This window comes from Trueperella sp. LYQ141, from assembly GCF_046599555.1.
Classification (GTDB): Bacteria; Actinomycetota; Actinomycetes; order Actinomycetales; family Actinomycetaceae; genus Trueperella.
The window spans coordinates 57,672-173,014 of sequence record NZ_JBKIWQ010000003.1; the positions used below are offsets into that span (position 1 = coordinate 57,672).

General features: G+C 54.2%; 92 protein-coding genes and 1 pseudogene (2 of these 93 cut by a window edge). 14 read left to right on the top strand and 79 right to left on the bottom strand.

From position 1 onward, the window contains the following. From miaA to pgsA, 8 genes are all read right to left on the bottom strand, one after another. On the bottom strand, window positions 1-606 hold the 5' portion of the coding sequence (gene miaA, locus ACLHIJ_RS03265; RefSeq protein WP_411298461.1) for a tRNA (adenosine(37)-N6)-dimethylallyltransferase MiaA. 327 nt of this gene lie to the left of the window's left edge; only the first 606 of its 933 coding nucleotides appear in the window; the start codon lies at window positions 604-606; the stop codon falls past the left edge of the window. Further along, entirely contained in the window at window positions 603-2,135 is a 1,533-nt protein-coding gene (gene miaB, locus ACLHIJ_RS03270) for a tRNA (N6-isopentenyl adenosine(37)-C2)-methylthiotransferase MiaB (RefSeq protein WP_411296122.1), read from the bottom strand. The genes miaA and miaB overlap by 4 nt, the downstream gene beginning before the upstream one ends. Window positions 2,136-2,218: 83 nt before the next feature. After that, window positions 2,219-2,800 carry a regulatory protein RecX gene (locus ACLHIJ_RS03275; protein ID WP_411296120.1) on the bottom strand — a complete coding sequence of 194 codons (582 nt, stop codon included), beginning with the start codon at window positions 2,798-2,800 and terminating at the stop codon, window positions 2,219-2,221. Beyond that, the gene (gene recA / locus ACLHIJ_RS03280; RefSeq protein ID WP_411296118.1) at window positions 2,800-3,846 is read right to left on the bottom strand and encodes a recombinase RecA; all 1,047 of its coding nucleotides are present in this window, start codon (window positions 3,844-3,846) and stop codon (window positions 2,800-2,802) included. The genes ACLHIJ_RS03275 and recA overlap by 1 nt, the downstream gene beginning before the upstream one ends. 462 nt (window positions 3,847-4,308) lie before the next feature. Beyond that, window positions 4,309-4,530: a DUF3046 domain-containing protein gene (locus ACLHIJ_RS03285; protein WP_411296116.1), complete on the bottom strand. Its 222-nt coding sequence runs from the start codon at window positions 4,528-4,530 to the stop codon at window positions 4,309-4,311. A gap of 32 nt (window positions 4,531-4,562) precedes the next feature. Then, entirely contained in the window at window positions 4,563-4,946 is a 384-nt protein-coding gene (locus ACLHIJ_RS03290; protein WP_411296114.1) for a helix-turn-helix domain-containing protein, read from the bottom strand. A 124-nt stretch (window positions 4,947-5,070) separates the two neighbouring features. Then, complete coding sequence (locus ACLHIJ_RS03295) at window positions 5,071-5,604, bottom strand: CinA family protein (protein WP_411298462.1); 534 nt, start codon at window positions 5,602-5,604, stop codon at window positions 5,071-5,073. A gap of 2 nt (window positions 5,605-5,606) precedes the next feature. Then, on the bottom strand, window positions 5,607-6,197 hold the full coding sequence (gene pgsA, locus ACLHIJ_RS03300; protein WP_411296110.1) for a CDP-diacylglycerol--glycerol-3-phosphate 3-phosphatidyltransferase: 591 nt from the start codon (window positions 6,195-6,197) through the stop codon (window positions 5,607-5,609). A 77-nt stretch (window positions 6,198-6,274) separates the two neighbouring features. Between pgsA and ACLHIJ_RS03305 the strand changes: the two are divergent. Continuing rightward, a pseudogene (locus ACLHIJ_RS03305) lies at window positions 6,275-7,539 on the top strand (CapA family protein). A 150-nt stretch (window positions 7,540-7,689) separates the two neighbouring features. On the opposite strand, the gene ACLHIJ_RS03310 reads toward ACLHIJ_RS03305, so the two are convergent. The 3 genes from ACLHIJ_RS03310 to dapA all read right to left on the bottom strand — a co-directional run bounded on the left by ACLHIJ_RS03310 (window position 7,690) and on the right by dapA (window position 13,257). Beyond that, the gene (locus ACLHIJ_RS03310; protein ID WP_411298463.1) at window positions 7,690-10,383 is read right to left on the bottom strand and encodes a DNA translocase FtsK 4TM domain-containing protein; all 2,694 of its coding nucleotides are present in this window, start codon (window positions 10,381-10,383) and stop codon (window positions 7,690-7,692) included. 186 nt (window positions 10,384-10,569) lie between these two features. Further along, complete coding sequence (locus tag ACLHIJ_RS03315) at window positions 10,570-12,243, bottom strand: ribonuclease J (RefSeq protein WP_411296104.1); 1,674 nt, start codon at window positions 12,241-12,243, stop codon at window positions 10,570-10,572. A gap of 108 nt (window positions 12,244-12,351) precedes the next feature. Continuing rightward, on the bottom strand, window positions 12,352-13,257 hold the full coding sequence (dapA, locus tag ACLHIJ_RS03320; RefSeq protein ID WP_411296102.1) for a 4-hydroxy-tetrahydrodipicolinate synthase: 906 nt from the start codon (window positions 13,255-13,257) through the stop codon (window positions 12,352-12,354). A 76-nt stretch (window positions 13,258-13,333) separates the two neighbouring features. Between dapA and ACLHIJ_RS03325 the strand changes: the two genes are divergently transcribed. Then, on the top strand, window positions 13,334-14,110 hold the full coding sequence (locus tag ACLHIJ_RS03325; protein ID WP_411296100.1) for a hypothetical protein: 777 nt from the start codon (window positions 13,334-13,336) through the stop codon (window positions 14,108-14,110). 429 nt (window positions 14,111-14,539) lie between these two features. Here the strand turns inward: ACLHIJ_RS03325 and dapB are convergent, their stop codons facing one another. From dapB to rimP, 12 genes are all read right to left on the bottom strand, one after another. After that, complete coding sequence (gene dapB, locus ACLHIJ_RS03330) at window positions 14,540-15,280, bottom strand: 4-hydroxy-tetrahydrodipicolinate reductase (protein WP_411296098.1); 741 nt, start codon at window positions 15,278-15,280, stop codon at window positions 14,540-14,542. Window positions 15,281-15,289: 9 nt separating this feature from the next. After that, on the bottom strand, window positions 15,290-16,603 hold the full coding sequence (locus ACLHIJ_RS03335; protein ID WP_411296096.1) for a M16 family metallopeptidase: 1,314 nt from the start codon (window positions 16,601-16,603) through the stop codon (window positions 15,290-15,292). Window positions 16,604-16,669: 66 nt separating this feature from the next. Then, window positions 16,670-18,988, bottom strand: coding sequence for a polyribonucleotide nucleotidyltransferase (locus tag ACLHIJ_RS03340; protein ID WP_411296094.1), 2,319 nt, complete (start codon window positions 18,986-18,988; stop codon window positions 16,670-16,672). A 228-nt stretch (window positions 18,989-19,216) separates the two neighbouring features. After that, a complete protein-coding gene (gene rpsO / locus ACLHIJ_RS03345) occupies window positions 19,217-19,486 on the bottom strand; it encodes a 30S ribosomal protein S15 (protein WP_411296092.1) in 270 nt (89 codons plus the stop codon). Between the two features lie 285 nt (window positions 19,487-19,771). After that, window positions 19,772-20,758 (bottom strand): bifunctional riboflavin kinase/FAD synthetase, encoded by a 987-nt coding sequence (locus tag ACLHIJ_RS03350; protein WP_411298464.1) that lies wholly within the window; start codon window positions 20,756-20,758, stop codon window positions 19,772-19,774. A 3-nt stretch (window positions 20,759-20,761) separates the two neighbouring features. Then, entirely contained in the window at window positions 20,762-21,091 is a 330-nt protein-coding gene (locus ACLHIJ_RS03355; protein ID WP_411298465.1) for a hypothetical protein, read from the bottom strand. A 64-nt stretch (window positions 21,092-21,155) separates the two neighbouring features. Continuing rightward, complete coding sequence (gene truB / locus ACLHIJ_RS03360) at window positions 21,156-22,220, bottom strand: tRNA pseudouridine(55) synthase TruB (RefSeq protein WP_411298466.1); 1,065 nt, start codon at window positions 22,218-22,220, stop codon at window positions 21,156-21,158. 22 nt (window positions 22,221-22,242) lie between these two features. Continuing rightward, complete coding sequence (rbfA, locus tag ACLHIJ_RS03365) at window positions 22,243-22,668, bottom strand: 30S ribosome-binding factor RbfA (RefSeq protein WP_411298467.1); 426 nt, start codon at window positions 22,666-22,668, stop codon at window positions 22,243-22,245. 125 nt (window positions 22,669-22,793) lie between these two features. After that, complete coding sequence (gene infB / locus ACLHIJ_RS03370; protein WP_411298468.1) at window positions 22,794-25,637, bottom strand: translation initiation factor IF-2; 2,844 nt, start codon at window positions 25,635-25,637, stop codon at window positions 22,794-22,796. Window positions 25,638-25,728: 91 nt separating this feature from the next. After that, window positions 25,729-26,031 carry a YlxR family protein gene (locus ACLHIJ_RS03375; RefSeq protein ID WP_411296084.1) on the bottom strand — a complete coding sequence of 101 codons (303 nt, stop codon included), beginning with the start codon at window positions 26,029-26,031 and terminating at the stop codon, window positions 25,729-25,731. Window positions 26,032-26,087: 56 nt separating this feature from the next. Continuing rightward, window positions 26,088-27,092: a transcription termination factor NusA gene (gene nusA, locus ACLHIJ_RS03380; protein WP_411296083.1), complete on the bottom strand. Its 1,005-nt coding sequence runs from the start codon at window positions 27,090-27,092 to the stop codon at window positions 26,088-26,090. A 17-nt stretch (window positions 27,093-27,109) separates the two neighbouring features. Beyond that, window positions 27,110-27,559 carry a ribosome maturation factor RimP gene (gene rimP / locus ACLHIJ_RS03385; protein WP_411296081.1) on the bottom strand — a complete coding sequence of 150 codons (450 nt, stop codon included), beginning with the start codon at window positions 27,557-27,559 and terminating at the stop codon, window positions 27,110-27,112. A gap of 38 nt (window positions 27,560-27,597) precedes the next feature. Here rimP and ACLHIJ_RS03390 point away from each other — a divergent pair, with 38 nt between their 5' ends. Beyond that, window positions 27,598-28,431: a hypothetical protein gene (locus ACLHIJ_RS03390; RefSeq protein ID WP_411298469.1), complete on the top strand. Its 834-nt coding sequence runs from the start codon at window positions 27,598-27,600 to the stop codon at window positions 28,429-28,431. Between the two features lie 675 nt (window positions 28,432-29,106). On the opposite strand, the gene ACLHIJ_RS03395 is transcribed toward ACLHIJ_RS03390, so the two are convergent. The 11 genes from ACLHIJ_RS03395 to ACLHIJ_RS03445 form a co-directional block, all read right to left on the bottom strand. Continuing rightward, the gene (locus ACLHIJ_RS03395; protein WP_411298497.1) at window positions 29,107-30,894 is read right to left on the bottom strand and encodes a proline--tRNA ligase; all 1,788 of its coding nucleotides are present in this window, start codon (window positions 30,892-30,894) and stop codon (window positions 29,107-29,109) included. Window positions 30,895-30,977: 83 nt separating this feature from the next. Continuing rightward, entirely contained in the window at window positions 30,978-31,832 is an 855-nt protein-coding gene (locus ACLHIJ_RS03400) for a GNAT family N-acetyltransferase (RefSeq protein ID WP_411296077.1), read from the bottom strand. Next, window positions 31,832-32,968 (bottom strand): flavodoxin-dependent (E)-4-hydroxy-3-methylbut-2-enyl-diphosphate synthase, encoded by a 1,137-nt coding sequence (gene ispG / locus ACLHIJ_RS03405; RefSeq protein ID WP_411298498.1) that lies wholly within the window; start codon window positions 32,966-32,968, stop codon window positions 31,832-31,834. Before ispG ends, ACLHIJ_RS03400 begins: the two co-directional genes overlap by 1 nt. A gap of 263 nt (window positions 32,969-33,231) precedes the next feature. Further along, a complete protein-coding gene (locus ACLHIJ_RS03410; protein WP_411298470.1) occupies window positions 33,232-34,518 on the bottom strand; it encodes a M50 family metallopeptidase in 1,287 nt (428 codons plus the stop codon). A gap of 8 nt (window positions 34,519-34,526) precedes the next feature. Then, a complete protein-coding gene (gene dxr, locus ACLHIJ_RS03415; protein ID WP_411298471.1) occupies window positions 34,527-35,747 on the bottom strand; it encodes a 1-deoxy-D-xylulose-5-phosphate reductoisomerase in 1,221 nt (406 codons plus the stop codon). Window positions 35,748-35,762: 15 nt separating this feature from the next. Continuing rightward, a complete protein-coding gene (locus ACLHIJ_RS03420; RefSeq protein WP_411296073.1) occupies window positions 35,763-36,308 on the bottom strand; it encodes a DivIVA domain-containing protein in 546 nt (181 codons plus the stop codon). A gap of 9 nt (window positions 36,309-36,317) precedes the next feature. Continuing rightward, window positions 36,318-37,586 carry a 23S rRNA (adenine(2503)-C(2))-methyltransferase RlmN gene (gene rlmN / locus ACLHIJ_RS03425; protein ID WP_411298472.1) on the bottom strand — a complete coding sequence of 423 codons (1,269 nt, stop codon included), beginning with the start codon at window positions 37,584-37,586 and terminating at the stop codon, window positions 36,318-36,320. Window positions 37,587-37,614: 28 nt separating this feature from the next. Continuing rightward, on the bottom strand, window positions 37,615-38,508 hold the full coding sequence (locus ACLHIJ_RS03430; protein ID WP_411296070.1) for a phosphatidate cytidylyltransferase: 894 nt from the start codon (window positions 38,506-38,508) through the stop codon (window positions 37,615-37,617). Continuing rightward, window positions 38,509-39,066: a ribosome recycling factor gene (gene frr / locus ACLHIJ_RS03435; RefSeq protein ID WP_411296069.1), complete on the bottom strand. Its 558-nt coding sequence runs from the start codon at window positions 39,064-39,066 to the stop codon at window positions 38,509-38,511. It abuts the gene before it with no gap. A gap of 7 nt (window positions 39,067-39,073) precedes the next feature. Beyond that, a complete protein-coding gene (pyrH, locus tag ACLHIJ_RS03440; protein ID WP_411296068.1) occupies window positions 39,074-39,799 on the bottom strand; it encodes a UMP kinase in 726 nt (241 codons plus the stop codon). 32 nt (window positions 39,800-39,831) lie between these two features. Continuing rightward, entirely contained in the window at window positions 39,832-40,215 is a 384-nt protein-coding gene (locus ACLHIJ_RS03445) for an RNA-binding S4 domain-containing protein (protein ID WP_411296067.1), read from the bottom strand. Between the two features lie 256 nt (window positions 40,216-40,471). Here ACLHIJ_RS03445 and ACLHIJ_RS03450 point away from each other — a divergent pair, with 256 nt between their 5' ends. Continuing rightward, window positions 40,472-42,112: an MFS transporter gene (locus ACLHIJ_RS03450; RefSeq protein WP_411296066.1), complete on the top strand. Its 1,641-nt coding sequence runs from the start codon at window positions 40,472-40,474 to the stop codon at window positions 42,110-42,112. Between the two features lie 371 nt (window positions 42,113-42,483). Here ACLHIJ_RS03450 and ACLHIJ_RS03455 read toward each other — a convergent pair whose 3' ends face one another. From ACLHIJ_RS03455 to rpsB, 6 genes are all read right to left on the bottom strand, one after another. Next, entirely contained in the window at window positions 42,484-42,774 is a 291-nt protein-coding gene (locus ACLHIJ_RS03455) for a ferredoxin family protein (RefSeq protein ID WP_411296064.1), read from the bottom strand. An 11-nt stretch (window positions 42,775-42,785) separates the two neighbouring features. Then, window positions 42,786-44,081: an FAD-dependent oxidoreductase gene (locus ACLHIJ_RS03460; protein WP_411296062.1), complete on the bottom strand. Its 1,296-nt coding sequence runs from the start codon at window positions 44,079-44,081 to the stop codon at window positions 42,786-42,788. A gap of 42 nt (window positions 44,082-44,123) precedes the next feature. Then, complete coding sequence (locus ACLHIJ_RS03465; RefSeq protein ID WP_411298473.1) at window positions 44,124-45,005, bottom strand: electron transfer flavoprotein subunit alpha/FixB family protein; 882 nt, start codon at window positions 45,003-45,005, stop codon at window positions 44,124-44,126. 8 nt (window positions 45,006-45,013) lie between these two features. Then, a complete protein-coding gene (locus ACLHIJ_RS03470; protein WP_411298474.1) occupies window positions 45,014-45,766 on the bottom strand; it encodes an electron transfer flavoprotein subunit beta/FixA family protein in 753 nt (250 codons plus the stop codon). 150 nt (window positions 45,767-45,916) lie between these two features. Then, window positions 45,917-46,762, bottom strand: coding sequence for a translation elongation factor Ts (tsf, locus tag ACLHIJ_RS03475; RefSeq protein ID WP_411296057.1), 846 nt, complete (start codon window positions 46,760-46,762; stop codon window positions 45,917-45,919). A gap of 17 nt (window positions 46,763-46,779) precedes the next feature. Further along, window positions 46,780-47,640, bottom strand: a complete 861-nt coding sequence (rpsB, locus tag ACLHIJ_RS03480) for a 30S ribosomal protein S2 (protein WP_411296056.1) — start codon at window positions 47,638-47,640, stop codon at window positions 46,780-46,782. Window positions 47,641-48,376: 736 nt separating this feature from the next. On the opposite strand from rpsB, the gene ACLHIJ_RS03485 reads away from it, so the two are divergent. Then, window positions 48,377-49,213 carry a trimeric intracellular cation channel family protein gene (locus tag ACLHIJ_RS03485; RefSeq protein ID WP_411298475.1) on the top strand — a complete coding sequence of 279 codons (837 nt, stop codon included), beginning with the start codon at window positions 48,377-48,379 and terminating at the stop codon, window positions 49,211-49,213. Between the two features lie 302 nt (window positions 49,214-49,515). Further along, window positions 49,516-50,196, top strand: coding sequence for a M23 family metallopeptidase (locus ACLHIJ_RS03490; RefSeq protein ID WP_411296053.1), 681 nt, complete (start codon window positions 49,516-49,518; stop codon window positions 50,194-50,196). Between the two features lie 303 nt (window positions 50,197-50,499). On the opposite strand, the gene ACLHIJ_RS03495 is transcribed toward ACLHIJ_RS03490, so the two are convergent. From ACLHIJ_RS03495 to rpsP, 12 genes are all read right to left on the bottom strand, one after another. Next, window positions 50,500-51,414, bottom strand: a complete 915-nt coding sequence (locus ACLHIJ_RS03495; protein ID WP_411296052.1) for a tyrosine recombinase XerC — start codon at window positions 51,412-51,414, stop codon at window positions 50,500-50,502. Further along, the gene (gene dprA, locus ACLHIJ_RS03500) at window positions 51,411-52,544 is read right to left on the bottom strand and encodes a DNA-processing protein DprA (RefSeq protein ID WP_411296051.1); all 1,134 of its coding nucleotides are present in this window, start codon (window positions 52,542-52,544) and stop codon (window positions 51,411-51,413) included. Before dprA ends, ACLHIJ_RS03495 begins: the two co-directional genes overlap by 4 nt. 4 nt (window positions 52,545-52,548) lie before the next feature. Next, the gene (locus ACLHIJ_RS03505; protein WP_411298476.1) at window positions 52,549-54,123 is read right to left on the bottom strand and encodes a YifB family Mg chelatase-like AAA ATPase; all 1,575 of its coding nucleotides are present in this window, start codon (window positions 54,121-54,123) and stop codon (window positions 52,549-52,551) included. Further along, window positions 54,120-54,527: a YraN family protein gene (locus ACLHIJ_RS03510; protein WP_411298477.1), complete on the bottom strand. Its 408-nt coding sequence runs from the start codon at window positions 54,525-54,527 to the stop codon at window positions 54,120-54,122. Before ACLHIJ_RS03510 ends, ACLHIJ_RS03505 begins: the two co-directional genes overlap by 4 nt. 428 nt (window positions 54,528-54,955) lie before the next feature. Beyond that, window positions 54,956-55,270 (bottom strand): DUF2469 domain-containing protein, encoded by a 315-nt coding sequence (locus ACLHIJ_RS03515; protein WP_411296048.1) that lies wholly within the window; start codon window positions 55,268-55,270, stop codon window positions 54,956-54,958. 10 nt (window positions 55,271-55,280) lie between these two features. Then, window positions 55,281-55,958, bottom strand: a complete 678-nt coding sequence (locus ACLHIJ_RS03520; protein WP_411298478.1) for a ribonuclease HII — start codon at window positions 55,956-55,958, stop codon at window positions 55,281-55,283. A gap of 5 nt (window positions 55,959-55,963) precedes the next feature. After that, entirely contained in the window at window positions 55,964-56,758 is a 795-nt protein-coding gene (gene lepB / locus ACLHIJ_RS03525) for a signal peptidase I (RefSeq protein WP_411298479.1), read from the bottom strand. A 183-nt stretch (window positions 56,759-56,941) separates the two neighbouring features. After that, window positions 56,942-57,295: a 50S ribosomal protein L19 gene (gene rplS / locus ACLHIJ_RS03530; RefSeq protein ID WP_411296044.1), complete on the bottom strand. Its 354-nt coding sequence runs from the start codon at window positions 57,293-57,295 to the stop codon at window positions 56,942-56,944. Between the two features lie 125 nt (window positions 57,296-57,420). Continuing rightward, a complete protein-coding gene (trmD, locus tag ACLHIJ_RS03535) occupies window positions 57,421-58,800 on the bottom strand; it encodes a tRNA (guanosine(37)-N1)-methyltransferase TrmD (RefSeq protein WP_411298480.1) in 1,380 nt (459 codons plus the stop codon). A gap of 14 nt (window positions 58,801-58,814) precedes the next feature. Continuing rightward, window positions 58,815-59,354 carry a ribosome maturation factor RimM gene (gene rimM, locus ACLHIJ_RS03540; RefSeq protein WP_411296042.1) on the bottom strand — a complete coding sequence of 180 codons (540 nt, stop codon included), beginning with the start codon at window positions 59,352-59,354 and terminating at the stop codon, window positions 58,815-58,817. Between the two features lie 171 nt (window positions 59,355-59,525). Further along, window positions 59,526-59,762 carry an RNA-binding protein gene (locus tag ACLHIJ_RS03545; protein ID WP_411296041.1) on the bottom strand — a complete coding sequence of 79 codons (237 nt, stop codon included), beginning with the start codon at window positions 59,760-59,762 and terminating at the stop codon, window positions 59,526-59,528. After that, window positions 59,762-60,238, bottom strand: coding sequence for a 30S ribosomal protein S16 (gene rpsP, locus ACLHIJ_RS03550; protein ID WP_411296040.1), 477 nt, complete (start codon window positions 60,236-60,238; stop codon window positions 59,762-59,764). Before rpsP ends, ACLHIJ_RS03545 begins: the two co-directional genes overlap by 1 nt. A gap of 304 nt (window positions 60,239-60,542) precedes the next feature. On the opposite strand from rpsP, the gene ACLHIJ_RS03555 reads away from it, so the two are divergent. Beyond that, window positions 60,543-61,493 carry a cation diffusion facilitator family transporter gene (locus ACLHIJ_RS03555; RefSeq protein WP_411296039.1) on the top strand — a complete coding sequence of 317 codons (951 nt, stop codon included), beginning with the start codon at window positions 60,543-60,545 and terminating at the stop codon, window positions 61,491-61,493. Between the two features lie 309 nt (window positions 61,494-61,802). Here the strand turns inward: ACLHIJ_RS03555 and ACLHIJ_RS03560 are convergent, their stop codons facing one another. The 9 genes from ACLHIJ_RS03560 to ACLHIJ_RS03600 form a co-directional block, all read right to left on the bottom strand. Next, the gene (locus ACLHIJ_RS03560) at window positions 61,803-62,876 is read right to left on the bottom strand and encodes an amidohydrolase family protein (RefSeq protein WP_411298481.1); all 1,074 of its coding nucleotides are present in this window, start codon (window positions 62,874-62,876) and stop codon (window positions 61,803-61,805) included. Between the two features lie 36 nt (window positions 62,877-62,912). Next, on the bottom strand, window positions 62,913-64,454 hold the full coding sequence (gene ffh / locus ACLHIJ_RS03565) for a signal recognition particle protein (RefSeq protein WP_411296037.1): 1,542 nt from the start codon (window positions 64,452-64,454) through the stop codon (window positions 62,913-62,915). 85 nt (window positions 64,455-64,539) lie between these two features. Then, window positions 64,540-65,697 carry a signal recognition particle-docking protein FtsY gene (gene ftsY, locus ACLHIJ_RS03570; RefSeq protein WP_411296036.1) on the bottom strand — a complete coding sequence of 386 codons (1,158 nt, stop codon included), beginning with the start codon at window positions 65,695-65,697 and terminating at the stop codon, window positions 64,540-64,542. A gap of 139 nt (window positions 65,698-65,836) precedes the next feature. Further along, entirely contained in the window at window positions 65,837-66,382 is a 546-nt protein-coding gene (locus tag ACLHIJ_RS03575) for a hypothetical protein (RefSeq protein ID WP_411296035.1), read from the bottom strand. A 285-nt stretch (window positions 66,383-66,667) separates the two neighbouring features. Next, window positions 66,668-70,243 carry a chromosome segregation protein SMC gene (gene smc, locus ACLHIJ_RS03580; RefSeq protein WP_411298482.1) on the bottom strand — a complete coding sequence of 1,192 codons (3,576 nt, stop codon included), beginning with the start codon at window positions 70,241-70,243 and terminating at the stop codon, window positions 66,668-66,670. 77 nt (window positions 70,244-70,320) lie between these two features. Beyond that, window positions 70,321-70,743, bottom strand: a complete 423-nt coding sequence (gene ndk, locus ACLHIJ_RS03585) for a nucleoside-diphosphate kinase (RefSeq protein ID WP_411298483.1) — start codon at window positions 70,741-70,743, stop codon at window positions 70,321-70,323. 184 nt (window positions 70,744-70,927) lie between these two features. Next, window positions 70,928-72,340 (bottom strand): bifunctional folylpolyglutamate synthase/dihydrofolate synthase, encoded by a 1,413-nt coding sequence (locus tag ACLHIJ_RS03590; protein WP_411296032.1) that lies wholly within the window; start codon window positions 72,338-72,340, stop codon window positions 70,928-70,930. Further along, a complete protein-coding gene (gene ileS, locus ACLHIJ_RS03595; protein ID WP_411296263.1) occupies window positions 72,337-75,546 on the bottom strand; it encodes an isoleucine--tRNA ligase in 3,210 nt (1,069 codons plus the stop codon). Before ileS ends, ACLHIJ_RS03590 begins: the two co-directional genes overlap by 4 nt. Window positions 75,547-75,970: 424 nt before the next feature. Next, window positions 75,971-76,720 (bottom strand): SDR family NAD(P)-dependent oxidoreductase, encoded by a 750-nt coding sequence (locus ACLHIJ_RS03600; RefSeq protein ID WP_411296031.1) that lies wholly within the window; start codon window positions 76,718-76,720, stop codon window positions 75,971-75,973. Between the two features lie 294 nt (window positions 76,721-77,014). Between ACLHIJ_RS03600 and proC the strand changes: the two genes are divergently transcribed. Further along, complete coding sequence (proC, locus tag ACLHIJ_RS03605) at window positions 77,015-77,833, top strand: pyrroline-5-carboxylate reductase (RefSeq protein WP_411298484.1); 819 nt, start codon at window positions 77,015-77,017, stop codon at window positions 77,831-77,833. Between the two features lie 492 nt (window positions 77,834-78,325). Here proC and ACLHIJ_RS03610 read toward each other — a convergent pair whose 3' ends face one another. Next, window positions 78,326-78,859: a hypothetical protein gene (locus ACLHIJ_RS03610; protein WP_411296029.1), complete on the bottom strand. Its 534-nt coding sequence runs from the start codon at window positions 78,857-78,859 to the stop codon at window positions 78,326-78,328. Between the two features lie 222 nt (window positions 78,860-79,081). On the opposite strand from ACLHIJ_RS03610, the gene valS reads away from it, so the two are divergent. Together valS and ACLHIJ_RS03620 are read left to right on the top strand one after the other, a co-directional pair. Beyond that, window positions 79,082-81,724, top strand: a complete 2,643-nt coding sequence (gene valS / locus ACLHIJ_RS03615) for a valine--tRNA ligase (RefSeq protein ID WP_411296028.1) — start codon at window positions 79,082-79,084, stop codon at window positions 81,722-81,724. A 234-nt stretch (window positions 81,725-81,958) separates the two neighbouring features. Then, on the top strand, window positions 81,959-83,788 hold the full coding sequence (locus ACLHIJ_RS03620) for an AMP-dependent synthetase/ligase (RefSeq protein WP_411296027.1): 1,830 nt from the start codon (window positions 81,959-81,961) through the stop codon (window positions 83,786-83,788). An 84-nt stretch (window positions 83,789-83,872) separates the two neighbouring features. Here the strand turns inward: ACLHIJ_RS03620 and ACLHIJ_RS03625 are convergent, their stop codons facing one another. The 10 genes from ACLHIJ_RS03625 to ACLHIJ_RS03670 all read right to left on the bottom strand — a co-directional run bounded on the left by ACLHIJ_RS03625 (window position 83,873) and on the right by ACLHIJ_RS03670 (window position 99,236). Continuing rightward, window positions 83,873-84,190: a chorismate mutase gene (locus tag ACLHIJ_RS03625; RefSeq protein ID WP_411296026.1), complete on the bottom strand. Its 318-nt coding sequence runs from the start codon at window positions 84,188-84,190 to the stop codon at window positions 83,873-83,875. A gap of 42 nt (window positions 84,191-84,232) precedes the next feature. Next, window positions 84,233-85,516, bottom strand: a complete 1,284-nt coding sequence (gene clpX, locus ACLHIJ_RS03630; RefSeq protein WP_411298485.1) for an ATP-dependent Clp protease ATP-binding subunit ClpX — start codon at window positions 85,514-85,516, stop codon at window positions 84,233-84,235. Window positions 85,517-85,518: 2 nt separating this feature from the next. After that, entirely contained in the window at window positions 85,519-85,665 is a 147-nt protein-coding gene (locus ACLHIJ_RS03635) for a hypothetical protein (protein WP_411296024.1), read from the bottom strand. Between the two features lie 113 nt (window positions 85,666-85,778). After that, window positions 85,779-86,444 (bottom strand): ATP-dependent Clp protease proteolytic subunit, encoded by a 666-nt coding sequence (locus tag ACLHIJ_RS03640; protein ID WP_411296261.1) that lies wholly within the window; start codon window positions 86,442-86,444, stop codon window positions 85,779-85,781. Between the two features lie 35 nt (window positions 86,445-86,479). Next, on the bottom strand, window positions 86,480-87,124 hold the full coding sequence (locus ACLHIJ_RS03645; protein ID WP_411296023.1) for an ATP-dependent Clp protease proteolytic subunit: 645 nt from the start codon (window positions 87,122-87,124) through the stop codon (window positions 86,480-86,482). Between the two features lie 247 nt (window positions 87,125-87,371). Further along, entirely contained in the window at window positions 87,372-88,943 is a 1,572-nt protein-coding gene (gene tig / locus ACLHIJ_RS03650) for a trigger factor (protein ID WP_411298486.1), read from the bottom strand. A 138-nt stretch (window positions 88,944-89,081) separates the two neighbouring features. After that, the gene (locus tag ACLHIJ_RS03655) at window positions 89,082-90,035 is read right to left on the bottom strand and encodes an aldo/keto reductase (RefSeq protein WP_411296021.1); all 954 of its coding nucleotides are present in this window, start codon (window positions 90,033-90,035) and stop codon (window positions 89,082-89,084) included. A 643-nt stretch (window positions 90,036-90,678) separates the two neighbouring features. Next, window positions 90,679-96,300 carry an Ig-like domain-containing protein gene (locus tag ACLHIJ_RS03660; RefSeq protein ID WP_411298487.1) on the bottom strand — a complete coding sequence of 1,874 codons (5,622 nt, stop codon included), beginning with the start codon at window positions 96,298-96,300 and terminating at the stop codon, window positions 90,679-90,681. Between the two features lie 762 nt (window positions 96,301-97,062). Then, on the bottom strand, window positions 97,063-98,190 hold the full coding sequence (locus ACLHIJ_RS03665; RefSeq protein WP_411298488.1) for a hypothetical protein: 1,128 nt from the start codon (window positions 98,188-98,190) through the stop codon (window positions 97,063-97,065). Window positions 98,191-98,207: 17 nt separating this feature from the next. Then, complete coding sequence (locus ACLHIJ_RS03670; RefSeq protein WP_411298489.1) at window positions 98,208-99,236, bottom strand: LacI family DNA-binding transcriptional regulator; 1,029 nt, start codon at window positions 99,234-99,236, stop codon at window positions 98,208-98,210. Window positions 99,237-99,402: 166 nt separating this feature from the next. Between ACLHIJ_RS03670 and dcuC (ACLHIJ_RS03675) the strand changes: the two genes are divergently transcribed. From dcuC (ACLHIJ_RS03675) to ACLHIJ_RS03690, 4 genes are all read left to right on the top strand, one after another. Continuing rightward, window positions 99,403-100,797, top strand: a complete 1,395-nt coding sequence (gene dcuC, locus ACLHIJ_RS03675) for a C4-dicarboxylate transporter DcuC (RefSeq protein ID WP_411296016.1) — start codon at window positions 99,403-99,405, stop codon at window positions 100,795-100,797. A 629-nt stretch (window positions 100,798-101,426) separates the two neighbouring features. Beyond that, entirely contained in the window at window positions 101,427-102,821 is a 1,395-nt protein-coding gene (dcuC, locus tag ACLHIJ_RS03680) for a C4-dicarboxylate transporter DcuC (RefSeq protein ID WP_411298490.1), read from the top strand. 35 nt (window positions 102,822-102,856) lie between these two features. Continuing rightward, window positions 102,857-103,807, top strand: a complete 951-nt coding sequence (locus ACLHIJ_RS03685) for a nucleoside hydrolase (protein ID WP_411296014.1) — start codon at window positions 102,857-102,859, stop codon at window positions 103,805-103,807. Between the two features lie 47 nt (window positions 103,808-103,854). Then, complete coding sequence (locus ACLHIJ_RS03690) at window positions 103,855-105,351, top strand: ribokinase (protein WP_411298491.1); 1,497 nt, start codon at window positions 103,855-103,857, stop codon at window positions 105,349-105,351. A 344-nt stretch (window positions 105,352-105,695) separates the two neighbouring features. Here the strand turns inward: ACLHIJ_RS03690 and ACLHIJ_RS03695 are convergent, their stop codons facing one another. From ACLHIJ_RS03695 to ACLHIJ_RS03725, 7 genes are all read right to left on the bottom strand, one after another. Continuing rightward, entirely contained in the window at window positions 105,696-107,297 is a 1,602-nt protein-coding gene (locus ACLHIJ_RS03695; RefSeq protein ID WP_411298492.1) for an acyltransferase family protein, read from the bottom strand. Next, the gene (locus ACLHIJ_RS03700) at window positions 107,298-108,347 is read right to left on the bottom strand and encodes an NAD-dependent epimerase/dehydratase family protein (RefSeq protein ID WP_411296011.1); all 1,050 of its coding nucleotides are present in this window, start codon (window positions 108,345-108,347) and stop codon (window positions 107,298-107,300) included. It abuts the gene before it with no gap. Between the two features lie 130 nt (window positions 108,348-108,477). Next, window positions 108,478-110,367, bottom strand: coding sequence for a rhamnan synthesis F family protein (locus tag ACLHIJ_RS03705; RefSeq protein ID WP_411298493.1), 1,890 nt, complete (start codon window positions 110,365-110,367; stop codon window positions 108,478-108,480). 2 nt (window positions 110,368-110,369) lie between these two features. After that, the gene (locus tag ACLHIJ_RS03710; RefSeq protein WP_411296009.1) at window positions 110,370-111,482 is read right to left on the bottom strand and encodes a hypothetical protein; all 1,113 of its coding nucleotides are present in this window, start codon (window positions 111,480-111,482) and stop codon (window positions 110,370-110,372) included. After that, window positions 111,483-112,763: an ABC transporter ATP-binding protein gene (locus ACLHIJ_RS03715; protein WP_411298494.1), complete on the bottom strand. Its 1,281-nt coding sequence runs from the start codon at window positions 112,761-112,763 to the stop codon at window positions 111,483-111,485. Next, complete coding sequence (locus ACLHIJ_RS03720; RefSeq protein WP_411296007.1) at window positions 112,760-113,581, bottom strand: ABC transporter permease; 822 nt, start codon at window positions 113,579-113,581, stop codon at window positions 112,760-112,762. The genes ACLHIJ_RS03715 and ACLHIJ_RS03720 overlap by 4 nt, the downstream gene beginning before the upstream one ends. 290 nt (window positions 113,582-113,871) lie before the next feature. Further along, on the bottom strand, window positions 113,872-115,343 hold the final stretch of the coding sequence (locus tag ACLHIJ_RS03725) for a hypothetical protein (RefSeq protein ID WP_411298496.1). It continues 4,174 nt past the right edge of the window; 1,472 of the gene's 5,646 nt are visible here — the last part of the coding sequence; the start codon falls outside the window, past its right edge; the stop codon is at window positions 113,872-113,874.

Consider the following 115,343-nt stretch of genomic DNA (forward strand, 5'->3'; position numbering starts at 1 on the left):
CGGATCACGGCGTATGCCCAACTGAAGAACAGCAGGATAATGGCTTGTGTGTCGGGGAAATTCCGGAGTATAGGAGCGTCCCGTCAGCCGGACCACTTCCAGGGCACGAATGACTCGACGTGGATTGTGTAAGTCAATAGTGGCGTAGGTATGCGGATCGCGCTGTGCTAACTCTGCCACAAGCACCTCAAGACCTTCGCGACGCACAATTTCCTCAAGTTCTTCGCGCACATGTGGCGATGTGCCGGGAAATTGTAGTTCGTCAAGCAAACCCGAGACGTATAGCCCCGATCCGCCAACAATCATAGGAATTTTGCCACGCTGACGAATTTTCTCCAGATCTGTGCGCGCGTGTTGTTGATATGCCGCAACCGATGCTGATTGGGTGACATCGAGAACATCTAGCTGATGATGAGCGATCCCTTGCCGCTCCTCGTGTGTTATTTTTGCAGTTCCGATATCCATTCCACGATAGAGCTGCATCGCATCTGCCGAGATAATCTCAACACGTTGCGCCCCTCCTAAGCGTTGCGCCAGATCAATTGACAGATCCGTCTTTCCACATGCCGTCGGACCAACAACAGCAATGATCGGCACAGCGTTCACGAGGTACGCGGCCTCATTCCAATCGTCGGTATACCTAGATTCACCGGAGCACGACCGGCAGCTTCTTCTTCCAGTTCATGACGACGACGTTCAGATTCTTGCCACGCATCCCCAGCACGGGTACGGCGAATACGGAATTCTCCGCTCGTTCGAGCCGAATCGGCTACCAAATGATGCGGCGCACCGTGGGTGACGCACGCCGTAACAATATCCCCGGGCCGCGGCGGATCAGTAATTCCTTCGGGCAAAGCAACATGGACAAGGCGATTATCGGCCGCTCGACCACTAATTCGTTCCGTTGCCTCATCTTTTCGCCCCTCACCAGTGGAAACAAGGACCTCTACTTCGTGCCCCTCCAGTTTGACGTTTTCTTCTGTGCCAATTCGTTCTTGGAGTTCCACCAGACGGTTGAGCCGCTCCTTTGCCACTTCATCAGGGATCTGTTCCGCCATATCGGCTGCTGGAGTCCCTGGACGCGGTGAATAGATAAATGTGTAGGCTGAGGCGAATCGCGATTCTTCCACCACATCAAGGGTGCGCTGGAAATCGTCCTCAGTTTCCCCCGGGAAGCCGACGATAATATCAGTGGTAATTGCCGCATGGGGAATCTGTTCGCGAACTCGCTGCAAAATTCCAAGGAATTTTTCGGAGCGATATGATCGGCGCATAAGGCGCAAAATGCGATCAGATCCTGACTGCAAAGGCATATGCAGCGAGGGCATTACCGTCGGAGTCTCTGCCATCGCGGCGATAACGTCATCCGTGAATGCGGCCGGATGTGGAGAAGTGAAACGCAGACGCTCTAAGCCGTCAATTGCGCCGCCTGCCCGCAATAGCTTGGCAAAGGCGCCACGATCTCCGAACCCTACCCCATAGGAGTTAACATTTTGCCCCAGTAGGGTTACTTCAATAGCTCCTTGCGCGATAACTGCCGACATTTCCGCAAGAATATCGCCCGGACGCCGGTCACGTTCCTTACCTCGTAGCTGCGGAACAATGCAGAATGTGCAGGTGTTATTGCACCCAACTGAGATTGACACCCACGCCGCATACGCTGATTCTCGGTGTGTAGGTAACGTTGACGGGAAAACCTTTAGTGATTCCTCAATTTCTACTGCGGCTTCCTTATTATGGCGTGCTCGCTCCAACAACACCGGAAGCACATCGAGATTATGCGTCCCCAAAACGACATCCACCCAGGGCGCACGCTCAATGATACCGCCGCGCAGTTGTTGCGCCAGGCACCCGCCCACCGCGATCTGCATATCAGGACGTTCCCGCTTTACGGCGGCCAACTGCCCTAAATTGCCATAAAGCTTATTCGCCGCGTTTTCGCGAACCGAACAGGTATTGATAACGAGGACGTCTGCCCCCATATCACCAGCTTCAGTAGCTCGCTGCGCCTTTTGCGGCACAAGCTCTACTGGCACATATCCGGCCTGGTCAAGCAGACCAGCGAGACGTTCAGAATCGTGTACATTCATCTGGCACCCGAGGGTGCGCACTGCATAAGTCTTGGGAAGAGTCATCGCCGTCAGTCTAGTAGTTTCTCGATAGTGATTGCGCCCTGCCACAGTGCGAATTTGACCGCATTAGCCTCACCAGTGTTCGATTAACACGCATCGCCATCTTCTCCTGCGAATGCGTCATAAATCGCCTGACGAATATGCTCCGCACAAAAACCTCGCCGCCCCAAGGCTCCATAAAGCCGACGTCGAATGGTCTCTTCGTCGATTCCCCGCATTGAGCGAACTTTGCGTTGTGCAAAGTCACGCGCGGCTTCCAGTTCCGAATCATCGCTTATCTCGGCTAATGCCTGCTCGACAAGTTCCGCACTGACCCCTTTTTCAGCGAGTTCTCGTCTTAATACGCGTCGCGAGGTCGTTTTTGTGGCGAATTTAGAACGGACAAACATGCGGGCAAAGCGTTCGTCATTAACCAGATCCGCCTGGCAAAACATATCAATAACAGAGTTCGCAATCTCATCAGGAACAAGCTGACGGTGCAAGGCAGTTCGCAATTGTGCAACCGACCGCTCCATCATAGCTAGCTGCCGATAGCATACGTCTTTAGCGAAGGAATACCATTCTTCTTCTGAGCGCTGCGCTGCCCGCTCTCGACGACGGGCAGCAATCTCTGCAGCACTAGCACGCCGACGCACTTTCGCATCTGCATGAAGGCGATAATCCACCATTAGGAGATCGGAGTATCCTCAGGATCCACGGTCGGCTTTACACCTAACCCACATTCTGCCTTAACTCGTGCCTCTATCTCATCTGCAATCTCGGGATTATCACGCAAGAATTGGCATGCCTTTTCTTTGCCTTGCCCGAGTTGATCGCCCTCGTAGGTGTACCAAGCTCCAGATTTCTTAATGACGTGCATCGTTGCCGCGATATCAATAATCGAGGATTCGCGCGAGATTCCTTTACCGTAGTAGATTGCGAATTCAGCCTGCTTAAAAGGCGGGGCCATCTTATTCTTAACGACTTTGACCCGAGTGTTATTTCCGATGGGGTTAGCACCATCCTTGAGCTGGTCTGCACGGCGCACATCAAGCCGGACGGAAGCGTAAAACTTTAGTGCACGACCTCCGGTTGTCGTTTCTGGATTACCGTAGAACACCCCAATTTTTTCGCGCAACTGGTTGATAAAAATGGCGGTCGTTCCGGAGGCAGATAACGCACCTGTTAATTTACGCAAGGCTTGCGACATCAAACGGGCTTGCAAACCAACATGAGAATCGCCCATCTCGCCTTCAATTTCCGCTTTAGGGACTAAAGCGGCTACCGAATCAATGACGATAATATCCAAGGCTCCGGAGCGAATAAGCATATCGGCAATTTCCAATGCCTGTTCTCCCGTATCCGGCTGAGAAACAATCAGAGCATCCGTATCCACGCCTAATACTCGGGCATATTCCGGGTCAAGGGCGTGTTCCGCGTCAATGAAGGCCGCAATTCCACCCATTTTCTGAGCCTGCGCGACGGCATGTAACGCGACTGTCGTCTTACCGGAAGATTCCGGACCATAAATCTCAACAACACGACCCCGCGGCAGACCACCAATACCAAGAGCAATATCCAAGGAAAGCGCCCCAGTAGGAATAACCTGAACATTTTGAACTGGTCGATCGCCTAAACGCATCGCCGAGCCCTTGCCAAACTGGCGATCAATCTGACCCAATGCCGCTTCAAGCGCTTTTTCCCGATCAGTGGGAACGGCAGAATTCTTTACCATTATCTACTCTCTTTATCTCGTGGTCGTAGCCGGTGGACAGATCAGGTCATTAATCTTGCGAGAGACCCTCTCCGAGCCTCTCGTTGACAACGCTATGCCCGACCTGAGGCATAGCCAAACTGCGCGATACCCTATGTGCATATCGCCTGCAGATTGCGTCGCCGTGGATAACTTTAGCCGAACATTCGTTCGAATATCGTCTCGTTGTCCTCGCGTGTCGCTGTGATCGCACTCATTGTGCTATTAACGCGACGAATACGAGCGCTACTATCTTTCGCGCTTTCTCGCGATTTTGCCGGAAATACTTGGACGCACAGATACGCCGACAAATACCGACATACTCATCCATGCCTAGCGAGGCAAAAATTAGGTGTGCAGCATATCTTATTGCCGCACACCTAACCTGATATATCCATCCCTGATTATTAGCCACCGACTGTACATTCTCGGGGAAACATCACTTCACCGTTTGGGATAACTGCGATGAAGAAACTCGTAGGAATCTGGTAATTCCATTGCCGTCCTCAAGTAGTGCCACACGAGCTGCGGCTCTACCCCTGCTGTTAGCGCTTCTTCTGCGGTACGCGAATCAAGCTCTGCCAAGATTAAATCATGAGCTAAAGAGCGCCCCAATCCATGCTCGAAAGCACGATCAACGACATCCCAAAATTCGCTATGTTTCATCGCATATCGCAGTGAGCAAGACGAATCACGTGTTAAACACCAACAGAGCTAAACTCGCCGTTCAGCAACGCCTCCGCCGTATCCGGAATCTGAACTCCGGCAGCACGTGCCGCACGAACCTTGCGCATCATCGGAGGGGTACGCCCCTCTGCCATATCAATACGATCAGCAATAAGCCGCAAAACGTGGCTCATCGGTACATTCAATGCGCCACAAATAGAGTGCAACAACTCTGAGGATGCTTCCTTCTGGCCGCGCTCCACTTCGGAAAGATAGCCGAGCGAAACACGAGCATCGGAAGACACCTCACGGAGCGTCCGCCCTTGACGCTGGCGGTATTCCCGCAAAACATCTCCCAGTTCACGACGGAAAAGAACCGTCTCATTGCGAACTAGCGCGTCATTCATCATCGTCATGTGTTCTCTCTCTTCTACTGGTTCAACCCCAATTGCGCCATTCGCTATCAGTGGTTGAACCCGATGTCATCTATCCTGACAGACAATCCTGCGAATTCCCTGAAAGCGAACTCCGAGTTCTCGATTATTTCACAAGTTCTTTGTGAAATTCCTGCAAAGCACATTCAACCGTGCTCCGCCTCACGTCTTGGCGTGTTCCAGATAACTGCAATCGCCGAGCTCGCACCCCATCTGGAGTCAAAATACCTATCCACACCGTACCAGCCGGATGCCCGTCTGCCGAACCTGGCCCAGCAACTCCCGTCGTCGCTAACGCATAATCCGCACCAAATAACCGCGCCACTCCGCGTGCCATTTGGCAGGCAATCTGGCGGTCCACCGGACCTGTACGAGCTAAATCTCCTTGATCTACCCCGAGTATCTGCGCCTTAGCCTCAACTGTGTATGCCACAACTCCCCCACGAAAACACAGCGAAGCCCCACTGACATCCACAAATGCAGAGGCGAGCGCACCTCCCGTTAGGGATTCTGCAACCGCAAGCGTCTGATGACGCGACGACAAGTGCGCAATACACTCCTGAGCTAGGCGATATTGCGAAGATATTTCCTCAGCCACATACCCACCCGAGCTCTGTGCTAAATACTCGGCTGCCGGCATAGTTATCTCCCGCTGGAAACGTCATTAACCACAATACGACGCGCCTGCACAATGTACTGCGCTGCTGAGGTGAAAGCGAAAACCAGAGCTATTGCCACAAGCACATAGCACCCCCACACCAAAACGACTGCGATCGTATGCGGCAAGAAAGCGCACCACGGAATAACAAGACCGCCAATCCCCAGCGATTGAGCCATCATTTTAATTTTTCCGCCCCGACCTGCTGCCATCACCGATTTACGCACTACCGCCATACGCATCACAGTGATCCCTAGTTCGCGAACAATAAAGACGATGGTCACCCACCACCAAAGCCACCCATGCCAAGAGCACATAACCATTGCCGAAATGATTAATGCTTTATCGGCGATAGAATCCGCTAGTTTGCCGAAATTCGTTATCAACCCCCGCGAGCGAGCAAGATGGCCGTCGAGTTTATCCGTCAGGGCCGCTAACGCAAAAATTGCCCACGCCAACCAACGATGGGGACTATCTGGGATAAGCAACGCCCAGATAAAAAACGGCACCAGCACCAACCGGAGGATAGTCAGCGTATTAGCGATGTTCACAACCGAAACCTTATTTGTATCCACCCTATATACTTTAAGGTATCCGCAGAGCTTTTCTGGCAAACTGTACACGCCTACCAGGATCATCTAAGAAGCACCCGATGAAGAAAATTTTTATTATTGCCCTCGTCAGTCTTGGCGCTACCCTCGCTGCCTGCACGGATTCCACCCAGCCAAACTCCTCGCAAAACCCAGGGCAGGATTCGCTTGATTCTTCATCACCACAATCCTCCAGCGTTTCACCGACGCCAACACCAACTAACCCACCAGAAGAATTCACCGTAGTAGCCGGTGGAGATATTTTGCCGCATCTATCCGTCAATGAGCATGCCCGCGCAGCAAATGGCGGATACGACTATGCTCCGCTATATGCTGATATTCAGCCGTATATAGCGAACGCGGATCTAGCGATCTGTGCGCTAGAAGTACCCATCGTCCGTCCCGACGAAAAACCATCCAACTACCCTCTTTTTGGCGCGCCGTGGGATCTTGCAGACTCCATTTCCCGCATCGGCTACGACGGATGCGCAACAGCAACAAATCACACGATGGACCGTGGTCTATCGGGCGTTATCTCCACCATCGACGCCCTCGCTAATTCTCATCTCGGATGGACTGGAACTGCGCGTAGCGCCGAGGAATCCCAACAAATCCAGTTCTATACCATCACCGGAAAGCATCAATCCGTCAAGATTGCCCATATTGGCGCAACTATGCTCACAAACGGTTTACCTATTCCCGCAGACGCGCCCTATTCATGGGATGTCGTCGGCCCTCTCGGATCGCCAGTTAACACGGTTATTGATAAAGCAGCTCGTGCCCGTCAGTTAGGAGCAGATATCGTCATCGCTTCTATGCATTGGGGACGGAATACGCCAGTGAACCAAATCCGCAGCAGATCGTGACCGCCCAACAACTCGCCAACTCCGGTCAAATTGACCTGGTATTCGGCAATCACACGCACGTACCCGAACCACTCGCCAAACTCCCTGGTGGTCCGCATGGACGCGGCATGTGGCTGGTATATGCCATGGGAAATCAAATCTCTGGGCAATCCATCGAACTTGACGGCTATCGCGTCACCACAGGTCTTATTACTACAGCAACAATCGAGGCTCGCGGCCCAGCAGATGCCAGCGTAACGAACCTCGATTGGACGGTCATCACCCAGAACTCCCCCTATGGCCGTCATCTGTATCCGCTTCACGCATTAACTGCCAACCAAATAACGAACAGCGGTATGAGCCCCGCAGAAATCGCAGCCCGAGCCGAGGTCACCTATCCTGTTATCAATGGTTTTGGAACTGAGCGAACGACTCCACCGACCCCAACTGGATCTCACCTGCAATTAAGCCGCGAAGGATAATCTCTGCTCTATACTCGGGTCTTTCCAGCACCCTGTAGCATATTTCCTTAGGAGGCTTTTCTCCTCCCCTAAATACGGTTCGGCTCCTAATTTGTAGCTATCTGCTGACGATACCCAGATAATTGCTGTTTGAAGAGAGAGACAGTTTCGCTAATCCCGCCCAGTAAGCTGCCAGGCGTCTTCATCAATATCGTCAGGACGATCTTCCCAGCCATCCAGAGGATCAGCATAGCGGTCATCGTCCACGATCACGCCGCCGTTAGCATACGCCTCAGTTACCTCTGGCTCCCGCGCCACATCGACATCTCCGAAATCCGCATCGGCATAGCGATCTTCGCCATCCGTATCAGCCGCATGAAGCGTTACATCTTCGCCACGGATCATAGCCAGTACTTCCGGTAACTGTTCTGGGGTCACCAGCACAGCACGCGCCTTTGATCCTTCTGATGGCCCCACAATCTCACGAGATTCCAGCAGATCCATCATGCGTCCAGCTTTCGCAAAACCGATACGCAATTTACGTTGCAGCATCGACGTCGAACCGAATTGAGTGGTTACCACTAACTCTGCAGCCTGTAACAACACCTCAAGATCATCGCCGATATCCTCGTCAATAACCTTCTTTTCGGCTTTAACCGTGACATCTTCCCGATATACCGGAGACATTTGATCTTTGACATGAGCCACCACCCGAGCAATTTCTTCCTCAGTAACCCATGCCCCCTGGACTCGCGCTGGCTTAGACTGACCTGCCGGCATAAACAAGGCATCGCCCATACCGATGAGCTTTTCTGCACCGGAGGCATCCAAAATAACCCGAGAATCCGCTAATGATGAGGTCATGAATGCTAATCGTGAAGGGATGTTCGCTTTGATTAGACCCGTCACAACGTCAACGGATGGACGCTGTGTTGCCAGCACTAAGTGGATACCGGCAGCGCGTGCTAGCTGGGTAATCCGCTGAATCGAGCTCTCAACATCCCGCGGGGCAACCATCATTAGGTCAGCCAGCTCATCCACAATCACCAATAAATACGGATATGGCATGAGCTTGCGCTGGGAGCCTTCACGAGGAGTCACTTCCCCAGCACGGATGGCCGCATTGAAATCGTCAATGTGTTTGTATCCGTATGACGCTAAATCGTCATAGCGCTGATCCATCTCACGGACAACCCACTCCAAGGCATCAGCTGCTTTCTTGGGATTGGTGATAATGGGCGTCACCAAATGCGGAATACCCGCATAGATCGTCAGCTCCACCCGTTTAGGATCAACCAAAATCATCCGCACTTGCTCGGGGGTAGCACGCATCATAATCGAGGTAATCATCGAATTAACGAACGAGGATTTACCTGCGCCCGTTGCGCCTGCCACCAGCAGATGTGGCATCTTCGCAAGATTTGCAACGACGTACTTTCCGTCCACATTCTTGCCTACCCCAACGCATAACGGATGGCTCTGCTTCTGCATAGCCGACGAGCGCAGGACATCACCGATGAGGACAGTTTCGCGATCCGTATTGGGAATTTCAATACCAATCGCCGATTTTCCTGGGATCGGGGAAAGAATACGGACATCGGCGCTAGCTACCGCATACGCGATATTTTTCGATAGCGCACTGATCCGATCTACTTTCACACCCGGACCAACTTCTACCTCATATTGCGTAACCGTCGGCCCACGGGAGAATCCCACCACCTGAGCGTCTATCCCGAACTCATCAAATAACCGAGTTAACGCCTCAACTACGGTGTCATTAGCTGCTGAACGATCCACATGTGGCGGCCCGTATGAGAGCATGTCACTTGGTGGGAGAGCATAAGAGATATTCCCCATTTCGAGCTGCTCGACCCGATCGAGTAAGGATTCCGTATCTTTCGGGGGCGCATCGGATGTTTTCTTTCCCGACGCAGACGCCTGCCCTGCGAGAGCCGCAGCACGCGGCGCAGTGTCAGTAACAACTGTTGGGGCCGTTGGAGCGAGACGTTCCGGTGGCGTATTTCCACGTGTCTGGCGGCTCGCAGGCGGAGATACCACAGCGGTTTCATCCCCTGCCTCAGCAGGCTGCGCATCATTTTGTTCTGCGGCGGCCCGCCCACGTTTTACCCGAGACGTGCGGGCTGGAGGCGCACCTGAGCCTATTTCTCTTGACTCTATATCTTCGTCGTCCAGCTCCTCGTCTGCGTCGTCACCCATCGCTTCTCGACGGGCCAGGCGACGGTCATTAATCCAGGAAAAAATATCGCGAACCGAGGTCTGAGTCGAATACAGCATCGCGTAAATAATCAACAAGATAAGGAGTGGGATAGCTCCCCAGACGGAGAATAATGCCGTGAGTGCTTCCCCAATTGCCCAGCCAATCAAACCGCCAGCTGACTCCACCGATGCCATCGAATCAGCCGGACTGGGATGCCCACCAAAAATGTGGAGGATTCCCGTCAGCGCCAAACAGACTAACGCAAGACCGATAACGAAACGACGATGCGTTCCCCGATATACTCGCCGGAACATGTGGACCGCGCAGCCCAGCAGAATGATCGGGACGAAGATCGAAAGGTTGCCTACAATTCCTGCTGTCGCATGATGAATCACCGAACCGAGAATGCCCGACAGGGAAAACCATTCCCGCAAAGCCACAATAATGGCCGCAGCAATGAGAATAAACGCAAATCCCTCGCGAGAATGCCCCACTGCATCAGGGGCAGCGTTCTCATCAGGGGTGACTTCGCTGCGAGTACTGCGAGCCCGCGGCGAAGCGGCTCCGCTGCCCCTGGTTGACCGCGAAGTCGAAGCGGGATTTCCCGCTTGTGAACGTGATCGTGCCGGTTTATTCGGCCGAGCCATCCGCGCTCCCTTTCGTCGTTTTATTCCTGCGATTTTCTGCGTCATTCTCAGCAGACTCGCCAATATATACGAATCCGAGCCTAGTCGGCGCAGGACGATACTCCGACGGTTACGCGCCGGACTGCGCAAAATGTGATGCGGGTGGCGTAATGCGTTTTCCTTAGCTCGCCTTCCTCACTAGCCTCGCTAGGCTTCAATAACCGTGGGAATAATCATTGGTGCTCGGCGCAGTTGGCGTGCCGCCCATCGCCCGACAACCCGGCGCATTGCCTGTTGCATTTGATACGTATTTGCCGACTCATTCGCTAAGGTTTCATCCAGTGCCGACCGGACATCCGGCAAGATCGCGTCAAACACTGAATCATCCTCCGCCATAGCGCGCGCCTGAATATGTGGCCCAGCGAGGACCGTGCGATTTTGCGCATCGACAACAGCAAAAATTGCAATGAATCCCTCTTGGCCGAGGGTACGCCGGTCTGTAAGTTCCGTTTCCGTGATCTCTCCGATTGACGAGCCATCAACATACACATATCCGCACGGGACTTTGCCCACTATGCGGCATACCCCGTTAGTCATATCGACGACGGAACCATCTTCACACAGTAGAACGTTTTCCGCGGGAACGCCCGTCTTTACGGCAATCGCTCCATTCGCCACCAGATGCCGGATCTCCCCATGAACCGGCATCGCATACTCTGGCTCTACGATGTTGTAGCAGTACAGCAGCTCTCCTTCTGCCGCGTGGCCAGAAACGTGGACTTTTGCGTTGCCCTGATGTACCACCTTGGCGCCGCGCTTCATCAACCCATTGATGAGTCGGTAAACCGAATTCTCATTACCGGGAATCAAGGAAGAAGCAAAAATGACGGTATCGCCCGGGCCGACGCTGATACGTTTATGCGAACCCGAGGCGATACGTGACAGCACCGCCATCGGCTCACCTTGGGATCCGGTAGACATGTAGACGATTTCGTCATCGGCTATCGCGTCAGAATTCTTCAAATCAACCAAAATCCCCTCGGGGATAGTCAGATAGCCCAGCTCGGCGGCAATCGTCATATTGCGCACCATGGAGCGACCAACAAAGCATACCTTTCGGTTAAATTCTGCCGCTGCGTCCAGTACCTGCTGGACGCGATGGACATGCGAAGCAAACGACGCAACCACGATTTTTCCCCGCGACTGAGCGAAAACATCGCGGATAACCGGACCAATCTGAACCTCAGAGGCAACAAAACCGGGAACTTCCGCATTCGTTGAATCGCACATAAACAGATCAAGGCCCTCATCGCCCACCCGCGCAAAAGCACGCAAATCTGTAATCCGACCGTCAAGAGGCAGTTGATCCATCTTAAAATCGCCGGTATGCAAGACCGTTCCAGCACTACAGCGGATCACGACCGCGAGCGCATCAGGAATCGAATGATTCACCGCAATAAATTCACAGTCAAAGTTCCCGATCCGCTCGGTATCTCCCTCCTCAACGACGAGGGAATACGGCGTTATCCCATGCTCAGCTAATTTCGCCTCAACCAGCGCAACCGTTAGTTGGGAGCCAATAATGGGAATATCCTGACGCAACCGCAGTAAATATGGGACGCCCCCGATATGGTCCTCATGGCCGTGGGTCAAGATGATTCCGTCAATCTTCTCTAGGCGATCCTTGAGGTAGTCAAAATCCGGCAGGATCAGATCCACGCCCGGCTGTGATTCCTCTGGAAATAACACGCCGCAATCGACAATAAGAATCCGACCGTCAATCTCAAAAACGGTCATATTGCGGCCGATCTCGCCGATTCCGCCAAGCGGGATGATACGAAGCGTGCCGGCAGCGGCAGGAGCAGGAATATTCGTCGTCACGTCCCTATTGTGACATTTTCCTTTCGTCTCTGGCGAGCTTTTCCCCAGTAGCGTATGCCGAATCTGCCTCTGGCCCTCTCCTGACCGCAGCCGATTAGACCTCGCCCGTCAGCTAGTGAGTAAACCTTCTTCACGCAAGACCTGGCGCAAGCGAATGATTTCTTCCTCACTTGCACCAACAAGCGGTAACCGAACTGCTGACGAGGGAATCACTCCCAACAATCGCATAGCTTCTTTAGCCATCACCGCGCCTTGCCCGCCGCCCATAATGGCGGAAATGATTCGCGCCTGTTGCGCAAATTCCGCGCGGGCAGCAGGTAGATCTCCCGCGTCTACTTCATCAACAAGGCGACGTAATCCCGCTCCGATAACATGACCGGCTACTGATACCACTCCGGAAGCGCCATGAGCCAACCAGGCAAAGTTAAGGGAGTCATCCCCGGAATAAAATTCCAAACCCGTGCGTTGGATTCGCTCGAACCCTTGGGGCACATTTCCCGTCGCGTCTTTAACAGCTTTAATTTGCGGATGCTGGGCTAGGCGGTCAAGCGTCTCATCAGAAATCGCCACTCCGGTGCGCCCCGGAATGTCATATAACATCACCGGCAGATCCGTGGCCTCAGTTACCGCAACGATATGTTGATACACCCCTTCTTGGGAGGGCCGGTTGTAATACGGCGAGACGACTAATAAGCCCTGCGCCCCAGATTCTTGTGCCCCGCGCGCAATACGCACGGCATGCGCTGTGTCATTCGAGCCCGCACCCGCAATAATCATGGCCTTCCCGGCAACTGCATTGCTCACTTCCTGCACTAACAGATTCTTTTCCGGTTGATGCGTAGTCGGAGACTCCCCAGTAGTTCCCGATAAGACGAGAGCATCGCAACCATCTGCAACAAGCTTGACTGCAATTGCGCAGGCACTATCAATATCAAGGCGACCATCGTGGTGAAAAGGAGTCACCATTGCCACTGCGACAGATCCAAAAGAACGAGAAGGAAGTGAGTTATCCATAGTCTCTACCCTAATAGCTTGCCGTCTCATTCACCGCGACTTTCGACATCTAGCCATTTCTTGAGACAATATCCAGATGAAGATGTCAGTACGCCCAGCTACCGTCCGTGATGCTCTCGCCATTGCTCAAATACAAGCTGAAACGTTATATGAAAGCATCAGCTCTGGGCTAGGCCGGAGGGCAGATCCTAGCATTCGTGCCATGTTTGATGTTGGCTCATTAGCGAACGTCTGGCGCGAATCCCTTGAGCGTCTCCCCTCGAAACGGCATCATATTCTGGTTGCCCTCAATGGCGATATGATCGAAGGATTCGCTGCTCTTGCTCCGTGCGATCCGCTTCCGGATCTCGAATATCTTTCTTCTGCAGCCCCCGCAGAAGCGCCCTCACCGGCTGACTTTGCAATATCGCCGTCTGAGCATACGGCTCATAATCTATCCAGCGATGCGGATGCACCGACGGAATATGCACCGGCAGAAAACCCTTTAGAAGATCAGGCACCCGCAGAGTATCCCTCTGCAGCCTGCAACACTGTTACACCTGAGGAAGAATCTCAGCCTTCTCATGTTTTCCCGCGTCCTGAAAACACGGCTGAAGAGGAGATCTGCGCCTACGAACTGACGAATCTGTGCGTCCCGCAACGATATGCTGGGCGTGGTCACGACGCTCGACTACTTGCCGCAGCTACCGATTATGCCCATGACGCCACCGAGTTATATACCTGGATTATCGCCGGATATGACGCTGCCACATCGTTTTTCCATGCTGCTGGCTTCGCCCCGCGCAGAATGTGGCGTACCGCCCACGTTGATGGCGGTGATATTTCAGAGCACCTGTGGTGGACGACTTTTTGATCGCCATGAGCCGCACGCGCATAGCTCCGTCTGAGGTTAGCGGCTGGCTTATATCACCGAACACCGACCACAAACACTGGCTTTTCTTTTTCCCCGTCCCCTCGGGGGGGGGCAGATCCGTCGCATTCTCGGAGGCGCTCCCTCCTAGTTATTGCATATAGCCCGATACACAATCGGACCAGCTATGCATAAACAGCGCTCTGCAACGAGATAGCCAGCAATGCACAACTTAACCAGATGGCAGCAATATAGCTGAGCGCACTACCCCGTCACTAAATAACGTATTAACTGGTAGCTAAGGCGCTGGTAGCCCCGTTATTCCTCGCAGACATGCCGCCAGCTATCACCCAGTTTTCCTGCTCTGAGCGCCTCTGAGTTCTCAGATAGCGTTTCCCAGCCACACCCGCGTATTATCCGAGCACGTCAAGATCAGTGAATATCGAGGACGTCTTCCAACCCGTAAGTTAGCCCGCTACGTTGCGATACTGCACGTACCGCCGCAATAATTCCCGGCATGAAGGAGGCACGATCAAAGGAATCTTGCCGGATCACAAGCTGTTCGCCTGCATTACCTAGGAGCACCTCTTGATGCGCATATAGACCGCGCAATCGCACTGCGTGAACTCGCACCCCATCAATATCTGCCCCGCGCGCACCATACGGATCTGACTGGGTTCGATCTGGGCTGACAGCACATCCGGCATCTCGGCGAGCGTGCGCAATCATCTGCGCACTCGTCATCGCAGTACCCGAAGGCGCATCCGCTTTATCAGGATGATGTAGCTCAATGACCTCAACCGATTCAAAGAAAGGTGCCGCTTTACGGGCAAAAATCATAGAAAGCACTGCAGAGATCGAATAATTCGGTGCAATAATCGCATTCTTTCCAACGCGCTGGCAATGCTCGCGAACCTCTGCCAGGCTTTGCTCCGTCCACCCTGTTGTTCCCACAACTACATGGCAACCTGCTGCTAAAACTGCATGGACATTTGCCTGCGTCGCCTGCGGCACAGTAAACTCCACCGCAACCTGCGCGCCCGCCAAGGTATCTACGGTAATGGGATCTGCGGCATCCAAGCGTGCCACAAGGTGCATATCTTCCGTATTCTCAATTGCACTGCAGATCGCTGTGCCCATGCGCCCTGCGGCGCCAATTACTGCAACCTTCATGACAGTAGTCTACGACCTTGCTTCTTCCGGACCAGCTACAGCAACAGATTGTGGACGCTGTGCAAGATCCTCGGCTAACTGACGAATATCTGCCGCCGTCACCGCTCGCGCCTCATCTAAAAGCTCGGAAATTGTGCGCAATTGCCCGCGGATCAACTCCGCCTGCCCCAGCCGATTACGCCGGAAAGAATGTGCCTCTGCCGAGAACACGACCTGGGCACGATACTGACGAAACGCGGTTTCTACCTCATGCTCGCTTACCCCGTGTTCCGCAATATCGTGTAAACACTGCGTCATGATCCGGCGAACCTCACCCGTATTCTCCGGAGCGCACTGCGATTCCATCGCAAAAACACCGCCCTCCGGATAGGCCGAAGACCATGCAAAAGTGGCGTAAGCAAGGCCTTTCTTCTCGCGCACTTCCTGGAACAGACGCGAGGACTGCCCGCCGCCAAGGATCGTCTCCAACATATTCAATGTTGTTATCCGCGAGTCAGTAACTTGCAAGCCGGGAACACCAACCACCACCGCACTTTGCCGCCCAGGCTTGGCAATAAAACGCCTGCACCCCGATGTGTACTGCACATCAGCAACGCGACGACGCGGTTGTGGGAGTTGACCATCTGACAGATTCCATCCAGCACTATCAAGCAACGCACACAATATCTGGCACAGCTCGTTGTGGTTAACATCGCCTGCCGCAGTCACCACCAGTTCCTCTGAACGGTAATTCTTTCGATAATGCTGCATCATGTGGTCATGCTGTAGCGCGCGAACCGTCTCAATCGTTCCGCCAACTGGTCGAGCAAGCGGATGATCCCCCATAACTAGACCCATAATCGCATTTTCTGCACACTCGCTGACGTCATCATCACTGGCTGCCAGTTCCTCAATGATGACTCCCCGCTCCAGCTCCATCGCCTCGCGATCCAAGGTCGAATGGACGAACATATCGACAAGTAACTCAAGAAGTTGAGGCAGATCGCCAGAGAATACATGCCCGTAGTATTCGGTGAACTGACGAGAGGTTGCCGCGTTGAGCGATCCCCCAAGAAAATCCCCTAATGTGGAGATATCCACTGCTGAACGAGTTTGGGTGCCCTTGAACAACAAATGCTCAAGAAAATGCGTCGATCCTTCCGCTCCCGACGCCTCATCGCGTGACCCAGCTCCAACCCAGAAAGCAGCGGCCACTGACTTTTGCCCCGGAACATAGTCGGTTAGTACACGGATACCACCAGGCAATACGCTGCGTCGTGTCGCAATCCCGTCCTCATCAAAAAGTAGTTCCTCACCAGCTCCGCCAGTCAAATCTACAGCCATGCATGTCACCTACAAATATGCCGGTGAGGGACGCATCCGCGCCCCTCACCGGATTATTACCTACGATTATTCGTTGTCGCTAGTATCGTTCTCGCGGGTGCGGGTACGCCGACGACGACGCTCGCCACCATCGCGCCGCTGACGCTTGCGGGGGCGCTCATCCTCTGAGGATTCCTCAGCCTGCTCAGCTTCCGCAGCAAGCTGTTCCTCGGTGAGAACGGCATGTAGCGTCAATTTACCGCGCTGATCAATCTCTGCCAGCTCGACTTCAACCTTATCGCCAACATTGAGGACGTCCTCAACCGCGTCGATTCGCTTACCGCCAACTAATCGACGAATCTGCGAGATATGCAGCAAGCCGTCCTTACCCGGAGATAATGAGACGAATGCTCCGAAGGTGGTCGTCTTAACGACGGTACCCACGAAACGTTCACCGACCTCTGGCATCTGCGGATTAGCAATTGCGTTGATCGTCTGACGTGCCGCTTCAGCAGCCGGACCGTTATCCGCACCGATGTAAACCGTGCCGTCATCCTCAATAGTGATCTCAGCCCCAGTATCTTCCTGGATCTGGTTAATCATCTTCCCCTTAGGGCCAATGACTTCACCGATCTTATCAACTGGGATCTTGACTGAGATGATGCGTGGAGCCGTCGGTGCCATCTCGCCAACTTCCGGAGCGGCCTGTTCGATGAGGTCAAGGATGGCAATCCGAGCTTCATGGGCCTGCTGCAGGGCGCGAGCCAGAACTGCAGCGGGGATGCCATCAAGCTTCGTATCGAGCTGCAAAGCCGTCACCATATCCCGCGTACCAGCTACTTTGAAGTCCATATCCCCCAAAGCATCTTCAGCGCCGAGAATATCCGTCAATGCCACGTAACGCTGCTCGCCATCAATCTCGCCCGAAACAAGACCCATCGCGATACCCGCAACTGGAGCTTTCAACGGAACACCCGCATTGAGGAGGGATAAGGTCGAGGCACACACCGAGCCCATTGAGGTCGAACCATTCGATCCCAAGGCCTCGGAAACCTGACGGATTGCATACGGGAATTCTTCCCGCGAGGGCAGCACCGGAACCAGCGCGCGCTCAGCGAGCATGCCGTGCCCGATCTCGCGGCGCTTAGGCGAACCAACTCGACCCGTCTCGCCCGTGGAGTACGGCGGGAAGTTGTAATGATGAATGTAGCGCTTTGCTGTAATGGGAGACAGATTATCGAGCTGCTGCTCCATCTTGAGCATGTTCAGGGTCGTTACACCGAGGATCTGCGTCTCACCGCGCTGGAACAATGCCGAGCCATGCACCCGCGGAAGGATCTGAGTTTCCGCCGTGATCGTCCGGATTTCTTCGGGACGACGACCATCCATGCGGATTCCCTCCGTCAGGACCCGCCGACGCATAGCCTTCTTCCAGTGATCGTTGATCGCCAAAGCTAGCGGCTGCTCCCGCTCTGGGAACTGTTCGATCAGCTCTGCCACGATCGAATTCGTCAGCTCATTGAGCGCATCGTCGCGTTCATGCTTATCGACGATACCCCACAATGCGTCAAAGCGACCCTCCAGCTTCGCTCCTACAGCCTCATATTCTGCCTCGTCATAGGGCGGGAAAAGCGGGAACTCTTGAGTATCCTTGCCAGCTTCCTTAGCCAATTCCTGCTGTGCCTCGCACAGCACGCGGATGTGGCGCTTAGCAGCCTCTAGACCCTCAGCGACCGTCGCTTCCGTCGGCGTAGCGCCACCGGCAGCAATATTGGCCAACGCATGATCGCTTGCTTCTGCTTCCACCATCATCACCGCGACGTCGTCACCGACAATCCGACCGGCTACCACCATCGAGAACGTGGCGCGCGGCAGCTCCGAATAGCGTGGGAAAGCAACCCACGTCCCTTCAATAAGGGCCAGACGCACACCGCCAATTGGGCCAGAGAACGGCAGACCCGAAAGCTGCGTGGACATGGATGCGGCGTTGATTGCCACCACATCATAGGCATCATCCGGATGCACCGCAAAAACGGTTGCTACAACCTGAACTTCATTGCGCAAGCCCTTAACGAATGCCGGACGCAACGGACGGTCGATCAGACGAGCCGACAAGATTGCTTCCGTACCTGGACGCCCTTCCCGACGGAAGAACGAACCAGGAATCCGACCTGCTGCATATTGACGTTCCTCAACGTCCACCGTCAACGGGAAGAAATCAAAATGCTCTTTCGGCTGGCTAGATACCGCAGTTGCCGACATGACAACAGTCTCGCCGTCAAGATAAGCCAATGCACAGCCAGCAGCCTGCCGAGCCAGCAGACCTGTTTCAAAACGAATCGTGCGAGTACCGAATTCACCGTTATCAATGACGGCTTCGGCAAACTTCACGTCTGGACCCTCCATAGGATCTCCTTCTGTATGTTTTGCCCTCGGCCATCGATTGTCATAAACGCCATCTGTGTGCGGTTACCACAACCGAGGACCGACGGACACCTTCTCTTGTACTTCTATTTTATGAACGCTGCTTCGCGCGGATCCCCGCCTCAGTAATTCGGCAGCACGCGCCGCAAACCCAATACGCGCCAGTTAACGTGCAGCGACCCGCTCCCTAATGGAGCGGGTCGGCAACAATTATCGGCGCAAACCGAGGCGCTTAATGAGCGACCGATAACGCTCAATATCTTCACTGGCCAAGTAGCCCAGCAGACGACGGCGCTTACCGATCAACAGCATCAGACCACGACGTGAGTGGTGATCGTGCTTGTGCGAACGGAAATGTTCGGTAAGTTCAGCAATACGAGCGGAAAGCAGGGCAACCTGCACTTCCGGAGAGCCGGTATCGCCCTCATGCATCGCATATTCCTTGATGATCTCGTCCTTACGTTCCTGAGACAGAGCCATACGCTTTCTCCTTCTTCTACTCGTTGCACGGAGCCCAGGGCTGGTTCTCCTGAGCGATGACACTCCGTGGCCGATCGAACGGCGTCATCTAGCCTAACATGCACATTCCGTCGGCCTGCTACCCGCAAAGGTGATCTTGACCTCGAAGCCTAATTATTATGTGCGCCACTGATCTCTGTTTACGTCATCCAGCCAATACATTCACATAGGCTCACTGCCGCGCACCGACCGTAGAGACGTTCGCCGTCAGCATCTCATTAGGAGCATTAGCAGCTTATTAAGAGATTAACCGGCAGTGACGTCACTGGGATTGACTCGATAGGACACCGGCACTCCGAGAATCTGCGCAGTTTTACGCAAATCATCATCCATCTGGGTCAGCAACTGCTCCACGCTGTCCATCTTCATCATTGGCCGCACGTAATCAACAAAATCTATCGCAATATCCTCCCCATATAAGTTCAGATCACTGCGCCCTAGCACATGGGCTTCAACTGTTCGCTGCGTCGCATTAAACTGCGGATTCGACCCAATGGAAATGACCGCTGGTAGCAACACCGTCGCGGTAGAGTCTGGCACCATGCGCACCAGCCATCCCGCATAGACCCCATCACAGGGCACCTCACCGATTCCGTCGCTCGGCAGATTCGCCGTCGGAAATCCTAGTTCTCGCCCCCGCTTAAAACCATGCTGGACAACCCCACGCAGGCGATGTGGACGACCCAGAATCTTCGCCGCCTTACGCACATTACCGGCATCCAGGAGCTCTCGAATCCAGGTGGATGAGTAGCGGCGACCGCTGCCAGAAACCAGATCAGCCAACAGATACACATCTACCCCGTAGTTCTGGCAATAGTTCCGTAAGAACTCACCATCGCCGGCATTATCTCGCCCGAATCGCACGTCAGTCCCGACAACAATCGCCTGAGCTCCAAGCTGGCCAATAAGCTGATCGCGGATGAAGGCTTCCGGAGTCGTCTGAGCATAAGCCAAATCGTATTTTTGGATGACAACAATATCTATTCCGGCCGCCTCTAGCCGCGATAGTCGATCTGCCAAGGTGGTAATCATCGGCAATTGATGTTCGGGGCAATGCACTGCCCTCGGATGCGGTTCAAAGGTCAAAGCAACCGCTGGAATTGACCGCTCACGAGCTATGCGCACGGTTTCTTGCACGATGGCGTGATGACCTTTATGGAATCCATCAAAGATTCCAATGGTCACGACGGATGGGCCTACCTGCGGATCAGGTGGGCAATAACGAACATCCACGAGTTACTTGCCACGCAATCCGAGCTGCGGACGCCCCTGGGAGAAATCATCAGGAATAACACGGGTATCACCTGCATGACGCCCCATACGACGCCGACGCCCACAGCCGCACATCTGCCCCTCCAGCGCCGCCGGATCTTGCCCAGAAGCTGCCGCCTGAGAGTGTTCCGAATTTTCCTGCGCCCGCGCGGTCTCCCGCTGCACGTTCCTATGATGATGGCGGTGACCGCAACCGCATCCGGAAGTTGCCGGCACCTGAGTACCTGACAATGCATGTGACGTATCTGGCTGCGATACCTGCTGAGCATTCTCCTGCGCCGAGACTGACTCCACTGGAGAACTAGCTGTTTCTTCCCTGCGGTGGCCTGAACATCCACATCCCGATGGCACCATAGCCCTATATTCCTTTCCTCGTCTGCATTAATTGTAAGTCTGGTTTTAATTGCCCAGCGCGAGGCGAGACAAGCGCCACCGGATCACAATCACACCAGGCAACCGCGGGCCATTGCCCAGTGCGCAGCGCATGACCAGTTGGTTCACGCCGATCAATGAACATCCCTGCGCTAAGACGACGCGCCTCATCCTCATTTACCGCAATAGCTGGAAAAACGTCACGGCAGATCTGCTCCAGTGGAATAACCGGCAAATTCTCCGTCATGAGCGCTAACTGGGAAATCGAAAACGCTTCTTCTACATCCCACGGACCAATTCGCCACCGATGTAAGGAACGCAAATGCGCCCCCACTCCCAGCCGCTGACCAAGATCGCGTGCGAGGGCACGAATGTACGTTCCCGCAGAGCAGGTGACGTCAACCTCAAACTCAACAACTGGCACGCGACGCCCCTGCACCACCAAGGTGCTACGTTCAATAGGGCTACAGCGGGTGAAACTCTGGATACAAACTGGCCGAGGAGCTAAAACTACCTCATGCCCTGAACGAACTAGTTCATGGGCCCGACGACCAGCAACCTTAATCGCAGAAACCGCCGAAGGTACCTGCATGATATTGCCAGTTAATTCCCCTATTACGGCATCAATAGCCAGGCTAAGGCGCTCATCGTCATATACGTCAGGCTCGGTTAACACAGGATTCTCATCGGGATACAGCACGCCATCTGCATCCTCGGTTGACGAGGAGACGCCACAGCATATCCGCGCACGATAGCTCTTATCCACCTGACCAAGGTATTGGATCAGCTTGGTAGCACGACCGATTGCCACTACCAGTAAACCAGTTGCCATCGGATCAAGAGTGCCGCTATGCCCAACCTGCCGAGTCGCTGCCAGTCTCCGCACCGCACCAACAACGTCATGGGAGGTAACACCACTATCTTTGGCAACTAATAACAGTCCCGGATCTGTCGGGTAACCACGGGGTAAATCACCCCACGGCATAACGCGACGCGGTTTTGCCGACGAGGAACTGCGCTCGCCGTGTTCTGCGTCTTGTTTGCGCCCCACTTACGTTATCCCTTTTCCTCAGTTATTCGTCATGCTCATGACTCCGGTACGGATCAGGATCCCCAGCCGGAACCGCGCCCTGGGCGTTGCGGCGAATCTCCTCATCACGTAATCGGGCTGCAGCAAGTAGCTCTTCCATTGACTGCACAGAATCTGGCAAGGCATCGACAATAAACTCAATACTTGGCGTCAACCGCAGACCCAACTGTTTGCCAACATGAGAACGGATCAAACCACGGGCAGATTCCAAAGCGGCTGCGGATTGGCGTACCGCATGCTCATCTCCCATGACGGTGTAGAAGATACTGGCATGCTGCAGATCTCCAGTAACCCGTACATCGGTAATCGTCACCATGCCCAAGCGCGGGTCCTTGAGTTTGGAGGTCAGCATACGCGCGACAATCTGCTGGATTTGATCGGCGACGCGCTGCGCACGTTGGTTCGTCATATTACGTATTCTTCCCGTCTGTATCTTCTCGTAAAAGTGAGCTTTTACCCCAGCTCATGTGAGGTGCGGGACGCACATTCATGCGTCCCGCATTCTCTGAGTGTGCCTAGCACGATACTTTCGTTTTAATCGCGCGGCTTTTCCCGCATCTCGAAAGTCTCGATAATATCGCCCTCGCGAATATCGTTATATCCGATGGTGATACCACATTCGTAACCTTCACGAACCTGCGTCACGTCATCTTTCTCCCTACGCAAGGAGACGATAGTTAGACCAGGGGCAACAACGACGCCGTCGCGGATGAGGCGAGCCGAATGACCACGAGTAATCGTTCCGCTGCGAACAATCGAACCAGCGATATTGCCGAACTTACCCGAACGGAATACCTGGCGGATCTCAGCATTTGCCACCACAGCTTCTTCGTAGATCGGCTTGAGCTTGCCCTTCAGGGCGGCTTCCACCTCGTCAATGACGTCGTAGATGACGTTGTAGAACTTCATCTCAACGCCCTCGTGATCTGCCATCTCTTGAACGCGCTCAGCCGGTCGAACATTGAAGCCGATAATGACTGCGCTATCAACGGTAGCCAAATCCACATCCGATTGCGTTACCGCGCCAACACCACGATGAATGACGTTAAGCTCGACCTCGCCCGAACCGACCTCAATATCGAGCAAGTTCGATTCCAGCGCCTCAACGGAACCAGAAGAATCACCCTTGATGATGAGGTTGAGCGTCTCGACCTTGCCTTCTTCAATAGCGGCTGTCAGATCCTCTAGCGAGATACGCTTACGACGCTTAGCCAAAGTGGCTGCACGCTTTGCCGTTTCACGGCGTTCCGCAATCTGCCGAGCCGTGCGGTCATCATCAGCAACGATCAGTTGATCGCCAGCGCCTGGCACAGAAGTCAAACCGAGGACCTGTACCGGACGCGACGGACCAGCTTCCGTCACGCTGTTGCCGTGCTCGTCCGTCATCGCTCGAACTCGACCGTGTGCCGTTCCTACAACGATGGAGTCGCCCACGCGCAAGGTTCCATCTTGGATCAATGCAGTAATAACCGAGCCGCGGCCTTGATCGAGCTTTGCTTCAATCGCAACGCCACGAGCTGCTTTATGCGGGTTGGCCTTCGGCTCCACAAGAATATCGGAGGTGGCCAATACCGTCTCCAGCAGCTCATTGATATTGATGCGCTGCTTTGCAGAAATATCCACAAACGGAATATCGCCGCCATATTCTTCAGCAACTAGACCGTACTCCGTGAGCTGAGAACGAACCTTCTGCGGGTTTGCGCCGTCCACGTCGATCTTGTTAACCGCAACCACGATAGGCACATTTGCCGCCTGAACGTGATTGATCGCTTCAACAGTCTGCGGCATGACACCGTCATTAGCCGCCACGACAAGAATCGCCACATCAGTCACATCCGCACCCCGAGCACGCATTTGAGTAAATGCCTCGTGACCCGGAGTATCAATGAAGGTAATTGCCCGGCGTTCGCCTTCGATCGTCACATGCGTCTGGTATGCACCGATGTTTTGCGTAATGCCACCGGCTTCTCCCAACACCACATCCGCATCGCGAATGGCGTCAAGGAGCTTCGTCTTACCATGATCGACGTGGCCCATCACCGTCACTACTGGCGGGCGCTTCTCGCGATCTGAGTCATCTTCTTCAGCTCGTTCAGCGTCCAAATCAATATCGAAAGATTCAAGGATCTCACGGTCCTCGTCCTCCGGACTCATGATCTTGATGTCATAGCCCAATTCTGCGCCTAGTAGCTGGAAAGTATCCTCATCGAGCGACTGATTTGCCGTTGCCATCTCTCCCATGCGGAACAGCACAGTAACTAAAGCTGCCGGATTCGCATCAATACGCTCTGCAAAATCCGCTAACGACGAGCCAGCGCGCACCCGAACCTCTTGACCGTTGCCGCGTGGAACTTGAACGCCTGCTAAGGTCGGTGACTGCTGCTCTTCAAACTCTTGCCGCTTGGTTCGCTTCGACTTACGCCGACCACGACCAGCCTGCTTACCGAAAGCTCCAGCAGTTGATCCACCGCGAGCCTTGCCGCCCGAACGAACGAAGCTTCCTCCACCCGTCTGCGGTGCGCCGCCAGAACGATTATTTCCACCTGGACGCCCGCGCCCTCCACGACTTGGACCGCGCGACGAATCATTAGGAGCTTGGATCTGATCCGGCATCATATTCGGCGAAGGCCGCGATGCGGCATTATTCGGCCGATTTGACCGCTTCGGACGTTCCGTATTCGACTCTTCGTTACGCATTGTTTGCCGCGGATGCGACGAGGAATTTCCAGGCCGACGCACGCCCATCCCCTGCCGAGAGGCGAAAGGAGAATTTCCAGGACGCTGCCCGCCGCGGCGCTGCTGTGGGCGTGGCATTGCTTCTCGCGCAGCTCGGGCTGACTTCGCTGCCTCACCAGGGGTCACAAAAGCGCGAGATGGTTTCGCCTTGGGAGCTTTAGGTGCCGAGACATCTTCACGCGGGGCTGCAGGGGCGGCTGGAGTAGCCGGCGCAGCAGGCGCTGCCGGTTTCGGACCTGGTTTCGCAACCCGCGAGCGAGCCGGCCCTGGTTTAGCCGCCGTAGGTTTAGCAGCCGACGCAGGATTCGGCTCTCGTAGCGAACCAGGGGTGGGAACTGATGTTGCTTTCGGGGTAGCCTCTGCTGCCGTTTCCACAGTAGCCGGTGCGGGTGGCGCACTCGGCTCAGCTTTCTGCTCTGGGGCAGCTTCTGGCTCTTTAGCTGCCGACTTCTTTCGAGCCGGAGCTTTCTTGAGTTCTTCGGGATGTGATTCAAAATATTCGTGCGCACGACGCACGACCGGGGCCTCGATGCTCGAGGACGCCGACTTGACGAATTCGCCGTTTTCTTTCAGCACCTCCAACAAACGCTTGCTGGTGACGCCAATCTCTTTGGCGAGCTCATGTACGCGGACCTTAGCCACATTTCTCCTTCATCATGGTCCGCGCGCAGTGGCGTCAGACCTCTTGCAGACAGCTCATCGCTGGGTACTCATCGGGTGCCCATCGGCTTTCCTACCCGCTTTCATCTCTGGGACGCTCAGCGTCCTCCTGCTGGTTGGCGAGCCACGCATAAACATGGCTCGTATCGACGTGGGAGCGAAAAGCCCAATCAAAAGCTTTACGGTGCAGCGCCCGCGATACGCACTCTGGCACTGGGTGAACCCACGCTCCGCGCCCTGGGCGGCAGGCATCATGGTCGGGGTACACGACCTGTTCTATGACAACCCACCGCAGCAAGTCACGGCGTTCGCCTACCTGCCGACATCCAATGCACGTGCGACGGCACGGCGAACGATAGTCAGTGTGTGTAGGCATACGTGGATGAGTCTACCTGAATGAGTGCGACAAACCACGTATGCGTTCTCGTGAGGTTAATCGCTTGACCGCAGCGAAATAGGATCTTCCGATTCTTTGCGAATATCGATTGACCATCCCGTTAGCCGAGCAGCTAGGCGCACATTCTGAGCCTCCCGCCCAATCGCTAGCGAGGCTTGATCGTCTGGCACAATTGCTCGTGCTTGGCGAGTATCAGCGTTGAGAATATCAACCCGAACAACCTTTGCCGGAGATAGCGAGGCCGCGATAAAAGTCGCATGGTCATCGTCGTAATCAATAATGTCGATCTTCTCGCCATGCAATTCTTTTGTTACTGCCCGCACTCGTTGCCCATTCGGACCAATACACGATCCCTTCGCCGCAACAGCGCGATTCGATGACCACACCGCAATTTTCGTGCGATGCCCGGCTTCACGGGCGAGCGATACGATCTCAACCGTACCGTCAGCAATTTCTGGAACTTCCGAGGCAAATAACTGACGCACAAAATCGTCATGCGTGCGAGACAGCCGAATCGAAGCCCCATTTGATGAAACAGAAATATCTAAGACGAGTGCCCGAACTAAATCCCCGCGAGAGAGCCGTTCCGTTGGAATCTGTTCCTCAGCGCGCAACAGCCCATGATTTTCACCTAATTCAACGAAAAGATCGCGCGAATCCGGATGGCTACCTGCAGGCCCTTCGACGATGCCAGCAACAATTTTGCCCTGCTTATCCTGGAAATCGCCCAGGATACGAGCAGTCTCCGCGTCTCGCAGTCGCTGATTAATCACCATACGGGCGGTTGACGTCGCAATATGACCAAAATCGTTGGGAGTATCATCAAATTCGCCGACGACGTTTCCGTCCTCGTCAAACTCTGGCGCCCAAATCACAAAAGAGCCCGTCGCTTTATCTAGCTCAACACGCGCGCCCTTGACCGCGCCCGGCACCCGCAAGTAGGCATGAAGCAAGGCATCCTGGATAGCGCCAAGCAAGACATCAAGGTTCACCCCGAGTTCGGATTCAACAATCCGCAACTCATTCATCGAGATATCCATGTCAGCTCCTAAAGCTCCTAAAACTCCACAACGACACTGGCAGCCGAAATATCTTCATAAGCAACCATCTGAGTACCGTGTTCATCGGCAATACTCACACTATCACTCGCTGCTTCCAGCACCTCACCAATAAGCGATTGCCCACTTCTCAGCGTTATTGCAACTTTACGCCCCTGCGCCCGCGAGAAATGCCGTGGTTCACGCAGCGCCCGATCCACTCCTGGCGTACTGACCTCCAGGGTATATGCGCCGGCAATCGGATCTTCTTGATCCATTACTGCTGAAATAGCTCGCGAAACCTCAGTGAGCCTATCAGGAGTAATGCCGCCAGGCCCCTCCGGAAGATCAACAATTACCCGCACCATAGTACGCTTTCCAGCGCGCACTACCCGCACATATTCCAGGTATAACCCTGCCTCCTGGATAACCGGACGAAGTAAATCGGCGATTTCGCGTTCTTTTGCCATAGTCACAGCTTACCCGTGCCGTATGGCAGGATAAAGTTATGCCACTTTCTACACACGCGTCAACGCTGCGATTTATTGGCAGCCTCGTGATCGGTATTGGAATCTTTGCGCTCGTAATGGTCATTACTGGCACCCATATAAGCCACGATCCTGAGGTGCCGACCCTCGATAGTAGCGAGGAAGCACGGCAAGAACTCGCCGTCCATGCCCAACAGATCGCCGATATGTCTGACGGAAATATGCACTCAACCGCGACAGAATGGGTATCGGCGCTAGGCGGAGTATGGGTCCCGTGGCCGCAGGGTGCTCCCGAAGGGCAAGCTAACCCACAATTACCTACTGCTTCCTACTCGACGTTGCCGGCCGCACTGAGTTCCTTTGCAAACGAAGCACTCACCTCCTCAGCTGGACCAACCGCCGTTGCCATCGGAATATCGGCCTATACTCAGTCCGTCTCCAGCGCTGAGAAGTGCGGGACATACGATTTGCTCACCGTAGGGCGCGCCCTGAGCAACGATGCTGCTGTAGAAAATATTGAAATCGCCCGCCAGTGGCTTGAGATTCCGGCATCCCACATGCAAATTGGCCAGCGCGACCTCCCGCTAGCGCGAATCGCTTTACTTAGTGCTCTTTTGGATGCCCAGATTGCTTCTGGCGGATCGGATACTCGCCCAGCTCTTGCCCCACCGCCTTCGCATGATCCCCTCACTGATAGTTACGACGTTCTCACACAGCAGTTAAGCCTGGCTGCTCAGCAGGCACCTGCAACAGATCGCCAACATATCGCGTCTTTTGTGTGCCATCTCTACCACGATTATCCAGATGCTCCCCCGATAGCCGCGCTACCTGGATTAGTACGCTCCAGTAACTAAGGGCTGAGCTACCGAAGAAGAAGAAGAAGAAAGCGGGCGCCTAACGCAAAGCACATACCCGCGAGAGGTGCTACCAGTTCCGGGCGTTCTTTCAATAATTAGCTTTAAGGAAAACGCCGTGCAGCAATATGGTTTTACTGCCATGCCCCTACCAGGCGTTATCGTGCAGCACAGCGCAAACGAACTCCACCAAAGCCCTAGAAAACACTAAGCTAGGACGCACTACCAAAACGCAGGCAATCAACGACGAACCAACTAACGCGCGTTGCACCAACCACCAGAATTTGCCTTTCTGTTTGCTCCCCGTTCTCCTCTCTTTTCCCTCCTCTCTTTTTTTCTCTCTCTCCCCCCCCCCCCCCCCGAGATACGTCTCGCTCTTATTCACGACCCGTGCCACAGGGCAATTTTCCGGTACAGAGGGCTCTACACAGGTTCTATAGGCGTGACGGTTCCGCAGCCGCCACCGAGACGCACAGACCATACACTGTTCTGACGAGACAGCCCGCAACAAGCTATCCGATATATCTGACGAACCATGCTGAGGCAGAATACAGCGGTGCCTCCCGTATCATATCGGCTACGGGAGGCACCGCTCAGCCCAACTTAGCTCGCTACCTGCTGGTTTACGGCATGTTTAGTAACGCAACACATAAACAGCGCGGCTAGCGCAATTAGTTAGCGCACCGATCGCACATCTTCGATCACACGGCTAACGATCTCATCAACCGGCACTGAGATGTTCTCCCCAGCGCGTCGATCTCGCAGCTCCACCTGACCGTCAGCAAGCCCGCGCCCCACCACGATGGCTCGCGGCACACCGATCAGCTCATAATCTGTGAACTTCACACCCGCCGACATCCGTGGGCGATCATCATAGATAACGCTGATACCCTGACTATCCAATTCCTCAGCAATACTCTGTGCCGTATGGAAAATCTGCTCATCTTTACCCGTGGCAATAATATGAACATCTGCTGGAGCAATCAGCGCCGGCCACGCTAGACCACGCTCATCATGATTTAGCTCAGCAAGCGCAGCAACCAAACGAGATACCCCGATACCATAAGATCCCATCGTCACCACACGGGTCTTACCATTTTCATCAAGTACCGTCAGACCCAGCGCGTCAGCATACTTCGTCCCAAGCTGGAAAATATGCCCAATCTCAATACCGCGTTCCATACGCAGCGGGCCTGAACCATCCGGTGCTGGATCACCATCGCGCACTTCAACCGCTTCAATCGTCCCGTCAACCTCAAAATCACGCCCAAAGACGATATTCGCGGTATGCCACTCAGGCCGATCTGCACCCGTAATCCACGCCGACCCACGACGAATATGCGGATCAACAAAATACCGAACCGAACCGTGCGCCACACCATTATCGTCATAGGTGCGCTTAGGAGAATTCGGACCAATATGCCGCGGCCCAATATAACCAGCAACCAGCTCTGGATGTGCAGCCAAATCCTCAGCCGTAGCCATCTCGACTTCTGCCGGTGCCAACTGCGCCTCAATTCGCTTCAGATCTGCTTCCCGATCACCAGGAATACCAATCACAATCAGTTCGCGCTCACCATCAGGATAGGTGGCCACCACGACAACGTTCTTCAACATATCGGCCGCTTCCCAGAGCCGATCTGCCCGCGGATAGGCGGCATTGACAACCTCAACCAGGCGCTCAATCGACTTCGCATCTGGGCTATCAATATCAACCGGATCACCAATTGAACTAAAATCCACGTCCCCGAGATCAGGCGTCGTAACAGCCTCTACGTTGGCGGCATACCCACCGTCAGAGACCACATAACTATCTTCACCAATCGCGCACGGCATGAGGAATTCTTCCGAATGAGAGCCACCCATCGCCCCAGCCACTGCCCGGCAAATAACATACGGTAAGCCCAGACGGGTAAAAGCCCGTTCATAGGTATCGCGCATAAGCTGATAGGAAGCAGCCAAGGATTCCGTATTCACATCGAAAGAGTACGCATCTTTCATGACAAACTCACGGGTTCGCAACAAGCCAGCACGAGGGCGTGCCTCATCGCGGAACTTCGTTTGGAACTGGTAAATCACCAGCGGCAAATCCTTGTACGACGAACACATATCTTTCGTCGCCAACGTAAACATTTCCTCATGCGTCGGAGCTAAAAGGTAATCATTCTCGCGGCGATCCTGCAGACGGAACAAGTTCGGGCCATACTCATCCCAACGCCCCGTCTTTTCGTAGGGTTCACGCGGCTGCAATGCTGAAAAAAGCAGCTCCTGTGCGCCTGCTTTATCCATTTCCTCGCGGATAACCGCCTCAATCTTACGTAAGACGCGCAAACCTAAGGGCAGCCAGGTGTACACGCCCGGAGCAGTGCGGCGAATATATCCGGCACGCACCAACAGCTTATGGGACTCGACCTCCGCGTCAGCAGGATCCTCACGCAGGGTCTTAATAAAGGACTTTGACATCTTAAACACGTCTTTAGTGTAGCGAACCCATCGCCACAACAAGAAAGACGTCCAGGAAAACCTGCTCGGAACTAATAGGTAATTCAGAACAAAATCGTGGCGTACTGCCCTACTTGAATAAAGCCAGCTTTCTCATAGGCCCGCACCGCAGCAAAATTGTAATCATTGACATAGAGCGAAACCGTTGGGGCAATCCGACGTTGGATCTCCTGGGCGACGCTCACCATCGCAGCCGCACCAATGCCGCGCCCCCGCACATCTGGAGCCGTCCACACCCCTTGGATCTGCGCCACGCCACCACCCAAAGCTCCAATATCCGCTTTGAATTCCACACGCTCCTCGCCGCGCACATCGCGCCCCATGCGAACAAACGTGCGCCCCGTTCGCACCAGCTCATGGACTCGCCGCGCATACATATCACCATAACTGCGCGGATCATAACCGACTTCTTCGATAAACATACTCACCGATGCCGGAACGATAAGCGCGCCCTCGCCCACTTCAGCTAATCGCACCGCCGGATCTGGCGCAACGCACGGTTGACCGCCGTACACCATTGATAGCTGATTATCCCGAATCTCTCTCGGACGGGCAAAACGATGCTCAATACGCTGCCACAATCCCATGACCTGATCTGCCGAACCCACAATTGAACTGAAAATCCGACGTGATTGACGAATCTCTCTGGCTAAAATATCCAATCCGGATTCGTCAAAACCACAGGGCACAAGATTGGCACCATGCCAACACAGTGCGCACAGATTCCCTTGAGCATCAAATAATCCTAAAGCGTGTGCCGGACGCAAAGACCTCGCCTCTGCCAATGGCACCCGCGCCAAGATCGTGGATACCGGATCGCGATCTAAGAAGGCGAGCGCCGCGCTGCGATCGTATGCGCCCAAACGGCGCATCGTCAGTGCTCGGCGTCGCCATAACACTAGAAAATCACCTCAGGGCGCGCATCTGGATCTGATACGAGGCCCATCTCTTGTGCCACGATTCTCGCTCGGGCAATTAACGTCGGAACAATCTCATCTTCCGGCACAGTATCAACCACCGTCCCACGCACAAAGATCTGCCCTTTGCCATTGCCTGAGGCCACTCCCAGATCTGCTTCACGTGCCTCACCTGGACCATTGACGACACAGCCCATCACGGCCACCCGCAAGGGGAAAGTAATATCCTTCAATCCTTCAGAGACCTCATTTGCCAAAGTGTAGACGTCCACCTGCGCCCGCCCACACGAAGGGCATGAGACGATCTCCAGCTTCTTCTCGCGCAAACCTAAGGAGCGCAAAATCTCCTCGCCAACTTTAACTTCCTCAACAGGCGGCGCCGACAAAGAAACTCGAATCGTATCGCCAATCCCCTGTGCAAGTAACGCACCAAAAGCGACCGCGGATTTGACCGTCCCCTGGAACTGCGGCCCCGCCTCTGTTACCCCTAAATGCAAAGGCCAATCCCCCGCTTCGGATAACAGTTGATAGGCCCGCACCATCACCACCGGATCGTGATGCTTAACGGAAATGGCAAAATCATAGAATCCAGCGTCCTCAAATAGGCGAGCCTCATTAACCGCCGATTCCACCAAAGCCTCCGGAGTGGCTTTGCCGTATTTTTGTAACAGACGCGGATCAAGCGACCCGGCATTAATACCGATACGCATAGCTGTGCCATTGGCATTTGCCGCTGCCGCAATCTCCGGAATACGATCGTCGAATTTCTTAATATTTCCAGGATTAACCCGCACACCACAGCCAGCCTCAATAGCAGCAAAAACGTACCGCGGCTGAAAATGAATATCTGCCACCACCGGAATATTGGATTGTTGCGCGATGACAGCAAGTGCTTCAGCGTCTTTATCGGTTGGGCACGCAACCCGCACAATATCGCAGCCAGCGGCAGTGAGCTCCGCAATCTGCTGCAAGGTCGCACCGATGTCATGCGTCTTTGTTGTGGTCATGGATTGAACGGAAACAGGTGCGTCACCACCAACACGCACATCACCTACGGTAATCTGGCGAGTCTTTTTCCGGGGCGCAATCACAGCCGGAGCGTCTTTTATTGAGGGCATACCTAGCGAAACTGTATTCACGAATGTGATTATCTCACCTAATCTCTCACTCTTCACGCAGGTTCACCGTCCGAAAAGCCACAATCCGAATATGTGTTGTACCGACGTTTCTTACCAGGGTCTACTAGCCGCAGTATCGCCTCACATACGCCAATAGCAGTTCATATCCACTTACATATCTGCCCATACTGGAGCAGATCGTCATTCCATCTCACAGCGGAAAACAGTAGCTCAGCTCTATCCCCATACCCAGTGCCGGCAGATCAAAAAGCTGGCTTGAAAATATCAGCAGCCACAAGCAATATCGTCATTCCAATCAACAAGATAAACACGATATTCGATAAGGAGGTAAGCCGCGCCGTATCAAATGCACCCGGATCAGGGCGCCCCCGCCACCGCGCAATATGACGCCTACTTCCTTCGATCACAGCCCCCAAGATATGCCCGCCATCTAACGGAAGCAGTGGAATGAGGTTAAATAAAAACAAGGAAATATTGAGCGAAGCCAGTAACATCAGCAAATCTGCCAGCCGATCCATCCCCGAATACTGCGCATTACCGCTTGCGGTGATATTCCCAGCAAGATCTGCAACTCCGACGATTCCAATAGCGGAATTTGGATCACGTTCCTGATCGGAAAACAAAGCCACCGAGGTATTCCACAGATTCACTGGGAGCTTGACGAGGATTCCCGCAGTTGCCAGCGTCATATCCGCAGCTTGCGCCGGTACTCGTGTAAGGGAAACCCGCTGACGTTCCACCGTCGGGGAAATTCCGACATACGGACGATGCTGCGTCGCTGAATCATCAGATTGGGAAGCAGAATCCGTACCTAACAGTGCCCGATCAATCGGCGTAATCTGCACTGTCATCGGCTTTCCGTCACGAATGATAGAAACAGGTAGCTCCTGCATCCCACCAGCAGCAATCGCAGCCGACAACTCATCCCAGTTCTCCACCGGCACACCACCCCACGCCTGGATCGTATCACCCACCTGCAACTGCGATAGGGCCGCCGGAGTAGCCGGATTATGTGGATCATGGGCAGAACACTCAGAGCCATGAACGCACGGTTGGATTGAGCCAATGGTCGTCGTCAACGTCGACATTCCCATCGTGGACATAACGATCGTCAGCAATACCAAGGCAATTACCGCATTCGTTAGCGGCCCACCGAACATAACCACAAGCTTCTTGCGTGCAGGTAAACGCCAAAATGCCTGATCTTCTTCTCCGGGTCCAATCTCTTCAGCGGAAGCCTGACGAGCTTCCTCAGCAAGTGTGAGTTGACCTTTGTGAGTGTAAATCCGAGTCCCGGGCTTTGCTGGGGGCAACATGCCTGCAATCGACACATATCCGCCCAACAAAATAGCTTTAATCCCGTATTCTGTGCCATTGATCGTGCGAGAAAATAGCGTCGGCCCAAAGCCAATGAAATATCGTGAGACTTTCACGCCAAAACGCTTCGCCGGATACAGATGCCCGACTTCGTGAATTCCAACCGAAATCACGATGCCGCAGATGAGAACCAAAACTCCGAGAATGTACATCCTACGCCTTAAATTGCTGTCATAAACCGCTGATGAGCTGCCTGCCGCGCCCAATCCTCAGCCGCTTCCACTGCTGCCACGCTCAATTCTCCAGCATCTTCAAAGGTCTCCACGATCTCACTGACGGTGGAGACAATATCCAAATACCCAATACGCCCCGCCACAAAAGCCGCCACACATTCCTCATTGGCAGCATTGAATACCGCCGGATGTAAGGCAGAAGTTGCGAGCGCCTGCCGCGCCACATCAATGGCAGGGAACACCTCATGGTCGTAGGGTTCAAAAGTCCATGCACAGGGTTCCTCCCAGGCGCACGGGCGAGCCACCGTATCTAAGCGATCCGGCCACGAGAGCCCCAAAGCGATAGGCAGGCGCATATCTGGCGGTGATGCTTGCGCCACGGTTGAGCCGTCACAAAATTCCACCATGGAATGTACCACCGACTGCGGATGAACTACCACCGTAATATCTTGTGGTTGCATATCAAACAGGTATGCCGCCTCAATCAGTTCTAAGCCTTTGTTTACCAAGGTTGAGGAGTTGATCGTTACTACTGGGCCCATATCCCACGTCGGATGCTGTAAAGCTCGCTGTGCCGTCACCTCGCGCAACTCATCTCGCGTCTTACCGCGGAATGGTCCACCGGATGCCGTGAGGATGAGCCGGCGCACTTCACTATGACCCGATAGGACGGGTGAGGTCAGCCCTTTTTCATGACGTCCACCGCGCAAAGCCTGCGCGAGCGCACTGTGTTCAGAATCCACCGGAACGATCTGCCCTGGCCAGGACATTGCCTGACGCACCAAAGATCCGCCTGCCACTAAGGATTCTTTATTGGCCAAGGCAAGCGTAGCCCCGCTACGCAAGGCCGCCAAGGTCGGGCGCAAGCCTACGGATCCAGTGATGCCGTTGAGCACGACACCGGAGCTTTCACTATCTCCCGTCAACATCTGCGCAATGTGCGTCATTGCCTGAGTTCCGGCAACGATCTGCGGTTGGGGTAAAGACGGGAAAAGCTCTGACCATAGCTGCGCAAACTCTGTGGCTTTCTCTTGGGCAATCCCCACCACATCAACATGAAAATCTGCAGCTTGCCGAGCCAAAAGTGCTAAGTGACCGCCCCCAGCCCCTAGCGCTCGAACACGAAACTCCTGACGATGATCGGCGATCACCTCCAGCGCTTGAGTGCCAATTGATCCGGTTGAGCCAAGAATAACGACGTCACGCATAAGCGATACCACAGATTATTCGACGGATAGCAGCACAGAAACAGCGCGGTCAAGAAAGACATCAACAACGGCTTCGTCATACGCTTTTGCCCCACGCGCCGCAGAAAATGTGGCATGACGAATATCCTCAGACGTCAACTCGGCTTCAGCATCAAAGTACGCAGCGATCTTGCTCAACAATGCATCTACTTCGTTCTTGGAGTAGCCAGTATCTGAGGCGTCGGCGAAACGTTCTCCGGCAGGGCGCAACAATCGCGGATACAAGGTCTGCGCCTGGGCGTACGTCTCCTCCAACCAGCGCTTCTCGCCGTGCTCATCCATGATCTTCGCTCGACGTCGCTGCACAAAAGCCGCTTCTAAGCGATCCAAGGCGGCATCTACCAGGTAAGGATCATATCCATTACGCACCCAGCCAAAGGCACACGAGCGCACCGTCTTTTCTGTAATATCTTCCGAGCTGTCCCCAGAATAGGCGCGTTTCGCCCGAGCCAGAAATGCGTCCACTTGCTCCGGGTTGTACCCTGCGCGCAATGTCCCCGTCCGCTTAAACGTATGTGCCATGCCTCTCCCCTATGCTTCACTCGTTCGACCAGCCAGTTGATCGGCCAGATCATGCGGTTTCTCGCGATGTTCTGCGAGCCGAGCATCGACTTTCTCCTGCGCCTGCTTCGCTCGTCGAGCAACGTTATCCCGATCAACCACCTCGGCTGCCAACTGCCCACATGCGCCATCAATATCCGACCCACGGGTATCGCGAATGGTTGTCGAAATACCCGCTGCTAACAGTGTATCGACGAAACGGCGTGTAGCGGTCTTCGTCGACGCCGTCCAAATACTGCCCGGAGTGGGATTCAACGGGATCGGATTCACATGCGCCCAGCCGCGGCCCCGTCGGTTCAATTCTGCCGCCAAAAGTTCTGCCCGCCAGGCGTGGTCGTTCATATCCTTAATCAAGGCATATTCGATCGAAACTCGGCGCCCCGTGCTGCGATAGTAACGATAGGCGGCATCCAGGAGTTCTCCGACTTTGAATCGGGAATTGACCGGAATGAGATCGTCGCGAAGCCCGTCGTCTGGTGCATGGAGCGAAACCGCTAAAGTCACAGGGATCCCTTCGGCAGCAAGCTGGTCAATAGCAGGAACCAAACCAACGGTAGATACCGTGATATGCCGCGCTGATAATCCAAATCCCTCCGGCGACGGGTCAACCATCCGATGAACCGCATCGCGCACAGCACGGTAATTCGCCATCGGTTCGCCCATCCCCATAAACACCACATTGCTCACCCGAACCGGCTCGCCCAATGCGCCTTCCCGAGCCAGTTGCATATTGCTTCTGAGCTGCTCAACGATCTCTGCCGTCGATAGATTGCGCGTCAATCCTGCCTGCCCAGTTGCACAGAACGGGCATGCCATCCCACATCCGGCCTGCGAAGATAGGCACAGAGTAGCCCGATCGGGATACGCCATGAGAACGGATTCGACCACTGCACCGTCAAACAGACGCCACAAAACCTTTAACGTTTTCCCCTCGTCTGCCCGTTGTTCGCTGACTTTCTCCAGCAGTGGCGGCAGCAATAGCGCGCCAAGTTCTTCGCGTTGAGCTGTTGGAATATCACTCATTGCCGGCGGATCAACGCACAGATGGTCAAAATAATGCACAGATAGTTGATCGGCACGATACGGGGCAATCCCTAACTCACGGAGTTTTTCTCGCCGCTGTTGCCTATCGAGATCGGCAAGATGGCTCGGTGGTTTAGCCCGACGCCGCTGTTCAAAAGACAGGGTCGGACGCGGGCCGTGCTCTACCCGAGGACGTACTTGTTTTTCAGCATTCATAGCGGGCACCATTCTGCCATCTCATTTGTCATAGCAGACCAAAGCCCAAAGCGAATACGAGATAACACACAGGCGCACAAAAGAGCATAGAGTCAATGCGATCTAATACTCCGCCATGACCAGGGAAAATAGCCCCCATATCCTTGACGCCAAGATCTCGTTTAACCAGCGATTCCGCAAAATCACCGGCGGTTGCCGCTATGGGGGTCGCCACTGCTAAGACGATGACCCAAATCCACGATATTTTCAGCACTATGCCAGCCATGACGATAGCGACGAGCAGGCTCAACACAACCGATCCGACAAAACCCTCCCAGGATTTTTTCGGAGAAATCGAAGCCGCAATAGGGTGTTTTCCTAAAAGAACTCCGGCGCACCAGCCGCCTGTATCATTAGCTACCGGCAGTAAGATGAACGTCACGATAACCAAAGCTGGATGATCCATCTTCGCCATCGCAACCGCAAAACAGCCTAAAAGCCCCAGCCAGCTCACCGTAAAACATCCAGCTAAGGCATCAGTGAGCGCCCCTTGACGTTTTATCACAAGCGTTGCGGCAGTGGTCACCGCGAAAACGCCCAATAAAACAAGGAACGCCACCCCGAGACTATATTTCCACGTCGCCACCAGCATAAGGGCTTGCCCTAACGCTAAAACTGGAAACGGAATACGGAAATCACGCGCAAGCAGTGCTCCTGCTGCCTCCCACAAGGCCATCGTCAAACACAGCACTGCCAGGGCGACAAAAATCTCGATTCGAAATACGAGAGATGCTCCCACAATGGTGAGCAAAACCGCCGCAGTGGCAACTGCTAACGGCAGATTACGCCCCGCGCGCGAGGTCGTCTCGCGCGGCGGCCGTGGCGGATGCGGGGCAAGCCGCGAATAGATATTCGCGGCTTGCTGCATGGATGCCTGCGGCATTTAGATCTCCATAAGATCGGTCTCTTTATTGGCCAAAAGCGCATCTACCTGATCGGTGAAGCGTTTGGTGAGCGCCTCAAGATCCTTTTCTGCGCGCTCCACCTCATCCTCGCCAGCTTCTCCGTCTTTCTTAATACGCTCCAGCTCGTCCTTTGCCTTACGGCGCACTGCGCGAATCGCCACTCGTGACTCTTCTGCCTTGCCACGTGCTAACTTGACGTATTCCTTGCGGCGTTCCTCCGTCAAAGCTGGCAGATTTACTCGCATGACCTGACCGTCATCTGTTGGATTAACCCCCAGATCAGCCTCTTGGATTGCGCGTTCAATATCTCGCATAGCAGAGCGATCATACGGAGAAATGATAATCGTTCGCGCTTCGGGAACAGTCACCGAGGCTAACTGCTGTAGTGGGGTGGGAGCGCCATAATAATCCACCATCAACGAGGTAAACATCTCCGGGTTCGCACGGCCAGAGCGAATCTTGGAAAACTCATTGCGCACAACGTCAATGGCCTTCTCCATTTTCTCTTCAGCGCCAAGCAAAGCTTCGTCAATCATCAGGTCCTCAGTTCGTTGTTACTAGTGTTCCAATACCTTCACCGCGCAAGGCACGGGTGACATTTCCGGGTTCAACCATACCGAAAACCCGCATTGTCATGTCATTATCTTGGCACAGGGAGAACGCTGCAGCATCAACTACACGCAACCCCTGACGCAAAGCATCGTCATACGTGAGCGTATCTAGCTTGACGGCCTGCGGGTTCTTCCGCGGATCGTCCGTGTACACCCCATCTACGCCGTTCTTTCCCACCAACAGCTCATCACATTTGAGCTCTAACGCTCGCTGGGCCGCAACGGTATCCGTCGAAAAATAGGGCATACCTGCACCGGCGCCGAAAATCACCACGCGCCCTTTTTCAAAATGACGGATCGCCCGCAACGGAATATACGCTTCAGCTACCTGAGCCATCGTAATGGCCGTCTGTACTCGCGAGGGAACGCCGGCACCTTCCAGAAAATCCTGCAAAGCGACCGCATTAATGACGGTACCGAGCATTCCCATGTAGTCAGCTCGTGCGCGTTCCATGCCGGCTTCCTGTAGTTCGACGCCGCGAAAGAAATTTCCGCCACCAACGACAACGCCAATCTGAACTCCGTCATCAACCGCCGCTTTAATTTCGTTTGCAATACGGATAAGAACTTCTGTATCAAGCCCAATCGCCCCGCCGCCAAACACCTCTCCTGAGAGTTTCAACAAAACGCGACGCGGATGGTTATCGTCCTGGGTCATGGATGAACCTTTCTTCCGGTACTGACCTGAGTTTACCGCATTCGTCCCCAGTTCGAATCTCGACCTAAGAGTCGATCTAATTCGCGTCGTTCTTTCTTCGTCGGGCGCCCAACCCCTGATGGTCGGAACATGATAGGCATCGCCACCCGCGGGCGCTCTGGCGTGAGATCCTCATAGCATTCTCGTGCCACCGGCGCACCGACGCGTTTAGTTATTAGCTGACGAACCAGGAGTATTCGATCCCAACCGGCAACTCGATAGCGAACCGTATCCCCCACAGCAACTTTCGTCGCTGCTTTTACCGGCTCATCATTAATCCGCACATGGCCAGCTCGACACGCTGCCGTTGCTGCCGACCGAGTTTTCGTCTGGCGTACCGCCCACAGCCATTGGTCGATGCGCACTGATTGGGTCATAACAACAGTCTAACCTGCCGCCCTTTCCCAGCGGTATTTTCAAGATCGGCTCATACCTGTGCGTCGTTTCCTTAGCCACTGCGAAAATGGAGTTGCGCATTAAGCGGTGCCGTAAAACCGTTACACTTTCTGCCTCATTGCTCACACTTTCCAGGACGCTATTAGCTATCAAGAAAATGATGGTGTTACCCTGAGCCCTAGTGACGGCGCTTTAAAGCGCCTTTTTTCATTCCAGCAATACGAATAGGACTGTTGCATGTCATCACGCTTGCCCGAGGAACATCAGCCGAACCAGCCGGACGCGAATCCTCGTCATATCCGCGTTCCCGGATCGGATCGGATCTATGACCGCAACAAAATTCTTCTGGTCTTGCTCGTTCCACTGACGATGTCACTCTTACAAGTCTCCTCCGTCAACAACGTGCTGTTCACCGTCGGGAAAGCCCTCGATGCCTCGTCAACTCAGTTGCAATGGGTGTTATCCGGATATGCGCTGTGCTTCGGCATTTTACTGGTTCCGGCCGGACGGATCGGCGATCTTTTCGGGCGCTCATCGGCATTCGTCGTGGGATTGAGCGTATTCACCCTCGCCTCTCTCCTCGTTGGCCTATCTACCTCAGCCATCATGCTCAATATGATGCGGTGTTTGCAGGGTATCGGCGCTGGAATGTACTCCCCCCAAATCACCGGCCTCATCTTGCACTATTTCACCGGCCATGCCCGAGCTAAAGCCTTCTCTCTTTTCGGACTCATTATCTCGGCCTCTGTTGCGGCTGGACCATTGATGTCCGGCAGCCTTATCTCCCTGCTTGGGCCACAAAATGGCTGGCGTTGGTCCTTCATTATCAACTTCCCCTTCGGTCTTATCGGCATCTTTTTCGCTCTTCGCTGGCTGCCCTTCGGAAAAGAACGGCGCCACGTCGGCAAACGCGCTAAGGAAGCCCGCCGCGAATACATCGCTATGCGCCGCAAAGAAGGCGTCGTCCATAAGCCACGCACGCGAATTGATCTGGATCCTCTCGGGAGCTTCCTACTCGTCCTATCCGTCTTGTGCATCATGCTTCCATTTATGACCCACGGTCACATGTGGTTCTGGTTCTTACTTCCTGTTGGGTTCCTTCTTATTGTGGTGTGGGTGCTATGGGAGAAGTTCTACGCCGCACACGAGCATGAACCAATGGTTGACCTGCGGTTATTCCGAATTAAAACCTTCTCCTATGGTTCGGCGATTTCAGCAGCTCAATTCATGGGAACGACGTCAATCTTCGTAGTCCTGGCCATGTTCCTACAAAACGCACTTGACGCCAGCGCACTAGAAGTTGGATTAGTTTCCCTACCAGACGCGCTCATCGCAGCCTACGCAGCTATTTGGTCTGGCAAGCGCGCCGTTGAACACGGTCGTGGCGTGCAAGTTATGGCCTTGACGCTCATGCTCGTCGGAATCCTCGGCGTTACAACCGTGGTATGGGCGATTGAGCACGGGTTATCGTTCTGGTGGCTCACTATTCCGCTGACGATCCTCGGATTTGGTCAAGGATGTATGGGCGCGGCAAATCAAACTCAATCCATGATTGATGTACCACCAGAGCACGGTGGCACTGCCGGTGGCGTCCAACAAACCGGTCAACGTATCACAACCGCAATAGGAAATGCTGTCATCACCGCCATCTTCTGGCTTGGTCCTAGCCTGCATACCGGAAATACCGGCTGGTACGTCGGATTCTTCTTGGCCTATATGATGGTCACCTTGTTCATCTTGCTGGCGTTAACTCTGGCTATTTTGTTCTGGCGCGACGGCTACCATGACCGCCATCCACGGCAAGATTCCGCACGTAACAGCCAACTGCGGCGGCGCTCAGCACAGCGCTTACAGCGTCGCTCTATTCGTGCCCAGTAAGGCCTAACACCTCGCCTAGATAGCGCGTCATAATAGTTCGCGTTATCTAGGCGAAAATTCGGCGATCCGCTCGTAGTCTCCCCTCGGATAACACACAATTGATTTTTAGCAGGGCAGGGAAAAGAGAAAAAGCGATCCCGCCCGGCAGAAAAGCGAGCGTGCTTTTGCGCGCAGAAGATCCTACTTTTGCCGTGGCTAGGTTTACGGGTATGTACGCAAACCTAGCGCCTGTCACCTCACGCCATTAAACTCTTCGCGCAACTTTCTGCCACACAGTTCCTGCCTGATATGACTGACGTTACCTAACTTATACATCATCCCTACAGCAGCTATACGCCACGCAGCAAGCAGCTATACGCCACGCAGCAAACTTATCCTTCTCGATAGTGGACGCCGCTAGCACCAGTTGGATAAATCCATCGCAGCACCCCAGGCGGGGCTACCCGCAGGCAGGTACCGCATTCCAAACATGCCGCATATTCCACGCCGATAGTTCCATCTGGATGCGCCTGATAGACATGCGCTGGGCATATCCGCTCTAACAATTCTCCAGCCCGAGTTCGGCGAGCTGCCTCCTGATCGACCTCGATATGGGATTCGTCGTCCGTGTGAAAAACATTTCGTGCTAACCTCTCGTTAACACTATCCAGATTAAAAGACATCTGTTTTCCTCCTACAAGGACCGAATAGCACCAATACCTGCACGGATAAGGTCGGACATCTTCACCGACGATGCTTTCAACGCCGTTCGGGCATGACGGAGGAGGCGATCTTTCGGCTGGCCATCATGACGATACGTTCGATAGAGAATGTCTGTCAGCAGATCGCTCGTACCATCAAAAATTACTGGATGGGATTCAAAGAACTTCGGGGCTTTCCGATAGGTATGCATATCCGCACCGACGAAACTATTTTTCAGATGATCAAGATAGGAACGCAACTGCAAACGCGAGAAATCCTCAGCCGCCAGGGCCTGAGTAATTGCCTGTGCAGCCGCTTGCGCACTGCCTGCCGCAAGATCCATACCCCGTAACGTCAAGCCAGTATTGAGGGTAAATCCGGCCGCGTCACCAACCATGAGCAGTCCATCATGCACGATCTCTTGCTGCATCTGCTGGCCTCCCTCAGCGACCAAATGGCAGCCATACTCAATGACCTCACCGGAACGAATGAGCGGCTCGATTGCCGGATGCGACAAGAAATGATCGTGAATATCTGAGCTTGACTTTCCACTACGCGCTAGCGCATCCAACAAAAGAACCACACCGATCGAGATCGTATCCCGATTGGTGTAGAGGAATCCCCCGCCCGGAATCCCGCATGTTGCGTCCCCAATAAAGGAGTATGCAACACCTTCGCCGTCACGTAAGGCAAAACGTTCCTGGATAGTCTTTTCCTCCATCTGGATGACGGATTTGACTCCCAGACCCAGATGATGTGCAGATACTGCCGGTCGTAAACCTGCGTCAGAGGCTAAAAAGGAATTCACCCCGTCGGCACATACCGTCACCTTTGCCCGCATTTCCTCGCCGGTGGCGACAACCCCACTGACGTAGGGCCCGTCACGTAATAGACCCTCAACCTTGACACCACTAATGAGCGAAACGCCTGCTTCCTCAGCTTGTTGTGCCAACCACGGATCCAGTTTGGAACGCAAAACCGATACGGCATTAACGGGGTTAGCCAGACGCTGATCCCAGTAATCCATACTGACGCTACTGTGCGGGGTCAATGCCGCGACAACATTGCGAGTTATTACCCGCTCAACGGGAGCGCTCTCGACGAAATCCGGAAAGATATGCGTCATGACATGCGGATAGAACACACCGCCAGATAGATTTTTAGATCCGGGCTCTGCCCCACGCTCGATAAGAAGAACCTCAGCCCCACTGCGAGCCAGTAAAGTCGCACAGACGCTTCCCGCAATGCCTGCGCCCACAACAATCACGTCAAAATCGTAGTCCGTCATGATTCTCCTCGTGAGCAGTAAAGAACTGGTACGCTGAGCAGTCTATCCGTTCTTATGCTGACGCACAGCTTTCGTCATCTTCGGCAAAACTTCGTATAGATTACCCACTAAGCCATAGTCAGCAATATCAAAGATTGCTGCCGTCTCGTCATTATTAATAGCCACAATCGTTTCGGACTGGTCAATCCCAGCCGTATGGTGAATCTGCCCCGAAATTCCGACCGCAATATATAACTGTGGGGAAACCGTATGCCCAGATACCCCTAAATATGCGTCACGTTCCATCCAGCCTTTGCCTTCAACTAAAGGCCGCGTACACCCGACTTCCGCCTCAATGACCGCAGCGAGTTGCCGAGCTAAATCAATATCTTCTTTTGCCACGAAACCACGCCCCACACCGATAATCCGGCGAGCCGCATTGAGGTTAATATCCGCATGAGCGTTTGTTTCTTCGCTCTCACATGTTGCCGGATACGGCGCTATCGCATGAGCGTCGTGTGCTTGGATCGAGATGTGTGATTGTGCCGACGCGGGAATATCCCCTGGTTCTACTAAACCAACAGCGACTCCATCAAACTGTACATCCTGGAACGTCATTCCCCCGTAGCGCCCCAAAACGGCAGCTCCGGAAGCAATATTCCGAACGCCGGTAAGCATGGGAGCATGAAAAGCAGCCGCTAACGCCCCAGCGTAAACCCGCCCGACCGAATTATTTACGACGAGGATAATATCTCCTGGTTGCGCTGCCACCGCGGCCACCACCTGTGGTGCGTATGCTTCGGCTGGCCCAGATATAGCGAGACGGGTTACTTTATCAACTCCAGTAATCTCACAATCGCCCACCACAACAGCGTGACGTTCCCCCACGGCTAGTTGGCATAGCGGAGCAATCGTTGGCTCTGTAGTAACAATCCACGTCGTCATATCGTCCCTCATAACACTTCGTCCTCGTATAGTGCCGCAACGAGCTCATCTGCATGAGAAAACATGCGCTTCTTGCGCTGGTGAACGGGCGGTTTGCGGTATCCCACCGTCGTTATCCCTATGTCATCGCAGTCAATATCGCTGGCCGTGAGCACATCAACCGGCTTTTTACCCGCAGCAAGAATATCTTTCATAGAGGGCACTGCAGGGGTGACGGCATCTGAGGTCGTTGCGATGACGCATGGACCACTGACGCGGACCGTGCGCGTCCCGCCATGCACACGCTGAGTAATGCGGTAGCCATCATCGGTGGGTTCGCAGTCAATAACATCTAAAAATGCTGACCACTGGAGGTATCCTGCAATAATTGCCGGCACCACGCCTTGCGCGTCATCAATCGATGAATCTCCGGCCACTACCAAAGTGACGTCTTCGGCCCGCTGGATCAGGCTCGCAAGCGCCGAAGCAATCTGGGTGCTATTCCACTGTGCGCTCTGATCGTCAGCCAGAATAATGCCACGATCGAATCCCCGAGACATAGCGTTCTTACGTGCCATCGCAGCTCCAACAATCTGCGGACCAACGCATACACCAATCAGCTGTGCTCCACAGGCGGCAGCCACCCGTCGCCCCATCTCAATAGCAACTGGATCGTTTTCTGACACGGCAGGTTTTGCTCGTGACCAGTCCACCTGGCCGTCTGGTTGAACGCGAGCATCTTGTGGATTAGGGGCGTACTTGTACGCGACCGCGATATTCACTGTTTTCCTCCGATCAGGCTTGGGCCAGATCATATCTCGGGGTATTTACTCATTGGGTACCACCTAAGGTGAACCCGCATATTGCTATTCAGCGGTAATAAAAACACGTGGGGTGCGTCAGCGGCGCACCCCACGTGCTATGCGTAATGGTTAGTCCTGCTGACCGACGCGAACGCGCGCGTAGCCGGTAACAGTGGCGCCAGCTTCCTGGAGAACCTTGCCAACCGAAACCTTTGGATCGCGAGCATAGGGCTGATCAAGCAGCACAACCTGCTTAAAGAAGCCCTGCAAACGACCCTGGACGATCGCCGGAACAGCCTTTTCTGGCTTACCTTCAGCGATGGTCAGCTCCGTAGCAATACGACGCTCGTTATCCACAACATCTGCCGGAACGGCATCCTGGGTCAGATACTTAGGAGACATTGCCGCAATGTGTACTGCGACATCATGAGCGACGCCAGCGCCAGCAGCGTCCGTAGCAACCAACACGGCAACCTGCGGGGGCAGATCGGTGGCGGTACGGTGCATGTAGGCCTCAACGTGCTCACCGCTCAGCGTCTCAATACGACCAACACCCAGCTTCTCGCCGATAATGCCGATCATATTCTTCACCGAATCCTCGACTGTGCCATCCTCCGAGGGTGCAGCGAGAACTTCCGCTACCGTGGTGGCCTTCGCGGCGACTGCAGCAGCGAGGATCTTCTCTGCGAACGCAATGAATTTCTCGTTCTTTGCCACGAAATCCGTCTCGGCGTTGACTTCGAGGATAACGCCAGTCTGACCTTCATCCGAATCGCTAATGTGCGAAAGGACTAAACCGTTGCTAGCAGTGCGATCTTCGCGCTTTGCAGCAACTTTCAGCCCCTTCAGACGAAGGATCTCTTCTGCCTTGGCGGTATCGCCATCAGATTCCGTCAGCGCATTCTTCACATCAAGCATTCCTGCGCCGGTCTTTTCGCGCAGCGCTTTGATGTCAGCGGCAGTAAAGTTTGCCATTCTTGATCTCCTCGGCGTTACTTCTCGTCGGTTTCAGATGCTTGGTCAGCCGGAGCGTCAACACTTTCCTCGGCTGCCGGAGCAGATTCAGTGGTCGTTTCCTCGGCAGGAGCCGCAGCCGTTTCCTCAGCAGCAAGAACTTCGCGTTCCCACTCGGGCATGGGATCTTCGGCATCCTTAGCTCCACCGCCACGGGCCATCAGACCATCCGCAACGGCATCTGCCACGATACGGGTCAGAATATCAATCGAACGGATAGCGTCATCGTTGCCCGGAATACGGTATTCCACATCATCCGGATCACAATTGGTATCCAGGATTGCGACAACTGGAATGTTCAGCTTATGTGCTTCGGCAACTGCCAGATGTTCTTTATTGGTATCCACAATCCAGATTGCCGACGGAGTCTTCACCATATCGCGAATACCGCCCAGGGTGCGCTCCAGCTTTTCCTTCTCACGACGCATCATGAGCAGTTCCTTCTTGGTGCGGCCAGATCCAGCCACATCTTCGAAGTCCACCAGCTCGAGTTCCTTCAGACGCTTAATGCGAGCATGCACCGTTTGGAAGTTGGTCAGCATACCGCCAAGCCAGCGCTCGTTGACGTAGGGCATCCCCACGCGCTCAGCTTGTTCGCGGATCGGACGCTGAGCTTGACGCTTCGTGCCAACGAAGAGCACGTTTCCGCCATGAGCAACCGTCTCTTTAACGAACTCGTAGGTGCGGTTAATATCGTCGATCGTCTTGCGCAGATCGATGATGTAAATCCCATTGCGATCATTGAGGATGAAACGCTTCATCTTGGGGTTCCAGCGACGGGTTTGGTGCCCGAAGTGGACGCCAGCTTCCAGCAGCTGGCTCAGGGTAACGACTGCCATCGTCGTCCTTTCTCAGGCGCAGATCACCTGCGCGTAGGTTTACGGTTACTGCTAGCCGCATCTGACGACTAGCCCTGGTGCCCCATCGCATGTACTTATCTGGACCAGGATGACCCACACACCGAAACATGCGAGACTGCGCACGCGCAGCGAACGAACACGCGTATTGCTGCCCGTAGACAGCCTCCTCATCCTACCTCAGCTCGACCTGCCCCATCCAGTGCGCTCCCTAGAAGATAAAGGTGGTTTTGCCTACATCCGTATCGCGCATCTCTCCTCCGGTCGCACCTGCCAGCCTTGAACACTGCAACTGAGATTGAGAGAGCAGGTAACACCTGAGCGTTCCGGTATCTAGTTTGCGGCGCTCCCGCAACTGTTGTGCATGCCCGTAACTGTTTGTGGCACATCCGTAGTAACTGAGGGAACCTTGCTCTCTTACTTTTTACTTTCCTTGCCTACGTTTTGCCTCTTCTTTCTTCCTGCCCTGTTTCCCGTCCTTCCTTCCCGTTTCTTTCTTCGCCTCTTTTGGTTTCCTCCATAATCGGTAACCCACTAAACCCACTGAACGTATGAAACGATAGGTACGATGACGCAATTGGCAGGTGTGCCGGAAAAGGAAAGAAAAAATCCGCTGAGCTATTTCCGCCCTTGTATTCGCGCTAACAGCCTTGAGCGTGCACAATAGTAACCGACTGAGTAACGCAGTCTCCGCCGAGTTCCCAGGTCTTAATATTAAATGTTCGTTAATATTAAGCGCTTGTCCTCGCCGGTTTCTGTAGTAGCTCAGCTATGGGGATTGTCGTATCTGGTCAGCAGAGGGAGCTACATGGATCCGGACGTGCTTTTCCGTGTGGTCGATGTCAGTGGCGTACTGGCCAACGGATTAATTGGGGCGACGCTAGCCCGCGCCCTCGGATACGACATCATCGGGTTTCTCACCCTGGGAATTGTCACCGCTCTGGGCGGTGGAATGATCCGCGATTCCCTCCTCGGGATTGGTTTTCCCGTCGCGCTAACAGATCCGTGGTATCTCGCAGGTGCGATTGGCGCGTCGGTGCTGGCCTATCTCATCCCTCTCGATGGTCGATGGGCTCGCCGCGCCCTTTCAGTGGCTGACGTGCTCGCCCTCGGCTGCTGGTCTGCAACGGGGGCTTCAAAAGGTTTGGCTGCTGGTTTAGCCCCTATCCCGTCAATTTTTCTCGGTGTTATCACCGCCACGGCGGGGGGTTTGCTTCGCGATGTCATCGTGCATAGAACACCAGCTATTTTTGGCTCTAATCCCCTGTACGCCACATTTTCTATTATCGCCGCAGGTATCATGACGGTTTTCCAGTCTCACGGCTCCTATGAGCTAGGTATGGCTTTGGCGATTCTGGTGTGCCTGGTATTTGGGCTGGCAGCGCGTCGTTTTAATTGGGTTCTGCCAGTACGAGCAATGGATTTAAGTCGTCCGATTCGCCGGCATGGGACGAAGATTAAGAATTTGCGGCTGCGTTCCCAGCGCAAACTGTCAAAATCTGAGTCCCACTCGGTGAAGTCTTCACATTCCGAACCGCATTCATCCGCCAGCTAATATCGTTCTTCTTCGCTCTTTCCGTTCTCTTCCTGCTGTCGGTCATTTTGTTGCGTCCTATCGCATAAAAATCAGCTCATGCGCCACGCTTTTTATTCAGTGCGGGGCGCGATTGCCATCATAAAACGGATGTTGCAACCGAAATACTGCGTGCGGTTTCATGGCGCTACCGCATTAATGTTCGGCGCTCCTGAATAGTAACTGTGATGATTTTTCTTTCCACAGCTTGATATGTGCCCTCGCTATTCACAGCATGATTGCCTAGGAAATGACCCTTATATTCCTGATGACATGCTGTGGGCATGAGTAAAACCGTAACTATCTTCATCACTCTTGCCGGAGTATTCCACATCGGATACGGGAACGTCCCTGATATTTCATTGCCACCAGCCGCTCGCAATATTCCTGCTTTATGGTCTGCCATTCGCGAATCTGAGCAGCGCCTTCCCGCAGAACATGCACCAGCTACGCCACATACCGATGGAAATTCTGGCAGCAGTTCCACTTCTAATCCCACACATGTTCCTGCTATCCCTTCGTTACCCGCACGAGATCCTTCCTCTGCAGAATCGCTCTCCGACACCGTGTACATGTGGCCATCGGGTCATCCGGTTGCAGTCCTTCGTCCCTTTCGCCCTGGGCAACATGTCTGGGATCGCGGTCATCGTGGGGTTGATTTAGCCCTAAATGCCGGTGATCCAATCTATGCCGCTGCCGATGGCATAGTTATTTATGCAGGTGAAATCAATGATCGATCCGTCATTTCAATCGAGCACCCAGACGGAATCCGGACTACTTACGAGCCAGTGGAAATACACGTTAAGCGCGGGCAACAGGTTATTCGTGGGCAACAAATCGGCGTGGTCACCGGCACGCATTGTGCGCCCTCATCGTGTCTGCACTGGGGAGCTAAACGCGGTGCACGAGAGTATATCAATCCGTTATCGCTGCTTGCTGATCAACGTATCCGGCTATACAACTGAGCGGCACATAGCCGCACCTCGTGTCAGGAAAAGATAAACATTCCAGAAGGGCACACAATATGGCAAGATACCGTGGATACCTTTCCTATCTCGTGTAGCTCGCAGCCTCACTCGCTGCTGTCGCAAGGCCTCGCTTATTTGCCGTGTTGCACCATCCGCCGTCTTGCGCCTGTATTTCTCGACTTTATTAGTTAATATCCGCTATCCGTATTACCTGAAACGCCGTTATTGGAGCTACCCTGCGCATTGGCCAACGACTATCAGCGTCAGTTCCCGTCTTTTCTTGTACTGACCTCCTAGAGGCTAGGCTCGCGGATGTGCCTGCCCAAATGCGGCCCGTAATCGCTCAGCACTGACGTGGGTATAACGCTGTGTCGTCCCCAAAGATACGTGCCCCAATACTTCCTGAACAGAGCGCAGATCCGAGCCGCCATCTAGCAAATGCGTCGCTGCAGAATGTCGTAACGCATGTGGGCTAACTCGCGGAACACCCGCAGTTACACACATATCGTTAAGTACTTTACGCACCACCCGAGGATCTATTCTGTTTCCTGCCTGCCCGACGAACAATGCAGGTTCTCCCGCACGGGCCACCTGTGATCGCACCGAAAGCCATGCCATAAGAGACTTTCTTGCTGGGCGGCCGTAGGGTACGATCCGCTCTTTATTGCCCTTTCCTATCACTCGCATCGTGTCGTCTGGATATAAACTCGTCACCGTTAATCCAACTAATTCACTCACTCGAATCCCACTGGCGTATAGCAGCTCCAACATGGCCCAATTTCGCACCGCAATAGGATCGACGTTTTTCTCTGACTGAGCGATATCCTGCGCCGTATTCAATAACAGTTGTGCCTGGTTGACACTCAGTATTCGCGGAAGTTCCTGCGCTGCCCGTGGAGCACGCAACCGACGAGCCGCATCCTGATTCACTAGCCCCTGACGAAACAGCCACGAGGTAAAGGAACGGATAGCAGCCGAATGTCGAGCCATGGACGCACGAGCATGGCCTGCTGATTGTTCTGCCGCCAGCCAGGAGCGAATATCCATAACGTCAAGATGGTAGAGCGAGGCGGCAACATCATCTGAATGTTGCGCCAAAAAATCAATAAGTGACTGGGCTTCGCTCATATATGCTCGCACCGTATGCTCCGATAGCCCACGCCGCACAGCTAGCTCACGATGATAGCTGTCCATAATTTCGGCAATCGAGGTCATAAATGTAGCGTAATGCGAATCCATTGCCCATCACGTTCTTCGACGCACCCCCGCAACGCTAACGCTCCGAGTGCGCCAATCGTTTGACGAAGCGACATCCCTGAATGGGTAGCTATCACTTGAGCTGGACGAGAACGGCGAATCGACAACGCGTCAAACACCCGACGCTGCTCAACTGTCACCTCATCGTCCTCAGCAAGCTCAAATAGATCAACCCCGTCAAGACACTGCCCGATAGGGGCTACCATCTCGCGAATGTGTGCCACTGAAGCAACCAGATGCGCGCCATGCCGAATTAACTCATTACTCCCCACACATCCTGGCTGATCTATCGGGCCGGGAACAGCCCCAACTTCTCGCCCGATTCGCATCGCATGGCGAGCTGTTGATAAAGCGCCCGAGCGAATCGGCGCTTCAACCACCACCGTCGCCGCAGACAATGCGGCAATAATGCGATTACGCGCCAGAAAACGGAAACGATAGGGCTTCGCCCCCGGAGCAGATTCTGACACAATTGCCCCGCCGCAGGCCAAGACCTCATTAAATATCTGAGCATTTGCCCGCGGATAGTATTCGTCCACTCCGCCAGCAAACACAACCACCGTCGGTTTCTCCGCTAAAACTGCGCCTTGGTGTACCTGAGCGTCAATTCCGAAAGCTCCGCCGGAGATGACAGTAAAATCTGCCGCTAACTCGTAAGAAAAATCGCGAGCAATATGTAGGCCAGCGGGTGTGGCTGATCGTGATCCAACAAGAGCGATATTGCTTCGATGGCTCAGTGCGTTAACCGATCCTCGAACCCACAACGCAATCGGTATCTGCGCGCCCAATGAAGCCAAACCTATCGGCCAGTGTTCATCGTCGGGGCACAGCAAATGAATCCCGCGATCCGCAAGTGCTGCCATATTGAGAGGGTGGGTACCACATAGGCGCTGCCGCCATCGTGGAAGACTGCGTCGTTCTGCGGCGGTTAATCCCCGTTCCTGCCTAACCGCCACTAATGCCTCAACGGGGCCCAGCCGCTGAATAAGCTCATTAGCGGCGCTATCCCCACCCTCCACAATTTGCGTCCAGCGCATCCAGGCTTCGCGGCGGCTCCCCTCATGAAAACGGTGACGTTCAGATTCCATCGGATCACCTACGGCTTCGCGAGCGCAAGGCAAAGGCATAGCTAATGTCATCTGCGCTTGGAGAATCGTGACCAGCCAGATCTGCTATCGTCCAGGCGACCCGTAGCAGCCGGTAAACCCCACGAAATGACATGTAGCCACATTGAATTGCGTGATCTATCCGATCATTCATTGCCGTGGGAATCCGCGTATGATTTCGCAGCCAATTCCCTGAGACATACGCATTGCGAGCGATAGGTAATTCCTTGAGCCGCCACTCTTGGCGCTCGCGAGCCAGCGCAATGCTTTGCCGGATACTATCGGAAGTGATCGTACCGCCACGACGTAAATCCGCTCGCGATGGCCGACGCAGAGAAAGCTGTATATCAATTCGATCCGGAACAGGGCCAGATAATGCCAATTCGTACAGCCGGTTATCGCGTGACGTACAGTGGCATTGATTTGTTCCATCGCCCCGATGCCCGCACCGGCATGGATTAGCCGCCGCAATGAGTTGAAATCGCGCGGGGTAACGCACGTGAAAACGGGATCGAGCAATATCAATGTAGCCGTTTTCCATTGGCTGACGCAGTGCTTGAATCACCGCCGTAGCAAACTCGGGATATTCATCAAGAAACAAGATGCCCGCATGCGCCCTCGTGATCGCACCCGGACGGGGAATACCCGTTCCACCGCCAACCATTGCGGCGATTGTCGCAGTGTGATGTGGCGCGCAGAGCGGAGGTCGAATCGGCAAATCTGTCACTGGTCTAGCTCCAATGACGGACTCAATAGCCGCCACATGAAGTGCGTCTTGTGGCGTTAAATCGGGCAAAACTGCGGGAATTCTCTGGGCTAGCATCGATTTTCCGATACCAGGCGGCCCGATCATCAGTACATGATGACCACCTGCCGCAGCTACTTCCACCCCAGCAATAGCTTCCTCTTGCCCGCAAACGTCTGCAAAATCAGTTGATTCCTCGTCGGAACGCACGTTCTCCTCTTCCGGTGGCTCATCCGGAATATCTACAATTGGGATTCCACACAGTTGGGCGATCTGCCCCAGGTGATAAATCGGGATGACTTGAATATTGCCTACCATGCGTGCTTCTCGTTCATTTGCTTTGGGCACAACAGCGACCTCATACCCTTGTTCTGAGGCTGCTAATACTGCCAGCAGCACTCCACGAACAGCTCGCACTGATCCATCTAATCCCAACTCCCCAATCACAACGGCCTGAGGATATGCGAATCGGTAGCCCATCGATTCAAATATGGCGACCGCTAGACTCAGATCGAATCCCGTCCCAGATTTCGTGACGTCAGCCGGTGAAAGATTGACGGTGAGCCGACGATTTGGCCAGGGAACATTTAATGCTTGAAATCCTGCTCGCAAGCGTTCACGGGCTTCATTGACGGCCGCATCCGGCAAACCGACAATAGTGAAATTTGGTAGCCCGTTTAATTGGACCGCTTCAACGAGAATGGGCGCCGCAGCCAAGCCGCATAATGACATTGTGCGTGCTCGCCCTACCGTTCCAGCCGGAGCAGGCATAGCGCGGGGAGCATGTGATTCTGGCGCGGATTGGAGGACACTCATGATCCCACGTCCTGGATATGATGGATAGTGTGCCGCCCTTGTGGATCAACTTCTACCCCGATAACGTCAATCGCCAATGTGGCACAGTAGCTCTTTCGCATGACAGCCCATTGCAAGAGTAGTCCCCGCAAACGTTGAACTTTTGCCGGAGTAACGGCTTGTTCTGGTGAGCCATTGCGACGAGAGCGCCGAGTTTTCACTTCTACCGCTACTAAGGCATGGCGGTGGGGATCGAAAGCCACGATATCTAGCTCTCCCCCGCGGGTGTTCCAGTTTCGTTCTAAGATAGCCCAATCGTGTTCTGCCAGATAGCTAGTTGCCAGATTTTCTCCCCATACTCCTAATTCACGTCGGGTACATGAACGTAATACACGTGTTGGAATATTCTGTGTTTGTATCGTCATAAGAGGATTTCACCGGAACCTATCCACTTTCCGTCAGGTATCCCTACTGATATGTGGATTACTGTGCCGTATGAACACATGTGGATAGATTAATCGCGAAAGCGTGAGCTTCTTAGAGATCGTCCAGTGCATAGCTTGGCAGGTATCTCCCCGTTCCTGCCCACTACAAAGCGGCAAAACCCTGTTTTTCACCGCACTACTGACAGCCCTAGCATGAAAACTAGCTACTAAGGCAGATAACTGACGCAGACAGCGGCAAGAGATAATCCCATCTCACAGAAACCCGCGTTTTATCGCCGACATTAGCGAATAAAAACGCTTATCTACCAGCCGTGATAGGCACGGGCAGCCTCTCCGATTTTCTATGCAGATCATCCTTATGCAGGAAGATCTCGCCAACTATCACGATCACGCCAGGTAGCGCGTACTTAGGAATCGAATTCCAGTTCGCGCGTCAAGTCAGGCTTATTAAGCTCCTCCACGTTGACGTCCTTAAACGTGACGATCCGCGCTCCACGAATGAAACGCGAAGAGCGAAATACATCCCACACCCAGGCATCCGTCAACGTCACCTCAAAAAACACATCACCTGCTGCGGAGGCACGCACCTTGACGTCCACATCATTTGCTAAATAGAAGCGTCGTTCCGTCTCCACAACGAACCGGAACAAGCTCGCCACATCACGATACTCGCGATATAAAGCTAGCTCAGCATCCGATTCGTAGTTCTCCAGCTCGTGCATCCTCTCCTCCTCAACTGGGTAGTTTCCACGCAGTTCGATGCTCTGCACTCGGCCCCAGCTCTCGCAAGCCAGCGATATGCCGCGCCGAGGAATATCCCTTGTTCCGTTCCCAATCGTATCCCGGATAGTGGGAAGCCATCTCAATCATGAGATTATCGCGCGCCACCTTAGCCAATACACTAGCTGCCGCCACAACCGCACACTGAGCGTCAGCTTTTACCTGAGTAACGACGGGAATAGCGGGCAGTTGGGGGCCGATTGGCAATTCATCGCTCGTCCACCAATCGTGTACTCCATCCAGCAGCACCATCCCTATCGGGAAATCTGCTAGCTGTTCCAATGCACGCCCGGCTGCCGCTCGTAAAGCTCCGATGATCCCATAGCGATTGACGTCACTGGCAGGCGCATGCCCAACCGCATAGGCCCGCACCCACTGGCGAACCTGGGGAACAATCTCTGCTCGGGCTTTCGGGGTCATCATCTTAGAATCGCGCAAACCCTGCGGGAACTCATCGGAAGTGTGTGCGTCAATCAAGGCGATGCCCACACTTGCCGGACCAGCCAAGGCACCTCGACCAACTTCATCAACGCCCGCGAGGAACTGGGGAGCCTTGGGGTTGCCCACAGCAGCCTGATGTAATTGGGAGAGCAATCTGCGCTCAATTGCGCGATCAGGATAGACAATCACGTGGACTACTTTGCATCTGGAACGGCGTCGAATACGTCAGTACCAGAGGGCAAACGACCAAAGCGATCAAAAGGCAAAATACGCAACCAAGCACGCCCTTCAACGTGGTCAATGGGAACAAAACCGAAACCTGAGGCAGCCTGATGATAGCGCGAATCTTTAGAGTGCGAACGGTTATCTCCCATGACCCACAGATGGTCAGGCGGCACTGTGACGTCAAAAGGAGTTCGCGAGGGCACTTCCCCTGATTTCACATAGGTTTCCGTGATAGGCACATCGTTGACGGTAATCTGCCCGACCTCATTGCAACATTTCACGTGATCTCCGGGCATCCCGATAATGCGCTTAATCAAATGATCGCCAGAATTTTTCGGCAAAATTCCCGTCATTTCAGCAAATCCTTTAAGCGCCGCCCGCCAGCCGCTACTCTGTGGATGATCGGATGCATCTAGCCAGTTGCCCGGATCAACAAAAACGACAACATCTCCGCGATGCAAAGACTCCTCATCATCTGCCAATTTATTGACCATCACGCGATCACCAGGGATGAGGGTAGATTCCATTGACTCTGAAGGAATCTCAAAAGCCTGCAGGAAAAAAGTCTTAATAACGATTGAGATGAGCAAAGCAAGGGTAACGCTCATTCCCAATTCTAATAGCCAGGCGCGCAGCTTTCCCTTGCGCCGTTTAGTCTCAGAATCGGCATTCTCCTTAGCGACTGAGGCACGCTCAGGCCGCTCCTGTGGAGGATACGACGGAGGCATGGAATCGGGCTGCTCATCAGCACTAATTTGATCCATTAACACCTCCTTAACCTGAGCATAACTCTATCGGATTATCAGAGAAACACCCTCATACCACGGTCGCTCCGTAGATCACACCTCCTAAGGCAGAGGGTATCTCCAGTTAAAGAACAGAAGCGCCCCAACCGGAGCGCTTCTTGAGTGTCTTGGCCGACGTAGCTGCCAGCACATTCGCTATCGTTACTTGTTATCCTCACGAAGTTCGCGAATCTTAGCAGCCTTTCCGTGACGATCACGCAAGTAGTACAGCTTCGCGCGACGCACACGACCACGGGAAACAACCTCAATCGAATCAACATTCGGAGAATGTAGCGGGAACTGACGCTCCACGCCCACCCCGAAGGAATTCTTGCGCACAGTGAAGCTGGCATTGACGCCCGTGCCACCCTTGCGCGAGATAACGACGCCCTGGAACACCTGAATACGATGGCGGTTACCTTCAACAACCTTCACGTTGACCTTTACCGTATCGCCAGCGCGAAAATCCGGACGCTCGACCATTGAGGCCGCATTAATTTTGTCAAGAATATTCATTCTTCTTCTCTACCACCCTGCACGCAGGCCAGAGTGCTTTCCGGGATTACCCGTTCGTTCTCATAAACTCGCACATCGTTCCCCTTCCCCTGCGGCAGATATGGAGACGATATATGCGAGCGTTCTTATTGTGGCATATCGACGATACGAGCCATAGCGGTATCAGTGTTGATCTGCTCACCCACGGTAAAAATCCGCGAGCCGCTGCGCCGAAAGCCAGCTCGCCGATACGCTTTCTGCGCTCGCTTATTCGACACATGCGTACATAACCACAGGTAGATAGATCTATATTGTGCCTCTGCTCCCCCAGACGTGTGCTGAGGAGAATCATTATCTCCGCCCACTACCCGATAACGAATATCGTCAATAATGCTTTCAATCATGGCGTGCGCTACCCCGCTACCGCGCCAGGATTCAGCCACATACACTTTCGACAGGTACACCACATAGGCTTCAGGAGGAATAGGGATTCGCTCAACAACATGCGGATCGGGGACGCAATCCAACTGCGCCCACACGTATCCGATGAGGTGACCGTCATGGCGCGCACCCCAAATAAGCGACATTGGATCTGCAATAGCTTGCGAAAATGCGCGCTCGCTTAAATGCTGCTCACAAAATTCCGCAATATCGGCAGGCGTCACATGCGGCGGGCAGGCATCTGGAAACGTCTCTCGAGCCAGACGCGCTAGCTGCTCACTATCTTCCGAAGTAGCCGCTCCCATCTCAATTGCTTCTAGAGCGCTACCTTGCACCGGCTGCGCCCAACCACAGGCAGCTAGAACGCTGCGATCTTCCCTATCCAAGGTTTGCAGATCAAGGGCGGCAATCATATCGGGACGGCGCTGGACCGTTCGTCGTAACGCCTGATCTCGCCGCCAGCGAGCAATAGCCCCATGATTGCCGCTAGCAAGCACGCTCGGGACGCGATGCCCACGAAAATCAATAGGACGGGTGTAATTCGGATATTCCAACAGCCCGGCGTCACCATGTGATTCCTCCGTCAAGGAATCCGGATTGCCGACCATCCCTGGCACGAGCCGCCCAACTGCTTCAACGAGTGCCACCGCCGCCACTTCTCCGCCGTTAAGCACATAATCCCCAAGCGAGTACTCCCACACCTGGTAGCCAGCCTGAGCGTAATAATCCGCGACCCGCGCGTCAATCCCTTCGTAACGGCCACAGGCAACAATGATGTGCTCTTTCTTCGCTAAATCCACACATGCCGCCTGTGTTAAGCGCTGGCCAGCCGGTGAAGGAATCGCGATCACCGTCTGGTCGCAGAGCAGATCGTCAATGGCCGCTGCCCAAACGTCTGGCTTCATCACCATTCCCGCACCCCCACCACAGGGAGCACCATCAACGGTCCGGTGGACATCGTGAGTCCAGGAGCGCAGATCGTGAACCCGTACATCAAGGAGCTGGCGATCGCGGGCTTTACCAATAAGGGATAGATCTAAAACCGAAAAGAACTCCGGAAAGACACTGACGATATCAAATCGCATAAGGCGCCAACTTGCTACTCAGTCGCCGCGTCTGAGTCGTCATCAATAGGATCGCAGTGGAATAATCCTCGCGGCGCATCGATAACGACGCAGTGATCCTCTAAATCGACTTCCGTCACGATCGCTTTAACGAAAGGAACTCGGGTGATCGTTCCATCTGGCTCACGCACGATCAGCAGATCTTGAGCGGGCATTGGTTCGAACCCTAACACCGTCCCTAATTCGTAGCCCTCTGGATCAAGCGCCTCCAGACCTTGTAATTCATGGGAGAACCAGGCGTCATTTTCTACGTCATCTTCATCGGATTCAATAATGAGCTTTGTCCCGCGCAAGCTCTCCACAACGCCACGGTCTGCATATTCCGCAAATTTGACGTAGGTTTGCCCGCGATATTCTCGACGAGAGGCAATTTTAACTGGACCAACATCGGCCGGATCAGTCTCAAGGATAGCGCCTGGAGCAAGCCGCCTATACGGATCATCAGTGCGCACATCCAGCTTCACTTCGCCTTTTAACCCGTGAGCTGATCCCACAATTGCCACCACAAGTTGCACGGTTCTTCCTTACAGCCGAATCCGACGTGACTACATCAGGCATGTTACGCGACCGGCGAGCTCAATGCGACGTAACTCCGCTGATGGGCTCTGATCTCACATTATGCAAAGGACCCGCCACACCTGGCGGGTCCTTTTTGAGTTATATACGCAAACCTCGGAAAACAGGTTTTACCGATCGGTTTCGATCACATCGACACGAACATTACCGTGGGGCGCGAGCGCAGACATCACAGAACGCAGTGCCTTTGCGGTTCGACCATTGCGCCCGATAACACGCCCAAGATCATCCGGATTTACGTGAACTTCTAGCAATTCGCCACGGCGATTATTGCGAGAAACTACTTCCACATCATCCGGAGAATCAACGATTCCGCGAACGAGATGTTCGAGTGCGTCGGCAAGCATTACTCAGCCTCCGTGCTCTCTGCCTCAGCTTCCGAGGTAGCAGATTCCTCAGCGGCTTCTGCTTCAGCAGCCTGCTGCGCCGCAGCTTCGGCTTCTTCGCGTGCCTTTGCCTTAGCCGCACGACGCTTTTCCGCTTCGTCCTGTACTGCCTTCACAGCTTCTTCGCGAGCCTGCTCCGGATCAACCTTTTCCTTGACCTTGAGCGTAGAGCCTCCTTCAAGACCCTTTGCCGCCTGCCAATCGCCGGTGATCTTCAGCTGAACCAATGCAGCGTCTGAGGGCTGCGCGCCAACAGAAATCCAGTAGCGAGCACGCTCAGAGTTGATGTCGATGATCGACGGCTCGGTGTTCGGATTGTAGTATCCGATCTCTTCAATGACGCGACCGTCGCGCTTCTTCTTCTGATCCACGACGACGAGACGGTAGTGGGCTTCACGAATCTTGCCCATTCGCTTTAAACGAATTCTGACTGCCACTTGTGCGGTCACTCCTAGTTCTTAGTTGGTGGAAAATACCCTGTCGGCGTGGGAATATCATGCACCCAGGATATGCTCCGAACTGAGATTCCACCGAGTTGAGAGAGGGGCTCGGTTTCCTCCAAGTACAACGCCTAATCTTGCCAGATTTTTCGCCACAATGGCAGTCCATCGGCATATTTTTAGCGGTGGTAGTGGTCACGTCAGCACAATTTCGCCACGGCGAAACCCTTATTTTTTGCCATCCTAACTGTGGTAAATACCGCCATGAACATTGTTTCCCTCGCGCGAACAACACGCAAGAATGGCACATGTGAAGTCCTCCGCGCTTGTGCGCTACGCCTGGCTCTCCATCGTAGTCGCGATCATAACAATCAGTATCAAGGCCGGTGCATACCTCTTAACCGGCTCTGTTTCACTCCTATCCGATGCGATGGAATCCGTCGTCAATCTCGTAGCTGCCATCATTGCTCTCATCGCCCTAAAACTCGCCGCTGCGCCAGCAACCTCGCGCTACACCTTCGGCCGTTCCAAAGCCGAATACTTCTCCGCTGCTGTTGAAGGGGCAATGATTTTTGGTGCGGCAGCGCTTATCTTCATTGCGGCCATCACCCGTCTATTCCATCCACAACCCGTCACGCACCTGGGCTGGGGGCTCCTCGCTTCCGTTTTGGCCACCATCCTTAACGGAATCACTGGGCTTTACTTACGGCACATCGGCCGACGCGAACGATCTCTCACCTTAGAAGCCGACGGTATCCACCTTCTCACCGACGTTCTAACCACCTTAGGCGTCATCCTCGGATTAAGCCTGGCCCTCATTACTCACTGGGATTTCCTCGATCCCCTCATCGCTATCTGCGTCGCCCTCAACATCATTACCACCGGAATCAAACTGTTGCGCCAAGCCCTTGCCGGACTACTTGACGTCACCTTGCCCGATGAAGAAAACGCCTGCATCGTCGCCACACTGCGCACCTTCACGCGCCCTGGGCAGATTTCCTTTCACGGGCTGCAAACCCGACGTGCCGGACGTTACCGCCATATCAAAGTTGATCTGCAAGTTCCTGGGCAGTGGAGCGTCCAAGCTGGTCATGATCTCGCCATGCAAGTCGAGGAGGCAATCGGGCAGTCTCTCGATTCCAGCTATGTCGTCATCCACGTCGAACCAATTGAGGATGCGCAATCCTATACAGATATTCCCGAAGGGTACGTGCCCTTAGGTGATGACGAGGGACTGCGCCCCATCCCTTAATCTGTTTACCTTGTGGAAACGACGCATTTCCTGCAACAACGTATTTCACTCAGCGGTAAGCCGGCGGTAAAGCCTGTAGCAAAATACGCCTATTTCCGCCTATGCGCTGCTACTTTCATTGGCAACACATTGCGAAGGAGAAGAACCGGAAAAATTTTGATCCTCGCGCAATTATCTACAGCGCAGCAAATAAGCTACTGAACCTCGTGCCAGTTATTGCCCGAGCATCTCATACACCTTGACCGATACTGCAAAATACCGCTCAGATCATCTGCTCAGATAATCCATCCGCGTAGATACACAGGGCTGCTATCTCGGCACACACCCATCAATGAGCACCAGACGAGGCTGACGCACAACCGCAATATCCTGCTCAGGATCATCTGCAAAGACGACGACGTCAGCCGGTGCTCCAACCTGCCAGTTCGGCAATCCGAGATACTGACGACCACTATAGGACGCAGCAGCCATCACACGATCAGCCGGTATCCCGTCATCTACTGCGTCAATAAGCTCGTCAATCAGATTCACTTCAGCGACGTTCTCTGCAGTATCTGAGCCCATCAGCATACGAATTCCTACGTCAACCATCATTGCCAGATGCTCTTCTCGCTCTGCATCCATCGCCAGCATACGGCGAACATAACGCGGAAACTTCGCCCCATCCCGAGCAAATTCCGGGAAACGTCGGATCTGGTGCACCGTGGGAGTGATAAGAATTCCCTGATCGCGTGCTTCCACAAGCTGATCTCGGGTCATCCCCGTCCCATGTTCAATCCCGTCAACACCAGCGAGAAGAAGATCATCCACAGTTTCCCGAGCGAAGCTGTGAACCGTAACTTTACCTCCAGCTTCGTGGACGGCTTGGACCGCATCTACGAGAACCTCACGCGGCCACAAAGGCGTTAAATCAGCGTCGGCTCCCAGGGAACGATCAATCCAATCCCCCACTATTTTGATCCATCCGTCCGATACTGCGAGCTGACGCAGCGCCTCGCCTACCAGATCTTTCGGCTCAATTTCCGCCGCAAGATACCGCGGATAACGCTTGTACTGAGCAATATGCTGCCCACAGTGAATAACTTTAGGCAGACCAGTGCGATGAGCAATATTCGGATTTTGCTGCCCGCCAGCGTCCCGAACAGCGGTAATACCCGCACGCGCAAGAATGCTCAGCCGCTGCCGTATCTGCTCAACGGACAGCGGCTGAGGAACTCGCCGTAGCCCTGGATGAGTGTGGCAGTCTAACAAACCGGGATAACAATACCCACGGATCTGCTCAAGTGGCCCCGCTGGTTGCCGATCAGATAATCGACCGTCAACCACCCATACGGTATCCCGATCACATCCACGCAAAACTCCAGATAGCTGATAATTCGTCATACCGAATCCAAACGTATGGGAGTTACAGATCTGACATTACTTCAGGAATTTCGCCAAATCATTGACGTTAACCTCTGGCTGCTGTGCCGGAGCCGCACCGAAGGCGGCGCCCCGCGCCTCACTATCGGCTGCCAGTTCTTGCGCGCGACGCTTCGCCGGATTCCCCGAACGCCCTTTCTTTCCCCCAGATTTATTCTGCTTGCGCTTCGGCTTCTTCTTACCATAGCCGCCGCCCATTCCAGGGATATTCGGCATGCCTGGAATATTTGGCATCCCGCGCCCATTCGAGACTTGAGCCATCATCTTTTTCGCCTGATCAAAACGTTCCATCAAGGAATTTACCTCAGGAACAGTCGTCCCCGAACCTCGGGCAATACGCTGCCGACGCGAACCGTTCAAGATCTTCGGATCGGCTCGTTCTGCCGGAGTCATTGACTTAATAATGGCTGCCTGACGGTCAATCTCACGCTCATCAAAATTCGCAATCGCTTCTCGGAACTGCCCCATCCCCGGCAACATTCCGATCATCTTCTTCATTGACCCCATAGAGCGCAATTGGTTGATCTGATCCAGGAAGTCATCAAGCGTAAAGCTCCCCTGGCTCATCTTCGCATTGAGCTCTTCGGCCTCTTTCTCCGACCAGATGCGCTCCGCCTGTTCGATGAGCGACAAAAGATCGCCCATATCCAAAATACGAGAGGCCATTCTATCGGGATAGAAACGCTCAAAATCGCTGAGTTTTTCGCCAGTAGAGGCGAAGAGAACCGGCTGACCAGTAACCCCGCGCACCGATAACGCCGCACCACCGCGCGCGTCACCGTCAAGTTTCGACAAAACGACGCCAGTAAATCCCACCCCATTACGGAACGCAATAGAGGTGTTCACGGCGTCTTGACCGATCATCGCATCCAGGACGAACAGAATTTCATCGGGATGGATAGCATCGCGAATATCCCGCGCCTGCTGCATCATCTCTTCGTCAACACCCAAACGCCCGGCCGTATCGACGATAACGACGTCATAGGAGTTCTCGCGAGCATGAGCCACACCTGACCATGCCACGTCCACCGGATTGCCAATACCATTACCTGGCTGTGGCGCCCACACCGCAACACCAGCTTGCTCGCCAACAACCTGAAGCTGGTTAACCGCATTGGGCCGCTGTAGATCAGAAGCAACGAGCAATGGACGATGACCATTTTCTCGTAGCCAACGCCCCAACTTACCAGCCAGAGTCGTCTTACCAGCACCTTGCAAACCGGCGAGCATAATTACCGTCGGTGGCGTCGCCGCCCAATTGAGCTCACGGGCCTCGCCGCCCAAAATCGCTACCAATTCGTCATTGACGATCTTGACGACCTGTTGGGCAGGATTCAGCGCCTGAGACACTAATGCGCCGGTTGCCTTCTGCCGCACAGTGGCAGTAAAGGTACGCACGACGGGCAGCGCCACATCTGCTTCTAACAAGGCGCGACGAATATCGCTGATGACGCTATCGACGTCCTTCTCCGATAGCCGCCCGGCTTTACGCAGATTACGCAGGGACGATGTAATCCGATCTGACAGTGAATTAAACATTAGGGACTCTCTATCCGTCGGGGAACTGCCTCACAGTTTACGGGGTACACGCCACAGCAGCGAATAATCCACCCCTACCGCGATATTACGACAACAAGGAATCAACAAAATCTTCCGGATTGAATGGAGCTAAATCGTCTGCCCCTTCACCCAATCCGACAAACTTGACCGGCACACCTAAGGCGCGCTGCACCGAAATGACGATTCCGCCTTTTGCCGTGCCATCAAGCTTCGTCAAAACGATTCCCGTAATGCCGGCAACCTCAGCAAAAACCTCTGCCTGACGCATTCCGTTCTGCCCAGTGGTGGCGTCCAACACCAAAAGCACCTCACGCAATGCTGCCGAACGACTAATGACGCGCTTGATCTTGCCCAGCTCGTCCATCAAGCCAGCCTTGTTCTGTAGACGACCAGCGGTATCGACAATGACAACATCCGCGCCTTGCTCTGTTCCAGTTTTGATCGCTTCAAAAGCAACCGAAGCGGGATCAGCGCCCTCTCGATCCGCTCGGACGATCTCCACTCCGGCCCGCTGCGCCCAGGTGCTTAACTGGTCAGCAGCCGCCGCACGGAAGGTATCCGCCGCCCCAAGAATCACGTTCTTTTCCTCGGCCACCAGCACGCGCGCTAATTTTCCAACGGTTGTCGTCTTGCCAGTACCGTTGACTCCCACCATTAGGATCGCCGCCGGATGACTACCCTGCTCATCTACACTGACCTCAGTATTCAAGGAGCGATCCATGGACGGATCCACTAAGCGAATCAACTCGGTACGCAAAATATCGCGAACAACATCCGGATCACTCGTCCCGCGAACCTTCGTCTCCGTGCGCAGCTTTTCCATCAGTTCCGTCGTCGCTTCTAAGCCCACATCGGCCATAAGCAAGGTTTCTTCAAATTCTTCCCAGTCCGATTCGGCTAAATCACCGCGTGACAAAATTGATAATAATGCCCGCCCTAAGGCGCCAGAGCTGGCCAAGCGACCGCGTAACCGCTCCATCCGAGACGGAATCGACTCCGGGCGCTCAATCATGGTGGTCGGCGTTTCAGCCGGCTGCCCTTCATCACTTATCTGATCGGTACTCGACGCCTCTGGCTCATCACGCGCAGTAATGCTCTCGCGTTCTTCCCACGGAAGCTGTGAAGAATCAGTGCGGCGATACCGGATAAACAGAGCCACACCGAGAGCCGCCACTGCGGCGATCGCAATAATGAGAATAAGGATATTGTCAGTAGTAATCACATCTATAGTCTGACGCACAAGACCAGTTTTTCCAATGCCGACCAGCTTGAGGTGTGCTACCTGACATGCGCAATACACGACTGCGCGGCACCGCCTACACTTTTTAGAGGCGGTGCCGCGCACACGTTAATCATGTTTTCTAGGCGGATTTACGCATATCTGTGGCAGAATCGCGATCCGGCACACTCGTAGACTTTGCCTTGCGCCCCGAAGAAACAGGCGCTGATTTGTGAGTACATTCAGTTTGATCACTATCTGCAGAATCCGCCGACTGCGCATTAGCACCATGCGAAGCCGTCTTACGCGCCCGACGCATCTGGCCTGAGCCGTGCGAATCCCGATGGCTGGCCACATCTACTGCCCGTGCCACCACTTTTTCTGTTCCGTCAAGAATTTTTCTCGGCAAATCCGAGCGAACAACTTGCGTCACGCCTGCTTCAATAGCCTCAGCCGAAACGTATGGATCTCCGCCATCGTGATCGAAAGTGGTAAACAGATCAGCGAGAGTGGTTTCTTCCATGTGAACGTCAAAGGTATCTCGCGTCAGCTTCTTAGAACGCCAGGCATCCACTGATTCCATCACCCACTGCCTAGATAAATGCATGGTGGACTGATGGTTGAGCACCAGGGCAACGCACCCAAGGGACAACGCAGCTAAAAACAAGATAAGCAAGATTGTGAGCACGTCTCTATTGTGGCGATTTTATTCAGCAATTCCTACCCCAACGCGGCGCGACTTGGTTACAGTTCGGTATCAATTATGGGGATATCCCCCGCAGGGTGGACCTCCTACGGGGTACACCCAACTTTCACCCCTCAACCCACGGTTTCCCGCCGCCGTCAAGGCTTTACTATCACCGGATTTTACTTACACTCGCTCTAGTATTGACGGTCCATCCGCATAGATAAACCGTCGATAATTCTTGACCTAACAGAGCTCCTGCCTGAATATGCGGAAAAACCCCGCATTTCAGCTATCGTATCCAGCACAATCCTTCACACGTTGGGAAATAACCGACGTCACCCCGTCTTCGCGCATCGAAATCCCATAGAGAGTATCCGCAATCTCCATAGTGCGCTTCTGATGCGTGATGACAAGCAGCTGGGAATGGTCACGCAACTGAGCAAAGACATCAAGAAGCCGCGTGAGATTCGTGTCATCCAAAGCCGCTTCCACTTCATCCATGACGTAGAACGGTGAGGGACGTGCCGTAAAAATGGCCACCAAGAACGCCACTGCCGTCAACGATCGCTCTCCACCGGATAACAACGACAGCCGTTTCACCCGCTTGCCCGGCGGGCGCGCTTCGATCTCAATACCCGTCGTTAATACCGATTCTGGATCGGTCAGCACCAATTTGCCCTGCCCACCCGGGAATAACCGTTCGAACGTGCGCTCAAACTCGCGTGCCACATCAGCCAAGGCCACACTCATAACCTCATTAACACGACGGTCAATATCCTTGACGATATTGAGCAGATCCTCCCGAGAACGCCGCAAATCCTCAAGCTGATGAGATAAATACTTCTGACGTTCCTCCAGTGCGGCATGCTCTTCCAAAGCCAACGGATTAATCTTGCCTAACCGCGTCAATTCCCGTTCCGCCTTAGCCAAACGCTTTTCCTGCTCGGCCCGAACAAAAGGACGCGGCTCAGCCTGCTCATCTGCTGGATCCACAATAGGCGTATGCGGGCCATACTCGGCAATCAGTGAATCGGCGCTGATCCCCAGATCGTCAACTGCTCGCTGCGCCAACTGTGAGTAGCGCAGTTTGTGTTCCGCTAAGGCCAGCTCGTGGCGATGCCCGAGTGCGTCAAAATCCCGCTCCTGAGCAACCAGACGATCCAGATTCTGACGCGCCTCAGCCAACTCGGCTTCAAATGCCACCCGCTCTTTTTCTGCTGCTATCCGCTGAGCATTAACCGTATCCAAAGCCTGTTGGGCTGCTTGCTCAGCCAACTGCGCATCTGCATGCACCTCACGCGCCTGCTGGGCCAAAACCTGACGGCGCTGCACATCGCGACTCTCACGCGCAATCCGATCCTCCACAGAGCGCGCTCGAGCCTCCAGGGCTTGCGCTTGCCCGGCATGCAAACGCACCTCTTCCTCACATGAACGCAATTTTAAACGCTGATCCGTCTCGGCAGTGCGGGTTATTCCTGCTTGGTGATGAGCCTTTTCCCGAGCAAAACTCAGTTCCTTAGCTTTAGCAGCGAATTCCTCCGGATCGGCAGATAACGTCTCATGCTGTTCTTGCAAAGCTGCCACATCAACACACAGCTCTGCTTTGTCAACATCAATGCGTTCTAACCGCTCTTCATTGCGAACAACATCATCTTGAGCTGCGCTAACCGTCTGGCGTAACACGCCAAGCTGCGCTGTTAACGCCGCCATCTGCGAATCTCGGGCGGTCAACTGCCCGGCAAGCGTATCAAACTGTTCCTCAGTACGAGCCAATTCAACTCGTGCTCGCGATAGAACCTCCTGCGCATTAGCAAGCTCTTCGGCTGCCATCTGCGCCTGCTGTTTGGCCTGCTCATAGGCCGCCTGCCGAGCCAGAATTGCACTAGCCTGGACGTGCCCACCCCACGCATGATTGCCATAAATCACATCGGCTGCTGGCGTCGCAACAGCCGGAGCACCCGCTTCTAATAGCTGACGGGCAACAGCCAGATCAGCACACAGCACGACCCCCGCGACCGCACATCGCAGAGCCTGCGCCATCTCATCGTCCCCCACAATGGCAGCACTGGCCAGTTGAGCCACATCTGTCTCGTAATCACACGCCGCAAGCGCTGCCCGCGCCTGATCATCTACCGCATCGTGAACCCTCGGGGTCATGATTAGCATATCGAGCCGGCCAGAGTGCTGATCTCGAGCCGCCCGCAAAGCATCAATAGCAGCATCAACATCAGTGACCACCGCACCCGAAGCCACACCTGCCAACACTGCTTCCACCGCGCCTTCCCAGCCGGCAGTAACGTGTACGACATCGCGCACCAGGCCACGCACTCCCACGCGGTGTTCGTCAATCAACCACGCCGTCGCATCCGGTGCCGCCAGGGACATCTCCAGCGTTTCTGCTTTCGCACTCCACTCGGCAAGAGAGGATTGCGCATCCATCATGGCCCGCTGTGCCACATCCACATTGTCATGAGCTGCTTGCCGCTCTCGGGCTGCTTCCTCGTGGGCAATAGAAAGCGTGTCATCACCGTCGGTATGCGCAACAGCTTGCTCTTCTAACTCGCGCACCTGCGCCCGGGCCTGCTCAGCGCGGGTGCGCGCCTCTGCAGTTGCCCGCGCAACCCGCTCTCGCTCTTGGGACAAAGCCTCAATGCGAGAAGATGCCGTCGCGATCTTTCCAGTAAGCCGAGCGACCGCTTCTCGCCGATCCGCCAACGAGCGATTGATAGCCATCAGTTGCTCGTCAATCTCATTTTCCACCCGCTCGGCGTCCTCGCGAGCACTAATCGCCTGACGTAACTGTTCGCGCGTTTCGTCAACCGCCTGAGCACACTGACGTTCTTTTTCGCGTAATTCCTCGGCGCGAGCACGAATACTATCTGGGCTTTCCCCGCTATATACCGATTGCAGCGGCTGCGCGAATGTGCGTTCGCGTTCCTGAGCGAGCTGCGCTAAACCGCGGAAACGTTCCACTAGCGAGCTGAGCCGCTGCCAATTTTCCGTCATTGCCGCAATATGCGGATGGGCCGCATCGGCGCGAGTTTGCAAAAGCGCCACTGATTCACGGGCATGTGCCACCCGTTCCATAATCTCCTGGCGTTGCGCAGCAAGTTTTTGCTCATCAACATGCCCCGCTGCTACCCGAGCTTGAACCTGAGCCAAATCATCTGCCATGAGCCGCGCCCGCGCATCAAAAACATCTGCCTGAATCACTTGGGCACGTCGAGCAGTGGCTGCCTGTCGAGCCAATGGCCCAAGTTGACGGCGCAGTTCTTTGGTTAGATCGTCAAGTCGGGTCAGGTTACCCTGCATCGATTCGAGTTTGCGTAACGCTTTTTCTTTGCGCCGACGATGTTTGAGCACTCCGGCAGCTTCTTCAATAAAACCGCGACGATCCTCTGCACTTGCCGTCAGCACCTCATCTAATTTTCCTTGACCGATGATGACGTGCATCTCGCGCCCCATGCCGGTATCGGATAACAACTCCTGAATATCTAATAACCGGCAGGCCGTCCCGTTGATCGCGTATTCCGAGCCACCGGAGCGGAAAAGGGTACGCGAAATCGTCACCTCAGAATACTCGATTGGTAATGCCCCATCGCTGTTATCAATGGTGAGCGAGACTTCTGCCCGCCCAAGCGCAGGACGTTTAGCTGTTCCGGCAAAGATGACATCTGCCATATTGCCGCCCCGCAAGGACTTGGCGCCCTGCTCTCCCATCACCCAAGCAAGAGCATCAACAACATTCGATTTGCCTGATCCATTTGGACCGACGACACAGTTAATGCCGGGTTCAAACCGCAAGGTTGTTGCCGTGGCAAAGGATTTAAACCCGCGCAAGGTCAAGGATTTGAGATACACTGAATCAGTTTAGGCTAGAAAGACTGCCCGCTACCGCCGCACAGCGCGGAATTAGGCGAATATCTCAACGCACTACCTCAGGCGCTGTGGCCAAACCAAATAGCGATTTCGCGCGCTGCTGAGCCTTCCCCGTCGGAGGAATGAATCAGATTGCGGATCTCTCCATCTCCCCAATCGCGCCCTAAATCTCCACGAATCGTTCCCGGAGCGGCCTCAATTGGATGAGTTGCGCCAGATAAGGTGCGCACCGCCTCGATAACCCGATCGCCACCGATCACGGCAGCCACAATCGGCCCAGAGGTCATATATGCGCATACTCCGGCATAAAACGGCTTATCCACATGCTCGTGATAGTGCTCGGCAAGTTGCTCCGGCGTAGCCGTCAACATACGCATCTGTTCGATGCGATAGCCCTTGGCTTCGATCCGCCGCAAAATCTCGCCAGTTAGCCCGCGCTGCACGCCGTCCGGTTTAATCAAAATTAACGTCTGCTGAGTCATGCCTTTATGGTAGCGGTCCGTCACTGGAAATGTTCCGGTAACGGACCACTAATTTAGTCTAATTTGCGTAGCACGCCACCAAGGGCAATCTACGCAATCGCCTGGCGCTCTCCTATCGGCACTATGAGGCCACTGCGATAGTGTTCGTCAGCTATATTCCCGACGGGCATCGCAGGTATCACGCCTATGCGCCATCTGGAGCCGGACGCCCCATTACACGCCGGGCCTGACCAGCGAGAACGACCGATCCCATAACCAGCACAGACGGGGTTGTGATCTCCGTCGGATCCACGCTTTCGGCAACATCGGCAGCAAAGACAATCGCGGTATCGAGTTGTGGTTCTATCGCAACTCGATCTTCCCCAAAGACATCCCGTGCGATCTGGGCTACCTCGTCAATCGGCATTGCGCGTTCGCTATCTAGTTGCGTAACCACAACCGAATGAACGTATGGCTCGGCAATCGAAAGGATTCCCTCCACGTCCTTATCTGCCATCGCCGCAAAGACTAAGACGTGTGTGCCGGGGAAAGATTCCTCCCAACACGTCATCGTCACCTCTGCGCCTGCCGGATTATGTGCCGCGTCAACAATCACCAGCGGAGAAGATCGCACGACCTCCATCCGACCAGGCGAAACTGTTGACATCAGCGCGTGTTCAATGACTTGTGCTGAGAATGCGTGCCCGCCGAAAAATGCCTCACCGGCAGCAATTGCCATCGCCGCATTGCGCGACTGATGTTCTCCGAGCATAGCCAGCGGAATATCCTCATAGCGCGCACACGGAGTGGACACCGTTATCAATTGACCAGAAACTGCTGGCTCTCGGTTCTCAACCTTCAGATCCTGACCGTAATACACCGCGCTAGCTCCTTGGCACGCTACACGTTCTTGAACGAGCTCCATCACCTGCGGTTGTTGCTCTGCGCAGATGAGCCGCGCACCCGATTTGAGAATACCGAGCTTTTCCGTGGCAATATCCGTCAGATCATGGCCAAGCCAGCGTTCGTGATCTTTGGCAACTTCCATGAGCACGGCGACGTCAGCATCCACCACATTCGTCGCGTCCCAGGTTCCCCCCATGCCTACTTCGATGATGGCAACATCCACTGGCGCATCAGCGAATGCCGCATACGCCATGACGGTGAACACCTCAAAGAAGCTCATCCGTACCCCGTTTGGCTCAGCGCGATCAACCATCTCCACAAAGGGGGCAACGTCATTCCATGCCTGGATAAAGCCCGCAGCACTGATGGCCTGACCGTCAATGGCAATGCGTTCTCGTACTGACGATAAATGTGGGGAGGTGAAGCGCCCAGTACGAAGCCCCTGCTCGCGCATGAGTGCTTCAATGAGCCGGGAGGTTGAGGTCTTCCCATTTGTTCCCGTGATGTGAATGGCACGGAACATCTGCTGGGGGTTACCCATCAGATCCAAACAGGTACGGACCCGATCAAGTGACGGTTGGACCTTGTGCTCAGGCGCTCGGGTGAGAATCTCTCGATAAATTCGAGCGACCTCAGCCTCTTCCTGCGCCTGCTGAGCACTTAGATCCACCCGCACCGCATCGCGTGGGCAGTGGCGACCGATCGTGTTCACGCGATCTTCTCCACAACAACCTCGATTCCCGCACCGCCGGCAGCCACATCAGCTTCCAATGCCAAGGTTTCGCGACAGATCATCTCCAGGTGGGTACGGACCGCCGCTACCTGTTCCTCGGGAACGCGCAAAGTCAAGCGGATTCGATCTGCCACATGCAGACCATCAGATTTGCGCTGGTCTTGAACGGCGCGAACCACATCACGGGCGTAGCCTTCAGCTTCTAACTGCGCATCGAGAACGGTATCGAGCACCACGAAGGACCCAGAATCGAGAACATCGGCAACTGAGCCTTCTGCTGCATCTACCGCAGTGCTCAATTCGTACTGGTTCGGACGCAGCGTAACCGGCGGATCAACATGCATCAGCACTCCACCGTCACACGCCTCCCAGTTGCCCTGACGGGCAGCAGCAAATAATTGCGAGGTCAAACGCCGAATCTGCGGGTCAAGTTCCCGAGGCAAAACTGCCAATTCGTGGCGAACCTGCAGACCCGATTCAGCTGCGGTTTGAATCGTAACCGTCTTGACGTTGACTTCAGAGGCAATCAGCTCGGTAAATGGAGCCAAATCCAGATCCGTCACCACAATGAGCGAACGCAGCGGCTGACGCACGCGCAACTTATGCGCTTTACGCAGCGCGTGGGTATGGGAGACAACGTCTCGCACTTCGTCCATAACAGCAACCAGCTCGGCATCCACCATGTGTTCCGGCAGTTGCGGCCAATCCGTCAGATGCACGGAGCGCTGCCCCGTGAGCCCCCGCCAGATCTCTTCTGAGATCATCGGCAACAGTGGGGCAACCACCCGCATCAAGATCTCCAGGCAGGTGTACAAGGTGTCAAAAGCGTCGTGATCCTCGTTCCAGAACCGATCCCGCGAGGTACGCACATACCAGTTGGTCAGCAGATCAATATATTCACGGATCAGCTTGGTGGTCGCCGGGATATCCAAGTTATCCAGATGGTCGCGAACCGCGTCGGCCAGGAGCTTAGTACGGGAAAGTAAATAGCGATCCATCACATTCAAGCCAGCTACCCGCTCAGCGTCGTTGAGGTCGATTGCGCTAGCGACATATCCTGCTCCACCGTCACAGGTTCCGGCATACAGAGCAAAGAAATACCAGGTATTCCACAACGGCAAAACGACATGGCGCATGGCTTCCCGAATATTTTCTTCACTGACGACGAGATTGCCGCCGTGCAATACGGGCGATCCCATCAGCATCCAGCGCAGCGCATCCGCCCCGTACTGGTGGAACATCGCCATCGGATCGGGATAGTTCCGCAAGGATTTGGAGGCTTTGCGCCCGTCATTACCCAAAATCACGCCATGCGAGATACAGGAGGTGAAAGCCGGACGGTCGAACAACGCGGTAGATAGCACATGCATGGTGTAGAACCATCCACGGCACTGTGCCACATATTCGACGATGAAATCCCCTGGGAAATGCGAATCAAACCATTCCCGATTCTCAAAAGGATAATGGCGTTGCGCATACGGCATAGAGCCGGAGTCGAACCACACGTCAAGGATGTCGGTGATTCGGCGCATTGTGGACTTGCCCGTCGGATCATCTGGATTAGGACGGGTCAGCTCATCAATATAGGGGCGGTGCAGATTTGGTTGCCCATCCGGACCGACTGGCAGGCGGCCAAAATCGCGTTCCAGCTCAGCAAAGGAGCCATACACGTCGATACGCGGATAGTTCGGATCATCGGAACGCCATACCGGAATAGGTGTACCCCAATAGCGGTTGCGCGAGATAGACCAATCGCGAGCGCCCGCCAACCACTTACCAAAGATTCCGTCCTTGGTGTGTTCCGGCTGCCAGGTGATCTCTTGGTTGAGCTCTACCATGCGGTCGCGGAACTTCGTCACGGCGACGAACCATGATGATACCGGCTTGTAGATAAGCGGCTTACGGCAGCGCCAACAGTGCGGATAGGAGTGGACATAGGACTGTTCCCGAACCAGCACTGCTCGTTCAGCTTGCGGGCGACGTTCCATTGAGCCGCTTGCGTCGCGTAAATCGCGCGTGATAGCTCGATTGGCTTCAAAGACTTGGATGCCTGCGTAGTCCGGGACGTTATCCATGAACTTTCCGCCTGCGTCAACCGTCTCCACAACTTCGATCTGCGCACCAGCTAAGACGAACATATCGTCTTCACCGTAGGGGGCGATGTGGACGAGGCCCGTACCATCTTCCGTGGAAACATAATCTGCGGTGGCAATCGTCCAGGCATTCGGACCTGGCTTTTCCTCATCGCGGGAGAAGTAATCGAAGATCGGATAGTAGCGTTTGCCAGCTAACTCTTCTCCTCGGCACTGGGCAACGATCTGTGGATCCTCACCGAGTTCTTTCGCATACGCGCTCAAGCGTTCACGCGCAATAATCACGCGCTGCCCAGCCAGTGGGCCCTGCGTCACTTCTACCGTCACGTACTCGATCTGCGGGCCAACCGCGATAGCTAAATTCGCTGGTAGCGTCCACGGAGTTGTCGTCCAGATCAGTGCCAGTTCGCCCGATTCTAGGCGTAAGCCGACGGTGACGGTTTGGTCCTGACGATCTTGGTAGACGTCATCATCCATCTTTAATTCGTGATTGGATAGCGGAGTCTGATCGTTCCAGCAGTATGGCAGGACTCGGTAGCCCTCATAGACCAGCCCTTTATCCCACAACTGTTTGAAGGACCAGATAACCGATTCCATAAAGGTGGGATCGAGGGTCTTGTAGCCGCCGTCGAAATCCACCCAGCGTGCCTGACGGGTGACGTATTCTTTCCATTCTTGAGCGTATTTCAGCACGGAGGAACGGCATGCGTCATTGAATGTTTCGATGCCGAGTTCATCAATCTCGGATTTATCTTCGATACCGAGGATGCGTTCCGCTTCGATTTCAGCCGGCAAACCATGAGTATCCCAGCCAAATTCGCGGTCAACACGATACCCGCGCTGCGTCTGATAGCGCGCGACGACGTCTTTAACGTATCCAGTTAGCAAGTGACCATAATGCGGCAAGCCATTGGCAAAGGGCGGGCCATCATAAAAGACGAACTCATCCCCTGTGCGCTGGTCAATGGATGCCTCAAAGGTATTATCCTGCTGCCAGTACTGAAGGATCTCATCCTCAAGCGCTGGAAAATTCGGCGAGGCGAGTACGTCCTCGTCCCGATGCAACGGATATTTCGTCGGCTTTTCGACCATCACATCTCACTCCTCAATGGCGCGGTCAGGAGGTGATCGCGCGCCTCACAATGTGTCAGGCCCCTCACGGTTGTCAGGGTTGTGCGCGAGGGCGACTATGCCGCGGTACCACCTCGCTTGCTGGCGAAAGCCAGCCGCTCATTGGGGACGATGACGGGTCCATCCGTTCGGTTCTACTGAGGCGATTGACGGGCGATTGTTTGACGCGCTGGCGCGGCACAATCTCGATACATTGCTTGTGCCGCTGAACGTTGCGACCAGCTCAGTATCTGCTCTGCATTGCTACCGTTTAGAGGCGGCAGCAGAACATGTACATCTGCCTGTTCTTCCGAATGCTCGCCGGTGATAGCCGGGTCACTGCACCCCTGATCCTAATACAGCCCTGCCTTTTCGAGGTATGTTCCACAGTGACCTGCGCGCAATATCACGTTTCATCGTGCTGGCGCGCCACTACCGTGTTCGACGCCTGAGCCACCGGCCGTAATATCATCGAATCCACATTGACGTGCTCTGGCAAACTCACCGCCCAACGGATCGCTTCGGCAACATCCTCGGCTGTTAAGGGACGATCAACTCCCGCATAGACGGCATCTGCAGCAGCCTGATCTCCGTGATAACGCACCAGCGAAAACTCTTCCGTATGAACCATCCCCGGCGCGATTTCGATAATCCGTACTGGCGTGCCAACTAGCTCAAGCCGCAAGGTATTGGGAATCATCCGCTCCCCATGTTTCGCTGTCGCATAGCCGCCACCTCCCGGGTAGGTATCGTGACCAGCCGTGGACGTAATATACAGTAGCGTTCCCCCACGCTCGATCATCGTCGGTACAAGGAGTTGAGTGACCCGCAAGGAGGCAATGACGTTCAACTCATACATCCGACGCCATTCGTCAATTTTTCCTTCGGCAATCGGATCTACTCCCAGCGCTCCGCCCGCATTATTAATGAGAATATCTACTGGCCCGTGTTGATCGAGATAGCTTTTGAGAACCTCTACCCCGTCAGCTAACAGATCGGCAACCACATAGGAACATCCCGTCTCCTGCGCCAGTGCTGCCAGCCGGTCAGCACGACGGGCAGTGGCGATGACGTGATCTCCGGCCGCACATAATGCCCGAACTGTGGCTGCACCGATGCCTGATGATGCTCCCGTAACAAGAACAGTACGTGGCATGATCTTCCTCCCCTTTGTCTGCGATGCTGCGCTGTGGTTAGCAGCCATATTCTGCGCCGTTTGCCCCTCTGCCGCGTCATCTCAATGCCTTACCGATATGCGGCTTGCCGCGCGCCTAGACTCTTACGCTTCGGCAGTCAGCGTTGGTGAGAACCGGATACGCACGTGGCAATCACTGACTCAATCAGCTCCTCGTCAGGGCGCATAACACGTCAGCTTTCTATGTTTAGTCTAGGTCTAGTGTAGGTCGCAGCCAGGTGAATGTGTCACAATGTCAGCAAGGAGGCACAGCACATGCTCGGTTTTATTGGTATGGGAAATATGAACGGCGCGCTACTGCGTGGAATTCTGGCCGCACATATAGTCGATCCTGACGAGGTGGTTTTCACCCGAATCAATCATCGTGCCGGCGCAGAGTTAGCAGCTAAATACGCTGTGCATTACGTGGAGTCTATTGCTGAGCTTGCCCAACGCCTGCGCCCTGGTGATACCTGTATCGTCGGTGTTAAACCGCATGCGATGGCCAGCGCGCTCACCGACTTAGGGTCTGCCGCACGCGACCTCGTTATCGTCTCAATAGCTGCCGGTACTCCCTGTGCCACCCTGGCTCGCGCGCTTCCTGCTGGTACGCCCATTGTGCGGGCAATGCCTAACGTCAATGCCCAAATCGGTCAGGCAATGACGGCATGGTACGCTACCGAGGAGGTATGTGCCTCTGCGCGGGAATATGTTGCCGAACTATTTAGCGCCGTTGGTCGCACTATCGAATTGCCGGAGGCGGCGTTTCCGGTTTTCAGCGCTATCGCCGGATGTTCTCCTGCATGGACGTACACCTATATTGATGCGCTCGCCCAGGCGGCCTTAGCTGCTGGGCTTCCTATTCATCAGGCTCGTGAGATTGCGGCACAGGCCGTGGCGGGCAGTGCTCAGCTTGTGCTATCTGCTGCCCAGGAACGTACCCCTGGGCAATTACGTGACGAGGTATGTTCCCCTGGCGGAACGACCATCGCCGGACTTTTAGCAATGGAAGAAGCTGGTTTCACTCCGGCGGTTGCCCGCGCCGTGGCTGCTGCGATCAAGCGCGACGAAGATATTGCCGCCAAACAGGGCTGAAGCCTGATGAGGTTGGAACGTTCGCGTTCAATGCGCATTTGCTGCTCCCTACGTTTTCCTCGCGTCAAGGCGCGCTCACTTCAAGCCATCTCAATACGTTCAATACGGTGAACTACCAGCATTGCTGCGCGCGATGAGCCGGATCTGTGATCTCCTTTGGGCACTATCGCCATTGATCTCTGCTTGCCACACCTGCATGCCCGACGTAGACCTCAGCGAGCGCCGAAAGTGATGAACAATGTAGAAAGTGATGAACAACGTAGGAATATTCAACACCAAATAGTCGAAAGCAGTGGCGGCGCCATTCTCTGTTTCAGCGAGATGGAGCGCTCAGCCAGTTAGCTATCCCAGATCGCCAAAGCTAGCAGTATTGCAAAACTGCATGTGCGTTGAGCACTTTTACTCATTACTTATTGTTACTTATTGTCTAATAGCCGATTAGCCTCTCCAGCTTACGCACAATCTGCTCAGCACCACCGGCTGTGCCTGCGATCATAGGTCCTGCCAGATCATAACGTCAGGGACATCGCGAAGAATAACCACCGGCGAGTGCTCTAATTCCATCAGCAATCCCGCCATCGCCGCGATAGCGTCAATCACTGCATGCCCCTGCGCAGTGCGTACATCTAATCCAGCGCTTCCCAATGCATAATCGCACACCCCGCGCACGCTGTGTGACCCTGAGCCGGTAATAATCACCGCCGGACGCCCGCCAAAACGCGCCGCCAATCCACGACGAATCTGCCCAGCGGCATAAGGCACATTTTCTGGAGCTGCTAATCCTAACGGCTGCGGGATACCTTCTCGGGTGCGGAATGCGTCAGGCTTTTCACCAGCTTTATGCCAACGCCCTTGCGATTTCGCCACAATTTTTCCGGCGATGGCCACAATATCGTCTCCCCGTAAGCCGATACTGCCATCAGGCCAAACGATCTTCTTTATCGGGAGGGCAATCGTCATTGCCACATCTACTCCGGAGGTAATCGCTGGAAGATCAGGAACTGCCATCATTTGCACTGTGCTCATAGCGTTACCTTAGCGAGCATCACTGTTCTGTGCATTGCCGAGTCTGTAACCGCCGCTGTTACTTCTCAGATCATGCCAGCCGTTACCGTAGTGGATAATGCCCGACGGGGTAGGCCAATGTGCTAGCTGCCGCTGCAGGCGTGACGTTCAGCAGGATATGCACCGCGCTATGTCACATATCCAAATATGCAATCACTGAGGAGGACATGGAAGAATATACTTATGACTGATGAAACATTGCGCGCTTCGATTGACGTCCCGGCAAAGGCGTCCCTTGATGGTTTAGAGGAACGATGGAGTCAGGTTTGGGAGGATTCCCAAGTCTACGCTTTTAACCGAGATACCGAACGCGCGGCGGTCTATTCGATTGATACTCCCCCGCCGACGATTTCCGGTTCACTGCACATCGGGCACTGCTTCAGCTACACCCATACCGATATTATTGCCCGTTTCCAGCGAATGACCGGCAAGAATGTGTTTTATCCGATGGGGTGGGACGATAACGGTCTGCCAACGGAACGTCGCGTTCAGAATTACTATGGGGTTCGGTGTGATCCGTCTTTGCCTTATGAGGAAGATTTTGAGCCTCCCTACCAGGGCGGGGATGGTAAATCCATCAAATACGCTGACCAAAAGCCGATCTCTCGTCGGAACTTTATCGAATTGTGCCATCGGCTCACCCAGGAAGATGAGAAACAGTTTGAGGCGTTGTGGCGCTATCTCGGCTTATCCGTCGATTGGGCACAGACGTATCAGACGATCGGCACGAAGGCTCAGCGGGTCACGCAGCTTGCGTTCCTTCGCAATCTCGCCCGCGGTGAGGCATATCAGGCGCAGGCTCCTGGGCTGTGGGATGTCACGTTCCAAACCGCAGTCGCCCAGGCAGAATTGGAGGCCCGCGATTATCCCGGCGCCTATCACACCCTGGCGTTCCACGGGCAAGATGGGGATATTCTCATCGAAACCACACGTCCGGAACTCCTGCCAGCCTGTGTGGCGTTGATTGCGCATCCGGATGATGAGCGCTACCAGCATCTGTTTGGCACGACGGCCCGCACTCCGATCTTTGGTGTGGAGATTCCCGTCTTAGCCCATCCAGCCGCTGAAATAGATAAGGGCGCTGGTATTGCTATGTGCTGTACGTTCGGCGATATTACTGACGTACAGTGGTGGCGAGAATTAGATCTACCGATGCGCACGGTTTTGGGTAAGGATGGTCGCTTGCTCAATGAGGTCCCCGAGTGGATCAGCAGCGAAAATGGTCGTGCCATGTATCAGGAGATGGCTGGCAAGACGACTTTCTCCGCACGGGCAGCCCTGGTGGCGGCGTTAAAAGCCTCTGGTGAGATGATTGGCGAGGAAAAGCCGACCCAGCGCAAAGCTAATTTCTTTGAAAAGGGCGATAAGCCGCTGGAGATCGTGACCTCTCGCCAGTGGTACATCCGCAATGGTGGTCGCCCGTACACCGAAGCTAATGGCAAGCAGTTGCAGGAAAATCTGCTCACTCGCGGGGAGGAGTTGACTTTCCACCCAGATTTCATGCGTGTGCGCTACGCTAACTGGGTTGAGGGCTTGAATACGGACTGGCTCATCTCTCGTCAGCGGTTCTTCGGTATCCCACTGCCTTTGTGGTATCGGGTGAGTGAATCGGGCGATGTCGATTATGACGCGATCATTACCCCCGAGGAAGCCGATTTACCGATTGATCCGACGGTTGACGTTCCGGCCGGTTTCACTGAGGATCAGCGCGGTAAGCCGGGCGGATTCGTCGGGGAAACTGACATCATGGATACCTGGGCAACCTCCTCCCTCACCCCGCTCATTGCTGGTGGTTGGAATACGGATGAGGATATTTGCGAGTACATCTATCCGATGGATCAGCGTAGCCAGGGGCAAGACATCTTGCGCACCTGGTTGTTCTCCTCTTTGTTGCGGGCACATCTTGAGTTCGATGCGCTCCCTTGGAAGCATGCCGCTATTTCTGGGTGGATTCTCGATCCGGACCGCAAGAAGATGTCGAAGTCTAAGGGGAATGTGGTAACGCCGATGGAGCCGTTGCGCCAGCATGGGTCTGACGCGATGCGCTACTGGGCAGCCTCGGCGCGCCTGGGTGTCGATGCCACCTATGATGAGCAGCAAATCAAGATCGGTCGCCGACTGGCAATGAAAGTGTTGAATGCTGCCAAGTTTGCGTTGCAGATGGCCGGGGCTGAGGCTCGCGTTGATCTCGATTCCACCGCTGTAACTGAGCCGTTAGATCGGGCAATGCTCGCTATGCTTGCCGAGGTTGTGATGACGGCGACGCAGGCGATGGAGTCTTTCGATCATGCACGCGCTTTAGAGGTAACGGAATCGTGCTTCTGGACGTTCTGCGACGATTACCTTGAGCTTGTCAAAGATCGGGCATACGATCGCGACGAAACGCTATCCCAGGCTGGTCAATCGCATCGGGTGCGTTCTGCTCGCGTGGCGTTAAATCTGGCGATTGATACGTTCTTGCGTCTGCTCGCTCCGTTCTTGCCATTTGCCACTGAAGAAGTGTGGTCCTGGTATCGTACTGGTTCGATTCATCGTGCATCCTGGCCGCAGGCGGCAGCTTTCGGGCAAAGCGCTGATGGCGATCCGGAACTGGTTTACAGTGCCGGTCGGGCCTTGCGGGCTTTGCGTAAGGTGAAGTCAGAAAACAAGGTGTCGCAACGTCTACCCTATCGTTCGGTCACGATTGCTGTTCCCGCTGGCGATGTAACAGCTATTAACACCGTACAGGGCGATCTGGCTTCGGCCGCGCACATCACCGGTCCGTTCACTATTGAAACCGGCACGGGTGAGGACGCCTACGTCAGCGCTTTCGAGCTGGGTGAGTAAAGGCTAACTTCGGTAGCAAATAGCGACGGCAATTCGCCCCTGTGAGAACCTAGTAGGTAGTGAACTGCTGATATGTGTAATCGTCATGCGCCACTGGCAACAATAAGATCGTTGCCAGTGGCGCATTTCATGAGTGGATCTGCGCAAGGTTCTCCCTCCTCACCCTAACTTACGGTACGGTAAGTACAGATACTCTCGGCGTGGGCTCAGCACCCCGCCAGGAAAGGAAGGCCCGTGGAGAGCTACCTGGATACTGTAGGCGTCAGCTATATCCCCGCAAAACTAGCAATTACCGACGACATGACAGTCCCCTCGCTCATGTGTCAGCGCGCTAACGAACAGCCCCACAATGTGTGCATTGAACGTAAATCAACGCTCGGTGAAACCTGGCGCCCAGTTACCTGGTCAGAGTTCTACTCTGAAGTGTGCGCTGTTGCCCGCGGATTTATTGCCCACGGATTACAGCCTGGTGACTGCGTGGCCATCATGTCACACACCTCCTACGAATGGTCCCTTTTTGACCTCGCTGTACAATGCGCAGGCGGAGTGGCCGTCCCAATCTATGAAACCTCCTCCAGCGAACAAGCCCGCTGGATTATCGAGGATTCCGCCGCCCGATTCGCGGTTGTCGAAACCCAAGCAATGGCCCTCGTCATGCACTCTATCCGCGAATCTGGACTCTTAGAAAAAGTCTTTGTGCTTGCTGAGGACGCCCAAGGTCATCTCGTCTCTGCCGGCAGTTCAGTGCCCGACGACGAAATCGAACGCCGTATCAACGCATTAACAGCAGATGACCTGTTCACTATCATCTACACCTCAGGAACGACAGGCCGCCCTAAAGGCGTTGAAATCACCCACCGCAATATGCTTCATTCAGCGCTGAACGCCCCGTTAGATGAGGGGCTTCACGAACTGCTCGGGTCAAAGGGCTCCCGCACCCTCCTGTTCTTACCAATGGCACACGTCTTTGCACGGTTCTTAAATCTGGCGATCCTGTTCGCCGAATATCCGCGAGTAGGATACTGCCCCGATACTAAGAACCTCATTAGCGATATGCAATCCTTCAAACCGACGTTCATCCTTGCAGTGCCACGGCTGTTTGAAAAGATCTACAATGCAGCCGACGCCAATGCGCGTCGCGGACTCAAACTCCGTATGTTCCGCACGGCTGCCCGAGCGGCCATCGAATACGCTCGCACAATTCAACGTGGCGAAAAACCCTCAGCATTGGTCCGTGCCCGTCAAGAATTCTTCGACCGCACCGTCTATTCTAAGTTGCGCGCCATCATGGGCGGAAAGGTACGTTACGCCATCTCTGGTGGAGCGCCACTCGGCGAACGTCTCGGCTCCTTTTTCTACGGTGCCGGAATTCCGATTTTAGAGGGCTACGGAGCGACGGAAACTTGCGCTCCCACGACGGTTAACCGCACCCACGCGCTGCGGATCGGATCCGTCGGCCCAGCCTATCCTGGATGTTACGTCACCAGCGGCGAGGACGGCGAACTTCTCGTCAAAGGCCCACACGTATTCCGCGGGTACCGCAACAATCCCGAAGCAACCGCAGAATCCTTCACCGATGACGGCTGGTTCCGCACTGGCGATATTGGCAACGTTGATGAGGCAGGATTCGTGTGGGTAACTGGGCGCAAGAAAGAGATTATCGTTACCGCCGGCGGGAAGAACGTTGCTCCTGCACAGCTCGAAGATCGACTCCGCTCCCATCCGATCATCTCCCAGGTGGTCGTCCTCGGGGATCAGAAACCTTTTATTGCGGCTCTCGTCACGCTTGATGCTGAAGCCCTCCCCCAGTGGCTGTCAAATCGCGGGCTGCCCCCTATGAGCATTTCGGATGCTGTTCGCGATCCGCAGGTCATTGCTGCGATTGATCGCGCAGTCAAACGGACGAATGAGCATGTATCGCGCGCAGAATCCATCCGGAAATTCACCATCTTGCCTATCGATTTCACCACTGATAATGGTTATCTCACGCCGTCAATGAAGGTCATTCGTTCGGCAGTATTGCGCGATTTCGCTGACGATATTGAGCGGCTATACAGCGCTTAAACTCAAACGTGTGGCTGGCGCCTTCCTCGCACATACCAGCCACAGATCCTGCCACCGTATATGGCAGATCCGGTGGGCTCGAACCTAGCGTTCGAGCCCACCGTTTTTGGTTTGTTCTTGTGCGAGACGTTCATGATGCTGGATCACTTCCGCGACGATAAAGCGCAGGAATTTCTCAGCGAACACTGGATCCAGCTCGGCTTCTTCGGCGAGCCGACGCAAACGTCGTATCTGCTCTTCTTCCCGCTGCGGATCGGAAGCAGGCAGACAATACTCCGATTTGAGCACACCGACTCGTTGCGTGCATCGAAAGCGCTCTGCCAGGATATGTACCAGCGCCGCGTCCAAATTATCAATGGTTTTACGGTACGTCTCTAACGCACTGGGAATTGGCGTATCCATATCTCCTCCTAGCCCTGCTGCACACCACAACGCGCCTATCGTTTAGGCTGATTTCGTGCCTTTCTTTCGGCTATTCGTCAGAACTAACCTCGCCTCACCATTACCATCAACCATATCGGCATCGACGATAACCTGTGCGACGTCCCGGCGCGAAGGCAATTCAAACATCAAATCCCCCAGGAGACGCTCCAAAATAGAACGCAAACCCCGAGCGCCAGTGCCCCGCGCAATCGCTTCAGCCGCAATCTTGCGCAGCGCCTCGTCGGTAAATTCAAGCTTTACCCTGTCCAGTTCAAACATCTTCTGATACTGCTTAGCCAGGGCATTGCGCGGAGTTGTCAGAATATCTACCAGATCATCTTCACTGAGCTCATCAACAGTGGCGATAACAGGTAACCGCCCAACGAATTCCGGAATTAAACCGAACTTATGGAGATCTTCCGGAGTGGCCTGTTGCAGCAGCTCATTGCGTTTCTTCGCCTCATGCAGATCCGCACCGAAGCCAATCCCGCGGCGCCCAGTTCGCGAAGAAATAATCTCCTCAATCCCCGCGAATGCCCCCGCGGCAATAAACAAGATATTCTCCGTATTAATCGTTAAGTATTCCTGATTAGGATGCTTACGCCCGCCCTGCGGGGGAACGGAAGCTACCGTCCCTTCAATAATCTTCAACAGCGCCTGCTGTACGCCCTCCCCAGAGACATCACGGGTAATAGAAGGATTCTCAGATTTCCGCGAGATCTTATCAATCTCATCAATATAGATAATTCCTCGTTGCGCTGCCTCAATATCCTGATCTGCGGCTTCAATAAGTTTTAACAAGATGTTCTCGACATCTTCGCCCACATATCCGGCTTCCGTCAACGCCGTCGCATCCGCAATAGCAAAAGGCACATCTAATAGTCGCGCTAGCGTCTGCGCCATATAGGTTTTGCCAGTACCCGTCGGGCCAAGCAACAAGATATTCGATTTTCCGATTTCCACCTCATCGCTCTTATCCTCAGTGCTAGCCGATGGCCCGCTATGCTGAGCAGCTAATCGCTTGTAGTGGTTATAGACGGCGACAGAAAGCGTCCGTTTCGCGCCATGTTGACCGATGACGTATTCATTCAGAAAATCGTAGATCTCTTTTGGTTTTGGTAGATCCCGTCGAGAACGCTCTTCCCGCCCAGGACCTAACTCTTCCTGAATGATCTCGTTGCACACCTCGATACATTCATTACAGATATACACTCCAGAACCAGTAATGAGTTTGCGTACCTGCCGTTGACTCTTCTGGCAAAACGAGCACTTGAGCGTATCAGCCGCATCTGCCGTGCGCGACATAATTACCTCCTGGTATCGTCAACGGGACGAGTTCTGAATTTCGCCGAATCGTCGGCAAATAGATCCTTCCCATTCCACCGCAAAAAGCCCAGGACTGCCACTTTGGCACGCCAGAAATAACGAATTCGGCGCAGCGACACAATCACCACGCCGAATTCTGTTCAGCTTTCTCTGTATTTAGTTGGCTGTAGCCGCAATACTGTAGCTGCCTATCGGCTACGCTTAAGCATTGGCTTCAACCACGTAACCACCCAGTGGCTACTCAGCTTTCTAATTGGCGGCTTGACTTACGCGAGACGAGGACCTGATCGACTAACCCGTACGCCTTCGCCTGCTCTGCCGTCAGGATCTTATCGCGCGAAATATCCTTTGCGATCTGTTCCTTCGGTTGACCAGTGTGCTCAGCAATGGTGTCAATAAACCACTGATTCATCCGGTCAATCTCATCAGCAATAATCGCAATATCTGACGCCTGACCCCGCGCCCCCTCGATCGCCGGTTGATGGATCAAGACTCGAGCATTAGGCAATGCCAAGCGGCGCCCTGGTGCGCCTCCGGCAAGTAATACCGCCGCCGCTGAAGCAGCCTGACCCAAGCACACCGTCTGGATCTCCGGTTTCACATACTGCATTGTGTCGTAAATGGCAGTCATTGCAGTAAAGGATCCACCGGGCGAGTTAATGTACATCGTGATCGGCGAATCTGGATCCAATGATTCAAGCACCAGAAGCTGAGCCATTACGTCATCGGCTGAGGCGTCATCAACCTGAATACCTAGGAAGATAATGCGATCCTCAAATAACTTGGCATACGGATCCTGCCGACGATACCCATAGGGAGTTCGCTCTTCAAAGTTTGGCAGAACATAACGGTTCGTTGGCATCTGCCCACCAATTCCGGCCATAGATACCGGATAATCTCCACTCATGTATGCTTGTGCCTGGCTTTGGGCAAAGAGGTGATTCATTGTGCGTCCTCCTGCGTTTGAGTCATCGTTGAGCGATTCACGCCCCCGCCGCCAACAACAGCAGACGAGCTTTCAATAATATGATCCACAAATCCATATTCCAACGCTTCCTCCGCGGTAAACCAATGATCGCGGTCGGAATCTTCCAGGATCTGTTCAATCGTCTTTCCGGTGTGGCGGGCGTTGAGCTCGGATAGTTGCTGCTTCATCTGCAAGATCAGATCAGCATTAATCCGAATTTCCGTTGCCGTTCCCTGCACTCCGCCCAATGGCTGATGCATTAAAACGCGAGCATGTGGGGTGATGTAGCGCTTGCCGGGCGCCCCCGCGCTGAGCAACACCTGCGCCATTGACGCAGCGATTCCCATCGCGACCGTTGCGACGTCCGGCTTAATGTATTGCATAGTATCCAAAATGGCCATACCGGCTGTGACGGAACCACCGGGAGAATTGATGTATAAGTAGATATCTTTATCCGGATCTTCCGCAGCCAGAAGAAGGAGCTGCGCAGAAATCATATTGGCTATCTCGTCATTTACCTCATCACCAAGCCAAATAATGCGCTCCTTAAGAAGCCGGTTATAGATTGAGTCGCCAAGTCCAAATCCTTGCCCCTCAGCGGCTGCGTGTGGCATTGTCATGCCTCCTCCTTCATTCGATCAGTGCCCTTATCTGATACACGATCTTTTCTGTGCATTTCGACCCTAACGCGCTTGCCGACGCGCAGTCGGTTTTTATCGGCTGCTTTCGCTGATGGCGCAGGGCTATCAGCGGTACCCCTGCGGTAGGGAGCACTGCACCCTTGCGCTTAGCTTGGGGCACACAGTAGGCCTCAATATGATAAAGCGGCGGGAGATACGCACAGGTATCTCCCGCCGCCAGCGTCTATTACGCCTCTAACTTAGCGATAAGCGTCTTGCGGGCCTTACCCTGCTGCTCAGCGGCCAGCAGGCGGGCCTTCTCTTCCGCGTCGGCATTCTGTGCGTATTCCAGCACCTCGTCAACGGTATGATCCGCCGGATTGAACACCTCGGCGTCGGCCTTAACCTCAGCAGGCTTCTGCGCAGCCTTCTTTGCCGGCTTCTTCGCGCTTTCCTCCGATGCCGCTGACTTAGCAGTCACCTTCCGTGAAGACGCGCTCGGCTTAGCCGTGAACTCTGGAGTCTTTTCATTCTCCGGAGCTTCACCCAACACTGCAGCCACATCCACGGATGCGCCGGACTCATCGCTCACCTTTGCTAGGCGCAAGGCCGACATGAGCGCCTTGTTGCGAGCCAATTCCCCAGCAAAAGAGCCGATCTGGTTCGCCTGCATTGCTGCACGCAGGAAATCATTGGGCTCCATACCGTACATTTGCGCTTGGCTAACCAAGAAATCAAATAGTTCTTCTTGGGAGACTTCCACGCCGAAGGCTTCTGCATAGGTATCCAGCAGCAACTGTGTGCGGATAGAGCGCTCTACGTCAGCGCGAAGCTGCTGCGTATGCTCCTCATCCTCGTTCTCATGACCGCTGCGCATATGATTAGCAACTTCTTCTTCCACAACCGATTCTGGCAACGGGAAATCAGAGGCAGCCAACAGGTGATCCAGAAGCTGCTGGTATGCCCCAGAAAGCTGGGTGGTTGCCTTAGCCTTGACGGCATTCTTCCGCAGATCCTCTTTCAGCTCGGCAATCGTATCGAACTCAGAGGCCATTTGAGCAAAGTCATCGTCTGCTTCTGGCAAGACCGATTCCTTGACGCCGTTGACCGTGATTGTCACGGTGGCGTCCTCGCCCTCGTGCTCCCCACCAGCCAGCTTCGTGGTAAAGACGACTTCATCACCAGCCTTTGCGCCGGTCAAAGCCTCATCCTGGTTCGCCAGCATATTGCCATCACCGATACGGTAAGAGATACCAGCAACGTCATCAACCTGCTCGTCATCAATCGTGGCAACGAGATCAATCGTGACGTAATCGCCGAGTGCGGCTGGGCGATCCACGTTGGATAAGGTGGCAAAGCGCTCACGAAGCTGATCGAGTTCACGATCAACGTCTTCGTCTGTGACCTGAGCAGTGGGAACGGTCACTGCAAAATCGGCCGGATTCGGCATCCAGATCTCCGGACGGCAATCCACTTCAACCGTGAACTTGAGTTCGGTGCTATCCTCCGCACCGGCCATCTCGGGAACTTCTTCCACACTTACCTGCGGGCGGGCCATCGGACGCACGCCCGTTTCCGTCAACGCTTGCTGGTAATACGTATCAAGGTTGTCGTTAATGGCTTGCTCAATAATGTAGCCACGACCAATTTTGGATTCCAGCACGCGACGCGGTGCCTTACCAGGGCGGAAACCTGGGATATTTACCTTCTTCGCCACCTCTTTTGCGGCGGCGGCATAAGCCGGTTCAAATTCTTCGGCTGGAACTTCAACAGTCAGCTTGGCGCGAGTCTCGCTCAAGTACTCTACGTTATGCTTCACTCTTCTCCACTCACGTTCAGTTAGTTAAGGGCCATCTCTCGCCCACGGGTGTGCCATAGTGGCACTCGATACCGTTCAATAATAGAACATTGCGCGGGTAATGCCCGCATTCGTTGCCATGAAAGCAACCACATAGGCTTAAAACAACGCCACTTTCTGGGCTGGCGGGAAGATCTCATCCAAAGAAGCCAGCTCGGCTTCACTCAAAACTAGATCCACCGCCCGCGCGTTCGCAATGAGCTGTTCTGGGCGAGTTGCCCCAGCGATGACTGAGCACACCGGCTGGCGATGAGTCAGCCACGCGATGGCCACCTGGGCCTGATCGTATTGCCGCTGCGCACACCAGTGCTGATAGCGACGCAATTGCTCCATATCAGCCGCTGCCAGTTTCGGATTACCTGGCTGCAGCCGCCCATTCGGATCAGATTGATCGGTGTATTTCCCAGTTAGCAACCCCGCCGCAAGCGGAAAATACGGCACGACCCCAATCCCATAATGTGCGGCAGCCGGCAAAATTTCCTGCTCGGCACGTCGGTCTATGAGGTTGTAGTGATTCTGGGTTGCCACCAGCGTTCCCGCAGCGGCATACTGGGCAATCGTCGCCGTCTGCCATCCAGCCAGATTGGAGATCCCCCAATACCGGATCTTTCCTTGCTGCACAGCAGTATTGAGCGCTTCTGCCGTCTCTTCTAACGGGGTTTGCGGATCTGGGGTGTGATAGTAATACAGGTCGATATAATCCGTACCGAGGCGCCGCAAAGATTCCTCTAAAGCCTCGATCATATACCGGCGCGATCCGCGAGCTTGATACTCTGCTTCGCCAGCACGTGCAATACCGAACTTGCTGGCAATAACCGCCTCAGATCGACGCGATCCCAGGGCGCGCCCCAAAATTTCTTCTGATAGCCCTGGTTCTTTGCCATATACGTTTGCTGAGTCAAAATAGGTGATACCCAGATCTAAGGCGGTGTTGATAACCGCTTGCGCACCAGCAAAATCCTCACTGGCTGTTCCGCGACGACCAAGATTGTTCGCCCCATACCCCAGAACTGATACCACTAGGCCCGAGCGCCCCATCCGGCGATATTCCATCTCGCTCTCGTCTCCTTTGCTATCTCGTTTTCCACGTGCGATACGACCACCGTAATGCGCTACGACGCCATACAACACAAACCGACCCGCATAATGACGTTACCGCGTATGGATACTGTTATATGGCACATCGTAATGTGTTACGGCGTATCCAGATTCGATTTTTCGCTGATACTTATTGGCGCGATACACAGCAGTGCTCGCAGTTTCCACCCTAATGCGGTAATGCCCGAGGGCGGGCTGCGACATCTTGTTCATATTGTCGCCATTGTGCGACGCCGATTGTTTTCATTGTGCAGTACTGACGTTCTACCTCGCTGTGCGTTATCGCGCCGAGGCTGAAGACCTTGCCTACCGAGGCTAAAGACCTTGCCCGTCGCTGCTCTACCGCTGCCGCTCTAGCACTCCTCGCTCTAGCACTCCTCGCCGTCACCATCGCATGGCGCTAGCGCGCTAACGAGCGCACTGCCCAGTGCCTACTGCCTCGCCTAGCTAGCACCTCGCATTGCAATACGTGCCATCCTTGCCTTCCGAACTCTTCTTCTCTTGCTGCCCATAATCGCGAGGATAGGCGCGATTGCCGTCGTATAAAATGGCGCTGCGGCGGGGACCTCACTTCCCCGCCGCAGCGCACATCATGACGTTAGTTCACGCGTCGACGTTGTACTAACATCCAACCGCTGCCGAGCAAAAGGAGCGAGAGGAGAGACACTCCAACTACCGACACGCCGGTATGTACTAGCGCTCCACCAGGAGCTGAGCTATTAGTGGGCACCAGTTGAGTTATCGCGTCCAGTAGCGCCTGGAGCGCTGCATCAACCTGCGCTTGCGTGGCTTGTTCATCCGCCATGACTCCCTGGGCTGCTAGCACTGCGTCATGGAGTGCCTGCCAGGAAGCCACCGTGTAATTCGATTGCGTCAAGCCCACCGCGCGATCCAGCGCCGATTTCAACTCCGCCTTGTCCACACTGGGCGTCGGCGCACGGCCAACGAGCTGAGCGCGGGCTGCGTCGATTGCTGCACGCGATCGATCAATCTCATCTTGCGTGGCCTGCGGATTATCGACGACGGTCTGTCCCTGCTGTACAGCAGCCGCGAGCTGCGCCCAGGATTCCGGGGTGTATTGGCCAGAATCTAAGGCATGTGCTGCGTTAATAGCTGCAATAAGCGCGCTCTTATCTGCGAGAAGAACCAGCGTTTTCTGTGCCTCAGCGATAGAAGCTGCTGCCGCATCAACGCTCTTTTGGTCCGCCGCCGGATCGTCATACACTGCCTGCGCGCGTGCTACCACATCGGCAAAAGCCGCCCATGATTCTGGTGTGTAGCGTTCCTGCTGCAAGGCTGCTGCCCCAGCGAGAGCCGCATGCAGCCCACTCTTATCCACTGCCGGCTGCTCTGCCAAAGCATGAACTTGCCACTCGGCAACAGCCGTTCCAAAGGTTGCAGAATCCGATAGATGTGGATGCAGAACCAGTCGCAACCGGCTTGTCTCAACTGGGGTAAAGGTCGCTACCGACCATCCGCCTGCTTCGGTGGCATGGCGTGACGGATCATTTCGTACCGTGGTGTATTTCGCGTCCTTAACCGGCTTGAAGGTGCCATCGGCAGAATCGTAGTACTGAATCTCCCAGCTATCCGGGATCTCCAGCCCGCCGCGCTTTTCGTCACGTTCGGTCATATTCGCCCAGAACATAACCCGCGAGGTGTCAATTAGCGCGCTGCTCGGCCACCGATATTCGGCATACATACCGTCTACCGCTTGCCCCCACGTGCCCCAGACTTTCGCATTGACGTCCTGATCGTCCTGCGTCGGCCAGGTGTCATCAACTACGATACCGTCGTTGAGTTTGCCGGCTGCTGGCGACCACGATGCCGCCACGGAGGTCGTTACCGAGCTTGCCTTAGGCTCGATCCACCCTTCGAGTTTCTCTGGCGGAGTAACATTTCGCCCTGGAATGACGTGTACCGTCAAAGTAGCCGGAGCGCTCGTCCCTTCTACCACGCCTGAGACGGTGTAATCACCGACGGCATTGAGATTCACGGCTGCAAGCTGCTCGCTATTCCAGGTAACTTTCAGCCCAGATTGCGTGCCACCGTTCATGTAACGCCCAGTGACCGTTGGCGGCGGAGTTAGTTGCGCACTGCCCTGAACAACGCTTTGCTCAACTGGCAGGATAGAATTCACCCCATTGTTAAACGCAGAATTCGCGTCAGATTTAACTGAGATATGTGCGCTGGCAGTCCGTGAGGATCCAACGACCGTTCCAGTGAGGGTGAACTCACCATCGGATGCTAGCTGATCGGCAGTAACTTCCGGCCAGATCACAGCCAAATTGGCTCGCGTCCCATCAGGATAGGACACTGACACGGTTTGAGGCAGTTTCAGCGCATCTGGTTGTGATCCAGTTGGGACCATCCGAGCAACCTCTTCCACTCCATTAGGATCGACGGCATAGGCCTCAAATTCACTGATACCTACGGCCTGATCGGGCTTGGGCGTGAACAGTACTCGCAGTTGATCACTCCATACGGTCTGGAACGGGACTGTCAAGGCTTCACCCTTGGACACATCATACGAAGCGCCCTCTTTCAGGGTGACGTCGGTCCACTTTCCGCTTGCTTTATCAAAATATTGAATCTTCCAAGCAGCAGGCATTGGCACGCCACCACCGTCACTCCATAGGTAGAGCGCTGCCTTTGCGAGGGGCACCGGAGCTGCCCATGTGTATTGCACCCACGGTTCTTTATCGCCTTGACCCCAGTTATTCCAGCTCATATTCGGCTTTGATCCAGCCGGATCCACCTTGAGATCGTTGACAACCTTGACGTTATCTTTTGGCAGATATGTGTTAATACTGGAGGCTTTCGGCGTGCCTTGTGGTGCAATATTCACCGTACCATCGGAGGGGATGCCGTGAAGTTTGAGCGTCGTTTCCGCACTCTTTTCTCCATCGGTTGCACTGAGTTTGAGCTCATATTCGCCCTCGACAGGGAATGTTGCGGTGGTGCTTGCCGCATGCGGGTCAGCAAAGCTTACCTTTGCACCTGCCGGCCCAGAGACCATCTCCCAGGTGGCCGCTATCGTCCCCGCTGGCAATCCGTCGTCCTTCACCTGACCGATAAGCTGTGCCCCCGCAGAGGTGTTCGCAGCCACGTATGCACTTACCGATGGAGCCTGGTTCGTGCTCGGCCCAGCGGCAATACCCGTATGGAAGGCTTCAATTTCCTTAACGCCGGTCTTAAATCCAGCCGCATGCGTCAGATTCACACGCAACTTTTGGGTGGTGATGGCTGGGAATTGAATGTGATTGTAATTCGGTTGCGGATAGATCGGGGTGCGAGCCTGATCGGGAATCGTCTTCCATGCTCCGCTGGCGTCCTGGTATTCCAGGGTATATACCGACGGTTCGGCATAGCCGGATACCGTGGCCGACGAGGAGGTCTGGTAGAAGAAGAGCCGCACGTCATCAATCGTTTGGGCACTTGGGAAGGTCAGGGTCAGTGAGTCCGTCGCATTTGGCGATCCGGCACTCCCCCAGAACAGTTCATGGACAGTTCGACCATCCACCGCATATTCCGCACCATGCCCCTGCGCGGAATAGCTTGCTTCAATTGCGGCACCGCGCGCCACGTCAGTTTGGCTGGCTGCTGCTGGGTCGATATTGCGCCCAGCCCGCGCGAACATTTCCGTAATCCGCGAGGTGCTGTCATAGGTGACGCTATTGGCTGTTCCGAGCCCGGTTGTGTTTGCCGTGGTGACCTTTGCCCCGGACTGATCTGCTACCTCAACCGTTCCGCTGTTCGGGTTGTAACGAATATGGGCTAGGCGATCGACCGTTGCTGCCAGCTTTCCATCAAGATAGATGGAGTATCCAGCCGGAGCGGTGTAATGCCCGTCGTTGTTCCATACGATCGTCAGATCTTTGCCGTGGTAGGACAAGTTATTAACGGTAAAGTGCTCCCAGCCGGGGATGACGATTGGGTTCAGTTCGATGACGTCATCTTGGCGAGGAACCAGACCTGCCACGCTTTCAATCATGGTCCAGTTCGTCGTACCGAGCTGGGTATGGTGGATCCAGGATCGGTATTCGATCTTTCCGCCATCAGCGCCGGTAGCCGTATTCCAGAACTCATTTTGATCGGGATAGCGGTTATCGCCACCTTGATAGTGGGCAAAAGCGTTCCAATACAACAGCTTCTTGAACTGTTCGTTTGTAATATAGCCATTTTCTGCAGCGTGATAATGACGAATAGCTCCATCGTAGATTCGGAACAACATCGTCGAATTAATCACCGAGAAATTATTGGAGCCTTGGCCACCGCCCGCTTCAAATTCTTTCTTGTCTGCTTGGTTAGCGGTGAAGAACGGGAACACCGGGTATTGATCCGCGTCTGCAAATAGTCTCAGTGCCGAGTCATAATCAGCATTCCCCATCGGAACCATACCGACGGCATACGGGAAGTAGTTATTGATTTCCTTCCACTTCGCCCAGGTTCCATTGTGCTTACCAATGTACTTCGAGAGCAGTAACTTCTGATCGGAATTCCACAGCTCACTCATCAGATTCTGCTGGATCTTTCCGGCAATGTCGTTCATCTGTGCAGCGCCGGCAGTATTGCCGGCTGCTTCATAGGCCTGCGCTGCAGCTCGGGCATTTGCCCAGAGATTCGCGGTTTCTGGCCGATCCATTCGCTCTCCGGGGAATTGATCGAATGACACCGCATCCGCGTCATTACCCGTCATCGATGCCCAGGACCAGTCAATCAGGTAGTTCTTATTGTCGTTTTGATTATCGGCAGCGATTGGTTCGGAGTGGGAGTTAAGCAAGCCATTGACGTCGGCCGCACCATAGGTTCCCAATGCATCAGCTACCTGGGTTGGACCACCATGAACCTTATATGATTCCCAAGCAGCATCTGTGATGTATTGGGTGTACGAGTGCCGCCAATTAGCTGGATCGCCGGGATTATCAATGTATTGTTTGCCGTCTTTCGCAGCTTCACCAGCACTAATCCACGTGCCGTAGGCGTATGCCGGATCGCGCAGGTATTTCACATCGTTGAGGAACATGCCCGTGGTTAACACGATTGCATTGTTGTACCCCAAAGCTCCTTCCACTGCTGTGGGGAACTGGAAAGTATTTCCTGGCATATCTGCATCGAGGAAGTTAAAACGAGTCAGCCACCAACGATAGAAAATTGTTTTATCAATATTGTGCGTGGCATCGCCGGTTTCCACGTACGGGATATTGGCTACCCACCAGGCGTTGTATGCCTTAACGTGGTCCGTGTAAGAGGCTGCCGGATCGCGCAGATCTCCGGTTGCTCGCGCCTCATATTCTGTTTGAGATAACGGCAACTCTGGAGCAATCAATCCAAGCTGGATCTTTGTGCGCGTCACAGCGCCAGCGCCCAGGGTGTATGTGCCGACGAGCTTAGCATCCGCAGCTTTCATGTCGGTGCCTGAGAAGCGCGGATAAATTGTTGTCAGATTGTTTTGTACCCGTACGACCCCGCTCAGCTCGTTACCCTGCTCGTTCGCAGTAGTGGCGTAGGGGCTACTCGCGGTAACGGTAACCGTCGCACCACTTGGAGAGCTCATTTGCAGCTCAGCAACCAGCACGTTGTTTTCCGTCATGTACTTGACTTCACGCACGCTAATATCCGATTCAGCCGCAGTAAATACTGTGGTGAAGTAGCTCGGAGTTTGTTTGCGCTGCGTTGGGTCTTCTTTCATCGTCAAGGTTTTATCCCCGACGGATAGCTTGATATCGAAACCCGGGCGTCCATCAATGGACTCCCAGTACGCCAAATCCCCCATGAATCCGAGTTGATCTGGAATATGGGTCTTCATAAAAGCCGCTCGACCACGAGAGAAGAGGTATTCATTGTGGTCAGCGCCCTCGTACTTATACGTGCCGGTATCCGTAGCGCCAGTTCCTGTCGGATCGGCGCCGCGTCGGGCGAGCATGGCGTCAATCCAGAAATCTTTATCAATGGATGTTCCTGCACCTGCCTTGACGTCAGCGTCAAAAATCGCACCAAGGTAGGAATGGCTAGGATCGTATGCGGCTGGGGCAGCCGGAACGGGATCATTATCCCCGTGGAAAGTCGGATAACCTAGCGCAGAATTAGGATTGGCGATGGGATCCGCGTGTGCTGTCGCAGTGAGACTAAGCGGGAGCAGACATACCAAACCTGCGGCCATCATCCGCCGCATTCTTTTCTGTGCTGAGGCTGTACTCGTCCAGTGATGACTTCGCATAATGCTCCTCAGGTTGATGTACACGCCCGTAACGTCATCGTTACAGTGCGCAATACCGGATGGTACGACCGAAAACTACCTTCGTTCTTAGTCGCACTACCTGCAGATTATCCTAGCGAAAGCCCTTTCGCAATAGTTTCGAGGAATCATCTCATATTCAGGGAAATCCCGCCCCGCAACAATTGGATTTATCGAAAATACGACCTTTAATCCCCAAGGTTCTATCTTCTGCTCATTACCCACATCGGCATATCCACCACTGGCCGCCCAACTCACGACGCATCTGCCGTACCGGAAATTCTGTAGGCATATCTCAAAGAACGCCAGTTTGCTCCTTCACAGTATTTATCTCGACCATCCACATATTATTGGCAGCCTGACGGGCTTATTCCTGCCACTAGCCATACACCTTACCCGCACCTCAACGCAATATATCCACACGATCTACCATGCGCATATCCGCCTATATCCCAATACTGCAGGCGAGCACCTCATTGGATTAATGCGCTATTTTACTTTTATCTACGGCACACTAAGTCAAAAACTAAGCCACCACTAGCTCATACGTATCACGCCGCACTAGACATTAGGCATTTTGATATTTCGACGTTTCCTCACGTGCCGCGTTAACCCTCCAGCCGTGCCCGCGCGCCATATTTTCAGCCCGCGTGCTTTCCCGGAACGCTCTTGCCACATCTCAGCGTCGCCACACATGCGCGCAAGGCATTACACCCAACCTGCTGGAATCCTCACAATGCGCGCTTATAGTGTCGGAGGTTCTTTCCGGCGCACAGCACTTACTATAGCCGCAACCCAACAGCACAAACACACAAGAAGCGAGGCGACGAACACCACCGCCGCCACCGTCTCTACCGTGTGATAGGTCGAATATTCGGCATTCTCGAATATCCCCACCAGGGCGACATCCACAAGAAAAGCAGCAGCCGGAAAAAATAGCCCCAAAAAGAATAGTTTTAGACCCCTACGTGGCTTGGCATCGCGCCCAGGATGGCGAACTCGCCCACCCCAACCTCCGGAATCCCCCTCAGGACGCCACCGAGTTTTATTCGTAGGCATAAACGGGGTCTCCGCATTAAAGCTATGGCGTATTGGGATCGAACCCTCAGATATGCCAACCCCGTATGCCGGATCATGCTGGACGATGTTCCCCGTATCAGCCACTACCGAATTCGCGCTCTCGATCGGACGCGAATAGTTCTCCAAAAATTCCCGCCGCGAGTATTCAACCGGAGTCCGTAACAAGTTTGCCAGTGCCAGCCGCGTCTGTGGATGAGATTCAAGATATACGCGATGCGCAATAAACACATAGGTCAATAAGTATTTCCGAAGCATGTGGGCTTCATCTTCCCACCGCACGTCCTGAACCGAGATACCGTTAATCACAATACGCCGATACTGCAGTTCTTCCAGAATCCGTATATAAACCAAAGCCGCACCCTCGGATTGAGACGTCACCGTTTGGCTAATACCATTCGCAGATACTCTTACCCAGCCAGTTTGACCGACGTATTTAATGGCGTCCACCTGCTCGAAATAGACTTCCCGACGCCATATTCGCCCAAGAAACAGCCATATCCTCGCATCATCAACACCAGAATGTAATGAGGTCCCTATGAGAATTAGCGCTACGCACACCCCGACGAGTGGCACACCGATGGCGAGGGCCATAGCGACCCCTCCATGCTGCCGATCCTGCCAGGCCCCCATTACCACTAAAACAGAAACCAACAGTAGTAACACACCCACGAAAGCCACAGCAAGGGCCGGCTTTTTCACTACCGGATCATAGGGATTATTTTTCGACCGTCGCTTATCGTGAGCCTTGCGAACGAATCCTTGCGCGACTCCGTTAATAAGAGAACTCAGCATATACATATTTTCTCCAATCAGCGACGCCCCGCTTCTCCCACAGCATGACCCGACTCGCGCAATGGTCCCGTTGATGAGCGCACATCGAAATGCGGTTCAAGATACTCATGAATATCCTCGTGGACTTCACCTGCGATCTGAGCAATAAGCCGATCTACTGCGCGCTGCCCCATCAACTCAATAGGTTGGCTGACGACGGTTAACGGCGGAAGGGTGTAGCGTGCAATCCCCGTCCCGTCATAACTGATAAGCGATATATCCTCTGGAACAGCTAATCCCATATCGCGAATAGCACTCAACGCTCCGACCGCATGAACGTCACAAGCAGTAACAACCGCCGTCACCTCGCTCTTGAGTAACTCCCCCATCGCCACATATCCTCCCTCACGGGTATAGGGAGCAGCACACTGAGCGCGACATTCAATTTCGGGGCGGGTAGCAGCAGCCGCCCGCCACATCTGCAGGCGCTCCATCGCGACAGGTAAACCCTCCGGACCAGAAATAATCCCGATATGGCGATGCCCTAAATCAGCTAGATGAGTAATCGCTTCTTCCGCTCCCCGCTTCCCGTCCGTTTGGATGGAGGAAATATCGGCGGCTGGCGGGAAACGATCTAAGGCCACAACCGGAGTGGCACTTTGCTGCGCGGCCAGGCACGTCTCATCCTGCGACACGATGAGGATAAGCCCATCAACTTGCCGATCGAGAAATTTATTGAGGTACGTCATCTCCCGCTGCGGATCTTCTGAGGTAGATCCGACGAGGAGCACATAACCGCGCTCAAAGGCCCGATCCTCAATAGCGGCTGCCAACTCACTAAAAAATGGATTTGCGTGATCTGGCAGGAGCAGGCCGAGCGTGCGAGTTGGCCCCCGCCGCAGCGACTGCGCGATGGCATTAGGGCGATACCCTAATTCTTCAATAGCCGCCAGTACCCGTTGGCGAGTTTCAGCGGAAACAGGGCGCATTCCCGGATTGAGGACATAGCTCACGACGGCCGGCGATACGCCAGCTCGTCGGGCAACATCTGCACGGGTAACTGCCATGGGCTAAGTGTACATATCACAGATAGGAGATACGTATTACACCTAGATGTATGGCCATTCATTTGCCCGCATTGCCTATTTGCCCGTACTGTTAGTTAGCCATAGCGGAAACCCTCAGCACTGGCGGGTTTCCCTTTCCCACGCCCCCACTCGGAGGAACACTGTAGTGGTACTTGAATCACTTGCTGCGGTCGTTGCCATCATTATCGTCGGCATACTCATTTCAAAGAAAGTCAACGCCACTATTGCCTTATTTATCGGCGGCGTTCTTCTCCTCATGGTTGCCCCCTTATTAGGGCATACCAGCATGGGCAAATACAAGGTCGCCGACGCTGGCAATGTATTCCTCAATCAGTTCGGCTATATCACCGCAATCTTTGCCGAGACGACCTCCGGCGTCGGGCTTATCATTATGGTGCTGTTCGGCTTCTCGGTGTATATGACCCACATCGGGGCGAATACGAAAGTGATTCAGCTTCTTAGCCGCCCACTGCTGCGTATGAAACGCAAATACCTGCTTGTTCCGCTGATGTTTTGGGTTGGGAACATTATGTCGCTCGCTGTTCCTTCCGCTTCTTCACTTGCGGTACTACTGATGGCGACCTTCTTCCCTGCCCTCGTGGGTGCTGGGTTGACTCCGCTGACCGTCGCTGGAGTCATTGCCACCACCGCCACTATCATGCCTACACCACTTGCGGCGAATAATGTGGTTGCCGCAGATCGTCTAGGTATTCCGCTTGACGAATACGTCTTTTCCTTGCACGCTTCAGTATCAATTCCGACCTTATTTGTCATCGGAATCGTCCATTATTTCTGGCAAAAATACCTAGACGGAAAACTCGATGACGCTACGCCCGCCGCTGCATCTATCGTCACCGCCGAGGAATCCGCGGAAGCTACACATGACGATCTTCCGATGTGGTACGCGATCTTCCCGCTACTTCCTCTGCTTCTCATCTTGATTCCTTTTGCGCTGAGCTACGTCATGACAATTGGCTTCAAGATGGACATTATTCCCGTCACCCTGATTTCCATATTGCTTACCTTGCTTGCAGAAGCAATCCGCACACGGTCAATCACTGCCCCGCTATCGGATCTCACAGCATTCTTTAACGGAATGGGGCGCGGCTTCAGCGTTGTCGTCGCCCTCGCTATTGCCGCAAATGTGCTGGTAGAAGGGATCGTCCAGCTCGGCATTATCGACTCCCTTTCGCACTCCATCTCTCAGCTTGACGGAGCAGCCTGGATCCTCTTCCTCGCATTCTCTGGAATCATGATCCTCCTTACCGTTCTCACCGGCGGCATTGGCCCCTTCTATTCCCTAGTGGAGGTGGCTCCTCAGGTTGCTGCCCACGTCGGGATCAACGGCGCGCTGCTCACCTTGCCATTGCAGCTCACCGGATGCCTGGCTCGATCCTGCTCGCCGGTGGCGGCGGTCATCTTGATTGTTTGTTCTTCAGTAAAGGAATCCCCTACGCGCCTGATCGCCCGAACGATCGTTCCGATGGCTGTTGGCATTGTCGTATCAATGGCTCTCACCTGGATTATCGTCGGACCATAAGAGCGCCACTGCTTATTTCCGGAATATATGTATGCCGCCTGGAGGGGTTGGCCCGCATGGTAGCAACTAAACGCCGTCTCAATGCCGTGCCTAAGTGCGTGCCAACCAGAGCACCATAGCCACTGCATTAATGCAAACAGTATTCCCAGCGTACCGGCCTCGAACCGACGATATTCCCGCTATCTAACCTAGGCGCAGGGCATTATGTGCTGCATCTGTGGAGCATCGCGCAGCACAATCCACACCAGCAGATACCGGGCACACCCATAGCAGGACGTAAAAGTGGCACAGGTGCGACGAAAAATCTAGCACAACTGGCTCATAAGAAGCGGGAACATGTACGGGTGCGGATACCCTAATAAGGCGACGTTGCAAGGATAATGATTTTCGCCTGCCGAATGGTCGTTCACCAGCCCGCTGCCTTGATACCCACGAAGTATCTCCCTTCTTTCTTACCTACGTTCTTCCCTCTTTCCTCACCATCAAAACAGCACAGCAACAGAGTATTCCAGATAGTCAACACGTGTTGACCACGGATTATCCCTCTTGTATGGTTGCCCCTAAGAGCAGTACCTGAACTCACTCAGCACTGCTCCACCTATATACCGACTGTTCAAAGGAGAGCAGCAGTGATAATCGAATCCCTCGTCGTGGTCCTCGCTATCGCAATCGCCGGCGTGCTCATCATGAAGAAAGTCAACGCAACTATCGCTTTGTTCATGGGCGGCTTCGTCATTTTAATGATCGCCCCACTCCTAGGGCATACCGGCACCGGAAAATACGAAGTCAAAGACGCCGGCAACGTTTTCTTAAACCAGTTCGGTTATATCACTGAGATTTTCGCAAAAACCGTATCCGGCGTCGGCCTCATTATTATGGTCCTCTTTGGATTCTCCGCATACATGACACATATCGGCGCGAACGCAAAAGTCGTTGAGTTCCTTACCCGCCCGCTGCTGCGCATGAAGATGAAATATCTTCTCGTCCCCCTCACATTCTGGGTTGGCAACCTTATGTCGTTGGCAGTGCCCTCGGCCTCATCCCTTGCCGTCCTCCTCATGGCAACGCTATTCCCGGCACTTGTTGGCGCGGGTCTGACCCCACTAACGGTGGCTGCCATCATCGCCACCACCGCCACCATCATCCCCACGCCACTAGGGGCAGATAACGTCATCGCCTCCGAACGGCTAGGCATCCCACTGGACGAATACGTCTTCTCAATGCATGCCTCCGTCTCCATCCCCACCCTTATTTTTATCGGCGTCGTCCACTACTTCTGGCAAAAATACATGGACGCCAAGATGGTCACATCGGCTACCAACACCGGATCAAGCGTCATATTAACCGACGAGAAATCTGACGAACACGCCGGAACCCCCATGTGGTACGCCATCTTCCCCATGCTGCCACTACTGTTCATTCTGATCCCGTTCGGATTGGGATTCGTTATGAAAGTAGGAATTACCGCCAACCTGATTCCTGTCACCCTCATCTCCATCTTGCTTGCCCTGATCACAGAGATGATCCGCAAACGCTCACTAATTGATCCGTTGAACGACCTTATGGTGTTCTTCAAAGGCATGGGCACTGGCTTCGGCGTTGTCGTTGCGCTAGTTATCGCCGCAAATGTACTGGTAGAGGGGATCGTCCAACTCGGAATCATTGACGCCCTCTCACACTCCATCTCCCAGCTTGACGGAGCAGCCTGGATTCTCTTCCTCGCATTCTCCGGCATTATGTTGCTATTGGCGCTGCTCACGGGCGGTATTGCCCCGTTCTATTCCCTGGTGGAAATCGCCCCGAAAGTGGCAAGCGGAGTGGGGATCAACGGTGCGCTACTCACCCTGCCATTGCAATTCGTGGGCAACCTGGCCCGAGCCTGCTCGCCCGTGGCAGCCGTCGTGCTTATCGTATGTTCCACAGTTAAGGAATCTCCTGCCCGCCTCATCGCCCGCACATCTGTTCCGATGATTGCTGGCATCGTCATGTCGATGATCTTGACCTGGATTATCGTCGGTCCATAACCACCGAATACTTCTAAAAAGAAAGACGAAATCTCATGCAAAAGATATGGATTGACTGCGACACCGGATTCGACGATCTGTTCGCCATTGCCGCGCTATCTGCAGCCGAAGAAATAGATATTGTTGGTATCTCAACCGTCGTCGGCAATACCAGCCTGCAGTGGACGACCTCTAACACCCTGTCAACCGTCGAGAACTTCCACATTGACGCGCCCGTCTATGCAGGTTGCGCCAAACCGATGGCACAAGAGCCATGCACTATCGAGAGCCTGCTGGGTGAGGCAGGGATGGGCACGATCAACCGTCCACTTCCGGCGCCTCGCACCCGCACTGCGCAACTAGAACACGCGGTTAACGCCTTATTGCGCACACTCAGTGAGCATGAATCTGGCGAAATCACTGTGCTTGCTACCGGCCCGATGACGAATGTAGCCGTCGCCGCCATTATGGATCCCGAGGTGTTTCAGCGTATCGGGGAGATCGTTTTTATGGGTGGATCCTATGGTTTCGGCAACCATACCTGCGCCGCCGAATTCAATACGTTTGCTGATCCCGAAGCGCTCGATACCGTCATTCGTACTGGAGTCCCGTTGCGCATGTTCGGCTTAAATGTGACGAACCAAGTGCTTATCACTCCGGAACATTCCGACCGTATCCGCAATGTGGGCAGCGAATTCGCACAATGTGTTGCGGATTGCTTGGAAAAGTATTTGCGGATTCGGGATCCCCATACGCCACAGCCAATGGCGTTACATGACCCGACGGCGGCCGGATGGCTTATTTTCCCTGAATTCTACGAGTTCAAACATGGTGTCCTCAGTGTTGAGTTAAATCGCGGGATCGGGCGCGGGGCAACGTTCTGCGAATTCCGTCCGAAGCGGATCACCACTGCCAATGCGCATGTTGCTATGCGGGCAGACGGAGAGGTTCTCGCAGATCGTCTCGTTGATTTGGTGATATGTGCCTTGACTAAGGTCAAGGATTAACTGCCGAACGGCAACGGATATAACCACGGGAGTACAGGGAACGAGCTATGGACAATACGGCATCGTCATACAGGCCGCATATTTCGGCGGATAGTCATTGCCCGGATCATTGCCTGGATCATTGCCCGCCCGATAGTGAGGTCATATCCCCGACGGTAACGCCCGCAGGAGCTGCCCCCGCATCGGCAGATCATCTAGAACCGGCTGGAACCGGAGCAGCGGATTCTTCTGCGCTCCCCTGCGCAGGGGCGGCCCTTGATACACCGCCGTGTTCTTCCACATCGAGGCGGCTCAGCACGCTAGCTGCTCCCACCTCGATGACCTCACCTACCCCGATACCACATCGGTCAGTGGTGGTCGTCGGTTCAATTAATTGTGATATCACCTTGCAGGTGAGCGAACATCCCACTCCCGGAGAAACCGTCCTAGCGCATAACTCCCAACGGAATTCCGGTGGTAAAGGGGCTAATCAAGCGGTTGCTGCTGGCATAATGGGCACGCCCGCTATCATGATTGGCGCTATCGGAGCTGACGATAATGGACGCTTCGTCACTGCGGAGCTGGAAAAACGCCATGTTGATTTGCAGCACGTCATAACCACCGAATCCCCCACTGGTTCTGCCTACGTCACCGTCAGCAATAGCGGCGAAAACTCTATCGTTGTGGTGCGGGGCGCTAATGCTGAGGTAATTCCCGAACGCCTGACGCAGTGCCGAAGCGTAATTGACGCTGCCGAGGTAGTGGTAACCCAGGGCGAAATCCCTGCGCAAACAATCAATTGGCTCGCTCAGGTCGTTCGTGGCAGGTTGATTGTCAATCTGGCGCCTGTGGTTCCGGTTGCACGTGAGACGATTTTGCGTGCTGATCCCCTTATCGTCAATGAATATGAGGCTCGCGATCTGTTAGCAGCCCTCAATACGGAATTGGTGAGGACGGAACACCCAGACCATTCGGGTGAACTTCCTGCTCCTATCACGAGGCTAGCTGATCCTCATGCGAGGCTAGCCGATCCCATAACGTGCCCTTCTCTGGTAACAGACGCGCAGAATCTGACGCCCAATCTAGCTAGTTCGCCAACTGAGATGTCTCCAGATATGGCAGCAGTATCCCCAGATCTTCAGGGAATCCCCGACGAGATAGCTGTCTGTGGTAGCGCTATCCCTGAGTGCGCCAGCGTCAAAAGGGCGGTAGCGAACGGCGAAGTGGTAGCTGATGAACTGGCAGATCACGAGCTAGCTCAGGCACTCTATGCAAGTGGGATTTCTTCAGTCGTTGTCACCCTTGGCAAGCAGGGTGCGAGTTATGCCGACGCGCAGGGCTCAGGATTGATTGGTTCGCCGCAGGTTCACGTTGTTGACACTACTGGAGCTGGGGATGCCTTCGTCGGAGCGCTTGCGGCCGCACTAGCTAGCGGGTATTGCCTTGCGCAGGCCACTGCTATCGGGGCAGCCAGTGGCGCCTATGCCTGCCAAGCCCTAGGCGCACAGGCCTCTTATGCGCATTCATGTGAGCAGCTCACTGCCCTGCGTAATCAGGAAAACTGATAAGGGGTACGCGTACACACCTCTACTAGGTCTAAACTGCTTGCACGCTTGAGCCAGCGAGGCGCTTAAGTGAGCAACGCGATCAAGCCAAGGAGACATTTCCGTGCCTGCTCCCTCACTTTCCAATCCTCGCAGCCTCTCGCAATCAGATCGGCGCATTCTCACAGGACGTTGCTTCTTCCTGCTCTTCTCATTGGCACACCATCTACGATGGGTGTGCTGTTTTTTATTAATAAAATGGAGTGCTGGCAAGAAAACCATGATACTTGCCAGCACCCCATTTGGCTTGGATAACGCAGCAATCACAACGCCTTAGCGTTATCCAAGCCAGAAACGATCACGCGTTATAACACGCCGTGACGTACTAATATCCCCATAACCGTCACTGCAATAACAACAACAGTCAGCAGCGCCAAGGGAAGATAACGCGCAATCACCCACAAGGTGCGCCCGTTCTTGGGCGTATCAAGGTGAACTGGACGCAGGGAACCACCCGTTCGCCGCGACTCCAGAACCGTTGCCCGAGTCTGATCCGCCGACGGATGGTACACCCGCTGATATGCCCATCGTGTTGAGGAATACCGCGGATCAATAAGCATCTGGCATACCCGCTCATACGTCGGCTTAGAACGTGCCAACAGCCATCGCATCCATTTAGGAGTCCACGATTTGAGGCTCATTGCTGGCTTCTCAATCAAATGCCACGACAGGTAGGCCAGGATATGAACCGTGACGATGACGATGAGGAGGTAGAGGAGCTGATGGCGGTGCACCCCGAAGAAGGTCAAGAACGTCATAACCGGCCAGGCGAAAATATAAACGCCATAGGAAAAATCGCCGTACTTCTCCCAGTTCGTCAACGGCAAACGCACAGCTAACCACATCAGGAAATATCCAAAGAACACGACCCCGATGATGTTCCATCCCCACGTCGCATACGTCCCTAAAGCGATAGCTCCTGAGCCGAGAGCCAGGCGATCATCAATAGGAATTCGATCTGCAAAAAGCTGAACAAACATACCGACGGCAAAGGGCGCGAAGAACATCAAGAGGAATACGTCGTTGAACAGCCCGAAGTTATTGAATGCTGCCAAGCCGTACGTCCACTGTAAAAAGTTCAGGACGAGAATACCGAATACGATGATTCCACCAGCCGCTCGGACGGACAGCGCTCCGATGAGCCCGACGAGCGCCACCAGGATATAGCAGATGAACTCATAGCGAAGCGTCCACGCTGAGCCGTTCCAATCACGTGCGCCAAGTTCATGGTAGAGCGGCAAGGTATCGCCCATCCCAGCGATTGGCCGTTGGCGCAGGCTCAGATCCATATTGTTCAGCACATACGTCCACGGTGACTCCGGACCTCGCACCGAGAAATACGAGGAGAAAGAGTGCCCTAAACTCATCCAAGCGATCGGAGCCAGGATAAATACCGTCAGGAGCAGGGCAACAAAAAATGCGGGGAAGATACGGAGGAACCGCCGCCACATATAACGCCAGATTGTCGAGCGCCCCATCCGCGAACGGGTAATGAGGAAACCCGAGAAAAAGAAAAAGCCAGCTACTGCAACGCCACCTAAAGACTGCTGCCCATTAGAAAAATCTGCCCCCAGATCCTTTCCTCCCCACAGTCCGGCGATTGGCCCGGCATGCGAGAAAATGACCATAAACGCCATGAGCCAACGCAGAAATCCGATTGAGTTATGCGTTGGCTGGAAACACTCACTCAACATCTGCGGCCGGTTATATGGACCTTTCGGGCGCGGGGTAACCGCTGGCGTAGCCGTCGAAGCCTCCTCAGGTGTCGTGTGAATAACTGCCTCCTTTTCCGCGCTGACTAACTGATCAGAAGTAGCACAATGCTCTGATGGGTCTGCCTTTTCAGCCGGCGCATTATCGACCACAATGCGCGACGCATGCGCCGGCTGACCGCGATGCTCTCCCATCTAGATTTGCTCGTCAATCCAGGTACACAAACGCTCAACACCATCAGCGACGCTGATTTGCGGCTCCCAGTTCAGGGCCTGACGGGCTTCGGTGATGTCTGCCCAGGCGGCGCGCACATCACCATCGCGATACTGCCCCGTCACGCGCGGCTCTGGCGCACCATAACGCGCCGCAATCGCCTGGGCAATCTGCTTGATCGTCGTGCGTTCACCCAGACCAATATCGTATGGATGCTCGTTCGTCTCCGAATGGAGCGTTCCGGCAACGATTGCGGAGGCAACATCGTCAATATAAACGAAATCACGCACAATATCGCCGTCCTCGTAAACCGGAATAGATTCTCCGGCCTTAGCCAAGCGGCAGAACAGCGAAACGATACCCGTATATGGATTCGTCAACGACTGGCCAGCGCCATAGACGTTTTGCAGGCGGAAGCTAACGAACTCGACCTTCATTGAGCCACACCAGGAACGCAATAGATTCTCTTGGCAGAGCTTGGTTGAGGCATAGACGTTCGACGGATCAGGTTTAACTGCAGCAGAGTTCTGCGGCAGCGGATGCATCTGATCGAAATCCCACTGCCCCGCTTCTAACATGGCATGTGTGCGCCCGCCAGGATAGGAACGATTGCCATTAGCGTCCTCCCACAGGCCTTCGCCATATACTGCTCGCGACGAGGTCAATACGATCTTCTGCGGCAAAATATCATGGCGAACGAGTGCGTCCGTCATCATCGTCGTGCCGACCACGTTAACTAGGGCATGGCGTGAGGCCTCCCGCAAAGACTGACCAGTTCCTGTTTCTGCGGCTAAATGCACAATGACGTCGGGGCGGATCCGAGTGAGCACGGTATCCCAATCCTCTGGCTTCGTCACATCTGCGATCAGTAATTCCACCCGCTCATCCAGGGCCTCCGGGCGCTTGGCCTCGGCGTGAACCTGCGGGAGCAGGTTATCCATTGCGACAACGTCATCAAAGTGATCGGCAAGTTGCGCAGAGATGGCGCAGCCAATAAATCCGGCGCCACCAGTAATCAAACAGCTAGTCATGTCTTTTAACTCCTCATATATAAACTTGACAGTCATTCTATCGCTACAACAGATTCTTTCGGTGATCTGCTGCCAGTTCGACGAGTCTCACAGAGGGCACTCGCCTCGGCGATGGCACTCCTCCTGATTTTTACGAGTCCTTCCGGCTGCTGCCGCCACCGCGCGAACGCTGGTACCGGACGTAGTAGCTGCGCGCTCGGAATACCGAGATCCGCGCTTGTTTAACCACCGGCTTTAAGACTTTAGTCAACCGTGGGTGCTTATCTTTGAACCAGTCATAACGCAGTAAGAAGCGCTTGATCTTCAATAGATTCACTGCTTCGTTTGTGCGCGCCGGAAGATAGCTGTGTACTGCCTGAAGTTTGTATTCCAAATTCGAGTAATTTACCCCAGCATGCCACGGGTTCAACACCTGGCGCACGTGATGACCTTGCGCCAAACACACATACACGAACAAGCGCTCAATCACATGTGCCAGCGAACCATCACTGTATTCGCCCTCTCCTGGGAAATCCTCCCAGTCCAGTTTCAAATCAATCAGCGGTCGCAGTAGTTCTGGGCGGGCGATAAACATCGAGCCATAAGAGGCGATAGGCGTAGTGGCGTCAAATGGTACGCTCAAGCCCATCTTTTTCATCAATTTACGTGCCGGTTCTCGGTTTTCAAACCACGCATGCCCCATCGTCGGATACCCAATATGCGGCATAGGTGGAATGACGATCCCTAGATTGGGATGATCGACGAAGAGCTGCAATACGTTAGCTGCATGCCCGCGAGTGCCCAATAGGTTATCGAATAAATGAGCTTTGAATAGCCCACCCACGTTGGGACCATCTTGTGGGGAGAGCTTCGAGTGAATCTTCAGCACGAGATCGAATTCTCCGCTGGTTAGAACATCTTGGCAGCCGAGTAAGAAGGCCGAAATATCCCGCCCACGATTTGATTCGATCTTACGCACATAGGCGCTGTGCCCGCGCGCGCTGAGCCGCTGTTTAATTTCTGCTACCTTTTCCTCGGTAGGCGTCGTAATAAATAGCTCCCACCCGTCAGGTAGCAGCTCTACTTGATCGAGAATCTCGTCAAGCATTTCCGGATAAAACACATGCGCCAATGCGGCAACACGCAACTGTTTGGCAGCCTCCACCGCCCCCGCAAGCGGCTCGTCTGGCAGTACCTCCGTCAGTTCCAAATTCATAACTAAATCACGTGGCTTGCAGGTGCGCGTCAGGTTCTTCCAGATAAGCTCTACGGGATAGTCAGAAGATTCCCTGATTGCTTCCATAAGTTTGCGCCCCAATAATGCGTGGCGGTCCATATACAGCGGATCGTTAAAGAAAGTCCGACGTTTGACGATCGTGCAGCCGTCGCGAACCATCTGCGGGGCATCCTCCAACACCGCGTTCTCAGAGGCATAGGCGTGGGAGGGCCACAGTACCTCATAGCGGTATCCTCGGGCTGCGAAATGCTGAGTAAATCGCGACTCATGCAATAGCACCGACTCGTCATACGAGGTAATTTCCGGCATGTCATCCCAGTACCGACGGAAAGCCTCGGAACGCAACAGTCGATTTCGTACTGCGATCCAATGCGATTGGATATGCCGCGGCAAAATTAAACGCCCAGCAATCGGGTGTGGCTTCACCTCCGAGTGATCCGTCAATCCCCAGAAATCAACATCAAGAGCTTCCGTACGGGCAAACAACTCACTAAAGGGCTGCAGCGGCCCAAAGAAGGTGTAATTCATAAAGATAAGCTCGTCGAATTCAACGACCTTATCCCAGCCTAAATGGGTAAGACCGTCAATGTATCCTCCGACGTCAAATCCTTCATTCGGGCGAACGACAACCTCATCTACAACACGTTCGAGCTTGGCTTTTTCGGTTTCCTTTAACGGGCAGTTCGACATGACCAAGATATGGTCAACGAACGGGCGTAGCTGCTCGAATTTATAGGTAACAAACTCATCAACAATCCCCTCCGGATCGAAGAACAAGTAAATTACGCCTCGCTTAGTCGCCATATTTATGCCTTCCCGATCTCGTTGTAGAGCGACACATATTCTTGGGCCGTCTTATCCCAGGAATAGTTTTTAGCTTGTGCTAGCGCGTTGGCACGACGTTCTTGCGGATCACGTGCCAGTAATTCCAATATGCCGGCTTCAATACCCACAGCAGCAGTCGGATCCACGGTGACGCTCGCCGGCCCTGAAGTGACGAAATCTTCAGCAGACGAGCTGGCCGGAATCACCACGCTGGTCCCCAGATGTAAGCATCCAATGACGTTCGAGCAACCCAAATCAAAGATATTTGTAGCAACTGCGGCATCGGCATGAGCAATCAACCGTGCCATCTCAATGGGCTCATTCTGCTCCCAGAACTGGGTACGGTTCTTAAGGTTCGGCAGTACCTGCAGGTATTCCCGATATTGCGCTGCCGCATACACCCGATCCCCGACGACAACAACATGATGCGGGATGTCTGGAGCAGCATAATTCAGCCCCTCCATTGCCATTAACAGATTCGACCATTTGCCACGGTTAGCAAAAACCACAATATATGGGGCCGCCGGTAGTTCACGCTTAGGCTGAGGCGCATGACGATTCAGCACATTCCATCGGGTAAGCCGCTGAATACCGCTTGCGCTGTGTGCAACGACAGCCGGATTCTGATGTGGAGCTAATTGCTGCTGTTGTGTTTGTTTAAGCCACCGCTGCGCAGCCGGACTCGCCCAGTTCGGTGGCCCTGGCGGAATCACGCGAATATTACGCGAACGAAAATCCATAGATTTCAGATCTGTGCGCCCATATTCCGAGGGAACAACGACAATATCTCCGCGCAGACGAGCTTCTCGCAGTTGAAAGAGCCGCTGCAAGCGAACGTCACCATTATTGAGCCGACGTGGCGCGCGATAACCTAGATCGTCAATCGTTAAGATGTGGCGTCGCACGGAGCGCACCACACTCAGCCCGACGTTATGCACGATGCTTTGCGTCTCTGCTGTGCGCGCCCACGGAGCCGCCATAACTTTTGCAGATAAATCAACCTGTGTAGCTAACTTCGTTTTCAAGGCCTCGTAATATGGCGAACGCCCTGGCATTCGCTGAGCCATTGGGTCAGAGATGAGAGTGACGCGCATTTACTTCCCCTTAGCAAAACCGTTAGGCACTAAATCTTGCGGGGAACAGCTCCCCCGCAAATCCCATTCTTCGCTGAGATGCACGGGTCCGGCGGCAAAATGCGGTAGATCCGTAGTCACCTCTAAACAGCACATATTGCGCAGAAAATCGAAGTTATGAGCGGTGCTTTGATCGAGTACCGAGCCATGCACGACGTATTTCCCCGTCCGAATCGGGAGATCGACAGCCAGCTCAATCATTCCTTTGCCATGCACAACCTGCGGCAGCTTAGGCTCAAATCGGGTATCTCCGCCCCATAATCTCAAGCCGTAATCCGTGTCGATAGCCATAGCGAACTGTGGGTGAGAAACCGGATCTTTAGCATGGAAATACATCCGGAGCGTAATCCGTTGCCCGGCTGCTACGTCGATCTGACCGCCCTCGTCACCTACCTGACCGATACATTGGCCACTATCATCAAGCACTTCCAGCCCTGTTATCTGAATATCACCCGAACCGTGCCGTTGCACGCCGAATACGTCGCGTTCAACCTTTTCAGCCGTGCGCTCTTCATAGATGTCGAGGACTTCGTTAGCTCCCCCCAGCTCCAAGATCTTCCCGTGATCGAGTAACACCGCGCGGTCACACATCTGGCGCAACGTTGCTGCAGAATGAGCTACCACGATAACCGTCCGACCGTCCCGTTTGAACTCAGCAAATTTTGCTTGGCATTTGCGCTGGAATGCCGCATCGCCGACGGCGAGAACTTCATCAACTAGCAAGATCTCTGGATCGACGTGAACCGCAACCGAAAAGCCTAACCGGACGTACATTCCTGAGGAGTAGTTCTTCACGGGTTCGTCAATAAAATGCCCAACCCCAGCGAAATCAACGATTTCATCGAAATTTCGCGCAATCTCCGCGCGGCTCATTCCTAAGATCGAGCCATTGAGGAAGATGTTGTCACGGCCGCTCAGTTCCGGATGAAAGCCTGATCCGACTTCCAGCAGGGCAGCTAGGCGCCCATGTGCCTGAATCTTTCCTTCGTCAGGTTTCAAAATCCGCGCCATGCATTTCAAAAGCGTGGATTTACCGCAACCGTTGTCACCAATAATGGCAAAGGTTTCACCTTGCTTAACGTCTAATGTGACGCCCGATAAGGCTAAAAAATCCTCGTAGCGCGCACGCTTACCGCGCATAATCGCCGATTTTAAGCTGTTATTGCGCTCGTGATAAACACGAAACTTCTTCGACACATTCTGCACAGAAATGGCAACCGAGCTGTTATCTCTGCTGGTCATAGTGCCTCCGCCAGTCGATCTTCATGACGTTTGAATACCCAATATCCCACGATCAACGTAACCAGCGAAACCCCGATAATGTAGGCAACATTCTCCCAGCCTGGCAATCTATTGTCATACATGAGATTACGGAATACTTCCCCGAATTGGTAGAGAGGATTTGCAGAATACACAACCGTCAGCCAATGCCAGTTATGGGAAGCCGCTTGGTCAAATAGCAGCCGAGCCGGATAGACGATAGGCGTGGCATAGAACCAAATCTGAAAGAGAATACCGCTGAAATGTTGAATATCGCGGAAATAGACGTTACCGATGGAGAAAAGTAGCGCGATACCAGTGGAAAAACATGCCAAAAAGAGCATCACCAGAATAACAATCGGCACAAAGAATAGGGGGTGCCCGCCAAAGATAATGATTGCTGCCAGTAGGACGATCATTTCAATCATCCACGAGTACAAAAAGCTGAGCGTCGTCGAATAGATCAACACTACTCGCGGGAAATACACCTTTTTAATGAGGTTCTCATTACCCGTCAAGGCTCCCATGCCACCATTTACAACATTTGTAAAGAAGCTCCACGGAAGTAGCCCGCACATAAGCCATAAGGCAAATAGGTCTAATCCAGATGGATTACCTGGGTCGGGTTGAACCCGCATCACAAACGCAAAGACAGCGGTATAAATAAGCATTTGCGCCAACGGGTTCGCTAATGACCATAGCTGCCCGAGTAAGGTGCGCTTATATTTGCCTTTTAACTCACGCAAGGTAAGGTTGGCTATCAGTTCGCGCGAACCGCGTAACTCCTCGATAGCACGCATCCTCGATCCTCTCTGTTTTTGAGTATCTGCCGCTAATAGCTTACGCTATTCCGCCATATAGCTGAGGATCGTACTTGAGTGATTCCAGCTATGTTGGCACTGACGATACGGCTCCTACGTGTTATATCTGTTTTTGTTTTGCACAGACGGGCGTCGGCGCTAAAACAACACTGGCTTTCATATACACCTCGCTTAGCAGAAATGGGTGGCCTATACGAAGTGGGAGATGAATTCATCTGCTGAACTCATCTCCCACTGTCGCAATGCGATTTTCGCTATTTAGCTATCGCCTACCGATTCCCGCGCTTGCGTCGGAAGATCAACGCTGCTGCTCCCAAAGCGACGGCGAAGATCGCAGCAACTGTCTCGAAGAAGACGCTCGCTCCCGTCCACGGCAAGGATCCAGGCTCGCTCGGTGATACCGGCTGATTTGGCGCAACTGGCTTGGCCGGAATATCAGGCTGAGCTGGTGGCGCCGGAGGAGTCGGCGGGGTTGGCGGAGTAGGCGTTGGCGGAAGCGGATTGACCTGAACAGTGACCGTCGAGGGGCTCGAGGTTACCGTTGCGCCATCCGGCGTCGTGCCGGTAGCGGTTGCCGTATTTTCAACCGTTCCCTTATTCGCATCCGCCTCCGTGACCTGGTAGGTCGCCGTCGCAGTCATCGTCTCACCCGGAGCAAGCTTCGTCTTTTCGTATGTGATAGCGGAAAGACCAGCCAGGCCATCAGTTACCGCAATGTCGCTCAAGGTGACGTTGCCATCATTACGGATGGTGAACGTGTAGGTAACAACGTCTCCTGCGTTGGCTGATTGCTTATCTGCCGTCTTCACCACGGAAATGCCCGGCTTCTGCTCCGAAGGAACCGTCACCGTAGACGTCTTCGTAATAGGAGTCGGCGGATTATCACCCACCTGCGGCGGAGTCGCAGACGAGGTAGCAGTATTCTCCACCTTACCCGCATCCACATCAGCCTGAGTCACCGTATACGTCGCCGACGCCTTAGCCACCTCACCCGGAGCCAAGATGGCCTTATCCACCTTCACCTCAGACAAGCCCTTCATCGGATCCGACACCGCAACATCATGCAACGTCACATTCCCCGTATTCGTCACCGTAAAGGAATACGTAATCGTATCCCCCACCTGGAGCTGATACCCATCCGGCTTATCCGACGACTTCACAAACGTATAATCCGGCTTCTGCTCCGAAGGAACCGACGCTGACCCGGAAGCAGACACTGCCACTGGCGGGGTATCGCCCACCTGAGGAGGCATACCCGATACCGTCGCCGTGTTCTTCACAAATCCACGGTCAACATCCTCTTGCTTGACCTGGTAGGTAGCTGTCGCTGATGCCTTAGCTCCAGGGGCTAGCACCGTCGGATCCAATGTCTTCGTAAAGGTCAACCCTTCCATCGGATCAGACAAGGCAACATCATGCAACGTCACATTCCCCGTATTCGTCGCTTCAAACGAATAGGTGATCGTCTCTCCAGCAACTAAGGTCTTCTTATCAGCCGTTTTAACTAACGTGATACCTGGCCTATGTTCCGCAGGAACAGACACAGTTGACGTCTTCTTGATTGGAGTCGGCGGATTATCACCCACCTGCGGCGGAGTACCTGAAGCCGACGCCGTATTAACTACATTGCCTCGGTCAATATCCTCTTGCGTCACCTTGTATTTCGCTGTTGCCGTCGCAACATCACCCGGAGCCAAGATGGCCTTATCCACCTTCACCTCAGACAAGCCCTTCATCGGAT

What these genes read in the sequence shown, in the direction of transcription:
- miaB (WP_411296122.1), bottom strand. Translation starts at nt 2,135, where the DNA reads ATGACTCTTCCCAAGACTTATGCAGTGCGCACCCTCGGGTGCCAGATG.
- ACLHIJ_RS03275 (WP_411296120.1), bottom strand. Translation starts at nt 2,800, where the DNA reads ATGGTGGATTATCGCCTTCATGCAGATGCGAAAGTGCGTCGGCGTGCT.
- recA (WP_411296118.1), bottom strand. Translation starts at nt 3,846, where the DNA reads ATGGTAAAGAATTCTGCCGTTCCCACTGATCGGGAAAAAGCGCTTGAA.
- ACLHIJ_RS03285 (WP_411296116.1), bottom strand. Translation starts at nt 4,530, where the DNA reads ATGAAACATAGCGAATTTTGGGATGTCGTTGATCGTGCTTTCGAGCAT.
- ACLHIJ_RS03290 (WP_411296114.1), bottom strand. Translation starts at nt 4,946, where the DNA reads ATGACGATGATGAATGACGCGCTAGTTCGCAATGAGACGGTTCTTTTC.
- ACLHIJ_RS03295 (WP_411298462.1), bottom strand. Translation starts at nt 5,604, where the DNA reads ATGCCGGCAGCCGAGTATTTAGCACAGAGCTCGGGTGGGTATGTGGCT.
- ACLHIJ_RS03310 (WP_411298463.1), bottom strand. Translation starts at nt 10,383, where the DNA reads ATGGCTCGGCCGAATAAACCGGCACGATCACGTTCACAAGCGGGAAAT.
- dapA (WP_411296102.1), bottom strand. Translation starts at nt 13,257, where the DNA reads ATGGATAACTCACTTCCTTCTCGTTCTTTTGGATCTGTCGCAGTGGCA.
- ACLHIJ_RS03325 (WP_411296100.1), top strand. Translation starts at nt 13,334, where the DNA reads ATGAAGATGTCAGTACGCCCAGCTACCGTCCGTGATGCTCTCGCCATT.
- dapB (WP_411296098.1), bottom strand. Translation starts at nt 15,280, where the DNA reads ATGAAGGTTGCAGTAATTGGCGCCGCAGGGCGCATGGGCACAGCGATC.
- ACLHIJ_RS03335 (WP_411296096.1), bottom strand. Translation starts at nt 16,603, where the DNA reads ATGGCTGTAGATTTGACTGGCGGAGCTGGTGAGGAACTACTTTTTGAT.
- ACLHIJ_RS03340 (WP_411296094.1), bottom strand. Translation starts at nt 18,988, where the DNA reads ATGGAGGGTCCAGACGTGAAGTTTGCCGAAGCCGTCATTGATAACGGT.
- rpsO (WP_411296092.1), bottom strand. Translation starts at nt 19,486, where the DNA reads ATGGCTCTGTCTCAGGAACGTAAGGACGAGATCATCAAGGAATATGCG.
- rbfA (WP_411298467.1), bottom strand. Translation starts at nt 22,668, where the DNA reads ATGACGAACCAACGTGCGCAGCGCGTCGCCGATCAAATCCAGCAGATT.
- ACLHIJ_RS03375 (WP_411296084.1), bottom strand. Translation starts at nt 26,031, where the DNA reads ATGCCTACACACACTGACTATCGTTCGCCGTGCCGTCGCACGTGCATT.
- nusA (WP_411296083.1), bottom strand. Translation starts at nt 27,092, where the DNA reads ATGGATATCTCGATGAATGAGTTGCGGATTGTTGAATCCGAACTCGGG.
- rimP (WP_411296081.1), bottom strand. Translation starts at nt 27,559, where the DNA reads ATGGCAAAAGAACGCGAAATCGCCGATTTACTTCGTCCGGTTATCCAG.
- ACLHIJ_RS03390 (WP_411298469.1), top strand. Translation starts at nt 27,598, where the DNA reads ATGCCACTTTCTACACACGCGTCAACGCTGCGATTTATTGGCAGCCTC.
- ACLHIJ_RS03395 (WP_411298497.1), bottom strand. Translation starts at nt 30,894, where the DNA reads ATGTCAAAGTCCTTTATTAAGACCCTGCGTGAGGATCCTGCTGACGCG.
- ispG (WP_411298498.1), bottom strand. Translation starts at nt 32,968, where the DNA reads ATGCCCTCAATAAAAGACGCTCCGGCTGTGATTGCGCCCCGGAAAAAG.
- ACLHIJ_RS03410 (WP_411298470.1), bottom strand. Translation starts at nt 34,518, where the DNA reads ATGTACATTCTCGGAGTTTTGGTTCTCATCTGCGGCATCGTGATTTCG.
- dxr (WP_411298471.1), bottom strand. Translation starts at nt 35,747, where the DNA reads ATGCGTGACGTCGTTATTCTTGGCTCAACCGGATCAATTGGCACTCAA.
- ACLHIJ_RS03420 (WP_411296073.1), bottom strand. Translation starts at nt 36,308, where the DNA reads ATGGCACATACGTTTAAGCGGACGGGGACATTGCGCGCAGGGTACAAC.
- rlmN (WP_411298472.1), bottom strand. Translation starts at nt 37,586, where the DNA reads ATGAATGCTGAAAAACAAGTACGTCCTCGGGTAGAGCACGGCCCGCGT.
- ACLHIJ_RS03430 (WP_411296070.1), bottom strand. Translation starts at nt 38,508, where the DNA reads ATGCCGCAGGCATCCATGCAGCAAGCCGCGAATATCTATTCGCGGCTT.
- frr (WP_411296069.1), bottom strand. Translation starts at nt 39,066, where the DNA reads ATGATTGACGAAGCTTTGCTTGGCGCTGAAGAGAAAATGGAGAAGGCC.
- pyrH (WP_411296068.1), bottom strand. Translation starts at nt 39,799, where the DNA reads ATGACCCAGGACGATAACCATCCGCGTCGCGTTTTGTTGAAACTCTCA.
- ACLHIJ_RS03445 (WP_411296067.1), bottom strand. Translation starts at nt 40,215, where the DNA reads ATGACCCAATCAGTGCGCATCGACCAATGGCTGTGGGCGGTACGCCAG.
- ACLHIJ_RS03450 (WP_411296066.1), top strand. Translation starts at nt 40,472, where the DNA reads ATGTCATCACGCTTGCCCGAGGAACATCAGCCGAACCAGCCGGACGCG.
- ACLHIJ_RS03455 (WP_411296064.1), bottom strand. Translation starts at nt 42,774, where the DNA reads ATGTCTTTTAATCTGGATAGTGTTAACGAGAGGTTAGCACGAAATGTT.
- ACLHIJ_RS03460 (WP_411296062.1), bottom strand. Translation starts at nt 44,081, where the DNA reads ATGACGGACTACGATTTTGACGTGATTGTTGTGGGCGCAGGCATTGCG.
- ACLHIJ_RS03465 (WP_411298473.1), bottom strand. Translation starts at nt 45,005, where the DNA reads ATGACGACGTGGATTGTTACTACAGAGCCAACGATTGCTCCGCTATGC.
- tsf (WP_411296057.1), bottom strand. Translation starts at nt 46,762, where the DNA reads ATGGCAAACTTTACTGCCGCTGACATCAAAGCGCTGCGCGAAAAGACC.
- rpsB (WP_411296056.1), bottom strand. Translation starts at nt 47,640, where the DNA reads ATGGCAGTCGTTACCCTGAGCCAGCTGCTGGAAGCTGGCGTCCACTTC.
- ACLHIJ_RS03485 (WP_411298475.1), top strand. Translation starts at nt 48,377, where the DNA reads ATGTTCGTTAATATTAAGCGCTTGTCCTCGCCGGTTTCTGTAGTAGCT.
- ACLHIJ_RS03490 (WP_411296053.1), top strand. Translation starts at nt 49,516, where the DNA reads ATGAGTAAAACCGTAACTATCTTCATCACTCTTGCCGGAGTATTCCAC.
- ACLHIJ_RS03495 (WP_411296052.1), bottom strand. Translation starts at nt 51,414, where the DNA reads ATGACCTCGATTGCCGAAATTATGGACAGCTATCATCGTGAGCTAGCT.
- dprA (WP_411296051.1), bottom strand. Translation starts at nt 52,544, where the DNA reads ATGGAATCTGAACGTCACCGTTTTCATGAGGGGAGCCGCCGCGAAGCC.
- ACLHIJ_RS03505 (WP_411298476.1), bottom strand. Translation starts at nt 54,123, where the DNA reads ATGAGTGTCCTCCAATCCGCGCCAGAATCACATGCTCCCCGCGCTATG.
- ACLHIJ_RS03510 (WP_411298477.1), bottom strand. Translation starts at nt 54,527, where the DNA reads ATGACGATACAAACACAGAATATTCCAACACGTGTATTACGTTCATGT.
- ACLHIJ_RS03515 (WP_411296048.1), bottom strand. Translation starts at nt 55,270, where the DNA reads ATGCACGAGCTGGAGAACTACGAATCGGATGCTGAGCTAGCTTTATAT.
- lepB (WP_411298479.1), bottom strand. Translation starts at nt 56,758, where the DNA reads ATGGATCAAATTAGTGCTGATGAGCAGCCCGATTCCATGCCTCCGTCG.
- rplS (WP_411296044.1), bottom strand. Translation starts at nt 57,295, where the DNA reads ATGAATATTCTTGACAAAATTAATGCGGCCTCAATGGTCGAGCGTCCG.
- trmD (WP_411298480.1), bottom strand. Translation starts at nt 58,800, where the DNA reads ATGCGATTTGATATCGTCAGTGTCTTTCCGGAGTTCTTTTCGGTTTTA.
- ACLHIJ_RS03545 (WP_411296041.1), bottom strand. Translation starts at nt 59,762, where the DNA reads ATGCTTGCCGACGCACTCGAACATCTCGTTCGCGGAATCGTTGATTCT.
- ACLHIJ_RS03555 (WP_411296039.1), top strand. Translation starts at nt 60,543, where the DNA reads ATGGCACATGTGAAGTCCTCCGCGCTTGTGCGCTACGCCTGGCTCTCC.
- ACLHIJ_RS03560 (WP_411298481.1), bottom strand. Translation starts at nt 62,876, where the DNA reads ATGACGAATTATCAGCTATCTGGAGTTTTGCGTGGATGTGATCGGGAT.
- ffh (WP_411296037.1), bottom strand. Translation starts at nt 64,454, where the DNA reads ATGTTTAATTCACTGTCAGATCGGATTACATCGTCCCTGCGTAATCTG.
- ndk (WP_411298483.1), bottom strand. Translation starts at nt 70,743, where the DNA reads ATGACTCAGCAGACGTTAATTTTGATTAAACCGGACGGCGTGCAGCGC.
- ileS (WP_411296263.1), bottom strand. Translation starts at nt 75,546, where the DNA reads ATGGTCGAAAAGCCGACGAAATATCCGTTGCATCGGGACGAGGACGTA.
- ACLHIJ_RS03600 (WP_411296031.1), bottom strand. Translation starts at nt 76,720, where the DNA reads ATGCCACGTACTGTTCTTGTTACGGGAGCATCATCAGGCATCGGTGCA.
- proC (WP_411298484.1), top strand. Translation starts at nt 77,015, where the DNA reads ATGCTCGGTTTTATTGGTATGGGAAATATGAACGGCGCGCTACTGCGT.
- ACLHIJ_RS03610 (WP_411296029.1), bottom strand. Translation starts at nt 78,859, where the DNA reads ATGAGCACAGTGCAAATGATGGCAGTTCCTGATCTTCCAGCGATTACC.
- valS (WP_411296028.1), top strand. Translation starts at nt 79,082, where the DNA reads ATGACTGATGAAACATTGCGCGCTTCGATTGACGTCCCGGCAAAGGCG.
- ACLHIJ_RS03625 (WP_411296026.1), bottom strand. Translation starts at nt 84,190, where the DNA reads ATGGATACGCCAATTCCCAGTGCGTTAGAGACGTACCGTAAAACCATT.
- clpX (WP_411298485.1), bottom strand. Translation starts at nt 85,516, where the DNA reads ATGTCGCGCACGGCAGATGCGGCTGATACGCTCAAGTGCTCGTTTTGC.
- ACLHIJ_RS03640 (WP_411296261.1), bottom strand. Translation starts at nt 86,444, where the DNA reads ATGAGTGGAGATTATCCGGTATCTATGGCCGGAATTGGTGGGCAGATG.
- ACLHIJ_RS03645 (WP_411296023.1), bottom strand. Translation starts at nt 87,124, where the DNA reads ATGACAATGCCACACGCAGCCGCTGAGGGGCAAGGATTTGGACTTGGC.
- ACLHIJ_RS03655 (WP_411296021.1), bottom strand. Translation starts at nt 90,035, where the DNA reads ATGGAATATCGCCGGATGGGGCGCTCGGGCCTAGTGGTATCAGTTCTG.
- ACLHIJ_RS03660 (WP_411298487.1), bottom strand. Translation starts at nt 96,300, where the DNA reads ATGCGAAGTCATCACTGGACGAGTACAGCCTCAGCACAGAAAAGAATG.
- ACLHIJ_RS03665 (WP_411298488.1), bottom strand. Translation starts at nt 98,190, where the DNA reads ATGCTGAGTTCTCTTATTAACGGAGTCGCGCAAGGATTCGTTCGCAAG.
- ACLHIJ_RS03670 (WP_411298489.1), bottom strand. Translation starts at nt 99,236, where the DNA reads ATGGCAGTTACCCGTGCAGATGTTGCCCGACGAGCTGGCGTATCGCCG.
- ACLHIJ_RS03685 (WP_411296014.1), top strand. Translation starts at nt 102,857, where the DNA reads ATGCAAAAGATATGGATTGACTGCGACACCGGATTCGACGATCTGTTC.
- ACLHIJ_RS03690 (WP_411298491.1), top strand. Translation starts at nt 103,855, where the DNA reads ATGGACAATACGGCATCGTCATACAGGCCGCATATTTCGGCGGATAGT.
- ACLHIJ_RS03695 (WP_411298492.1), bottom strand. Translation starts at nt 107,297, where the DNA reads ATGGGAGAGCATCGCGGTCAGCCGGCGCATGCGTCGCGCATTGTGGTC.
- ACLHIJ_RS03700 (WP_411296011.1), bottom strand. Translation starts at nt 108,347, where the DNA reads ATGACTAGCTGTTTGATTACTGGTGGCGCCGGATTTATTGGCTGCGCC.
- ACLHIJ_RS03705 (WP_411298493.1), bottom strand. Translation starts at nt 110,367, where the DNA reads ATGGCGACTAAGCGAGGCGTAATTTACTTGTTCTTCGATCCGGAGGGG.
- ACLHIJ_RS03710 (WP_411296009.1), bottom strand. Translation starts at nt 111,482, where the DNA reads ATGCGCGTCACTCTCATCTCTGACCCAATGGCTCAGCGAATGCCAGGG.
- ACLHIJ_RS03715 (WP_411298494.1), bottom strand. Translation starts at nt 112,763, where the DNA reads ATGACCAGCAGAGATAACAGCTCGGTTGCCATTTCTGTGCAGAATGTG.
- ACLHIJ_RS03720 (WP_411296007.1), bottom strand. Translation starts at nt 113,581, where the DNA reads ATGCGTGCTATCGAGGAGTTACGCGGTTCGCGCGAACTGATAGCCAAC.